Genomic DNA, 98,995 nt, shown 5'->3' with positions numbered 1-98,995 from the left:
CGCCCTGCCCGCCCGGCGCCTCCTGCGGACTCGCCTGCCCGCCCGCCGAGCTGGCCTGGGGTGGTGGTGCCTCGGTACGGCGTCGATGGCGCAGGGCGAACTCGGCGACCGCCTGTACATCCACCTCCTCGATCTGCGTGGTGCCCCGCCAGGCAGCGTGGGCCCGCGCCGCGCGCAGCCAGACCAGGTCGGCACGCAGGCCATCCACCCCGGCGGCGAAGCAGCGCTCGGTGATCCAGGCCAGGGCCTGCTCGTCCAAGTCGATCGACGCCAAACGCTCACGGGCCGACCGGCAACGCTCACGCAACGCCGCCTGCTGCTCGGCCCACTGTTCGCAGAACGCCTGCGGGTCGCTGTCGAAGGCCAACCGGCGGCGAATGATCTGCTGACGCGCCTCAGGCGCCGGCAAACCTTCCAAGGCCACGTTGAGGCCAAAACGGTCGAGCAACTGCGGGCGCAGCTCACCCTCCTCCGGATTCATGGTGCCGATCAGCACGAAACGGGCGGCGTGCCGATGGGAAATGCCGTCGCGCTCGATGCGGTTGGTGCCGCTGGCGGCCACATCCAGCAGCAAGTCCACCAGGGGATCGGGCAACAGGTTGACCTCATCGACGTACAGCACGCCACCGTCGGCATGGGCCAGCACGCCCGGTGAGAACCGCACCTGGCCCTGGCCGAGCGCGGCATCCAGGTCGAGGGTACCGACCAGGCGCTCCTCGGTGGCCCCCAGCGGCAGGGTCACGAACGGGCCATCACCCAGCAGGTCGGCCAGGCCCCGGGCCAGGGTGCTCTTGGCCATGCCCCGCGGGCCTTCGATCAGCACGCCGCCGATCTTCGGATCGATCGCCGTCAGGCACAGGGCCAGCTTGAGGTCGTCGGCGCCGACCACGGCAGCCAGGGGAAATTGTACGGGTTCGCTCATGTTCAGCTGTCTTCCTCGCCGGCGAGCAACTGCTGCTCGAGGCTTTCACGATAGTCGCCCGGCTCCTGCCACAACCCGCGCTGCTGGGCTTCCAGCAGGCGCTCGGTGAGGTCGCGCAGGGCTTCGGGGTTGTGCTCGCGCATGAAATCCCGGGTGGCCGGATCGAGCACATAGGCATCGGCCAGCCCCTGGTAATGATGGTCGTCGATCAGGTGGGTGGTGGCATCGAAGGCGAACAGGTTGTCGACCGTGGCCGCCAGCTCGAAGGCACCTTTATAGCCATGGCGCTTGGCGCCGTCGATCCACTTGGGGTTGAGCGCGCGGGCGCGGATCACCCGATTGAGTTCTTCCTTGAGGGTGCGCACTCGGGGCCGGTCGGCCTGGCTGTGGTCGCCGTGGTAGCTGGCCCGCGTGGTGCCGGCCAGGGTTTCGGCGGCCGCCAGCATGCCGCCCTGGAACTGGTAGTAATCGTTGGAATCGAGCAGGTCGTGCTCGTGGTTGTCCTGGTTCTGCAGCACCGCCTGTACCTGTGCCAGACGCTGGGCGAACGCGGCGCGGGCCGGAGTGCCCTCGTCGGCGGCGCCATAGGCGTAGCCGCCATGGTTGAGGTAGACCTCGGCCAGATCGTCGCGGCTGTGCCACAGGCGCCCGTCGATGGCGTTCTGCACCCCGGCCCCGTAGGCGCCTGGCTTGGCGCCGAACACCCGCCAACCGGCCTGTCGCGCCGCCTGCTCGGGCTCGACACCGGCCCCGAGCAGCGCTTCACGCTCGGCACGCACCCGCGCGGCCAGGGGGTTCAGGTCATCCGGCTCGTCCAGCGCCGCCACCGCCTGCACGGCGGCGTCGAACAGGCGGATCAGGTTGCCGAAGGCGTCGCGGAAGAACCCCGACACCCGCAGCGTCACGTCCACCCGTGGCCGGTCGAGCAGGCTCAGCGGCAGGATCTCGAAATCATCGACCCGCTGGCTGCCGGTGGCCCAGACCGGGCGCACGCCCATCAGCGCCATGGCCTGGGCGATATCATCGCCTCCGGTGCGCATGGTCGCCGTGCCCCACACCGACAGGCCCAGCTGACGCAGGTGATCGCCATGGTCCTGCAGATGACGCTCGAGAATCAGGTTGGCCGAAGCGAACCCCAGGCGCCAGGCCGTGGCGGTGGGCAGGTTGCGTACATCGACGGTATAGAAGTTGCGCCCGGTGGGCAGCACGTCCAGCCGCCCGCGGCTGGGCGCGCCGCTGGGCCCGGCCGGGACGAAACGCCCGGCCAGGGCCGCCAGCAAGCCATCGATCTCGGCGGCGCCGCAGGCATCGAGGGCGGGCGCGACCTGCTCGACCAACGTGTGCAGCACCGCGTGTACCGCGTCCCACCCCGCTGCGTCCGGCAGCGCGACGGCACCCTGCAGGGCCTGCTCGATCAGTGACAACGCCAACAACTCCAGGCGCTCGCGGGTATCGCCGCAGGTTCGCCAGAGGCTGGCATCGAGTTGCGCCAGCAGGTTCGGACGCGGCCCGTCCCACGCCTGCCCCAGATCACAATCCAGCGGATCGAAGCCCAGCGCCAATGCCTTGGCCAGCTCACGGATCAGGCTGGCGTTAGCGCCCTTGCCATCGCCCCGCGCCACCCGCAGCAACGCCAGCAGCGTATCACTGCGCAAGCGCCCCTGCGGCGACTGGCCGAACACGTGCAGACCGTCTCGGATCTGTGACTCCTTCAGGTCACACAGGTAGGTGTCCAGCCGCGGCAGCCATACCGCCGCGTCCTCCATCTGGCCTTCGAGCTGCAGCTCGCGGTCGATATGGTGAGTCTTGACCAGCTCGAGGATGTCCCGTTGCAGCTCGCGGGCACGACGCGGGTCGAGCAACTGCGCCTCGTAGTATTCGTCGGCCAGTTGCTCCAGGTGACGCAGCGGGCCGTAGGTCTCGGCACGCGTCAACGGTGGCATCAGGTGGTCGATGATCACCGCCTGGGTGCGGCGCTTGGCCTGGGCGCCCTCGCCCGGGTCGTTGACGATGAACGGGTAGATATTGGGCAACGGGCCGAGCAACGCATCCGGCCAGCACTCGGCGGACAGGCCCACGCCCTTGCCCGGCAGCCATTCCAGGTTGCCGTGCTTGCCCACATGGATCACCGCATCGGCGGCATAGCCGTTGCGCAGCCAGAAGTGGAACGCCAGGTATCCGTGGGGCGGCACCAGGTCCGGGTCGTGGTACACGGCGCTGTGGTCCACCTGGTAGCCCCGCGCCGGCTGTATGCCGACAAAGGTCAGGCCGTAGCGCAGGCCGGCGACCATCATGCGCCCACTGCGGAACATAGGATCCTGCTCGGGCGGCCCCCAGCGCTCCAGTACCGCGCGCCGGTTGGCCTCGGGCAATGCGGCAAAGGCGTGCTGATAGTCGGCCAGGGCCAGGCTCTGGGCGCAGGGGCGCTGGTCGAGGTGGTCGAGGTCGTTGGTGACCCCGCCGAGCAACTGGTGAATCAGCTCGGTGCCGCTGTCGGGCAGGCCGGCCACCGGATAGCCCTGCGCCTGCAAGGCCTCGAGGATGTTGAGCGCCGCGCCCGGCGTGTCCAGGCCGACGCCATTGCCGATGCGCCCGTCGCGGGTCGGGTAGTTGGCCAGCACCAGGGCCACGCGCTTTTCCTGGTTGTCCAGGCGCGCCAGGGTCACCCAGCGCCGTGCCAGTTCGGCGACGAAGTCCATGCGTTCGGGATGGGCCCGGTAGCAGACCACATCGGACTGGCTGCGCTCGCTGCGCCAGGCCAGGTCCTTGAAACTCACCGGCCGGGTGATGATGCGCCCGTCCAGTTCCGGCAAGGCGATGTGCATCGCCAGGTCGCGGGCGCCCAGGCCCTGCTCGCTCTGCTCCCAGCCAGGTTGGTTGTCCTGGGCGCAGATCGCCTGCAGCACCGGTACGTCGCGACGCAACGGGCGCAGGTTGGGTTGCTCGGGGCTGGACAGGGCGAAACCTGTGGTATTGATCACCACTTCGGCCTGCACCTCGTCGAGCCAGGCCTCGACCTGGTCCAGGCAGGCGCGCTCCTTGAGGCTGGCCACGGCGATCGGCAATGGGTTCAGACCGCAGGCCTGCAGGCGCTGGCAGAACACATCGATGAACGCCGTGTTGGCCGCCTGCAGGTGCGAACGGTAGAACAGCAGCGGCGCCACCGGATGCTCCGGGTTCCACTCGGCGTACCAGTCCTCCAGCCGCGCAGCGGACTTGACCGGGTGATAGACCGAAGTGCGCGGCAAGGGCTGTGGCTCGTCCCACGGGTAATCGCGCCCCAGCCACTGGCTGGCCAGGCAGTTGAACAGGTTCACCGCGTTGGCCTTGCCACCCTGGCGCAGGAAGTGCCAGAGGCGCTCGGCCTGTTCGCCGCGGACCGTGCCCAGGTCGGTGAGCTCCGGGTCGGGGCGGTCGTCGCCAGGTACCAGGATCAGTTCTACCCCACGCCCCGCCAGCTCGACCAGTTGCTCGACACCATAGCGCCAGTAGCCGACGCCGCCATGCAGCGACACCAGGATCACCTTGGCATGGCGCAGCACCTGGTCGACATACAGGTCGACCGAGGCATGGTTCTGCACTTGCATCGGATTGGCCAGGCGCACGCTGGGGAAATCCGCCGGCAGCTGCTCGGCGGTTTCGGCGAGCAGCGCCAGGTGTGAGTCACCGCTGCAGAGGATCACCAGGTCGGCGGGGGTCTGGCCGAGGTCGGCGATGCTGTCGTCCGGCACGAAGCCGCCGGGCTGGGTCCGCAGCAGGTGCATGGATCAGGCGCCCAGGGCCTGGCGCAGGCGCGCTTCCAACTGCGCCGCATCCAGCTCCTGGCCGATCAGCACCAGGCGGGTGATCCGTGGTTCCTCGCTGCGCCAGGCGCGGTCGAAATGCTTGTCGAAGCGGGTGCCCACGCCCTGGATCAGCAGACGCATCGGCTTGCCGGGGATGGCGGCGAAGCCCTTGGCGCGCAGGATGCCGAACTCGGTGACCAGCTGGGTCAGGGCATCGAGCAGCAGGCTTTCGTCAGCCTCGGGCAGGTCGATGGAGATCGAGTCGAAGGCGTCGTGGTCATGGTCATCATGGTCATCGCCGTCGTGATGCGAGTCGTGGTGGGTATGGCGACCATCGATGTGCGCCTCGGATTCGGCGCCCACGCCCAGCAATACTTCCAGCGGCAGGCGGCCGCTGCTGGCCTCGATCACCTTGACCGCCGACGGCAGCTCCTCGGCCACCTCGGCGCGAACCTTGGCCAGGCCCTCGGCGTCGATCAGGTCAGCCTTGTTCAGCACTACCAGGTCGGCGCTGGCCAGCTGGTCGGCGAACAGCTCGTGCAGCGGCGACTCGTGGTCGAGGTTGGGGTCGAGCTTGCGCTGGGCGTCGACCTGGTCCGGGTAGGCGGCGAAGGTGCCGGCGGCCACGGCCGGGCTGTCGACCACGGTGATCACCGCGTCGACGGTGCAGGCGTTACGGATTTCCGGCCACTGGAAGGCCTGTACCAGCGGTTTGGGCAAGGCCAGGCCGCTGGTTTCGATAAGGATGTGGTCGAGGTCGCCGCGACGGGCCACCAACTCGCGCATCACCGGGAAGAATTCTTCCTGCACGGTGCAGCACAGGCAACCATTGGCCAGCTCGTAGACGCGGCCGTTGGCCTCTTCCTCGGTGCAGCCGATGCTGCACTGTTTGAGGATCTCGCCATCGATGCCCAGCTCGCCGAATTCGTTGACGATCACCGCGATGCGGCGGCCCTGGGCGTTGTCGAGCATATGGCGCAGCAAGGTGGTCTTGCCCGAGCCGAGGAAGCCGGTGACGATGGTGACGGGAAGCTTGGCCAGTGTTTTCATGTCGCGATGCCCTTGGCAGCAATGGCGCGGGCATGCAGGACGACAGCCACGGGCCATGCCGGCCTGGCTAATTCGCCACCGGATCACCCCGCCCGGTTGAAAGTCGAAAACGTCACGAGGCAGGTCTCCTGGCTTGCACTGTGCCGGCATGATTGCCGGCGGGATGGCGCCTTCCCGCGCGTGCGCAGTGGCTGTGCCGAACCGTTCCAGTGCCTACAGTTGCGGGGGCAGCCGCGGCATGTACCGCGTTCCCGTCTTAGCTCGGGCCAACGCCCGAGAACCTCGCAGCGGCAAGGCTACGCAGTGCCTGCCTGGCGGTCAACCGCCGCGGCGATTGACGCGGGCCCGGCCCCGTGATTTGCTAGCGCATTGCGTTCAGGTGCCCCCGACGGGGGTGAAACGGGAAACCGGTGCGTCGCGACTCCAATACAGGAGCCGACAAGGCCGGTGCTGCCCCCGCAACGGTAAGCGAGAGAAGTGTCCGGACCACTGTGCCAACAGTATGGCATGGGAAGGTGACGCCCAACGGAGCCCAGCTCCACCTCGCCAGCCCGGAGACCGGCCTGACACGTACTCACAGTACACCCCGCGGTGGGCGGGCGTCGTCGTATCACCTGGGCCAGCCGTGCCCAGGGTCGTCGCGCATGCCCGTTGCCACAACAAAAGCAGCAGAGGAACGCGTCATGCCCATCACCAGCGCCAAACACAGTATCGCCACCCCCGTCAGCCTCAGCCAGCGACTGATCGTCGCGATCGGCGCCAGCCTGCTGGGCCTGTGCCTGGTGTACTTCGCCGGTTTCTCGCACATCGAGGCGGTGCACAACGCCGCCCACGACACCCGCCACAGCGCCGCCTTCCCTTGCCACTGAGTAAACCCGCATGATTACGCGCATCGCCCGTACCGCGGGTTTCAGCGGCCTGCTCGCTGCCCTGTTGCTGACCCTGCTGCAAAGCTTCTGGGTCGCCCCACTGATTCTCCAGGCGGAAACCTACGAATCGGCCGCCCCGGTCGGCGAACACCATGAGCATGGCGACGCCGCCGCACCTCATGTGCATGAGCACAGCGCCGAGGCCTGGGCGCCGGAAGACGGCTGGCAGCGCGTGCTGTCCACCACCGGCGGCAACCTGGTGGTCGCCGTCGGTTTCGCCCTGATCCTGGTCGCCCTCTACAGCCTGCGCGAACCTAACCGCGTGGCCACCGGCGCGCTGTGGGGCCTGGCCGGCTTCGCCGTGTTCTGCCTGGCGCCGACCCTGGGCCTGCCACCGGAGCTGCCCGGCACCGCCGCCGCCGACCTTGGCCAGCGCCAGACCTGGTGGATCGGCACCGCAGCGGCCACCGCCGCCGGCCTGGCATTGTTGGTGTTCGCCCGGCACTGGCTGCTCAAGGCACTGGGTGTAGCCCTGCTGGTGATCCCGCACCTGGTCGGCGCACCACAGCCGGCAGTGCATGAAAGCCTGGCGCCGGAAGCCCTCGAGACCCAGTTCAAGATCGCCTCGTGGCTGACCAACGCCGCGTTCTGGCTGGCCCTGGGCCTGCTCAGCGCCTGGCTGTACCGTCGCTCCAGCCAGGCCTGATGCGCGACCTGCCTGCCCAGCCGGCGTTGTACGCCGGCTTTGGCTGTCGCCGTGGCTGCCCGGTCGAGACCCTGGCGGTACTGCTGCGCCAGACCCTCACCCGCAACGCCCTGCCCCTCTCGGCCCTGCGTGCCATCGCCAGCATCGAGCCCAAGGCCCGCGAGCCCGGCCTGCTGGCACTGGCCGAACGTCTGGGACTGCCATACATCTGTTTCGATGCCGCGCATTTGCTGGCCTTCGAAACGCAGCTCAGCCAACGTTCAGCCACGGCGTATGCCCAGACTGGCTGCTGGGGCGTCGCCGAAAGCGCCGCCCTGGCCCTCGCTGGCGATAACGGCCGCCTGCATGTGCCGAGGCAGGTCCTCGGCAGCGCTACCCTGGCCCTGGCCATCGGCGGATAATACGCCACTCCCTCTACAAGGAATCCCCATGACGGTCTATTTCATCGGCGCCGGCCCCGGCGATCCCGAGCTGATCACGGTCAAGGGCCAACGCCTGATCCGCCAGTGCCCGGTGATCATCTATGCTGGCTCCCTGGTCCCCGCCGCCGTGCTGGAAGGCCACCAGGCGCACACGGTAATCAATAGCGCCGAACTGCACCTGGAACAGATCGTCGAGGCGATGCGACAGGCCCACGCCAACGACGAGGACGTGGCTCGCGTGCACAGCGGCGACCCCAGCCTGTACGGTGCCATCGGCGAGCAGATTCGCCACCTGCGTGAACTGGGCATCGACTACCAGATCGTCCCCGGCGTCACCGCCACGGCTGCCAGTGCCGCGCTGCTCGGCTGCGAGCTGACCTTGCCCGATGTGGCGCAGACCGTGATCCTCACCCGCTATGGCGACAGTTCACCAATGCCGGCCGGTGAGCAGCTGGCGGACCTGGCTCGTCACGGTAGTACCCTGGCCATCCACCTGGGCGTACGCCACCTGCCCCGCATCGTCGAGGAACTGCTACCGCATTATGGCGCCGACTGCCCGATCGCCGTGGTCCATCGCGCCACCTGGCCGGACCAGGACTGGGTCAAGGGCACGCTGGCCGATATTTGCGAGCGTGTTGCTTCCAGGGATTTCCGTCGCACCGCGCTGATCCTGGTCGGCCATGTACTGGGCGACACGCCGTTCGCCGACTCGGCCCTGTATCGCGCCGGTCACGCCCATCTCTACCGGCCCGGCTCGTGAAGCGATTGCCGACCGGGGGCGTGACGTAGCACACTGGGTTTTCCAACTGGACGGAAACCAAGCCCATGCTCGAACTGCGCCCCAACTGCGAATGCTGCGACACCGACCTGCCGGCCGAAAGCCCGGATGCGCTGATCTGCTCGTTCGAGTGCACCTTCTGCCGTGCCTGCAACGACCGGCACTTCCACAACCGCTGCCCGAACTGCGGCGGCCAGCTAGTGGCCCGCCCCACCCGCGTCGGCAAGGCGCTGGACAAAAATCCTGCCTCGGCACAGCGTGTGCACAAGCCGCACGCCCCCTGTGCCTGAACCTCACTTGTAGGACTTTTCTACAGGTTGGTGTAGTTTTTTCAACACACCTATACTCGCCTATTACCAAGGCTCCTGAATATCCGTAAGGTGCGCGCTGCCCAGCAAGCCTGCTGTCCAGCGCCTATAGAAGGCTGGAAGCTGGCTGCACTTTGACAGGAGTTACCTGAATGACATCCGTGCTGTTGGTCGATGACCATCACATTGTTCGACTCGCCGTACGCATGCTGCTCGAACGTGAACGCTTCACCGTCGTGGGGGAAACCGGCAAAGGCAAGGAAGCTGCCCGCCTGGCCGAACAGACCAAGGCGGATGTGGTCATCCTCGACATCGGCCTGCCAGACCTCGACGGCATGGAGGTGATCAAGCGCCTCAAGCTGATCGACCCGCCGCCACGGATCATGGCCCTGACCGGCCAGCCAGCCGACCTCTATGTGCGTCGCTGCATGGACGCCGGCATCTCGGCTTTCGTCAACAAGGACGAAGACCTCGACGCTCTGGTCTTCGCACTCAAGGCCTTGGTCAAAGGCTACTCGACCTTCCCGCAGATGGCGGTCAACAGCAACACCCTGGAAAGCGAGACAGAGCGCCTGGCGCTGCTGTCCAACCGGGAAATGGAAGTGCTGCGCCGACTCAGTGCCGGCCAGAGCAACAAACTGATCGGCGAGCAGATGAACCTCAGCGCCAAGACCATCAGCACCTACCGCGGCCGGATCATGGAGAAGCTCAAGGTCGAGTCGCTGGTAGAAATGGTGGACCTCGCCAATCGCAACAATGTGGTCTGAACCATGAACAAGGGGGCATCAGTGTGCCTGCTGCTGGTCGCATTGCTGTCGCCATCCGTGCTGGGTGAGGTGCACAGCGAGCCACGCCAGCTGCTGGCCCGTGCCCTGAGCGCGGCGCCACCGCTGGCGGTGGCCGCCACTGACCGACAATGGCTGAACGAACGCAAGCGCCTGGTGCTGGGCAGCTCACGCCCGGACTATCCACCCTTCGACATCAACATCAGCCAGGCCGACTACGAGGGCCTGAGCGCCGACTATGCCGGTCTGATCGCCGAACAGCTCGGGGTACCGATCGAGGTGCGACGCTATGCCAGCCGCGCCCAGGCGCTCGACGCACTGCGTGCCGGCGAAATCGACCTGCTGGGCAGCTCAAATGCCTTCGAGGCCAACGATGCGGACCTGACGCTGAGCCTGCCCTATGCCGACGACCTGCCAGTTATCGTGTCCCGACAGAACCGGAGCCTGCGCGTAGAGGACAAGCTGGAGGGGCTGCGCCTGGCGATGGTCGACCATTACCTGCCCATTCACACTGTGCAACGCCTATACCCCAACGCTCAGCTGCGTCTCTACCGCTCCACGCTGGCCGGTGTGACCGCGGTGGCGCTGGGACAAGCCGATGTCTACCTGGGTGATGCCATCAGTGCCGACTATGTGATCGCCAAGGGTTTTCAGGAACGGGTCAAGGTCGACCATTTCGTCCAGATGCCGGCCAGCACCTTCGCTTTCGCCCTGGCCCGAGACAACCCTCGCTTGCTGCAACTGGTCGACCTCGCCCTCGGCCGCATCTCCGACAGCGAACGGCTGAACATCCTGCGGCGCTGGACGGGCGGCAGCACCAGCTTCCTGCTCGACCGCCGCCTCGACGCCCTGACCCACGAAGAACGCGAGTGGATCGCCCGACACCGGCAGGTCAAGGTGATGATCAACACCACCCTCGCCCCCCTGAGTTTCACCGACGCCCAACAGCAACCACGGGGTATCGCCCTGGACTTGCTGGAGCGCATAGGCCTGCGCACTGGCCTGCAATTCCAGATCGTCGAGTCGGAGTCGTTCGAGGACATGGTCGAGCACGTCACCCAGGGCAAGGTGGACATGGTCGGCGCCATCGGCTACGGCGTGCATCGTGCCCAACGCCTGCGCTACACCCGCCCCTACATGATCAGCCCGCGGGTGCTGGTCACCCGCCAGAATGCAGCGCCACTGGACGCCAAGCAGCCGCTGCAGGGGTTGCGCGTGGCGCTGCTGCGCGGCTCGCCATTGCTCGACGACCTGGAACACCAGGTCGTCGGCCTGCGTACCCTGGAGGTCGAAAATCCCCTGCAGCTCATGGAGGCGGTGGCCAACGGCAATGCCGACGTCGCCATCAACTCGCACGTCAATGCCACCTACTTTATCAACCAGGTCTTCAGTGGCCGCCTCAGAATCGCCGGGCTACTGGGCGATGAACCCGCCCTGGCAACCTTCGCCGTCAGCCCCGCGCTGCCACAACTGCAGGCGATCCTCGACAAGGCGTTGCTGAGCATCCCACCCGATGAGCTGGAGCAACTGGTCAATCGCTGGCGCACCAACGCCGTAGCCAGCGACAGCCCCTGGCGCAACTACCGTACGCTGGCGCTGCAGGTCCTGGTGCTGGCCACGCTGCTGCTGGCCGGCGTGGTGTTCTGGAACAGCTATCTGCGCAAACTGATCCAGCAACGCAGCGAGGCCCAGCGTGCCCTGCAAGACCAACTGGCGCTCAGCCGCGGGCTGCTCGAACAGCTGCGTCAGGCCAAGGACGACGCCGAGCAGGCCAGCCGGGCAAAAAGCACCTTCCTGGCGGTCATGAGCCACGAGATCCGCACACCGATGAACGCCGTTATCGGGCTGCTCGAGATGGCTCTGGAAGACAGCCGCTACGGCCACAGCGACAGCCAGGCGCTGGAAGCGGCCCACGATTCAGCGATCGGCCTGCTCGATCTGATCGGCGATGTACTGGACATCTCACGCATCGAGTCCGGCCACATGACCTTGCAACCAGTGGCAACCGACCTGGTCGAAGTCGTGCGCACTACCCTGAGGGTCTTCGAAGGCAATGCCCACTTCAAGGGGCTCGCTCTGCGTACTGTACTGCCCGATGCAGCGGCCTGGGTACTTGTCGACCCGTTGCGCCTCAAGCAGGTGCTGTCGAACCTGCTGAGCAATGCGATAAAGTTTACCGACCAGGGCCAGGTCGACGTGTCATTGACAGTGACCCCGCTCGGCGCAGGCCTGCAGCAGGTCACGCTACAGATCAAGGACAGCGGTGTAGGTATCAGCCCCAGCGACCAGGCACGGCTGTTCACCACCTTCTCCCAGGTCGATGGCCGCCAGGCACGCCAGGGCGCGGGGCTGGGGCTGGTGATCACCCGAGAACTGTGCGAACTCATGGGGGGCGAGCTGACCTTGCACAGCATCGAGGACCTCGGGACCCAGGTCGATGTCCGTCTCACCTTCCCCGATGCCGAGCCCACCACCAGAGAAGCGCTCGACCACGCCTTGATCGAAACCAGCAGCGGCCCCCTGCAAGTTCTGGTGGTCGACGATTATCCGGCCAACCTGCTGCTGCTCGACAAGCAACTGCGCTCACTGGGCCATCAGGTGACACTCGCCGATCAGGGCAAGGCGGCGCTGGCACTCTGGCACGCCGGCCGTTTCGACGTGGTGATCACCGATTGCAGCATGCCGGTCATGGACGGTCATACGCTGGCCCGCAACATTCGTGCCGAGGAAAGCGAGGCTGAATCTCCGGCCTGTCACATCATCGGCGTCACCGCCAACGCCCAGGCCGAGGAGCGTCAACGCTGCCTCGATAGTGGCATGGACGAATGCCTGTTCAAACCGATCGGCCTGCAGACGCTCAGGGCGTGCCTGTCGCTGGTCGCCGCCCCCCTTCGCGACCAGATCCCCGAGGGGACTCGGCCCAGCGGTTTCGACCTGGCCGAACTGCGCCACCTCACTCAGGACGACCACCAGTTGATCCGGCGCCTGCTGGAACAACTGGCAAAAAGCAGCGCAGAGGATCTGCAGGCCTTGCATACGCTCGGCGCCGATCCGTCGCCAGAAGCCCTTGCTCCGGTGGTACACCGAGTCAAGGGCGGCGCGAAAATGCTCAGGGTCAAGGGCGTCAGGCAAGACTGCGAGGCCCTGGAGCAGGCCATCGCCCAAGGCCTGCCGGTGGACCAGCGGCTCGCCCGACTGCGGGCGAGCTTGCACGGCCTGGAACAGGAACTACGCCAGAGCCTCAGTGCAATTGAAGGGTCGAACTGATCTGGCTGATGGCGTCCACCACGTGCCGAGAGCCCTGCTGGATCTCCATGATCACCGTGCCGGCCTCGTTGGCCAGCTCCACGCCCAACCCCGTGCGGGTCAGGCTCGACTGCATGCTGGCCACCGCGGTGAGTGACAGGTCGTGGTTCTGCCGCACCACCTCGACAATCTCCAGGGTGGCCTTGCTGGTACGCGCCGCCAGGTTGCGCACCTCGTCGGCGACCACGGCGAAGCCCCGGCCATGCTCGCCAGCGCGGGCCGCCTCGATGGCGGCGTTGAGCGCCAGCAGGTTGGTCTGGTCGGCGATGCCGCGAATGGTCAGGACAATCTGCCCGATCACCTCGGACTGCTTGCTCACCGCGTCGATGGTGCGGGCGGCGTCATTCAACTCGGAGGAAATCTGCTCGATCACCTCCACCGCCTGCTGCACCACCTGAGTGCCCTTGCGAGCGCAGGCGTCGGTCTGCATCGAACTGGCGTGGGCGGCATCGGCGGCGGTCTGTTGGGTACTGATCTGACGGGTGATATCGCTGGCGAACTTCACCACCTTGTACAACCGGCCCTTGTTGTCGAAGATCGGGTTGTAGGACGCCTCCAGATACACAGTCTGGCCCTGCTTGTTGACGCGTTCGAAGCGGTGCGAATGGTACTCGCCGCGGTTGAGCGAGGCCCAGAAGTCGCGGTACTGGGCCGACTCGCGCTCATGGGGCAGGCAGAACAACCCATGGTGGCGTCCGACCACCTCCTCCAGGCGATAACCCATGGTGTCAAGGAAGTTCTGGTTGGCCTTGATCACCCGTCCGGCCGGGCTGAACTCGATCACCGCCATGGAGCGGCCGATGGCCTTGAGCAGGCTTTCGCTCTCATGCTCCTCGATTACATGCCGGGTGATGTCGGAGGCCACCTTGATCACGCTTGTGACCTGCTGGCGCTCGTCGATCACCGGCATGTAGCTGGCCTCCAGCCACACCTCGCGCCCCGCCTTGTCCAGGCGTTCGAAGGTGCCACTGATAGCCTTGCCCTGGCCTAGTTCGCGCCAGAGTTGCTGGTACTCGGCGCTCTTGGCGTAGGTCGGATCGCAGAAGATCCGGTGGTGCTTGCCGCGGATCTCGTCGACGCTGTAGCCCATGGTCTTGCAGAAATGCTCGTTCGCCTCGAGGATCGTGCCATCCGGCGCGAACTCGATCATCGCCATGGAACGGCTGATCGCCGCCAGCTTCGCCTCCATGTCCGCCAGGGCCTGGCGGGCGCGCTGGATTTCGACCAGATCGGACTTGCGATGGTATTCGAACATGGGCCGGGGCTCCTGTATCCACGAGATGCCCTGAGCATAGATCGGCGTTAGAGCCATGCAAGCGATCTGATATCACTTTTGGATTAGGCATTTGTACCGTCTGTCCGTTCGTGACCTGATGATGCTATCAAGCCCAGATCTGAGGCTGCGTAAACACTGCTCTATACTCAGGCGACGGCGCATGAGCGGAGGGGTACGCATGAAGATCGTGGTCACCAGCATCCTCGTCGACGATCAGGCCAGGGCCCAGGCCTTCTACCACCATGTCCTGGGCTTCGAACCCAAGCACGACATCCCCATGGGCAAGCACCGCTGGCTCACCCTCACCTCCCCCAATGACCCCAACGGCGTCGAGCTGCTGCTCGAACCCGATGCCCATCCGGCAGCCAAGACCTACAAGGCCGCGCTCAAGCAGGACGGCATTCCCGCCACCTCGTTCGGCGTGCGCGATATCCAGGCCGAGTATGAACGGCTTTGCAAGGCCGGCGTGCAGTTCACCCAGCCACCCACGGCCATGGGCCCTGTCACCGTGGCCGTGTTCGACGATACTTGCGGCAACCTGATACAGATCGCCCAGCGGCATTAGCCGGCACCCCCTGCCTGATACCCGCGTGGTTTTCCCCGCGGGCTGCTACATTGCTGACTTCCCCCGGCGCAGCCAGAACAAGGACAACCCATGCGCTACGAATTCAGCGAAGTGCTCAACGACCTGATCGACTATTTCCTGCTTGGTGATATCCAGTTGCTCGAACAGTTCAAGGAAGACCACGACCTGCCCGACGACCTCGCCCGCGCCTTCACCAGCACCGACAGCGGCGACCTGGCGGTGGCGCAAGGGGTGATCCTGCCCCTGGCCGGAATCGATAACCTGCCTTATCGCATCCTGTTCACCCTCGACGAGCGCACGCCGGCACTGCTGGAGCCCGGCAGCCGTCTCAAGCATCGTCGCGCGGGGTATGTGCTGCGGGTCGAGAACCGTGCGCTGATACTGTTCACCTGGCGCGTCCTGCAGCACTTCACCAACAAGACCCTGGGCGACCTGCTGGCGCGCTACCAGGAGCCGGGGCGGCCGATCATCGAGCTGGACAACGGCTGGTACGTGGTGGAGGTACTGGCGGGCGCCGTGGTGCGTGACGGGTTGTACGAACCGGCGATCGAGTTCGTGCTGAAGAGAACCTATGCCAAACCGCAGATGGCGGCGGTGGATGTCGGGTATCGATTTACCTTGCGTGGGTACTTCGACTGATCAACCGTCATCGCGGGGCAGCCCGCTCTCACGAATGTGAGAAGCGGGCTTGCGGACGAGTCAGGTATGGTTGATATCGCGATCCTTGGTTTCCGGCAGGAAGAAGATCCCCAGCACCGCGGTCATCACCGCGATCACGATCGGGTACCACAGCCCGTAGTAGATATCACCGGTGGCCGCGACCATGGCGAAGGCCACCGTCGGCAGGAAGCCACCGAACCAGCCATTGCCGATGTGGTACGGCAGCGACATTGAGGTGTAGCGGATCCGCGCCGGGAACAGCTCGACCAGCCAGGCGGCGATCGGGCCGTAGACCATGGTCACGTAGATCACCAGGATGCTCAGCAGCAGCAACACCATCGGGTAATGGATCTTCGCCGGGTCGGCCTTTTCCGGGTAGCCGGCTTCTTTCAGGGCCGCCGTCAGGGTGGCGGTGAAGGCATCGCTTTGGGTCTTCAGGTCCGCCGCGGCCAGGCTGCTGCCCTCGAAGCTCGGGATCACCCGCTCACCGATGCGGATCTGCGCCACGCTGCCAGGCTCGGCCTTCTGGTTCTCGTACGGGATCGCCCGCTTGGCCAGCAGGCTCTTGGCGATATCGCAGGAACTGGTGAACCGGGCCTTGCCCACCGGATCGAACTGGAACGCGCACTGTCCGGGGTCGGCCACCACCACCACCGGGTTCTGCTCCTGGGCGACGAACACATCCGGGTTGCCGTACTCGGTCAGCGCCTTGAAGATCGGGAAGTAGGTCAGCGCGGCGATGATGCAACCGGCCATGATGATCTTCTTGCGCCCGATGCGGTCGGACAGGCTGCCGAAGAAGATGAAGAACGGTGTGCCGATCAGCAGCGAGCCGGCGATCAGCAGGTTGGCGGTCTGCGGATCGATCTTCAGCGTCTGCAGCAGGAAGAACAGCGCGTAGAACTGCCCGGTGTACCACACCACCGCCTGCCCGGCGGTGCCGCCAAGCAACGCCATGATCACCACCTTGAGGTTGTCCCAGCGGGCGAACGACTCGGTAAGCGGCGCTTTCGACGCCTTGCCTTCGGCCTTCATCTTAATGAACACCGGCGACTCGTTGAGCTGCAGGCGGATGTACACCGAGATCGCCAACAGCAGGATCGACAGCAGGAACGGGATGCGCCAGCCCCAGGCCTCGAACGCCTCAGTGCCCATGGCGGTGCGGCAGGCCAGGATCACCAGCAGCGAGAGGAACAGGCCGAGGGTCGCGGTGGTCTGGATCCACGCGGTGAAGAAGCCACGCTTGCCCTTGGGCGCATGTTCCGCCACATAGGTGGCGGCGCCGCCGTATTCACCACCCAGCGCCAGCCCTTGCAGCAGCCGCAGGCTGATGAGGATCACCGGCGCGGCCACGCCGATGGTCGCGTAACTGGGCAACAGCCCCACCACCGCTGTGGACACCCCCATGATCACGATGGTGATGAGGAACGTGTACTTGCGCCCGATCATGTCGCCCAGACGGCCGAACACGATGGCACCGAACGGCCGCACGGCAAAGCCGGCGGCGAAGGCGAGCAAGGCGAAGATGAACGAGGTGGTTTCGTTGACCCCGGCGAAGAAGTGCTTGGCGATGATCGCCGCCAGTGATCCGTAGAGGTAGAAGTCGTACCATTCGAATACGGTGCCCAAGGACGAGGCGAAGATGACTTTGCGCTCCTCCCGGGTGATGCCACGTTGGGGCGCGCTACTGCCCGTGGATGCGCTGTCAAGGACCGCCATGGGTCGCCTCCGTCTGGTTGTGGTAGACCGGAGTGCTCCATCAGATCCCAAAGCACGCACCCAGGCCCAACGGCATTGCAGGCTGCGCGAAGCACGACGAGGCATCGGCCTCGGATCGCGGCAAGTCACCTCAAGCATAATCGGCCTTTGAACGATATCCACTCGCATGAGTGTTTATCGACCAAAACAGACAGGAAGCCCGGAATGAACGAACGACAGGACAGCGCTTGGCGGGGGCGACTCTGGCTGGCCGATGACCATTGCCTGCTGCTCGGCACGCCTGGGCGCACCAGTGTCCACGCCCACTATGCCCACCAGGTGCTGCTGCCCCTCGAGGGCGAGGCATGCGTTGAGATCGCTGGCGAACAGTGCAGCGGCAGGTTGCTGGCCATCGAGTCGCTGCAGCCCCACGCCATGCCCGGGCATCAGACACCCTGCATCACCTTGTTCGCCGAACCCCTGGCGTTTTCCCTGCAAACCCTGCTCGACGTCTGTCAGCAGGCGCCCCGTGATATCCCGGCCCTGGCCCAGGCGTTGCGCCAGGCGCCGCGCCAGCCGCTCGACCCACGCCTGGCACGGGCCCTGGCGCGGATCCGGGCGCTGGACGAGCAGCGCCTGCCAGCCACGACACTGGCGCAGGAAGCCACGGTGTCGATCAGTCAGCTGGAGCGCTTGTTCAGCGACAGCCTAGGCCTGTCGGTACGACGCCTGGTGCTGTGGCAACGCCTGCGCATGGCCCTGCGTCAGGCCCTTGACGGCATGTCCCTGACCGAGGCGGCCATGGCTGCGGGCTTTGCCGACTCGGCACACCTGTCCCGCAGCCTGCGTCAGCAATTCGGTATCCGCGCCAGCGAGGCCCTGCGCCACCTGCGTTCAGACACGCTGGCCTAGAGCCTGGCGCAGACTGTGCGGCAGTGGCGCCGGCGGCTGCACCGTGGCCTTCAGACGAAACGGCTCACGCAGCTGTGCCAGGTACGCTTGCGGGTAGTCCGGGCGATCACCGATGCCCATGTCGTCATCGGCCAGCCCATAGCTCGGCAGGTGCAGCGCGGTCCCCAGCAGGCGATCCCACAGCGGGAAGAACAGGGCGAAATTGACGTCGCCCAGCCTGCCATACTTCAGGTGGTGCAGCCGGTGCACGGGCGCCCAGGCGAACAGATGGCGCAGGCCGCCGATGCGCATGTCGACATTGCTGTGCTGCAGCAGCAACTGCACCGAGATACTGAAAGCCAGCAGCGCCGCGACATCCTGCGGCAAGCCCAGCAACAGTAACGGCAACACCCCGCCCAGGGCTTCGGCCAGCAGGTGCAGCGGGTGCTTCATCAGGCCATTGAAGCCGTACAGCCGGGTCACGCTGTGATGCACCGCGTGCAGGCGCCAGAGCAACGCGCTGCGGTGGCTGGCGTAATGCACCAGGGTGATGCCCAGGTCGGCCAGGGGCAGCGCCAGGAGCAGCTGCCACAATACGGGCCAGTGACTGGGCCACACCCCGCTGGCCGGCAGCCAGCCAGCGAACAGCGGTATCACAGCGATGCTGGCGATGTTGAGCGTTTCGTTGACTAGCGCGTGCAGGCCGTCACGCCCGCCCTCCCCGTCGGCCTCGCTCCAGGCGGGCTTGTAGGGATACAGCGCTTCGCAGGTGAACGACAGCAGGATCGCCACGCCGAGCAGGGGCAGCAGCCAGAGGATGTCGGCGCCGAGGTCGATCAGGTAGACGGCTGTACCGATAAAACCGAGGAAAAAGCAGGGGGCGTAGAGGATGCGCATGGAAGGCTCCGGTCATGGATGGAGCCGCCAGTGTTGCCGAGAGCCTGAGCGTGACGCTTGAACGAACGGCGCATTTCCTGTGTAACGACTATCTTGGGCCGTACGCCCACCCTGTAGGAGCGGCCTTGCCGAGGCGTCGGACCGGTCGGAAAGGGCCGCAGAGCGGCCCCGGGATTTCAACATCAATCGCCGGGGCTGCTGCGCAGCCCTTTCGCGGCACAAGGCCGCTCTCATGGAACAAACCGTAACTCATTGATTTAGCTAGCCCCTGTGGGAGCGGCCTTGTGTCGCGAAAGGGCCGCATAGCGGCCCCGGCAATATCAGCTTGGTGCGCAGATCTGGGGGCGCTTCGCACCCCTTTCGCGACACAAGGCCGCTCCCACAGGGGGACAGTTCCCTGCGCGACAGCGCAGCCCCCAAAGGGCTGGGCGATCTCCTACAGGGGTCGTCGATCATTACCGAACACTCTAGATTCGCGTCGCCAATTGACGACGCATCTCGTCATTGGCGCCCTGGGCCTGCGCCAGTATCGCCCGCAAGCCTTGCACCTGGGCGTCACGCTGCTGCAGTTGCTCGTCCAGCAACCGGCACTGGGCCGTTGCCTGGCGCTGCTCGGCGAGCAGGCGTTCGTTGTCGCGATGCAGGCGGGTCAGTTCATCCTGGCGGGCGATGGCGCCCTGCTGCAGAGTCTGCAACTGGCCCTGCAACTGGCGCGCCTGGGTCTCGCTCCGGCGTTGCTCCTGCTGGCGCTGTTCGAGGCTGGCGCGCAGTTGCTCGTCCTTGTCGGCCAAGCGCGCTTGCAGTTCGCCCTGGGACTGGCGGAGGCCGGCACTGTGCAACTGTTCGGCCTGCAAGGTGGCCTGGCTGGTGGCCAGGCGCTCTGACTCGGCCCGCAGCGCACCACTCAAGGCCTCGACCTGGCGCAGCGCGCTGGCCAATTCGCGCTGGGCCAGTTGCAGCTCGGCCTGCATCGCCGCGCAACGGGCCTCTGCGGCGGCCTCGGCGGCGTCGATGCGCGCCTGTCCTTCCTCCTGCAACTGCGCGGCCAGCCGCTCGACCATCCTCCCCAGCGGTTCGCTGAGCGCCGCACTGTTGCCCAGCATTTGCACCGGCTGACGATCAAGCTCCTTCAGGTAGCGGTGAATGGTGGTCTTTGACCCGGTATTACCCAGTTCGATACGTACCGCATCGATACTGGGGTGTTCGCCGCGGGCCAACAGCGCTTGCCGCGCCTGCTGGACAGCTGCTTGGTCGATGCCTACACGCGCCATTGCTCACTCCATCGTTACATACCATGGCATGTACCATGTAATTTCGGTAAATAGTGCACGCTGCGCAGTGCCTTTTCAAGCGCGTCGGTAGCAGGTCATCCAGCGGACCTCTTCGCCGCCCTCTTCCAGGGTGGTCTGCACGCTGTACGAGCAACTGGGCTTGCTCGCGGCATCCAGTTCGATATCGGACAGTTTGGTGCGTCCGATGATGCGCTCCTGCTCCTCGGTGGACAGCGCCTCCCAACCGGTCATGTCATGCAGGCACTTCTGCCCCAGTACATAGCTGCCGCCGATGAACGCCGGGTTCTCGGTGCCGTCGACAAAACCAATGATGCTGCGCATGTCGAAATAGCGAAAACCCTGCACCTCATCGACCACCGTCACTGCCTGCCCCAGGCACTTGACCTGCAACGCGGCCAGCTCGAAGCACAGGTCCATGTGCTCGGCGCGAATATGCAGGAGGATGTCGCCCGACGTGGCCACTGCCTTGCGTGCGCCACTGCCGAACTCGCGAAAGGCATGCAGGCCGGCTGCGGGGTGCCGAACAGCCGCGCCCAGGCCGACGCCGAAAAACCGACGAACCATCACGGTCGCTTTGGTATAGCACAACCCGCTTGAATATCCGCCCCTCATAGATGAGATCTATCACCTCATCCAGGCTATCGATTTGACCGCGTCAAATTGCCTCAGCTAACGTGCCGCCCGCTTCGAAGCCGCCCCCCGCTGTCAAACCCCGATCCACGGCCTGAGCCGTCGTCCTTGCGTTCGAGTTGTTGAAATGTCTGTGAATACCCCCTCCCGGATCACCGAGCTGGTCATAGAAGCCGGCACCCGCAAAGCCCATCTGCCCACCCGCGCCACCCTGATCCTAGGCTTCTTGGCCGGGGCATTCATTTCCCTGGGCTTCCTGCTGGCGATCCACGTCAGCGCCATGATCCCCACGCCATGGGCCTCATTCGGCACCCTGCTGGGCGCCGCGGTGTTTCCCATCGGCCTGATCCTGGTGATCCTGGCCGGAGGCGAACTGCTCACCGGCAACATGATGAGCCTGCCCCTGGCGATGTTCGCCGGGCGTATCCGCCTGCGCGCGGTGGCACGCAACTGGGCCCTGGTGACCCTGGCCAACCTGCTGGGCGCGTTGTTCGTCGCCTACTGCTTCGGTCATCTGCTGGGGCTGACCGAGGGGCCGTACCTGGGCAAGACCCTGGCGGGCGCCACCAGCAAGGTCAGTGCGGATTTCCTGCATGCGTTCGTTTCCGGCATCGGCTGCAACTGGCTGGTGTGCCTGGCGGTATGGCTTTCGTACGCCAGCCGCGAGATGAGCGGAAAGATCCTCGGCATCTGGTTCCCGATCATGGCCTTCGTCGCCATCGGTTTCCAGCACGTGGTGGCCAACATGTTCCTGATCCCGGCGGCGATCTTTGCCGGCTACCTGAGCTGGGCCCAGTTGCTGGAAAACCTGGCGGCGGTGTTCCTGGGTAACGCTGTGGGTGGGGCGATCTTCGTCGGCCTGGCCTACTACGTCTCGTTCGGCGTACCGGCGCAGGAACAGGGCGCGCTGCAGTAACCGGCTTCAGCCACCGCCCTCGCGGCCCGGGCGAGGCGCTGCACGGCCTGGCGGCGGGTGACTCAGCTGTCCTGGCCCAGCACGTAGCGGTCGAAGTGCTGGATATGCTCATCGAGGTTGTCCTCGAGCATCATCCGGTACTGCTCGCAGAAGTACTTCAGCAGTTCTTCCCGCGCTGCGGCCATTTCCTGCGCGGACTTGAAGCTGCGCGCGGTCATCCAGGCATTGAAACGGCTGGCGGCGAAGGTCATCGAAGCGCTGACCTTGCCAAGATCCTCAAGCTTTTCGATCTGTTGGTTGGCCAGCTCGATATGCGCGTCGGCGCGGTCGTAAAAGGCCTGGTCGGTGGCTTGTGCCATGTCATCTACCTATTGGAAGCGTTGGGGTCAGGCCGTCTTGGCCTGAACGGTGAACAGGCTGGCCCCCAGCGTCATGAAAGACACGCCGAACAGACGGTTCATCAGGCGCGCGCGGTTCGGCGCGGCCAGCCTGCGCTTCAGGGCCTGGGCCAGGGTGACATAGAAAGCGTGGGACAGCATCGAGCACAGGGCGAAGGTGACTACCAACAGGCCGAGCTGGCCATCTGCGCCGTGGCCGGTGCGCATGAACTGCGGCAGGAAGGCGGCGAAGAACAGGATCGCCTTGGGGTTGGTCAGCGCGACCGTTACACCATTGAGCAGCAGCCGGCGATTGCTGGCGATGGCCTTGGCCGGCTGCTCCAGTTGGTCGAAGGCGCTGCTGCGGCTCCTCCACTGCTTGATGCCCAGGTAGATCAGGTAGCTCGCGCCGAGCACCTTGAGCAGCAGGAAGGCCGTGGCCGAGGTCTGCAGCAACACGCCGAGGCCGGCACTGGTGGCGGTGGACACCACCAGCAGGCCGAAGGCATTGCCGAGCGAACCGAGCATCGCCCGCCTCGGCCCGTGGGACAACGAATTGGACAGGGCCATGATGACCCCGGGGCCTGGCGACAGGGTCACCAGCATCGAGACAACGACAAAACCGAACCAATCGTGAAGCGACATCCTTGTACATCCCCGGACCGATAACGTGAGGCGGCGACTGTAACAGGATGCTGCGCCCAGCGGAAAGGTGAAGGACAGGCGTTCCGTGTGTCAGCTCAAGGCTGCGGATCGGCCACCAACGCCCCCGTTCGACGCCCCTGGCGCCCCACATCAGCGCCAGAGGCCACGAAATCATCCTGGCGCAGTACCACCAGCGCCAGCAGCGACGCCACGCCGGTGCCCACGTAGAAGTACCACGGCGCGGTAATATCCCCGGTCACCTTGATCAGCCAGGTGGAGATCAGCGGCGCGCTGCCGCCGAACACCGCCACCGGGATGTTGTAGGCCATGGCGATGCCGGTCGAACGGATGCGCGTCGGCAGCAGCTCGCTCATCAGCGCATAGGTCGACGAGGCGTACAGCCCGAACAGGATCGCCACCGCCATCAGCGGCCAGAACAGGGTGGCCGGGGTGGCGCCGGGCGCGGTCTTGAAGAACCAGTACATGGCCAGGGTAGCCAGGGTGCCGATCACCATCAGGAACGGCTTGCGCCCGTAGCGGTCGGTGAAGGCGCCGCCAAATGGCATCACCAGGGCCGCTGACAGGCTGGCGACGAACACATAGAGCAAGGTGGTGCCGCTGTCGAACTTCAGTGTGTTGGACATGTAGGTCGAGGCGAAGGTCAGCACCAGGTAGAAGATCGAGCTGTGCAGGGTGATGATGAAGAACACCAGGGCGATGGAGCGCTTCCACTGCCACACCTCGCGCAGCGGCGCCTTGGAGGTCTGCCCGGCTTCCACCAGCGCCAGGAACTCCGGGCTGTCCTCGAGCTTGAGGCGAATGTACAGCGAGATGAAACCCAAGGGGCCGGCGATCAGGAACGGGATGCGCCAGCCCCAGTCCTGCATCAGCTCGGCGCCCAGCGCCCAGGTCATGCCATTGGCCACGGCGCCGCCCAGCAACAGGCCGAGCACCGCGGTGACCATCAGCCAGCAGGTGGCAAAGCCCCGGCGACCGGGGCCGGCGTACTCGGAAATGAAGCTGGTGATGGTGCCGATCTCACCGCCGGCGGAGAAGCCCTGCACGCAGCGGATCAGCACCAGGATCACCGGTGCGGCGATGCCGATGCTGGCGTAGGTCGGCAGCAGCCCCAGCAGGAAGGTGGAGCCGGCCATCATCACCAGCACCGTGATCAGCGTGCGGCGGCGGCCGATCTTGTCCGCCAGCGGGCCAAAGAACAACCCGCCCAGCGGGCGGATGAAGAAGCTCAGGGCGAAGGCTGCGAAGCTCGCCAGCAGGCTGCTGGTGGGGTCGTCGGAGACGAAGAAGGCCTTGCCGATGTACAAGGCCAGGAAGCCGTAGACGCCGTAATCGTACCACTCGATCAAGTGGCCGGTAGTGGCGCCGATAAAGGCGCGGCGTCGCTGGCGCTGGGTATTGCCGGGTGACATGCCCATGTCGGGAACTCCTGTCGTGGTGCTTTCCATGAAAGTTGCGGGTCAGTGGCTGGCGAACGCCCCGTCGGGGTCCTGCAGCCACTGGCGCACCTGGGTCTTGAGAATCTTGCCGTAGCTGTTCTTCGGCAGCTCGGCGCAGAACAGGTACTTCTTCGGTTTCTTGAACGAGGCCATGCGCGCCAGGAACCATTGGTTGAGCGCCTGGGCATCGAGGCTGCCCGGTGTGCGCGGCACGACGAAGGCCACCACCGACTCGCCCCATTCGGCGTCGGCCTCCCCCACCACGCAGGCCTCGAACACCTCGGGGTGCTGGATCAGCACTTCCTCGACTTCGCGCGGGTAGATGTTGCTGCCGCCGGAGATGATCACATCCTTGCTGCGGTCGGTCAGGGTCAGGTAGCCGCGCTCGTCGAGGTAGCCGATGTCGCCGGTGCGCAGCCAGCCGTCCACCAGGGTCGCCTGGGTGGCCTGCGGGTTGTTCCAGTACCCCAGCATCACCACCGGCCCGCGCACGCTGATCTCGCCGGGTTCGCCGGCCGCCTGCGGCTGGCCGGCGCCATCCACCACGCGCACCTCGACACATGACTGCGCCCGCCCCACCGAAGCGGCGATGGCGGGCCAGCCAGCCTGCGCACGGTCGGCAATGGCCTGGCGCGAGAGCGCGCTGATGGTCATCGGGCATTCGCCCTGGCCGTAGATCTGCACCAGCCGCGGGCCGAAAGTGTCCAGGGCCTCGGTGAGGTCGGCCAGGTACATCGGGCCGCCGCCATAGACGATGGTCTTGATACCCCCGCCGTCATAGCCCTGCTGGCGGGCCTGCTCGACCATGCGCTTGACCATGGTCGGCGCGGCGAAAAGGCTGACCTGCCCCAGGGTCTGCGCCAGGCCGAACAGCTCGGCGGCCTGGAAACCCCGGGACAACGGCACCACGTGCCGGGCGCCGCAACGCACGTGGATGAAGTTGTACAACCCGGCGCCATGGGACATTGGCGCAGCGTAGACCACGGCGTCGCCGGCGCTCACCGGGTCGACATCCAGCGGATAGCACAGCGACATGGCGACCAGGTTGCCATGGGACAGCATCACGCCCTTCGACCGCCCCGTGGTGCCGGAGGTATAGAACAGCCAGGCCAGGTCGCTGTCCAGGCGCGAATGCGGCTGCGCCAGTTCATCGCTGTCGAGCGCGCCGGGCGCAGCCAGGGCAGGCAAGGTGAGTTCACGGCAACCGTCTGGCAGGGGCGCGCCGGCGAAGACCTCGCCCTCGTCGGTATGGATCAGGCGCGCTCCGGCGTTACCGACGATCCAGGCCGCTTCCAGGGCATGCAGCTTGCTGTTGATCGGCACCGCCACCGCCCCGCTCCACCAGATGGCGTAGAGCAGTTCCAGGTAGGCGCAGCTGTTCTTCATCAGCAGCGCCACCCGGTCGCCCGGTTCGATGCCATGGGCGTGACGCAGCTCCAGCGCCCGTGCCCGCACGCGGGCGGCGAACGTCCGGTAGTCGGCGACCTGGCGCTGCCCCTCGAACAGCGCCGGACGCTCGGGCCAGCGCTGGGCCGCATCCTGCAGCCAATGGGCGATGTTCATCCTCAGACCCTGACGGCTTGCAGCACGCTGGCATAGTTGGCCACCGCCATGCCGCCCATGTTGAACAGCAGGCCGAACTCGGCGTTGGGCACGCCCAGGCCAATGGGCTTGCCGGTCAACTGGGCGAAGCCCAGGGCATGCATCGACACCCCGGTGGCGCCCACCGGGTGGCCCTTGGCCTTGAGCCCGCCAGACAGATTCACCGGCAAGCGCCCACCCTGACGCACAATGCCGTCGTCCAGCGCTCGGTGCCCTTCGCCCCTTGGCGCCAGGCCCATGGCCTCGTAGATCAGCAGTTCGGCAATGGTGAAGCAATCGTGCACCTCGGCGAAACTCAGGTCGTTCAGGGTCACCCCCGCCTCGCGCAGCGCCCCGTGGATCGCCCGTTGTGGCCCCTCGAAGGCGAGGATGTCGCGGCGTGACAGCGGCAGGAAGTCGTTGACCTGGACCATCGAGCGGATCGCCACCTGGCGCCGCATCGAACGGGCGCGCTCGGGCGAGGCCAGGATGATCGCCGCCGCGCCGTCACTGATCAGCGAACAGTCGGTCAGGCGCAGGGGCGCCGCGATCAGCGGGTTGCCCGGCGACACCTGGTTGCAGTGTTCGAAGTCCATCACCCGGTGCATCTGCGCCAGCGGGTTGGCCATGGCGTTGGCGTGGTTCTTCACGGCGATGGCCGCCATCGACGCCAGCGGGCTGTGGTAGCGCTCGCTGTACTGCTGTGCCACCTGGCCGAACAGCTGGGCAAAGCTCAGCCCGGCCTCCTGCAGGGCGTTCTGGTAGCCGGCGCCGGCCAGCGCCCGGGTGACCTCGACCGTGCTGTTGCCGGTCATCTTTTCCGCGCCGACCACCAGCACCAGTTCGGCGGCGCCGCTGCGGATCGCGTTGATTCCGGCCTGGATCGCCGCCGAGCCCGAGGCGCAGGCGTTCTCGCAGCGGGTGGCGGGCTTGAAGCGCAGTTGCGGATCGGCCTGCAGCATCAGCGAGGCCGGGAAGCCGTCGGCCACCAGGCCCGAGTTGAAATGGCCGAGAAACAGCGCGTCGATCTCGGCGGCGTCGATGGCCGCATCCTGCAGGGCATCGCGGGTGACCTGGACGATCAGGTCCTCGAGGTTCAGGCCATCCAGACGGCCAAAGGGGCTGTGCGCGGCAGCGACGATGGAGATGGAATCGTGGAGCATGGTGGTTTTCTTCTGTCCTTGAAGCGGGTATTGCATACAATGTGGCAGTACCCGAATCCCACGCTAGTTGGGGCAACTACGTACGCGAGTAAGTAGTGAGCCGTACGGGACATGACCCCAAGCACCAAGGCAGGAAGCCTGATGACCGCACCCACCCACGCCTCCCCGGACCTCGAGCGCCTGGCGTTCCAGGTTTCACCCGCGCCGCAACTGATCACCGGCCACCGGCGCATGCTCGACTGCAACGAGGCCTTCGCCCGGCTGTTCGGTTATACCCGCGAAGAACTGCGCGGGCACCTGACCTTGCTGCTCTACCCTTCCCACGCCGACTACCAGAGCATCGGCGAACGCAGCGAGCACTGGCTGCGCAACGGGCTGGGCGCCTTCTACTCCGACGAACGCTTCATGCAGCACCGCAACGGCGAGGTGTTCTGGGCCAGGGCCCAGGGCTTCACGCTGACGGTGGAGGATCCGTTCAAGCTGATGATCTGGCATTTCGAACGGCTCGACCGGCAGCCGGCGCCGACGGTGCAATTGACGCCGCGGGAGCGTGAGATTTCCTTGCATATCGTCAACGGGCTGACCTGCAAGGAAGTGGCGCGGCAGCTGGGGATCTCGCATCGGACGGTGGAAGTGCATCGGGCGCGGTTGATGAAGAAGTTGCAGGCCAAGAACAGTGCGGAGCTGGTTTCGAAGATTATTTTTATCAGCTGAATGGCGGGCGTGGGAGACTTGCCTGGGCAGTGTGCATGACGGCGCAGGTGTTCAGGACCGACTCAAGGAGCGTGAAGGTGATGCCTGGCTCGTGCATCGACAGCATCAAAAATATACTTCCCAGCCGACGACTAAAAAATCACGTGATTTCATTGCCCAGCGCAAACCAGGAAACGTTGTCTGCGCTGGGCAACAATAGCAAAGATCAAACCATTAGCGGCCGCCATTGTCACGGACATAAGCCTCGCACGCTGCGAAACTCGCGGGTCCAAAAACACGGGCATATACTGCAGGAACGACGGCGTCGCACGCCGATACCTGTAACGTATCCGTTCCAATCCACGAGAAAACACAAAACCCGGTATCTGTCGCAGCAGGCAGAGCCTGCTGTGTTTCCGGAACATGTATTTCTTGAATTTCTACGTTATGTTTACCATCGGCATCCAGAATCGTGATGATTTTTGAAGATGCTGGAAAAGGGAACATTTCCTTGCGGCAAAATGGTGTAACCGCGGGAAGCAAGACGTCAGGCACCCAAAAATAAAAACCGAACATCGGTGGATAGATAAAGAAGGGTAGCTGCTCGATATCGACCTTTATATTGGCTGCAGAAGTGGTACCGACCGCAGCAATCTCGACCCAGTCACCAAAACGACGGGCCTTGTATTCCGCACGCCCAAGTTCCTTTTTAGCCATGACTATATCCCTGCCCTAGAAGTTATCCAAGATCATTTAGAATGGAAGTGTTTGCTCAAACTGAAATCAAGGTACGACCTTATCTAAAAGCAAGCCACTGCCAAATTTATTCGTGAGCGTCGCTTCGAAACAACCTTCAATTTCAAGCTCTTTTTTTGTGAAGGTGATGGTAACCATGCCCGGCAGCATCTTGCACGTATCAGGCCTGACTCTAACCACGGTCAGCTCAACGGGCGACACCCCTGTAAAGCCCTTGTTTACTTGAACTTCAAAGTCCTCCTTGCGGGTGCATCCATTAGACATGACATACAGCTCAATGGTGTCCTCATCAATCTTGAAACCGCGCAGCAACTCCAATACTTTCTGTATCTGTCCTTCAAGAGACATGATATCTTTCCTTTGGCAGATAGCGCCCATCACGTATCCCGCCCAGCTTGCCATTTAAGTATTACGAGACATCAGGTCGCCTGGCGGAACCCCTTTTAGTAGTTACTAACGAGTCTCCATACTACCCTGCACCCTCACTCTAGTTGACAACAAAGAGAATGGAGTATTTGTTTAGAAATAAATGGAAATTAAAAGCCGCCACGTTGCTTCCACCCCTATCTCACCGCTCGACTTGCGTTTCATACCTCCCTCAAATGCGCTTCACACCAATGAGAGACGCCAGGCAGTGCTGTCCAGTCGCCCGAAAGACTGAATCATCGCGTGGCCGGAGTTGAACACCGCCACTGAACCGGACCTTGCAATCCCCCCGCCACACCGAGACAATGCGAGCAATTACCATTTACATCCTGGATCCCGCTCTATGTCGACGCTCGACCGCTCGGCGCTTCACCAGCTGTACAGCGAAAACAACGGCTGGTTGAAAAGCTGGTTGCGCGCGCGCCTGGGCAATGCCGCCGATGCGTCCGACCTGGCCCACGACACCTTCCTGCGGGTCATGACCGCCCGCAACCAGGCGCCCATCCGCGAGCCGCGCAGCTACCTCAGCGCCATCGCCCGCGCGCTGCTGATCGACAAGGTTCGCCGCCGCGCCATCGAGCAGGCCTACCTGCAGGCCTTGGCCCTGCGCCCGGAGCCGGTCGAGGTGTCGCCGGAGATTCGCCTGTCGATCATCGAGATGCTGGTATCGGTCGATGCAATGCTCGACGAGCTCGGCCCCAGGACCCGCGACATCTTCCTCGCGGTGCAACTGGAAGGGCTGACCTATGCGGCGGTCGCCGAACGCTTCGACGTCTCGATCACCACGGTGAAAAACCACCTGATCCGGGCCATGACCCGCTGCCTGCTGGTGGTCGAGAGCTGAGGGCTGGTCAATGGATATGAAGACACTCGAAGCGGCCGCGACCTGGTACGTGCAGCTCAATGACGGTGATGCCGACACTGCACGGACCCAGGCCTGGCAGACGTGGCTGGCCGCAAGCCCGGCGCATGCCGAAGCCTGGACGCGAGTGGAGAAGCTTCAGCGACAATGGGCAATGGTGCCACGCCAGGCCGCGCTGTCGGGTTTGGGCGCGGCCCAGGCGCAGCGCCGCGAGGTGCTGAAAGTACTGGGCATGCTGCTGGCCGTCGGCGGCGGCAGCTGGCTGGCCAGCGAACAGGTGCCCTACAGCGCCCTCCTCGCCCAGCAGCGCACCGGCAGCGGCGAACGGCGCTCGCTGCGCCTGGAGGATGGCTCGCAGCTGGAGCTGAACGTCGACACCGCGCTGGATGTGCGTTTCGATGCGCAGGTACGGGCGATCCAACTCTATCGCGGCGAGATCCTGGTCAGCACCGCCAGCGACCCCGCCCGGCGTCCGTTCATCGTGCACACCGACAACGGCAGCGTGCGGGCGCTGGGTACGCGGTTCAGTGTTCGGCAGTTACCGGAGCAGACACGGGTCGGCGTATTGCAGTCGGCCGTCGAGATACGCCCCCGGCACCACCTCGACCGGGTACTACGCCTGGACGCCGGGCAACAGGCCGGCTTCGACCGCGACACGTTTGCCCGTGCCCAACCCCTGCCCGCCGACTCGACGGCCTGGGTGCAGGGCATGCTCAGCGTCAACGACTGGCGCCTGGGTGACTTCATCGACGAGCTCGCCCGCTACCGAACCGGCGTGCTGCGCTGCGCCCCGGCCATTCGCGGCATGAGCATTTCCGGCTCGTTCCGTATCGACGACACCGATATCGCCCTGGCGAACCTGCCCAAATCCCTACCGGTGAAGCTGCGCTACCTGAGCCGCTACTGGGTGAGCGTGGAGCCTGCCTGAACCCTGCACGAAAAAAGTTTTCCGCAATCTTGCTGATTTCGATTCTCGTCCGTCCATGACACAAGCCGCGACGACAGCGACTTTCCGCCATGACACGCAAGGATCACCCAATGCCCGCTCCCCACCCCACCGCCCGCCTGCGCCTGGCCATCCGCCGGTTCGCCTTTGGTCTGTCCCTCGCCAGCGTGCCCTGCGCGCTGCTAGCGCCGGCCCACGCCATGGCCAGCAGCCAGAACACCTACCATATCGCCGCCGGCCCCCTGGGCAATGCGATCACCCAGTTCGGCGTGCAGGCGGGGGTAACCATCTCGTTCGACACCGAGCAGACCCGCCACCTCAACACCGCCGGACTCGACGGCAGCTACAGCTTCGAGGAAGGCCTGCTGCGCCTGCTCGCCAGCAGCGGGCTGCAAGCCCAGCGCCAGGGCAACGGCGGCTATGTGCTGGTCCCGGCCGACAACGGCGCGGCGATGGAGCTGGGGCCGTTGACCATCGACGCCAACCGCCTCGACGCCACCAGCGAGGGCACCCAGTCCTACGCCGCGCGTGCGGTAACCATCGGCAAGGGCGTGCACACCCTCAAGGAGACGCCGCAGTCGGTCACCGTCATGACCCGCAAGATGCTCGACGACCAGAACCTCAACACCCTGGAGCAGGTGCTGGACAAGACCCCCGGCATCACCGTCTACGACTCGCCCATGGGCGGCAAATACTTCTACTCCCGTGGTTTCAACCTCGACGGCCAGTACCAGTACGACGGCGTGCCGCTGGATGTGGGCGGCAACTATGTGCAAGCCAACAGTTTCTCCAGCGACATGGCCTTCTACGACCGCGTCGAGATCCTCAAGGGCGCGGCCGGCATGATGAAGGGCTCAGGCTCCTCCGCCGGCGGCGTCAACTTCGTGCGCAAGCGCGGCCAGGACAAGGCCCATACCACGCTGACCCTGTCCGCCGGCACCTGGGACAACTACCGTGGCCAGGTGGATGTGGGCGGCCCGCTCAACGCGTCGGGCACCGTGCGCGGCCGCGCCGTGGCCACCCTGCAGGATCGCCAGTATTTCTACGACAACGCCAAGCGCCAGGACCAGGTGCTGTACGGCGCCCTCGACTGGGACGTGACGCCCGACACCACCCTGGGCGTGGGCCTTGCCTATGAAGACGTCGATGCCTCGCCGTGCTACACCGGCCTGCCCCGCTACGCCGACGGCAGCGACCTCAAGCTGTCGCGCTCTACCTGCCTGGGCGCCAGCTGGAATGACCAGCAAAGCCAGCGCATCACCGGTTTCGCCGATCTCAAGCATCGTTTCAACGACGACTGGACGCTGAACTTCGCCTCGGTCTACACCCACAATAACCAGAACATCGAGTACGGCTATTCCGAGGGCGCGGTACCGGTCGGCGCCAGCAGCGCCGGAATGCGCCGTATTGTCGGCCGGTTCGACTACGACCAGGACGACTACGGCTTCGATAGCTACGTCGACGGCAAGTTCGAGGCGTTCGGCCTCGAGCACGAGCTGATCGTGGGCGCCAACGCCAGTCGGCAGAAGACCCACGACTACTTCGCGCTGATGCCGCTCGGCGGCACCCAGAACCCCTTCGACCCGTCAGGGGCCTTCCCGCATCCGTCCAAGGACGAATTCCTGGCCAACCCCAGCCGTGGCGGCAGCGCGCCCAGCGACTCCACCACCAGCCAGTACGGCACCTACGCCACCCTGCGCCTGAAGCTGGCCGAGCCGCTGACCCTGGTGCTCGGCACGCGGGTCAGCTGGTACCGCAACCAAAGCGACTCCTACACCCAGGCCTGGGACTACTGGGTACACAACCGCAGCCAGGAGAACGGCCAGGTCACACCCTTCGCCGCGGTGCTCTACGACCTCAACGACGAGTGGACCGCCTACGCCAGCTACGCCGATATCTTCCAGCCGCAGAGCAACCTGGTGAATGCCCAAGGCCAGGCCCTGCAACCCAAGACCGGTGCCAACTACGAGCTGGGGATCAAGGGCGAACTGTTCGCCGGCGCACTCAACACCGCCTTCAACCTGTTCCGCACGGTCGAGGAGCACCGCGCCGAAACCGACTACGCCGCCACCTGCATGGGTTCGGGCGACCAGTACTGCTACACCGACAGCGGCAAGGTCCGCGCCCAGGGCTTCGAGGCCGAAGTCAGCGGCTCGCCAATCGAGCGCCTGGAGCTGCTGGCGGGCTACACCTATACCCAGACCAAATACCTGAGCACCATCAACCAGACCGACCCGACCGAGCTCAACTTCACCTCCAGCTTCATCCCGCAGCACATGCTCAAGGTCTGGGGCGACTATCAGCTCGACGGCGCGCTCGAGCGCTGGACGGTCGGTGCCGGAGTTTCCAGTCAGAGCGACAACTTCCGCCGCCAGGGCAACCTGAGCATCGAGCAAGCGGGCTACACCCTGTGGAGCGGCCGCGTGCAGTACCGCCTCGACGAACACTGGAGCCTGGCGTTGAACGGCAACAACCTGCTGGACAAGCGCTATTACGCGACCATCGGGGCTGCTGGCTGGGGTAACCACTACGGTGAGCCGCGTAACTTCATGGTGACGCTCAAGGGGAGTTTCTGATGGGTGCAGGGTCGGCGCAGTAAGGGCCAGGCCTTCAGGGTGTTCGCCACGAAGGCTTTTGCGCCTGTGAGATCGAGCGCCGCGCGGGCGGCGCTCGATCTCACAGGCGCTGCAAGGGTTGCGGCGTACACCTGGAGGCCCTCACTCAAGCACCTTGAGAAGGCTGTCCACAAGCACGCCAACGACTCATTGCCCGCGCACTGCTCCCGGCTCGAGGAAAGCCGCAACAGCGCTGGCAAACCGCTCCGGCTGATCGAGCATGACGAAATGAAAACTGTCATCGATCCGAGTGAAATGGATATCAGGTGTCGCGGCATAGGCCCGACGGAACACGGCATCGACGCTGGTTGCAGGCACGCCGTAGAAAGCGTCGTATGCATACACGACTTCAACCGGAGCGCTGATGCGACCGAGCTCGGGCCGCAGATCGGTGACCATCAACTCATACACCGCGTCGGCCACGGTCTTGCGATCGGAGCTGATTCCCGCAGAAACCAACCCTGGTCTGACCGCCTCGGTTTTAGCGAGTCGGGCTATAGATGCCGTCTGCATTGCTTCGCTCTGCTCCGGCGATGCAGCCAACAACGAACTGCGCATCGCTGCAGCCTGCACGATAGCGGTTTCGCTGGTGGCCGAAGGATCGATCAGCAACGTATAGAACGGCAACGCATCGACGATCATCAAGCGGCCGACCTGATCGGCATGGCGAGCCCCCAGCATCAATGCAACCTCTCCCCCCAGCGAATGGCCGATGATCACGGGTGCCTCGATATGCTGGGTGCGGATGTAGTCAGCAATTGCCTCGGCCACCGGAGCGACCACTGCCCCTTCGCTATCGGACACCGCAGGCAAACCGGCGAAGCCTGCGAGCTGCACGAGGTGAAGGCGGTGGTTCTGGCGTAAGCGAGTAACAAGGTCAGCCCACACCTCGCGGGACGAAGCCAGCCCCGGAATCAGGATCACATCCCTGCCCGCGCCTTCGACCTGGACCGAGATACGCTGCTGGTCAGTGTTTAACGGAGACGAAGGCTGGCCGGCTGACGCCGATAGCGACGCCGACATCAACGACAAGGTGGTCGCGACTATCGCGAGGATCATTGCGATACGCATCGGACTCCCCTCTCCAAGCGATGTACTTTCTGTTTCATGGCCACTCCTTTGACTGATGAGAGCCAGGCACTATACGGGCTTGTCGCCACGAAAGAAGGTGTTTAGGGCATTCGAATATGGTCTGGGTCGGTGCGGCGGCCCACCCAGACCGCCGGCCTTTGTTTCACACCTTCTTCAACATCCCCATATGCGCATCATCCATCAATGCCTTGGCCATATCGCCCAGGTAGTGCGATGCCCAGACCAGCACCGGTTCGTTGTCCATCACACCAATGAAGGAAGCCCGGCGTGCACTGTCGAGCAGCACGGAGGCCTGCTCCATGGCGTGGCTCGCGCAGTTGCCGGGCTCTACGCGGAACAGGGGCGCGCCTTTAGTGGCACCTTCCAGGCAAGTGCAGCTGCCGACGGTCCAGCCGAGCTGGCCGTGGTCTGCTGGTTTCGTTGTCCATTTGCGAAATCCTCTCTCGTGGAGCTAACCGTCACTCAATGATTTAGGCCGAGCCTGTGGGAGCGGCCTTGCGTCGCGAAAGGGCTGCGCAGCGGCCCCAGCAATTTTGATTGCGGCGCGGAACCTGGGGCCTGTGGCAGCTCTATCAGTGCAATGTGAATGACGGCGGTCGCGCACTCATCTGGAGCTGGGCCAAAGCCGACTCCAGCAGCATGCGGGTGGCATCAAGCTCGTGCATCATCGTCAGCATCACCAGGGTGGCCGGTGATTTTGGCAGGTGGCTGATCGACTGATGGGCGACGGCCAGTGCGCACATGACGTACTCGGTGGCCTGGACGAGGGTATCCTCGAGGAGATTGGGGGATTCGGTGGACGGTGGTGGATCCGGGACGATCTTGAGCATAAACACCTCGCAATGCATTAGTCAGACCGCCACCTCTTCACTTGCAGGTGAAGGGTGGTAGCTACGTGCAGGTCTGCAAGACCGGGGCATTACGAGGCAAAAACCCGGCTGACCAAAAGGTCACCCGCACGTAGCCACCATAAAGCGAGACCCACTACTCAACGCCGAGGCTCATGGTGAGCACCATCGTAATACCGCGCAGGCTTGCAGACCGGCCGAAACAGGTGCAAGGCCGCTCCAGGATCCTACTCTCGCCCCTCAAATCGTCGTCTGCTCAGGAACAACCCTATGCCGAGCGGCACTGCAAGGGCAGACATCAATCCCAGGTCAAAGCTCTGCAAACGAGTCTGGCTCAGCGCAACACAACCAATCAGTCCAGCAATGACCAACGCAACGCCTAGCCACTTGCGCAGCAAGTATGGCCTCATGAACCGTTCAAATAGAAAAGCCAGTGCAACGAAGATGACTGCCTGCGTAAATTCGGACATGTGCACCTCCTCTCAAGCCCTGATGATAAGTGATTCGGCAGTACGCTGCGGGCCAATCCCACCACTTACCTGAGCCTGAATGCTCACGACTACGTCACCAGCATGGTAGGTGGGTAAGACGTCATTAACGTAAGAGCGCACGCCCATACCTACAGCAGTACCGGCGGCAAGCCCTGCTACTGGCCCGGCCAGATTGCCCACAGCACGGGCAGCACCACCGAAAGCGGAGAGCGCCAGGTTAGCAATGCTGGTGCGCTGGGTATTGAGGGTGTCTGCTTGTTGACGGGTCAGCGGTTTGGAAATACCTACCATCATCACGCAGGGACAGTCGGGCATCCAGATGCAGCTGAAAGTTGACACGATCCCTATAGGAGCGGTCTTGTGCCGCGAAATGGCTGCATAGCAAGAAGCCGAAACTCATGGGTCGGGGAAAATCTTCATGTTGAAACCCTCTAGTTATGCTGATCAGCCCGCAACTCATCGCTTGCAAACGAAGGGGTGGCGGCCACGTACGGGCCTGCAAGACCGGGGCAACTAGAGCAAGCCCGACTGACCCGAAGGCCACCCGTACGCAGCCACCGTAATGCACGGCCAATGCCTTGAGACCAATGGCAATGGGTGGTGCTGATCTAGATGTCCCGCTCGGGCTTGCAGACCCGGTCGCTACTTTTTTGTAGCGACCCAGCAAGGCAAGGCTAGACCTAGGTTGGATGGCGTAAAAGCGGCCAAAGCATGCTTCGGAAACGGACTACTCGAAATAGGGAAAATCTGATTAATCCCTGTAGGACGCAACGCGGGATCTCTCCCCTGCCCGTCTACCCAGCCCCAAAAAAGACGGTTTACATCTCACCCAGAGCTTGTAGGGAATCCCCCACTTTTGGTCATCAGGTCTGAGAAGTTGCATATGCCCTACATCATGCAAGCCGCCATCCTTCTGGTACTGGGCGCACTCATCGTTCAGTTTCTGAAACCATACCCCTTACGCAAGTGGCTGGGCGTGGCGCTGTTGGCGGCGGGCCTGGTTGGCATCTTCAATTTCGACCAGCAGCAGGTGCTGGACTTTGACCTGGAGCTGCTGGCGCTCCTGGCCGTGCCGTTGGGCGCAGTGCTGTTCATGACGCGGCGGCGGTTCACGGAGGTGGACTGAAGCCCAGGTCCGGCTCTTGTAGGAGATCGCCGGGCCCTACGGTCTACGCAGTCATGCAGGGAACAACCTTACAAGCCTTACCAACGTGGGAGCGGGCTTGCCCCGCGATGCGGCATATGGCACCGGCGTTGCCGGTGATCGCGGGGCCAGCCCGCTCCCACGTAACCCAACAATCAGGCTGCGTTGAAAACACTGCCTTGGAGCAATGTCCGCCTCAGGTCGAGACGAAGAGTCTGAGCGTACGCGCAATCTCTCGGGCCTTGCCTGCGCTGGCTTTAGATTGATAGACAGCGAGAGCACTTCAGCCCGATCAGGCGGCCCCCTTCGCCTGCTGTTCCAGATGCACCTGCAACGTCGGATCGATCCCCAACGCACTGGCCAATTCATCAAGGTAGGCCCGCTCCGCATCCTGCTGGTCATCCACCAGCATTACACTGGCCAGGTACATTTCCGCAGCCATGCCCGGGTCCTGGGCCGACTGTGCCACCTCGGCGGCATCGAGGGGCTTGCTGACTTCCTCATCCAGCCACTGCTGCAGTTGCGGGTCGCTGGTGTGACGTTTGATTTCGGCGTAAATCAACTGTTCTTCCTGCGGGTCGATGCGACCGTCAGCCTTGGCTGCCGCAATCAGCGCGCGCAAGATCGCATGGCTGTGATCCTCGGCCTCGGGGCCAGACAATTGATCCACGGTACGCACGGCCTGTTGCGGAGCTGCCGCCTGGCTGCGCTGCCAACTTTGATAGGCCTGGAACGCCATCATGCCCAACGACGCCAGAGCCGCGTAATTGACGCCGCCAGTAGAGCGCCCCTGAGTAGGGGCGCCAGCGTTGCCAGCACCGCCACCCAGAAGGCCACCCAGTAAACCACCAAGGCCACCACCGCCCCCTGCTCCACTGCCGCCGCCAAGCAGCCCTCCCAGCAAGCCACCCAGGCCATCTTGCGCTGACATGCCGCCGCGCCCTTGTTGCGCTTGCGAGCCCTGCCCGGCCCGAAGCAACTGTTCCAGCAGATCACTCGTGTTCATGGCACCGCCCTCGGTCGGTAGTCGTCGCCCAGACAAGCAACGATAGCCCCCGCAAGGCGAACCGCCATTACCGTCTGGCCGACGGGTAAGCGGGGGCTTTCCGAGTGCAGCGAAGTAGCATGACCGCGCCCTGCGACCTGAACTAGAAGCAGGGGCTGGACCGCCTCTATTGCGGCAGTTTCGCGATCACCTTGATCTCGAAGTCGAAGCCGGACAGCCAGGTCACGCCAAGAGCGGTCACCGTAGGATAAGGCGCCTCACCCCAATACTCGGCCGCCACTTCCCAGATGGTTTCAAACTTCGAGTCGGGGTCGACCATGAAGATGGTCGTATCAACCACATCCTCGAAACTACTGCCGGCCTCGGCGAGGATCGCGTTGAGGTTGGCGAAGGCCAGGCGAACCTGCGCCGCCAGGTCCGGCTCGGCCGAACCATCCTTGCGGCTGCCGACCTGACCGGATACGAACAGAAACCCGTTGGAGCGAATCGCCGGCGAGTAACGGTGCAGCTCGTACAAAGCATGGCGATCGGGTGGGAAAACAACATCACGTTTGCTGGACATTACCTACCTCGTTCTAGGCCTTCGCGGCCCGGTGTTTACGGTGAGGCCACTATAAAAAGGCCACCTACCTGGATAAACGGGCAGCTCTGGTCATGACTGTTTGTATACTCCAAACAATCCAGGTGCGAACGAGGCGTGGAATGGACCGATTCGATGCAATGCAGGCGTTTGCCCGAGTGGTGGAAACCGGCAGTTTCACCAAGGCGGCCGCCACCCTGCACATGAGCAAGACCACCGTGACGCAGCTCATCCAGCAGCTGGAAGCGAGGCTGCGCGTGCGCCTGCTCAACCGCACCACACGCAAGGTCAATGTCACCGCCGACGGCGCGGCCTACTACGAACGCGTGGTCCGGCTACTGGTCGACATGGATGACGCCGAGACCAGCTTGTCCAGCGCGTCCATGACACCGCGCGGACGGCTGCGGGTGGATGTACCCAGCCCGCTGGCGCGAATGCTGCTCATACCCGCCTTGCCGGAGTTCTTTGCACGTTATCCAGAAATCCAGCTGACCGTGGGCGTGAGCGATCGCATCGTCGACATCATTGGTGAAAACGTCGACTGCGTGGTGCGGGGCGGCGAGATCACCGATCAGTCCCTGGTGGCGAGGCATGTGGGCGATTTGAAGCTCGGCATCTATGCCACGCCGGGCTACTTGCAGCGTTTCGGGACACCGGTACACCCCCGTGAGTTAGGGGACGGCCCGCACAAAACCATCGGCTTTCTCTGGTTTCGCACAGGCAAAACCTTGCCCTACGCGATGCAGCGTGGCGAGGAGCGCATAGAGGTCCAGGCCCGCCCGCAACTGACGGTCGATGACGGCAATGCGTACCTTGCCGCCGGCCTGGCTGGCCTGGGGATGCTCTGGCTGCCGCAGTACATGGCCAAGCCGCACCTGAGCAGCGGCGAGCTGCTGTCGCTGCTTGAAGACTGGCACATGTCGCCAATGCCGATGTACCTGGCCTTCCCGCCGAATCGCCATGTCAGCGCCAAGGTGCGGGTGTTTATCGACTGGATAATCGAATTGATGGCCGAGCATGCGCCGGTGGTTGGCTGAAACGGGGGTAAAGCCGTTTCAGGGTCAGGCACTCGGAATTTTTGCTTTTGTTCGTTTTCTGCCAGTGCGGTGAGAGGCAGCTATGAGTCGATAACGGTCAGTTGTGGCTCATGACTCGCGATCCAGAGCGGTCGCTCGCCAGAGGCCGCTATGGACACAAAGCTGCCTATAAACCCTACAATGAGTAGGAAAACATTCATTGACCATGGATCAATTAACTCAGAATTTTATTGTTGTTCGCTGAATGACCCGAAGCATACGTGGCTGAACGGATTCGTACACGGTTGATATTTTTACGCCCGTACTCGCAGGTCAAACCCGCTCCTGCGGCGATCGCATCTAGATCAAAGCCAGAAGCTCGCTTCGTTGTTTATGGCAGACGCTTAAGCCCGCAGTGATACTTGGCACCTGCAAGGCTTGCTTCAAACGCCTCGAGCCCTGCGTATATCTGTTGCATCCCAGATGCAGAAGCAGTGTACGACGGGTAAGGAACGCCGGCTAAAGCGCTAGGAGCATGAAGGGGTAGTTGAAGCGGTGCAGATCAGATTGGAACATGATCCAGGAAGGATGAAGGTTCGCCGGCAGACGGAGGAGCATCTCATCGGAACGCTCAAATACTGGATGGGAAGCACTCACTTCCTGACCAAAACCCTACCGAGGGTAAGTACCGAAATGAGCCTTCACGTGCTTGCCTACAATCTCAAACGAATGATGAGCATCTTTGGCGTCGCTGGGCTGATTGAAGCGATCAGGACATGAAACCAAGCGTTTTTTGCTCCCGTATACGGCTAGATGGGCCGCTGCCGCAGCCCTGATAGCACGGGCTGCGGCTGGTGTCCGACTGAGGTAGGTCTCCACTTGCAACTGCGAATTTACAAGCTACCCCAGCTTCTTTCGCTACTCGACGTACTTACTTGCATTTTCACACTGACTGGGTCGATAGCAGCCGGTAGTGAGTGACAGCTATCGACCCAAAGAAGACGGTGGCGACAGGCAAAAATCGGCCAATCGGCTACAGCGTCGAGCCATGCTGATGGGCAGAAGCCTGAGCAATAGTGAGGCCGTTAGCAGTGGCACTGGCTTCCAGCTTTGCACGCTCAGCGTCCAGAAATACATAGGCGGCTTGCAGCGTGGTGATCTTCGCTTGAACTTCGGCCATCTTGCTGGCGACCAAGGCCGCCCCTTGGGCGCAATCGATCGTATTACCCCGCTTGGCCGAAAGGATGTCGCCGATCTCGGCGAGTGAAAAACCGCCACTCTGAGCACTTTGTATAAAGGCCAGATCAACAACGGTCTGCTCGCTGTAGCTGCGGTAGTTGTTGGCTTGGCGATGGGCCACGATAAGCCCGAGTTGCTCGTAATAACGCAATGTATGGCGGCCGACTCCACTGCGGCGCTCCAACTCTCCAACATTCACAGTAAAAACCTCTTGACTGTAGAGTATGCTCTACACCTTAGCCTGCACCGATCATCCAGACAAGGGTTCAGACATGAGCGTGGAATGCTTCGTCACAGGCGGCAGTGGGTTTGTGGGTCAACACTTGTTGGCACATCTCACTGCAACAGGGCACACGACCCAGGTGCTTATGCGCAACCCCGACAACATCGGACACCTCAGAGAGCAGGTAACCCGCCTGGGCGGTGACCCTGCTTTTATTCATGCGGTTGAAGGGGATATCAGCAGGGAGGGGCTTGGACTCAGTGAAGCAGACAAGCAACGCGTGTCTTCGGCCTCCGTTGTTTTTCACCTCGCGGCGCAGTTTACCTGGGGTCTGACAACGGAGCAGGCCCGCGCGGTCAATGTGCAAGGAGCGCTGAGAGTCGCCAGGCTCGCGGCGAACCAGCGCGTCCGCTTACTGATGGTGGGCGGCTATATGGTGCAGAACATTACCTACCTTGCGAGTATCGGGATTGATAACGAGCACCCTGAAAACACTCATTGGCCAACAGTCTACGGCCGTGCAGGCGGTTACGAAGGCAGCAAGCTGGAGTCCCATTTTGCAGTTATCCGTTACATGCAGGAAGTCAGCGCAGATTACGCGATCGTTCATCCTGCCACGGTGTGTGGCCACAGCGAGAGTGGGCATATCCCTGAAGGACAACCATTGGCCGAACTCATTCGAAATCTGGCACTGGGCCGCTTCAAGGCTGTCCCTGGCTCCACCAGGCACTGGCTGCCATTGGTCAGCGTTGACTATCTGGTGAAGATGATGACCTGCGTGGCGTTCGACCCCGCGATGGCCAACCGGGAGGTCCTGGCGCTCTTCGAGCACACTCCGAACTTGCAGGGTATGCTCGAGCAACTGGCAAAAGCGCTGAAGATCAAGGCACCCCACCGCCATGTACCAATAGGGTTGCTAAAGGGGCTCTTGAAGATCCCCGGGCTGGCGGCCAGGTTCGCGATCAGCCCCGAGTCATTGAACTTCATTCAGACACAGCGCTTCGACATGAGTGAAAGCAAGCAACTGGAGCGAAAGTATCAGTTGGCACATCCCGACATGGCGAAAACGCTGGATAAGACCGTGCGCTACCTCCAAGGTTACTTGCCTGATTACCCTGCTCACTCTGCTTGCCCCCCTGTTGCAAGATAATGATGTCGCGCGCTCGGAGGAAGACTTCAGCCCGTGTAATCATGTCGGACCGTACCACGATTTAGCTGTTATATTATTGCACATGAACCAGATAGTTACTTCTTGACCGTCTGGTTAGCTAAATCGGGTCGACGCTCAACTTGATCCTCAGGGAAAAGGCGCGTGAATTGACGAAGCGTGACATTCATCTCGTTGTGCTATTGCTATCGGTCATAGGTTGTTCCCTCGCCTCGCTAACGCTCTGGAAGGTCATGGCCTCTCGCGAGCGTGCCTTGGAAGACATCGATGTCCATGGCCTGAACCTGACCCAGGCACTGTCCACCTATTCGGAAGGTATCGTCCGGCAGAGCTCAATGCTGCTGCTCGGCCTGGTCGAGCGCCTGGAAACCGAGGGCGCCGAACCTGGGCAGATCGAACGGCTGGGTCAGCTGGTCAAGCGTCAGCAGCCATTGATGCCGCCAATGAGCGGCATCACCATCTATGCGAAGGATGGTCGCTGGCTCATGTCGTCCAACCGCCCTACCCCCGTCGGGGCCAACAGCAGCGACCGGGCCTTCTTCATCCACCACCGTGACGACCCGTCCCGCGACCCTTTCATCGGCCTGCCAATCCGTAGCCGGGTCACCCAGGAATGGGTGATCACCATCAGCAGGCGATTCAACGATGACCGCGGTGAATTCGCCGGCGTTGTTGCCATGACGCTTGGCGTTGAAAACTTCCTGCAGCTTTTCGGCAGTTTGGACGTCGGCCATGACGGAGCCATTGGGCTGACCTTTACCGACGGCTCCATGTTGGTGCGCTATCCGTTTCGGGAACAGGACATGGAGCGCAACTTTTCAAAGTCGCCAATCTTCGCTAAGTACCTCATCGACCAGTCAGCCGGCACCGCATCATTCACCTCCAGCCTTGACGGCGTGGAGCGCCTCTATGCGTTTCGCAAGAGCGACAAGCTACCCCTGGTGACAACGGTCGCGCTGGGCAAGCAGGAAGCACTCTCGGCCTGGCGGCTCGAGGCGCTGCTGTCGTCGCTGGTGGTTGCGGCGCTGCTTGCATTGACCGGAACCATTGGCTGGCTGCTGATTCGGGCCATGAGCCGGCGTGACGCAGTCGAAAGCGAACTTCGACTGGCCCAGCAGCAACTGCTTGAGAGCAACCAGCAGCTTGAGCACCAAGCGATGCATGATGCGCTGACAGGACTTGCCAACCGACGCTGCTTTGACGAGACGCTGACCCAGGAGATCCGCACGGCCTACCGAGGCCGGACCACGCTGGCTTTGCTGATGATCGACATCGATCATTTCAAACGCTACAACGACACCTATGGGCATCCGGCTGGCGATGCTTGCCTGCAGCAGATGGCTCACCTGCTCGCCTCCTGCATCCGCCGCCCTCGCGATCTGCTGGCACGTTACGGGGGTGAGGAAATGGCTGTGATCCTGCCCGATACCGACAATGACGGAGCGACCGTCGTTGCCAGGCTGATGCTCGAGCGCCTGGCCTTGCAATCCATCCCTCACGAAGGCAGCCCTTTCGGGCATGTGACCGCCAGTATCGGTATCGCCTGCTCCGGCGGGCCAACCCTCGACAGCCCGTCATCGCTGCTGGAACGCGCGGACCAGGCGCTCTATCTCGCCAAGCAAGCAGGTCGCAATGGCCTGTATGTCGACCAAGCGAAAGCTCAAGACCAATGACAAGGAATGTACTGATGCAATCTCGTTTCGGCAAAGGGGTCGTCTTTGCACTGTGCGCCGCTGCACTGAATGCAACCATCGGCGTACTCAGCAAAGTGTTGATGAACAGTGGATTCAGCTCCAGCAGCATCGCCCTGATAAAAACCGTACTTGGCTGCCTGTTGCTGTCAGCCTTGCTCATGTTCCTCAAGCGGCCCGTGCATACGGCCAAGTGGCTCCCTGCCGCCGTTTGCGCCTTTCTCGGCATTTTTGTGCTGTTCCACTTTGAAACCTTGGCCTACAGCCATTACGCCGCTGCCGGCGTCGTGGTGATCCTGATGGCAAGCGCCTCCATTTCTTCGATCTTGCTGGGGCGGATCATCCTCAAAGACCCAATTACCGCCAACGCGACGGTAGGCGCCGGATTGACGATAGCCGGTATTGCCGTGATTTTTGGCGCTGACCTGGAACAAGGCTTCACCCTGCAAGGCGCAGTGCTCGCTTCGATCGGAGGCTGCGGATATGGCGCATTTTCGGTTGCCATGAAGCGCATGGGCGTTTCCGGAGGGCTGCATTTCACTCGGCAACTGTTGTTTTTCGGCAGTCTTTATCTGCTGATGCCGGCTGCGACCGACGGGTTCATCATCGCAGAGCTATCGATGGCGGCGGTCATTGCATTGCTGGCTCTGGCCGCATTGCCGACCATCCTCGGCTTCTTCTGTACCACCAAGGCCATCGAGTATCTGAAACCATCGCAAGTTCAGGCACTGGAACTGACGGAACCGCTGTTTGCCGCGCTACTGGCATTCTTGATCCTCAATGAGGTGCCGAGAGACACTTTGTACCTTGGCGCAGGTTTGATCCTCAGCGGACTGTGTTTCTCCAACGAGCTGATCCGGTTAGGCAGGAAAGCGCCACAGCCGTGCGGAGCGTGATTCGTTTATCTGCCAGCACCTGGCGAGCGAGCGCTGCCGCCATTACCAAACCGCTATATCGTAGGTCAGATAGATCCGGTTGCTGTCGCGACCTCGGGAAAAATCAGAACGGTAGACATAGTTACGAAGTTTCACGCCCAACCCTTTCACAGGCCCGGATTGCACCACGTAGGCAACTTCCACATCACGCTCCCACTCGCTTAGCCCGTCGCCAGCGGAGCGACCGTTGTCCCCGCTCAGGTAGCGCGCCATGAAGGTGAGCCCGGGGACACCGGCCGCTGCAAAATTGTAGGCATAGCTCGCCATCCAGGTTTTCTCTTCCTCCTCGATGAATTTGCCGATGCCCACATTGCTGAACGAATAGACCGTCGCGCCGCTGATGTATGGCAACCCGGCCTCGCCGTCGAGCACCTGGTAACCGGCACCGATAGTGTGCCCGGAGTGTATATAGGACAGCTGACCGCTGAACATGTCATTGTCGATCTCGCCACCATGAGCGGCTCCGCTGTCGCGGCTCTTGAAATAGCGCAAGTCGGTGGTGAAAACCCCGCCAGCCAATGACAGGTCGTGTACCAGGCTGATGTAGTCCTGGCGGTAGAAGTGCTCGAGCTGGCTGTGGAAATAGCTCATGCGTAGCTGCTTGCTGACGGCATAGTCGGCCCCGGCAAAGCTGAAACTGCCAGACTCCCCGCCGCTGTAGCCATCCAGGAACAGGCCCGTGCTGTCGGAGGAATCCCGCTGCTTGAAGCGGTCCAGGTAGCCGGCGGTCAAGGTCAGGCCATCGACATCGGTATTGGTCAGCTGCGTGCCCTGGTAGGTCTGCGGCAACAACCGCGCATCGTTGTAGACCAGCACCGGCGTCTTCGGCAACAAGGTGCCATGCTTGACCATAGTCTGCCCCAGTCGCGCCTTGGCCGTCACCCCGGCACTGACGAACTCGTCCGCGGCACGGCCATCGTCATGCACCGGCAGCAAGCCGGTACCGCTGCGCCCGCGGCCCGAATCGAGCCGTAAGCCTGCGAGCCCCAGGGCATCGATCCCCAGCCCCAGCGGGCCTTGAGTGAACCCTGACTGGTAGTCGAGCAGAACCCCCTGTGCCCATTCCACCCGCTCGCTCTTTGCATTTGCAGCAGCGCGGGCGCTCATGCCTTGTTCGTCGCGGAAGTTTTCGTTGAAGTAAACGTTGCGCAGCTGCAGCTTGAGCTTGCCGTCGTCGATGAATCCGGCGGCGCCGGCCACAGGCAGCCAGCCGCACAGCAGGCCACAAGTAGCCCCACGGAAAACAGTTCGGGACATGTTCGATACTCTGTTGTTGTTCTTGGGTGAGGTTGGGCGCCAACGGCGCCCTGGACAGATCAGACGAAGAAGGACAAGGCACCCGTGACCAAGGCCAGTGCGGTGATGACCAGCGATGTCAGCACCGCCCATTTCACGGTGGCCTTCTGGAAGTCGCCGATGTCGCGATCGACCATGCCCACCAGCAGCAAGGTCGAGGCTACCAGCGGGCTCATCAGGTGCACTGGCTGCCCCAGCACCGAGGCGCGGGCGATTTCAACCGGGTCGATGCCGTAGGCGGCCGCAGCGTTGGCAAGGATAGGCACCACGCCAAAGTAGTAGGCGTCGTTGGACAGTACGAAGGTCAGTGGCATGCTGGTCAGCGCCACCACCAGCGGGAACCAGTGGCTCCACGCCTCGGGAATCCAGTCGACCAGGGTCTGCGCCAGCGCATCGACCATCTTGGTGCCCGAGAAGATTCCCGCGAAGATGCCTGCGGCGAATACCAGCAGTACCACGGTCATGGCGTTGCCCGAGTGAGCGAGGATGCGCTCTTTCTGCAGCTCCAGCTGCGGGTAGTTGATCATCAGCGCCGCGACGAAACCGATCATGAACAACAGTGCGGAGTGCATGACGCCCATCACCAGAGCTGTCATGACGGCAATCACAAGCATCAGGTTCACATAGGCCAAGCGTGGGCGCTTGTGCGGGTTGTCGCCGAGAATTTCCTTGATGTAGCAGTTGCCGCCCCCCGACTCCAGGGCGATGTTGCCGATGCGTCGGCGCTCGGCACGGCCCAGCAGGAAGGCGGTGAACACCACCCAGGCCGCACCGCCGATCACGGTCGGCAGCATCGGGATGAAATACTCGGTCGCATCCAGCCCGAGCGCGGCAATGGCCCGGGTCGCCGGCCCACCCCAGGGGCTCATGCCACTCATGATGCTCAGCGACAGCATGGACACCGTTGCCAGGATCATCGGGTTCATGCCGATACGCTTGTACAGCGGCAGCATGGCTGCGCAGGTAATCATGTAGGTGGTGGTGCCGTCACCGTCGAGCGCCACCAGCAGCGACAGCAGCGCGGTACCGATGGCGATCTTGACCGGGTCGCCATTGACACGCTTGAGGATCTTGCGGATCAGCGGGTCGAACAGCCCGGCATCGATCATCAGGCCGAAGAACAGGATGGCGAACAGCAACAGCGCTGCCGAGGGCGCCACCATTTTCAAGCCATCGAGCATCATCTTGCCCAGTTCAGGCGCGAAGCCGCCGATCACTGCGAAGACAATGGGTACCACGGTGAGCGCAACGATAGGCGACAGGCGCTTGCTCATGATCAGGTAGGTGAAGGTCACCACCATGATCAGGCCCAGGAGTGCGAGCATGGTCTTATCTCTTGTTTTTATTCTGTTGCGGCCATCGGCAAGGCAGACGGCCCCCTACCCCACTCGGCATCGCCGGGATGCTGAGTGGGATTCTAAGTCAACGATGGGAAGTGGAAGAGGCTTTCAGCCGTGATGCCGAGGCTCGGCAGACCATTCGGCAGGTACCGCACCCGCCTCGGCGGGTGCAACTGCAATACCGTTCAGCCGGCGCAACAGGGTTTCGCGGTCACAGGCATTTTCCGACAGCGAGATGACCACGGTGGCCACGGCGTTGCTGGCCAGGCTGGTCAGGGCACGCGCCTCGGACATGAAGCGATCGATACCGATCAGCAAGGCAAGCCCTGCCAACGGGATGTCGTGAATGACGGTCAAAGTCGAGGCCAGCGCAACGAAGCCACTGCCAGTCACACCCGCTGCACCTTTTGACGACAACAGCATGATCGCCAGCATGGTCACCGTCTGACCGAGGCTCAGATCGATGTTGCAGGCTTGAGCGATGAACACCGCCGCCAGCGACAGGTAGATGGCCGTACCGTCGAGATTGAAGGAATAGCCGGTTGGCAGCACCAGTCCGACCACGCCTTTCTTGCAGCCCAGCTTCTCCAGTTTTTCCAGCATGCGTGGCAGCACGGGCTCGGTGGACGAGGTGCCGAGCACCACCAGAAACTCCTCGCGAAAATAGCGCAGCAGCTTCCACAGGCTGAAGCCGTGGGCACGGCAGATGCCACCGAGCACCACCAGCACGAAAAACGCACAGGCGATGTAGAGCGTACCAACCAGCTTGGCCAATGCGCCTAGGGACGTCACGCCGTACTGCCCGACGGTGAAGGCCAGCGCACCGAAGGCGCCGACCGGGGCGAAACGCATCAGGTAGCCAAAGATGCGGAACACCATGGTCGAAGCAGATTCCAGCACATCGAGTACCGGCTTGCCCTTCTCGCCCATGGATGACAGGGCAAAACCGCTGAGCACCGCGATAAACAGCACCGGCAACACTTCACCCTTGTTGAATGCACCGATGAAGGTGTCGGGAATGATATGCATGAAGAAGTCGACAACACCGAGCTTCGCCGCAGACGCGGCGTACTGGCCAAGCCCCTCGGTGCTGAGCGTGGCCGGGTCGATGTTCATGCCGACCCCAGGGCGGAACAGGTAAACCGCTGCCAGGCCGATCATCAGACTGGCCACGGTCAGCACCAGGAACAGCAGCAGGGTCTTGCTCATCAAACGCCCGAGGGAGCGCTTGTCGGTCATGCCGGCGATACCGGTGACGATGGTGCAGAAGACCACCGGCGCGATCATCATCTTGATCAGCTTGATGAACGCGTCACCCAGTGGCTTGAGCGCAACGGCCTGTTGCGCCCAGAAGTGACCGACCACCACGCCCAGCAGGACGGCGCAGAGGATCTGGAAGTACAGCGATTTGGCAAGTCTCATGAGGCATCACCCATTATTGAAATTGTGCGGATGCGCTTGTTGCGAATGTACAGGTCTGGCTACCGCTCTGGGCCTACCCCGCCAACCTGCGGAATGTAGGGGCGTAAACGAAGCCTGAGAACAGCCGCCGGGCCGTTCGCACCACCGAAGCCTGAATCGTCTTGCCATCGGCACCGCTGCGTGACAGCGCAACATCGATACCGCCACTTGGATGTTCAAGGCGAACCTCGGCCAGTTGCTCGGCCCCCTCGCCCAGCAGTTCGCCGATGACTGTGCCTGGGCTGACGCAGGCAGTCGCCAGCCCTATCGCTCCGGTGATAGCCAGGGCGCGGTGGCAGTTGTGCGGCATGAAATAGCGAACCTGCAAAGTGCCGTCATAGCGGGGCTTGGACACCAGCACCGGTTTCGGGATGACCATACCGCTAACGTCGCCTAGGCCCATGGCCTTGCCGGCCTTCAGACGCAACGCCTCGAGGCGCTCGAGCAGACCGACGTTGGCATCGAGTTCGGCCGGGGTTTCCGAGCCGCTGACACCCAGCTGGCTGGCTTCTACCACCATCATCGGCATGGCCATGTCGATGCAGGTGACCGCTACGCCATCGATCACATCCTTGGCCTTGCCAGTGGGGAACAGCTTGCCGGTCTTGCTGCCGACCGCATTGAGGAAGGTCAGGTGCACCGGAGCGGCAGTGCCCGGTACGCCATCGATCGCCGTACGGCCTTCGTAGCGCACGATGCCGCCGGGGGTTTCCACCAGCGAATTGACGAAGGTGCCGGTGTTCAGGTTGCGGATACGCACCAAAGTCTTGCCATCCTGGCCTTTGACAAGGCCCTGTTCGATGGCGAACGGGCCAACGGCGCAAAGCATATTGCCGCAGTTGGGCGCAGTATCGACGCGGCGCTGGGCAACCATGACCTGGACGAACAGATAGTCGACATCGGCGTCGGCATGCAGCGAGGGGCTGACAATTGCTACCTTGCTGGTCTGCGGGCTACCGCCACCGATGCCGTCGATTTCCAGTTCATGCCCGGAACCCATCAGGTTGATCAGCAATTCATCGCGTTCGACCACATTGGCAGGAAGGTCCCATGCATGGAAAAAGGGGCCCTTGGAGGTGCCACCGCGCATGAGTACGCAAGGAATTCGTTGCATGATTTCGCACTCTTGTTAATCAATGGACATCATTGATGCTGTGGACACAAGATTGACAGGGATGGATAAATCAATCCAATGCAAATATCGTAGCTATTATTCCGATTCAAGCATCAATACAGAACCAGGGCCAAAGAGCGATCCGAGATGGAATACGAGTTACAAGACATACGATCTTTCGTGAAAATCGCCGAACTCGGCAGCTTCCATGAAGCCGCTGAAGCATTGCACCTGTCGCAACCCGCCCTGAGCCGGCGGATTAAAAAGCTTGAGGAAGGGTTGGGCACTTCGCTGCTGGAACGTACTACCCGTCGGGTCAGCCTTACCAGCGTCGGGCGTGACTTCCTGCCCAAGGCCAGGCGCCTACTGGATGACTTCGAGGACTCGATCCTGAGCATTCGCGAACTCGCCGAACGGCAGACCGGCCAGGTAACCCTCGCCTGTATCCCGACCGCGGCGTTCTATTTCCTGCCGTCGGTTATCCGCGACTACAACGAGCAATACCCAAAGATCCGCATTCGTCTGCTGGACCTCAGCGCCAACGACGGGCTCGAAGCCGTGCTGCGGGGTGAAGCCGACTTCGGCATCAACATGATGAGTGGCCAGCACCCGGACATCGAGTTCGTCTCCCTGGTACAGGAGCATTTCGTTCTGGCCTGCCGCCGAGACCACAAGCTGGCGAACCGTGAAGCCGTCACCTGGACAGAGCTGGCCGACTACCGCCTGATCGGCGTAGGCCGACTGAGCGGTAACCGGATGCTTCTGGACCATGCCCTGTCCGGGCTCAACCTGCGGCCCAAGTGGTTCTATGAGGTTCAGCACCTGTCCACCTCGCTGGGCATGGTCGAGGCAGGGCTGGGCGTGTCGGCCATGCCCAGCCTGGCCATGCCCAACGCCGACCACCCGACGCTGGTCAGCGTGCCGCTGATCGAACCCCAGGTCACCCGCACCCTGGGGTTGGTCTATCGCCGAGGGGCGTCGCTGTCGCCAGCAGCGGAGAAGTTCGTGTCGATCCTGCTGGACAAGTGGCCCAACCGTTAAGCGAAACGCCTGGCGTTTCACGCGATGCGGCACAGGGGAAAAACCGGCTGCGTCCATGGCTCACTCCCCTCCCAGACTTAGCTCGCCGGGCCGGCGCTTCTCGATCGCGAACTTCAGCAGTGCCGCGCCGCGGAACAGGCCATGGGCAAACTTTCCATAGGGCAGCGTGATGAAAAGCGCCATCACGGTACCCAAATGGATCGCCAGCAAAATCGCCATCGCTGCAGTGTCACGCAGGCTCAGCAACGCAAGGCCCGTGGCGCTGACCAGCAGTAGAAGCAGGATGAAGCCCCGATCCATGGGCCTCTGGGCAACATCGCCCTGCTCCGGCGCCCTGCGCAGGTTCAGCGCCAAAAGCCCGGCCGGCCCGACGATCAAGCCAATACCACCGAGTGCTCCGAGCATCACCGGGGCACTCAGCAGCGGGTACGGAGCCTGCTGGCCCAGCAGGTAGTGATACCCGGTGGCGACCACCGTGGCGGCAAAGCACAACATGAAGCCGTAGAAGGTGGCGTGATGGAAGCGTCGGCGCCAGAGCGTGTAACGATCATCGGCGTTGTTGCAACCTTGGCCATGCCCACCATCCAGGTACTTCAGGGTCAACACCGCACTCGATGCCTCGAACACTGCCCCTTTGGCCGGTTGCGCCAGCGCCTCGGCAGGCGAGACTGAATGCCAGAAACGACGAACCGCCGCCGCCAGGGCCACACCAGCTACGACAAAGACACTACCGAACATCAGCGCCAGGTTGTTGTGCGGGAAGACCGCATAGAAATTACCCGCCAGCCGACCGGGTAGCAGCGTGCCATTGGCCCACAACGCCAGCAGCAGGAATAGCGACAAGGCCACTGCCAAGGCACTGGCGACATAAGTGCCGTTGTTCCGATACAGCCGCCCGAAAAGGGTTGGCCAGGCGTATTCGGCGTAGGTCTGGCCACGCACCTTGGCCATCGCCTGAGGCACGTTGACTGCGAATTCGTGGGGCTGTGCGTACTGACAGGCGTGCAGGCAAGCACCGCAGTTGTGGCACAGGTTGGCCAGGTAGTGGATGTCGGCCTTGCCGAATTCCAGCCTGCGGGTCATCGCCGGGAAAACCGCGCAAAAGCCCTCGCAGTATCGGCAGGCGTTGCAGATCCGCATTTGCCGGTCCACTTCCTGCTCTTCCAGGTTCAAGGCCGGGATCAGTTCGAGGGCCGGCCGGAAGGCATCAGGCTGGCCTGGTTCAGGCGATTGCGCGGTCATGGCGGTTCTCACTTTCTGGATGTTCGTAACCCGCCGCTGCGGCAGCACTGGTCCCGGCGATACGGCCAAATGCGGTGCCGATGGACATGCCGACACCTGCGGTGTAGCCCTTGCCCAGGACATTGCCCGCCATCATCTCGCCAGCAACGAACAGGTTCGGGCTGGGACAGCCATCGAAATGGACGGCGGCTGTTTCATCGGTGCGCAACCCCAGGTAGGTGAAGGTCACGCCAGGGCGCAGCGGGTAGCCGTAGTAAGGCGGTGTATCGATCGGGCGCGCCCAGTGGCTTTTCACCGGTTCCAGGCCTACGGTGTGACAGTCGTCCAGCCGGGTGTGGTCGAAAGTGCCCACCTGGCAGGCTCGGTTGTAGGCATGCACGGTTTCGAGGAAGGCCTGCACAGGCAAACCGAGCAGGCCGGCCAACGCCTCCAGGCTATCGGCGGTGGCGCCCGGGAAAACCGGTGGCATGAAGCGCCCGAAGGCTTTGCGGTCGATGATCGAGAATCCCACCTGCCCAGGCTGATGCGCCACCAGGCGCCCCCAGATGGCATAGCGCTTGGGCCAGAAATCCTCGCCTTCATCGTAGAAGCGCTGACCGTCGCGGTTGACCACCACGCCCAGCGATACACAATCGATGCGCGTGCAGATACCGCCATCGTATAGCGGCGCGCGGGCATCAATCGCCACCATGTGCGCCTGGGTCGGGTCGCCAATCGTGTCGGCGCCCTGTTCGATCATGCGGCGCAACAGCACCCCGTCATTGAAACGCGTGCCACGGATCAGGAAATTGTCCGAAGGCCACTCCCCTCGCTCGTTCTGCCCCCAGACCTCGCGCAACCACTGACGGTTGGACTCGAAGCCGCCGGCGCCAAGCACACAGGTACGCGCCTCGATGCGCTCGGCGGGCAGGTGTTGCCCTTCAACCTCACGTGGCGGCACACGGGCCGCAACGAAGCGTCCGCGCTCCAGTTCGATGTCGGCTACCGGTGTGTCGTAGCGTATCTGTACGCCAAGGTTTTCGGCACTGCGGAAGTAGGCATTGACCAGCGCCTTGCCGCCGCCCATGAAAAAGGCATTGGTCCGAGCGGTGTGCAGCGCGCCCGATAGTGAGGGCTGGAAATGCACACCATGACGGCGCATCCACCCGCGGCAACTGGAGGACGCGCGAATCACCAGGCGCGCGAGCTTTTCGTTGGTCTGGCCACCGGTGACCTTCAGCAGGTCCTGCCAGAACTCTTCTTCCGGGTACGCCTCGACCAATACGTCCTGCGGGCCATCATGCATGCACCGCAGGTTACGCGTGTGTTGTGAATTGCCACCACGCCAGACGCGAGGTGCGGCCTCGAGCAGCAGCACGCTGGCTCCGGCCTCTCGCGCCATCAGCGCGGCACACAGGGCGGCGTTGCCCCCTCCAATGACTAGCACATCGATCATATCGCCTCCAGATCACGAAGAGCCGATGTTCGGCTGCTCCTTGTGACCACGGACTTTAATGAGAGCCCGGAGGGTGCGAAACGCGATCGTCGGGGGGAGGCATTCAGTTTTTCTAAAGGGGCTGGATGAGTGGGCCCAGAGGCTGGGTCAAAGCAGGCGGGCTCCAGGCCATCGGCCCTGTTTCACCAGATCCCTGGCGACCTCCTGCAGTACGATCCGCGTTGCCAACGCTGCCGGCGAGAGCTCGTCATCGCTCAGGCTGACAATCACATTGCGACGTTGCGCCTGTGCTTCATCGATTGCAAACACACGCAAGCGAGCCTGATGCGCCCGGGCCACCGTAGCGCCGGGCTGGATGGTGGCGGCATGCCCCGCGCACACGCAATCCATCAACAGCGACAAACCATCGACTTCCATGACGATGCGGGCCTCCAGCGCAGCCCCTTCGAAAATCGAGCGCAATGTCGTGCGCAGACCATGCTGTGCGCTGGGCATCACCAAAGGGAGCGTCGCGATCTGTTGCAACGTGAGCGACTCGCCCCACTCGGCTTTGACCAGCGTGGCGGGAACCAGCACGAACAGCCGCTCCGTCAGAAGCGCCTGCACTTCCAGTCGCGGCCCCGCCTCAGCCTGGAACAGCACCGCCAGGTCAAGGTGCCTGGCATTGAGCTGGTTCATCAGATAACCGGACAACATTTCCACCAGGTGCAGGCGGATATCGGGATAGCGTTCGCGCATCCTGTCGATCAACGCCAGGCCAAGAATCGATGCGGTGGTCGGAGCCAACCCCACGCTGGCGTAACCGCTCATGCGGCCGCTTTGTGCCGCCAGCACAGCATGCTCTGCCTGGCGAAGCGCCAGGCGCGCATGGTATTCGAAGGCGAGGCCCGCCGCCGTCGGCACGACGCCGGTGCTGGAACGTGTCAAAAGCCGGGTACTCACCTCGCTCTCCAGCCTCGACAATTGCTGGCTCAGTGCGGAGGCGCCGACCCCGAGCTCGACCGCCGCCCTGCCAAGACTGCCGTACTCCAGAACACTCAGGAAGTAGCGAAGCTGACGTAACTCCATACGAATCCCTTTCGACGACGGGGGCGGGCCTTGAGCATGTTAAACGTATTTGAACCGCGTGGGCGGTCAAGCCTCAACCCGCGCTTGAATCCACTCAACAAAAGCACGCACCTGCACTCGCCGCATGTTCTCCCCGCGACCAACCAGGTAATAAGCAAACCGAGAAGGCCAGGGCCTCCAGCCAAGTCATGCGCGACTCCGACCGTTCCTCGCCTGTTTTAACCTTGCCTGATCGCCGCTCGGCGACTTCCCGTGCAGGTGTAACAGCTAAACCCTACTAAATCGACTGCATCACGAAGGGAACAGCTTACTCAGACAACTGAGTTTTTTCTTGTAGGAACGTCGAGCTTGCAGCGCCTCTTCCAGCGTCACCGCGACGAAGCGGGCCTTCTGGTTGGGTTGCATCTGGCCGACCAGGTCGAGGTCGGCGCTGATCACCGTGCCGATCATCGCGTAGCCGCCACCGGACACCGCATCGCGGTGCAGGATGATGGGCTCGAGCCCTGCCGGCACCTGGATCGAGCCGATCGGGTAGCAGCTGTCGACGATGTTCGAAGGATCGGAGCCGGCGCCGAACGGCTGTTCGCGAGGCTGGAAGCTCAGCGGGCTGCCACCCTTGAAGCGATAGCCGATGCGATCTGCCTCCGAGCCGACAGTCCAGGCTTCGGCAAAAAAGCTGTCCGCCGCCGCCAGGGTCAAGCGCTCGTAGTACAACCCCGGCACCACCCGCAGGGTGATCTCCCCTCCCAGCGACTGACGCAACGCCATGGGCAGACTCGCCCCGACACGCCCCTTGCCGCTGGCGGTGCCTACCGGCAGTTCATCACCCATCACCAGCCTGCGCCCCTGAAAACCACCCAGCGCCCCCAGCGCGTAGGTGGAACGACTGCCGAGCACCACCGGCACATCGATACCGCCGGCCACCGCCAGATAAGCCCGCGCGCCAGCCTTGGGAAAATCGAAACGCAGCACTTGTCCGGCCTTCACTTCAAAGGCGGTGTCCAAGTGCATGTCCACGCCATCGACCTTCGGCGTCATCTGCGCACCACATACCGCCACCAGGGCGTCCTGCTGAAACTCCAGCTCCGGTCCCAGCAAGGTGCACTCCAGCGCCGCCGAATTGGCCGGATTGCCCACCAGCTGGTTGGCCGCGCTCAGGGCGTACTGGTCCAGCGCCCCGGAAGGCGGGATACCCAGATGGTAGTAGCCTTCGCGGCCGAGGTCCTGCACCGAAGTGGCCAGGCCGGGTTTGAGCACCTTGATCATGCCAGCACCTCCTGCAACGACTTGGGATAACCGATCGGATCGGCGAGGAACGCATCGAGCGAGAACTCCACGGGGCGGATGCGCAGATCGAAGCGCCCGGCTTCGACCTCGGCCACGGCGTGGTCATAGGCATCGCGGTCCATCGGCTTGAACTGCACGATGTCGCCGGGACGGAAGAACACCATGTGTTCCTTCAGATACGCCAGGTTCTGCTGCGGGTCGTAGATCGGTGCCGGGGTGACGCCAAACATCTGGTAACCACCCGCGCCACGTACCGAGTAAATGCAACCGAAGCAGCCGCCATGGCCCAGGGTCAATTTCGGCGTGTCGGTACGCGGTCGCAGGTACTTGGGCACCTGCAACTGGCGTTCGCGGTCGACCATCTGGAACATGAACGGCAGGCCCGCCACGAAGCCCACCATCGAAACGAACCACGGCGCGCCACTGTGGGCGGCGATGAACGCCTCGACGTCGGCCAAGCCGTTGATGCGCGCGGCGTACTCCAGGTCCGTGGCATTCGGGTCCTGGTGGCGGTCGCGAAAGCGCATCAGGGTTTCGTGGGTCCAGGGATCGTTGTAGAGCACCGGGATCTCGATTATCCGGGTGTGCAGGGTACGCTCGGCCACGGCCTGGGCCTCGGCCCCCTTCACTGCTTCAAGCAGATCGGCCGGCGCGATGCGATCCGGGTCAAAGCGGATCTGGAACGAGGCGTTGGCCAAGCACACGTCGAGCACGCCATCGAGGGCCAGACGCTCCACCGCACGGGTGACCGCCATGCCCTTGAAGAAGGCTTCAAGGGACATGCTGTCGCTGACTTCGGCAAACAGATGTTCGTCGGCGCCAAAGCTGTAGCGAATCGGACTGCTCATGCTGCACCTCCACTGCGGCGCTCGGCCAGCCAGGTTTCCAAAGTGCCGGTGTGGAAGTCGGCGGTGTGCAACCAGGGTTGCTCCAGCAGTTCGCCATGTAACGACAAGGTGCTGGCCATGCCGGTGAGCGTGGTCTGCTCGACCGCCAGTCGCGCGCGGGCCAGGGCTTCGGCGCGATCACGACCATGAACAATCAGCTTGGCCAGCAGCGAGTCATAGTATGGCGGCACCCGGTAGCCTTCATACAGATGGCTGTCGACACGCACGCCCTCGCCTTGTGGCCAGTTCAATGCTTGCACCAGCCCTGGGCTTGGGAAGAAATCCCGCGCTGGGTCTTCGGCGTTCAGGCGCATCTGCAGGGCTGCGCCGTTGATCTCGATATCGCCTTGCTTGAGTCCCAGTGGCTCGCCACCGGCAATGCGCAACATGGCTTGGACCAGATCGATACCGGTGATCAGCTCGCTGACCGGATGCTCCACCTGGATCCTTGTGTTCATCTCGATGAAGAAAAACTCGCCGGTGGCGTCATCGTACAGATACTCAAGGGTGCCGGCGCCCTTGTATCCCAGCGCCTCGGTCAGGCGCACGGCGCTCGCGCACAGGGCCTCGCGCTGCCGCGCATCGAGGACCGGCGACGGCGCTTCTTCGAAGATCTTCTGGCGACGGCGTTGCAGCGAACATTCGCGCTCGAACAGGTGCACCGCCTGCTTGCCGTCGCCCAACACCTGCACTTCGATATGCCGGGCCTTGCCGATGAAGCGTTCCAGATACACCGCGCCATTGCCAAAGGCGGCCTGGGCTTCGCGCTGGGAACGAGGGAATTCTTCGCGCAACTGTTGCGGGTTTTCTGCCAGGCGAATGCCGCGTCCACCGCCTCCGGCCGAGGCCTTGATCAACAGCGGGAAACCGACGGAACTGGCGGCCTCGACCGCCGATTCCACATCGAACAGTTCATCGGCAGAACCGGGCACCACCGGCACGCCCGCCGCTTGTGCGGTGCGCCGGGCTTCGGCCTTGTCACCCATGCGGCGGATGGTCTCGGGGCTTGGGCCGACGAAAATCGCGCCAGCCGCGAGTACCGCTTCGGCGAATTCGGCGTTTTCCGAAAGAAAGCCGTAACCGGGGTGCACCGCGTTGGCCCCGGTGGCCTTCAGGGCATCGAGCAAGGCCTCGACATTGAGGTAGCTCTTGTCAGCGCGGGCCGGGCCGAGGATATGCACTTCATCGGCCATGCGCGCGGCCTGGGAATCGACGTCTGCTTCGCTGCACGCCGCCACGGTTGGAATCCCGAGCGCTTTCGCGGCACGGATAATCCGCACGGCGATCTCGCCACGGTTGGCGATTAGCAGTTTACCAATGCCTTGGGTCATGGTCGTGCCCTCACGCGTCTTCGAGTGTAGCGATGGCCTGACCCGGCTCCACCGGATCACCGTCTTCGACCAGAAACGCGTCCAGACGCCCTGCCGTACCCGCGGTCAGTTCGGAAAACTGCTTCATGACCTCGATCAGGCCAATCACTGTGTCGGCGCTGACGCTGGCACCGGCCTCGACGTAGTTCGGCGACTCCGGGGTGGCCTTGCGGTAGAACGTCCCCGGCAATGGGGTGATGACTGTGTGCTGCGCCATGTCTGTTCCTCTTGGAATAGTTGTAGAAAGGCAGGCAAAAAATCTGTGTGTCGAGCAAACCCTGGCGTCTGCGTGCCAGGTGTCTTCGGTTGCGTTATCGCGGTGCGCGCACCTCGATCCCCGCGCCATCGAGCGCTTTGCGGGTGGCCTCGACCAGTGCCAGGGCACCGGGTGTATCGCTGTGCAAGCAGATGGAGTCGAACTCAATCGCCAGGTCTTTACCCTCCACCGTGCGCACCACGCCTTGCTGACAGGCACGCAGTACCCGCGCAGCGACTTGCGCGGGGTCGTAGGCACGCACATTGCGGGTGAAGACGATGGAGCCGCTGATGTCGTATTCGCGGTCGGCGTAGAACTCGCGGATCACTGGCTGGCCAAGCTCCTTGGCGATGCGCCAGATCGTCGAGTCGGGCATGCAATACAGCAGCAGTTCAGGCTCCAGGCGCTGCAGGTTTTCTACCAGCAAGCGCGCCGTTTCTTCGTCCCGGGCCAGGTGCATGTACAGCGCACCGTGAGGTTTGATGTGTTGCAGGGCCACGCCTTGAACTCGGGCGAGCTCACGCAGGGCGCCCAGCTGATACAGCATGTCGTCCACCAGCTCCTGGGCCGATGCAATGATGTGGCGGCGGCCGAACCCGACCAGGTCACGAAAGCCCGGATGGGCACCGACGGCCACGCCCAGACGCTTGGCCTGCTCGACCGTGCAACGCATGGTGCCGGGGTCGCCGGCATGGAAACCGGTGGCGATGTTGGCCGAGCTGATGAAGCCCATCAGTTCGTTGTCGACCCCGTCGCCGATCGTCCACGGACCGAAGCCTTCGCCCATGTCCGAATTGAAATCTACTGCCTGCATGACACGTGCTCCTGACGCTTGTGACTTCATGCAGAGCACGTTAGGTTCCAACCACCCCCCTTGGGAAGATCTATTATCTGAGGGGATATCTTCTGAAAATCAGATACCCATCAAGCGGAGTGTTCATGTCACTGACCCTGCGCCAGGTTCGCTACTTCGTCGCCACGGCCGAGATCGGGCAAATCTCCCAAGCTGCGATTCATCTGAATATTTCCCAGTCGGCGGTGACCACTGCGATCAAGGAACTGGAGGGCATGCTCGGCACGCTACTGTTCCAGCGCTCGGCCCAGGGCATGAGCCTGACCGATGCCGGACGGCACTTTCTCAATCGGGCCTACGTGATCTTGCGCAGCGTCGACGATGCCCTCAACAGCCCGCTGCCGGACGTTCGCGCCACCGGCCTGTTGCGGGTGGCGGCCAGTTACACGGTGATCGGCTACTTCCTGCCCCATCACCTGCAACGCCTGGAACACTGGCACCCGGACGTGGCCATCGAAGTGCACGAACGGGAGCGCCAGGCCATCGAGCAAGGCCTGCTGGAAGGCGAATTCGACATGGCGGTGGTGCTGACCTCGAACCTGACCCACCCGGACATCGTCTCGAAAACCCTGTTCAATTCCGAGCGCCGGCTGTGGCTGCCCAGCCATCACCCGCTGTGCGAACGCTCGGCCGTGAGCCTTGCCGACGTCACACAGGAGCCCTTCATCCTGCTTACCGTCGACGAAGCCGAACAAAGCGCCATGCGCTACTGGGAACATGCCCACCAGCAGCCCAACGTGCGAATCCGCACCAGCTCTGTGGAAGCGGTGCGCAGCATGGTGGCCAACGGCAGCGGCGTGGCAATCCTCTCCGACCTGGTACACCGCCCCTGGTCGCTGGAGGGTAAACGCATCGAAACGGTGACCATCTCCGACAAGGTCACCCCCATGAGCGTCGGCCTGGCCTGGCATCGCGCGCGGGAGTTCAGCCCGGCGATGCACGCGTTCCACAATTACTTCCACGACGCCTTCTTGGCGCCGCAACAACTTTCCGCACGGCGCTGAAAGCAACGAAAGCCTATTGGCAGCAAGGATTTCACGGCCACTCGTGCCTGGGGGGCTGACGACATCGCCAACATGGATGGCACTTCCGTCCGACTGCATTCTTGTCGCTACCCAATTAACCCCATATGATACTAAGTCTCATTTGCACTAATTCCGTGGCAACTCATGGCATCCATCGATACCGCTCAGCTCACTGCTCTCTACCAACAGCAACACCGCTGGTTGCGTAGCTGGCTGTATCGGCAATTGAGCTGCTCACACCGCGCCGCTGATTTGATGCAGGACACCTTCATGCGTCTGTTGGCCAGCAACGAGGCGCTCGAAATCCGCCAGCCTCGGCCTTTTCTGGCCAAGGTGGCACGTAGTGTCCTGTCCAACCACTACCGCCGCGCACGCCTGGAAAAAGCCTATCTGGAGGCGCTCCAGGCCGAAGACGAGAGCGTGCTGCCGGATCTGGCGACCCAGCTGATTATTTTCGAGACGCTGGTTCGACTCGACGAAGCGCTGTGCGAACTGGATGTCGCCGTCAAAAAAGCTTTTCTCTGGTCGCAACTCGATGGGCTCAGCCACGCAGATATTGCCGAGCGGTTGGGTATTTCAATCGCTACCGTCAAGCGCCATATCATCAAGGCGGGTGCGCGATGCATGCTGGTGACGGAGTCGCTGCAATGACTATCACCGCCAACGCCTTTGGCCGAGAACCCTCGCTATCGCCGAAAATGTGCGAGGAGGCGATGGAATGGTGGCTCGATATGCAGGAGGCCAATTTCGATTCATCCGCACAGGCCGCTTTCATGGCATGGCGTCGTGAACACCCCTTGCATGAGTTGGCCTGGGAAAAAGCCTTGGCGTTGGGGGCGCAGCTCGATTCCTTGCGCACCCAAGGCGATCCAGACCTCGCCCGACAGGCCCTGTTGATTCCCTCGCAAGAAGGGCTGAGCAGGCGTCGAGCAATCAAAGGCCTGGCCTTGCTGTTGGCTGCAGGTAGCGGTGCCTGGTTGAGTCGAGACAGCGAGTTGGTATCGCGCATGAGTGCCGACTACTCCACGGGCGTGGGCGAGCAGCGACGTATTGCACTGGCCTCGGATCTGTCGCTTGAACTCAATACCCGTAGTGCGATTAATGCTCGCGCGGCTGACCATCGCTGGCACCTGCGATTACTCAGCGGCGAGGTCTTGGTCAACACCGCCTTGAGCCCGGCGCTGTTAATCGAAACCGCTCAGGTTCGGGCGCAGGCGTCCTCGGCGCGTTTCACGATGCGGCAGTTTGACAATGGCTCAACCCAGTTGGCGGTCTATCGTGGCTCGCTTGACGTCATCCCGACTCAAGCCGGCACCTGGACTACCCTGCAAGCCGGGCAGCTGGCGCGTTTCGGGCCACTCGGGATGCTCGATCAGGGGGCAATGCAAGCATCCACTCCCGCCTGGGCCGAAGGCATGATCGTCGCCAACGGCCAACCGCTTCAGGCGTTCCTCGATGAACTTGGCCGGTATCGTCATGGACACCTTGGGTGCGACGCCGCCTTGGCCAATCTGCGCGTATGGGGCACCTATCCGCTGGCAGACAGCGATCGAATCATCGATGCCGTCGCCCACACACTGAAACTGGATGTACAGCGTTTCACTCGCCTGTGGGTCAACTTGCGCCCCTCGCCAGCCAACGTTTGAAGTTTTTTGCGTCCTCGATGAGCCGTTTTGATTTCTGGCGAGACTCATAGGCCATACATCAAAAATCATCGGGAAACTTCACATGCATTACCGCAGTATTTCCTCCTACTACGTAACCTCGCTCGCCACTACCGCAGCGGTCCTGCTCGCCACTTCATCGCCAGCCTGGGCAGCCGCCGATAGCAGTATGCAGCACTACGAAATTGCCCCGGCGCCACTGGGCGCTGCGCTCAATCAACTGGGCCAGCAAGCCCATTTGTTGTTGTCGTTTCCCAATGAGTTGATTGCCGGGCGAAACAGCCCTGGCTTGAGTGGCGATTACACGGTCCACGGTGCTTTACAGGCGCTACTCGAGGGCAGCCAACTGATTGCGGTTCGCCAGCCGGATGGGCGATACACCCTCCAGCGCGCACCGGCCCCTGCCGCCCTGGAGCTGCAGAGCATTTCCATTTCGGGCAAGGCTCCCGGGTCGACTACAGAGGGCACCGGACTCTACACCACCTACTCATCCAGCAGCTCGACCCGTCTGAACCTGACCCCCAAGGAAACCCCGCAGTCACTGACCGTCATGACCCGCCAGCGCCTGGATGACCAGCGCCTGACCAATCTCAGCGATACCCTCGATGCCACACCAGGCATCATCGTGCTGCGCGACGGACAGGGTGCCGAATCCGACGGTTACTTCTCCCGGGGCTTCGAGATCCAGAACTTTGAAATCGATGGCGTGCCCACCGTCAAGCGCATGGACAATTACACCCAGAGCATGGCCATGTATGACCGTGTGGAGGTGGTGCGTGGTGCTACCGGCCTGATCAGCGGCCTGGGCAGCCCTTCAGCGACAATCAACCTGATCCGCAAGCGTCCGACCGCCGAGGCTCAGGCCAGCGTCACCGCTGAAGCCGGCAACTGGGACCGCTACGGTACCGGCTTTGATGTGTCCGGCCCGCTGACCGAAACCGGCAACGTACGCGGGCGCCTGGTCGCCGACTTCAAGACCGAGCAGTCCTGGGTCGACCGCTACAAGCAGGACTCGCAACTGATCTACGGCATTACCGAGTTCGACCTGACTGAAGACACCCTGCTGACCATGGGCTTCAGTTATCAACGCACAGACGTCGACTCCCCCATGCGCTCCGGCCTGCCGACCCGCTTCACCGACGGCTCTCGCACAAACCTCAAACGCTCGCTCAATTCAGCTCAAACCTGGTCATACAACGACCACGAACAAACAAGCTTCTTCACTTCCATCGAGCAGCAGTTCGCCAATGGCTGGAGCGGCAAGATCGAACTCACCCACTCCGAAAACAAGTTCGATGAAGTCTTCAACTACGTCAACGGCAGCCTCAACCCGGACGGAAGTGGCACCACGCAGTTACCCGTGCGCTTCTCCGGTATCCCGCGCCAGAACAATATCGATGCCTACCTGACTGGCCCATTCAGTATGTTGGGCCGCGAGCACGAGTTGATCGCCGGCGTGACCTTGTCCAACTACTACGAGAACGTGCCAAGCTACGGCGGCTGGAAATACGACTATTCCGGCTCTGCGGCCGGTGCGATCGACAACCTGCTGAACTGGAGCGGCGCCTCGGTGAAACCGCAATTCGACGTCACGGGCAAATCCACTGTCGACGAAACCCAATACGCCGCCTACCTCGCCACGCGCCTGCACGCCACCGACGATCTCAGTATCTTGCTGGGCAGCCGCGTGATCGACTGGCAGCGCGACATCGAGGATAAACCCTATAACGCTGAACACACCAAGACCAAGGAGTCGGAAACCGGCGTCTACATTCCGTATGCCGGTGTGGTGTATGACGTCAACGATACGTGGTCGCTGTATGCCAGCTATACGAAAATCTTCAATCCTCAGTCGTCCTGGGTTCGCGACATCAACAACAAGCCACTGGACCCGATGGAGGGCACCGGCTATGAAGTCGGTGTCAAGGGCAGCCACTTCGACGGCAAGCTGAACTCCAGCGTCGCGTTGTTCAAGATCGAGCAGGACAACCTGGCGATCTGGATCGATACCCCAGGCGGCAACACTTACAAGTCCGAACAGGGCACCACTACCAAGGGCGCTGAATTCACCCTGGACGGAGAACTGGCCGAAGGCTGGCAAGCCTCCGCCGGTTATGCCTACGCGGTCAGTACCGACGCTGACGACCAGCGTATCGTTACCACCCTGCCCCGCCACAGTCTGAAGACCTTCACCAGCTATCGCCTGCCGGGCATTCTGGACAAGGTCACCATCGGCGGCGGTGTGAACTGGCAGAGCAAGACCGGTGCCGACCTGCACACCTTCACCCAGGGCAGCTACGCCGTCACCAACCTCCTGGCTCGCTACGACTTCAACCAGCATCTGAGTGCGTCAGTCAATCTGAACAACGTGTTCGACCGTGAATACCTCAGCTATGCCGGCGACCACGGTATGTACGGTGCCCCACGAAACATCATGACGGGTATCAAGTACAACTTCTGACGTTCGCACGCTACGGGCTGAGCCAGGGCCATCGGTTTCAATCCAGTATTAACGGCTGCAAAACCAAGGGCAATTTGCACGCCTGGAAATCGATGGCTCCGGCGCTCGACACCTAGTTGCGCGGCGGTATGTTCAGCATACTGTCCTGCGCCACCCCGGAAGGATGTACAGGAATGCCTGCGCCGAGCTTTCTCAGCACGACATAGAACACCGGCGTCAGAAACAAGCCGAACAACGTTACGCCAAGCATCCCGCAGAACACCGTGACGCCCGTGGCATGACGCACCTCGCTACCCGCACCGCTGCCGAGCAGAAGCGGTACGGCGCCAGCGATGAATGCCACCGAGGTCATCACGATCGGCCGCAGCCGCAACCGGCAGGCCTCCAAAGCGGCATCCACCGTGCCTCGCCCCTGCATTTCCAGCTCCCGGGCAAACTCGACGATCAGGATCGCGTTCTTGCAGGCCAGCCCCATGAGCACCACCAGGCCGACCTGAACGAACACGTTGTTGTCCCCACCGACCAGCCAGACGCCGCTCAGCGCCGCGAACATGCAGATGGGCACGATCAGGATGACCGCCAGCGGCAAGGTCCAGCTTTCATACAGCGCCGCCAGGACCAGGAAGGCGAGCATGACCGCGATTGGAAACACGATCGCCGCGGTATTGGCCTGGGTGACCTGCTGATAGCTCAGGTCCGTCCATTGCAGCTCTATGCCCCGTGGCAGCGTGCGGGCCGCGATCGCTTGCAGCTTGGCGATGACCTCGCCCGACGACATCACAGTCGGGTCGGCATCGCCGATCAGGTCTGCAGCGGGATAGCCGTTGTAGCGCATCACCGGATCCGGGCCGAAGGTCGGCACGATATCGACAACCGCGCCGATGGGGACCATGTCGCCCCGGCGGTTTCGCACATGCAGGTTACCGATGTCCTGCGCCGTCTGGCGCAAGCTCGAGTCGGCCTGGGCGACCACTCGATACACCCGGCCAAACAGGTTGAAGTCGTTCACGTAGACCGACCCGAGGTAGGCCTGCAAGGTCTCGAAGATGGCCGTCAGTTCCACGCCTTGAGCTTGCGCCTTGGTACGGTCGACCTTGACGTCAAGTTGCGGAATGTTGGACTGGTAGGAACTGACCGGGAAGGTCATGCCCGGGGTACTGGCAACCTCGCCCTGGAACCTGGCGAGCGCCTGCTGCAACGCGGCATAACCAAGCCCACCCCGGTCAGTGAGAAACAGCGAGTAGCCGGAGCCGTTGCCCAACCCCTGGATCGGCGGTGGCAGCAACGCGTAGGCAGCACCGTCCTTGATCGCAGCGAACCTGGCGTTGAGCTCGGCATTGATGTCCGCCGCGCTGCGCGTGCGTTCGGCAAAGGGCTTGAGCAGGACATACGCGGTCACCAGGTTCGGCGTGGTGGTGCTCTGCAGCGCATTCAGGCCTACATAGGAGTTGGCGTAATCGACGCCCTCCACGCTCGAGGCGATTGCCGACATCTGCCGGGCGACAGCCTCGGAGCGGGACAGCGACGCACCGGGCGGCAGTGTGGCACCGGCAAACAGGTAGAGCTTGTCCTGGTTGGGAATGAAACCGCCCGGGATCGTCTTGAACAGCACCCCGGTAGCCCCCAGTAATGCGGCGTAGACCACGAACACCAGCCCTTTGCGCGGCAGCAACCGCGCAACGCTGCCTTCGTAACGTGCCGAGCTGCGATTGAACAATCGATTGAACGGGCGCAACAGCCAGCCCAGGGTGTAATCCATCCCACGGGTCAGCCGATCCCTGGGGCTGTCGTGATGACGCAGCAGCTTGGCCGCCAGCGCGGGCGACAGGGTCAGCGAGTTGATCGTCGAAATCACCGTGGAAATGGCGATCGTGACCGCGAATTGCTTGTAGAACTGCCCCGTGACACCGCTCATGAATGCCATCGGGATGAACACGGCACACAGCACCAGGCCGATAGCGAGAATGGGGCCTGACACTTCGCGCATGGCCTGGTGGGCCGCCTGGAGCGGCGCCAGGCCAAGCGCGATGTTGCGCTCGACGTTTTCCACCACGACGATGGCATCGTCCACCACGATACCGATGGCCAATACCATGCCGAACAAGGTAAGGGTATTGATCGAATAGCCAAGCAGGTAGAGAAACGCGAACGTGCCGACAATCGAGACCGGCACGGCGATCAGCGGGATGATCGAGGCGCGCCAGGTCTGCAGGAACAACACGACCACCAGCACGATCAGCACCATCGCTTCGAACAGGGTATGCTGGACGGCGCTGATCGACTCACGGACGAATACCGTCGGGTCCCAGACCGGGGTGTAGTGCACACCCTCGGGGAAATCCTTGGCCAACGCGTCGAGCTTCGCATACACCGTGTTGGCGACATCGATGGCGTTGGCCCCAGGCGTCAGGAAGATCCCGATGGCGACTTCCTGGTTCTTGCCGCGAAACACGCGCATCGTATAGTCACCCGAGTCCAGTTGCACCCGGGCGACATCGGCAAGGCGGGTGACTTGTCCGTCGCTCCCGCTCTTGAGGATGACATCGGCGAACTCCTGTTCGGTCTTCAGGCGGCCCTGGACGTTGATCGAGACCAGGAACTCCGTATCCCGCGCAGCAGGCTCGGCTCCCAGCTGGCCTGCGGAAACCTGCACGTTCTGCTGGCGGATCGCGCCGATCGCATCCTGAGCGGTGATGCCACGGGCGGCCAACTTGTTCGGGTCGAGCCAGATACGCATGGCATAATCGCCCGAGCCGTAGAGCACGACATCGCCGATGCCTTGTATGCGCGCCAGCTCATCCTTCACGTGCAAGCGCAGATAGTTGCGCAGGTAGAGAGCATCGAACGCATCGTTGTCGGAATACATGTCCACATACATCAGCGGCGTCGGTGATTGCTTCTGGGTAGTGATGCCATATTGGCGCACCGACTCCGGCAAACGCGAAAGGGCCTGGCTGACACGGTTCTGTACGCGAACGGCAGCGGTGTCGGGGTCGACCTTCGAATTGAAGGTGACGACCACCTGAAGGGTGCCATCGGAACTGGCCACGGACTTCATGTACACCATGTCCTCGACCCCGGTGATCGCCTCCTCCAGCGTAACGGCGACCGACTCGGCAATCTCCTTGGGGTTGGCGCCGGGATAGGTCGCTTTCACCACCACGGTGGGCGGCACCACTTGCGGGTACTCTCCGACCGGCAACAGTGGCATGGCGATCAGGCCCGCAGCGAAAATAACGACCGACAGGACGATGGCGAAGATCGGCCTGTCGATGAAGAATCTAGAGAAATCCATGGTGGGAGCCTTTGCGGATCATCGTCCGTCATGACGGGTGCTGGAAACTTTCAGCTCATCGTTTTCAGGCGCGAGCATATTGGGCAGGACCGGGGTTCCCGAGGCATAGATCTGCTGCAGCCCGGAAACGATGACCGGCTCGTCCGAGGCCAGGCCCACCGTGATGACGCGTTGCTTGCCGAGCAGCCTGCCGGTTTCGACGTAGCGCTTTTCGGCCGTCTTCGCGCCGCTGAGCACATACACATATTGTTTGTCCTGGTCGGTCAGGATGGCCCGGTCAGGTACCACGACGACTTGCACGGCCTCGCCTGGCGAGAACCGGACCTTGGCGAACAGGCCTGGGGTCAAGTGCCGGTCCGGGTTGCGCACGGTGGCGCGTGCGCGGATCGTGCCGGTCGCGGCGTCCACTTCGTTGTCCACGAACGTCAGCTCACCTTCGTACGCAAAGCCGTCGTCAGTCGCCAGGCCAATACGCACCGAGGCCTTCGCCGAGGTCGTGAGTGTTTTGCGGTAGTTCAGGTAACTGTGCTCATCGGGGTCGAAGTAGACATGGACCGGATCCTGCGACACGACCGAGGTCAGCACGGACTGATCCGCCACCGCGAGGTTGCCAACGGTCAGCCGAGCGCGGCTGGTACGGCCGTCGATGGGCGATCGAACCTCGGTGAACTCAAGGTTCAATGCCGCGGTGGCAACTGCAGATTCGGCGGCGTGTACCTCGGCAACGCTCTGCTCGTAGGCAGTGCGCCGCTGCTCGGCGAGTTCCTTCGAAACGGCGTTGGCGCTGATGAGCTTTTGCGCGCGCAGGTCTTGCTGCCTGGCAAACGCCAGCGAAACACGCGCCCGCTCCAGCTGGGCGCGCGCGCTGTCCAACGCGGCGCGGTAGGGACGCTGATCGATGACAAAAAGCAGATCGCCCTTGCTGACCTCGCGTCCTTCGCCATAGGCGACCTTGGTGATGTATCCGCCCACCCGGGGAAGGATCGCCACCGACTCCTTGGCTGCCACGCGACCATTGAAGCTGTCCCAATATCTGACGTTTCGAACCTTCGCGCTCACGACATCGACAGCAGGAGGGCTGGCGGCGATCGACTCAGGTTCTTTGCTGCAACCGCTGGCAAGCAAGGCAGCGATGATGATTGCGGTAACGCTGACGGAAGGGGCGCGCACAGGGCTGTCCTTTCTAAATCGGTGAATGACGAGGGCGTTTGCAGGTCAATCTGCAGTCGTTGCATGGCTCGCCGGGATATCACCGGACGCCCTTTCCATTGACGGTTCTAAGGCCTCACGCTCACGTTGCTCACGCGCGACGCGATCCTTGGCCTGTTGCGCGAACACCGCCTTGTTGTGATCGTGAAAGCGCTTCGCGGCCTGCGCCCCATCTTCGGCATGGGCGAACAACGGCAACGCCAGCGCAACGATTGCCGTGAAGTTGCTGAGTGGGTTCATGTCGTTTCCTCGAATGGCGCGCGCAGAACGGCGCCAACTGAACTTCATCAGTTTGCAAACGGGATCTATGGAAATACCGGGTGGAACTCAGTCGGCGAGCAAGTGAAATGCCGAGCTCCAGCGGGTGGGCTTACTGCGGTTGCATGGCGAAACCAACGCCAAAACGGTTCCAGGCGTTGATAGCCGCGATGACGAACGTCAACTCGGACAGTTCCTGCGGGTTGAACTGGGTGGCCACGGTTTCGTAGATCTCGTCGGGGGCATGCCGCTCGGCCACCAGGGTCAGTGTCTCGGCCCACAACAGGGCCGCACGCTCACGCGCATCGAAGAACGGCGTTTCCTTCCAGACACTGATGGCCATCAACCGCCGTGGGGTTTCTCCGGCTTTCAAAGCATCACTGGCGTGCATGTCGATGCAGTAGGCGCAGCCGTTGATCTGCGAGGCGCGAATCCGTACCAGCTCACGCAACGCGGCGGGCAGGATCGATTGGGAGACCGCCTTTTCCAGGCCCATCATGGCTTTCATCGCTTGAGGGGCCGCTTCGTAGTAGTTGATGCGTTTGTTGCTCATGGGTGTTCTCCGACAGTTTGGCCACGACGTGCCGTGGCATGGGCGTACTGTAGGAAAAGCAGATACTCGGATAAACTAGGTTGAATCGTTTTGTTTTTACGGAAATACGGACAATGGCTTTAGACCGTTTGGAGGCCATGCGCGCGTTCTGCCGTATCGTCGAGGTAGGCAGTTTCAGCGGCGCAGCAGAGTCGCTGGGCTTGGCCAAGACAACGATCTCAGGGCAGCTGCAGGCGCTGGAAGCGCTGCTGGGGATCAAGCTTCTGCACCGCACCACCCGCAAGGTCTCCCCCACTACAGAAGGCGCCGCGTACTACGCCCGGGCACGTGCGGTCATCGACGACGTAGACGAACTGGAGGCCTCGGTATCCCAGAGCCGCAACGTCGTGCGCGGCCGGGTGCGCATCGAGATGCCGTCACCGGTCGGGATATTGTTCATCGTGCCGGCGCTCCCCGATTTCACCGCCAGGTTCCCGGAGATTCATCTCGACATCGGCTGCAGCGAGCGCGTCGTGGACCTTGTCCAGGAGGGCGTCGACTGCGCGATTCGTGGTGGCGTGGTCGCAGACCAGGACCTGGTCTGCCGCCCGATAGGCCAGATGCGCTTCTGCTTTTGCGCCTCACCCTCCTACCTGGCGGCGGCAGAGCCGATCCACACGCCTGCGGACTTGCCACGACACAAGCACCTGGGTTTCAAGTTTCCCGCCACGGACAGGCGATACGTCCCGACCCTTACTCGCGGCACTGAGCACTTCACCCTGGATCATCCGCCAAGCATGTACTTCAACAACGGCAGCGCCACGGCCGCCGCCACAGTCGCCGGCCTGGGCGTCGCATTCCTGCCCAGGGCGGAGGCCGAGCCTCACTTCAGAAGTGGCGCCCTGGTCGAGGTCCTGCCGCACTGGCAGATGGCGAGCATGCCCCTGTCCATCGTCTATCCCCACACGCGGCATTTGTCGGCGCGAGTAAGAGCGTTCGCTGACTGGGTGACTGCGTTGATGGCGAGCGATCCCCTGTGGTCGCAGCTTGAAAAAGCATCGTAAGCAGCCGGATTCGAGTAGTCGAACAACACTATGGCTGACCATCACCACCGCCTGATACCGACCTCGAGCAGCGCCGCAATGACGAACGGCCCCTTCTTCTCCAGGTACTCGGCCATACCGCCGGTATTGGTAGCCTCCAGCTCGAGCTTGAGGTCTTGGTATCGCTGCCGGAGAGAGGCGTCGTTCCTGAGCAGATCCCTGAACGTCAGCATCTGGATGACTGAATCGTGACCACACCTGCAAATGTGGATCTTGTGGGTGCGAACCTCGCCAACATTGCGGCGGTAGAAATGGTGTCCTGGCGACAGATCACTGCCGCGTACATACCCCAGGCTGAGCAACACCTCGTCTCGGGCTGCCTCATTGCGATGCTCTGAAACCTCGATCAGCACATCGATCTCAGGCTTGGCCGCGAGTTGCGGGACAGCCGTGCTGCCCACATGGTGGATGGCGAGAAGTTCATCACCGAATGCCGAAGCGAGCAGCACTTTGTCCGCCTGGTACCGTTGCGCCCATTCAGGGTTGTAGGTCGTGATCTTGCTGGTCAGCGCCATGGGCCATCCTTGGGCAGGTTAAAACGTTCTGACACGCTTCACGGCAGACGTCTGCCGCCAATCAAGCGCAATCGAGTCTCTAGTGGCCTTGCACTGCCTGATCAGGCTGCGCACCCAGACTCGCGAGAAAAACCTCGGTATCCCGATTCGACCGCAGGCAGACCACGCGACACCCAGACGGCGCCGTCGCCACGAATCGCTTCATCGCCTCCCGAGACGAGGTTTTCGTCCGCCACATGAACCTGAAGAACTCCGGCAGGTTGGCCAGCAGTTCCGGACAGTCGTCCGGCAGGTCGGGCCGAGAGCGACCGCGGTTCAGCGCCGTTCTGAGGAGCACGCGCCAGAATCGAAGCGGCGCCGAGCGATCGATCCATATCAGCATGTCGGCGCGGGCCAGCCGGTTGTTCCATGTGGTCGAGTGTCCGCCTTCGAAGATCCAGCGCTCACGGGCCTCGACCTCATGGCAAAGACGCGTCTTCTCGTCACGGCTGCGCTCGACCCACCCTGGCTGCCAATGAATCGTGTCGATATGCACGACCGGCAAGCCCGTGCGCTCGCCCAGCTTGCGCGCCAGGGTGCTTTTCCCGGACCCTGGCTGGCCAATGATCATCACCCGTTGCATTGAAGCTCCCTGCCTGCTGAATTTTGGGCGCGCGATTCTACGGCAATCAGCGACGCGGTCAACTGCATGCGTACTTGCAAGGGCATCGGTACAAGACGGGTGAAGCGCCACCCCAGGCCTTTGATCAATATTGGTAGCGCAAGGTAACCGCAAAATTGCGAGGATCACCGTAGTACAGGCCACCGAAATTGTTCGAAGTGGGCAACGACTGGTAGTACGTCTTGTCCAGCACGTTGTTGAGGTTGTACTGCACACTGAACTGTTGGTTGATCTGATAATGGGCATGCAAGTTGAGCAAGGCGTAGCCACCCTGTTCAATCGTGTACCCGGTCACATCGGCGGCGGTGCGGCTCTGGGCATACACATCGCCGCCCACACGCCATTGGTCGAGGACACCGGGCAAGCGGTAGTCAGTCGACACCTTGAGCAGGCGCCGTGGGATCTTGCGGTAGTAGTCCGAGCCCTTGCTGCTGCCGGCCACATACTCGGGGTCACTGTAGGTGTAGCCCGCGCTGACGTTCCAGTTCTCCAATGGCTCGCCTGAAATCTCCAGCTCGAAGCCGCGGTTACGCACTTTTGCGCCAGCTTCATAGCACTTGCTCGTACCGGTCACGCCGCAGGTGGGCGACACCGACAGTGCCTCGGGCATGTTTTCCAGGTTGGTCTGGAAAATCGCCAGGGAGGTGTTCAGGCGGCCTTCGAAGTACTCACCCTTGATGCCGGTTTCGTAGTTCTCGCCTTCGATCGGATCAAGCAGGGTATTGCCGACACCATAGTAACTCTGTGTCTTGTAGATCTCGGTGTAGCTGGCATACCAGGTGTGGTGTTTGTCCAGGTCCAGTACCAACCCCGCGTAGGGCACCAGCCGGCCATTCTCCCGGTATTGATCATTGGTATATGGGCTGCCCACCTTGTAGTCCGACCAACTCACCCGCGTACCGAGGATCAGGCTCAGGTCATCAGTAAGGCTGAAGCGTGAAGCGCCGTACAGGCCACGCTCCTTGCGTGTGTAGTTGTAGTCCGCGCCGATGGCATTGAGGATGGGGTTGGGCAGCGCACTGTAGTCGAAGTCGGTGATGTTGATCGTCGGGTTGTTGGTGGCACTCTTGATCACCGCGTCGAACTCGTCCTGGCGCGTGTTGGCCCCAAGCATCAGCTGATGTTTGCGCCCGAACAGCTCGAAGGGGCCGGTCGCGTAGAGATCCAGCGCAAACTGGGTGTCTTCGTAGTCGGCCTGGGAGACGGTCATCCGATAGTTGTCACCCGATACCCGGTTCGGATACGCGGAGAGAAAGTCGGCGTCCGACCAGATCGCGTTCATGGCCAGGGTCACCTTCCACTCGTTGTCGAAGTTGTGCGTGACATCGCTGAACAGCGTGTAGTTGTTGCGATCCAGGTGGGCCCACTTGCCGTTGAGGTTGGTGGAACGCGAAAGCGGATAGAAAGCGCCGTTGCTGCGGGTATTCAAGCCGCCCCAGTCATAGCCGTTCTGGTTGTCCTTCTGGATCGTGGCGCCGACCGTCAGCACGGTGGCGTCGTCAAGATCCGCTTCGCCGACCAGGTAGAGCAACTGGTTGTCCCGCCCGGAGCCTTCCTTGTAGCTGTTGGCGTTGTTGTAATAGGCCACTGCGCGGCCGCGAACATTGCCCGTTGAGGTCAGTGGCCCGGACACATCCACCTGGCTACGATAATTGTCCCAGGAGCCCGCGCCCAGCTCCGCGCCCAGGCGAAAGTCCTGGGTCGGTCGCTTGCGCACCAGGTTGATTGCCGCCGACGGATTACCTGTCCCCTGCAGCAAGCCATTGGCCCCGCGTACGACTTCGACGCGGTCATAGATCGCCATGTTCGAAGTGGACATGACGTCCATCGAGTAGTTTTCCGAGATATTGGTCGGAATACCGTCGTATTGCAGATCGCTGATCTCGAAGCCGCGCGAGTAATAGGTAGAGCGGTCAGTGCCGATCTTGGTGAGGGTGATGCCGGTCGCCGTGCGCGCGACATCGTCCAGGTTCTGAATGTTCTGGTCGTCCATCTTCTTGCGGGTGATCACCGTCACCGATTGCGGTGTTTCGCGCAGGCTCAGGGCGAGCCTGGTCGCCGTATTGGTTGACCCCGTGGTGTAGGATCCGCTGCCCTCGGTCGTCGCGCCGAGCACCTTGCCGGAAATGGTGGTCGCCCCGAGCTCCAGCGCATCTGTAACCGGCGATGCCTGCAGGAGTTGATAACCATCCTGGGTTGGGCTCGCCACCAGCCCCGAGCCCAGCAAGGCCTGGGCAAAACCGCCTTCGATGGTGAAGCTGCCTCGAACGCCCGGGCTGCTCAAACCTTGCACCTGGCGGGACTCGAACGAGATGGGGGCGCCGCTGGCCTGGGCGTAACGACTGAGTACTTCGCCCAATGGGCCGGCAGCGATGTCATACCGCTGCACGATCTGCTCGGCCAAGGCGCTGGCAGGCAGCACCAGCGGTGCCGCACAAAGTGCCAGGCGCACGGCCAGGCAGAGGCTGCGCGAGGTGGAACGCGGCAGCGCTCGAATCGGCGAGTTCATGTTTTCGATACTCCTGATGGTGTTGGCCATGGGAGGACGGGCGAAAATCGAAAACACGAAATGATTATTGAAATTATTTACTCACCGCATTGGGCTTCAGGGTCACCCGGGTTATCCACGGGGTGTACTGGCTGACCTCGATCGGCAAGGTGCGTTGCAACAGCCGCATCGCCTGGCGTGGATCGTCCAGCGGCAGCATGACCGTGACCCGCAGGCCTGCGAGGGCTTCATGGTCGGCCCACAGCACACCGGGATAATGGCGCGACAAACGCGCGAGCACATCGCTCAGCGGCTGGTCGTCTGCCAGCAGCTGGTGCTTGCGCCACGCCTGCTCAAGGGGTTCTGCCTGCACCTGCTCTACCTTGCCAGGGCCTTCGGCGCTCAGGCGCACGCGTTGGTTGGCGGTCAGGTGCAATGATTGCCCGGCACTGCTGATGGCGGTGGTCGACTCGAACATGACCACCTGCGTCGAGTCGTCCTGTCGCTCCACCGTGAAACGCGTGCCAAGGGCCTGCACACGCCCATGCGCCGTGACCACCACGAACGGGCGAGGATCCTTGGCGACATCGACCAGGACTTCGCCGCGCAGCAGTTCGATCCTGCGTTCGCCAGCGTCGAAGTGCACATCCACTGCCGAGCCCGCGTCCAGGTGGATCTGGCTGTCATCGTCGAGTCGGTGATCGAGCCAATCCCCTGCCGAGGTGCTCAGGTCCGCCAGCAGGTAGCCCTGTTGCCAATAGGTCGTTGCAGCCCACGCCATTGGCACCAGGGCGATCGCCAAGGCCAGTGCCTGAACCTTGTGGCTCAGGGCTTTGCGCGGTGCGTGGCTCAGGGCCGTGACGGCCGCGTGGCGGGGAAGCTGTTGCAGCGAACCCAGACACCCCTGCAAGCGGGCGACCGCCGCGCCATGCTCGGGCGACTCGGCCAGCCAAGCCTGGAATGCTGCCTGCAAGTGCTCATCGGCCTGGTTGTCGAGCAGCACCAGCCATTGCGCCGCTGCGCGCAGGACGGGATCGGCCGTCGTCTCTGCCATCAGCTCATCCCCATGGCGGCATCGCACGCCAGCATGGCTTCGACCAGATCGGCCTGCACGGTCCTCACCGAGATGCCGTGATGGCGTGCAATGTCATCCTGGGACCAGCCTTCAAGGTGACGCAGGATGAAGGTCTCCCGGACCCTCGCCTTCATGCGTGACAACGCCCGGTCGATACGTTCGAGCAGCTCGATGGCCTGCAGGATCTGTTCGGGAGAAAACGCCTGATCCATGTGCTCGATACTGCGCTCGAGCTCCTCTCTGTAGGCCTGTTCCAGCCGCAAGCGGCGACCGTTGTCGATTAGGATACGACGCGCGATGGTGGCCAGGAACGCTCGAGGTTCACGAGGCGGATCGTAGTGCCCGGCCGTGAGTACACGGTAAAAGGTGTCCTGGGCAAAATCCGAGGCCTGGTGAGGACATTGCAGGCGACGGCGCAGCCACGTCACCAACCAGTGATGGTGCCCTGCATACAGTTCGCCAATTGGGTCGGATGAGGTGGATCGCGGTTTGTCCATGAAAACGGGCAATAAATGAGAATGAATCTAAATTAGCATTTTTGCTTCGCCCTCGCCATGGCCTTGTCGACGACAGCTGTGGGTCGATGACGGCCCCTGGTGACCGGCTGCTCTCGCCCCATAGCTGCCATTCACCAAGGGCAGGAACCGGCCAGAAGCGGTCGCTTGAAAAAGGTAAAAAGATAATTCTTTTCGTCCTCAACGCTTGCCTCTAAGGTGTGAGGCGTTGCGACACCGTGGTTCAACGCGCTGACGATGCCTTGGGTCTGCATGGCCGCATAGTCAAACACTCCTGCAACACCATGGAATGACTAGATGCACCCATCGCTAAAACAAGCGCTCGACATCATTAATATCGAGCGCAACGTAGCTGAATACACCCAGGCGTTTTACGCGGTGCATGACGTGGTAAGCGTATTTGGCGAGCTTGACCTAGCCAATCGCCTCTTCGCAGAAATACCCCGAACAGTGCCCGAAGAGCTGGTGGCCGAACTTTTCAATTTGTTGGCTTGGCAAACAAACGATAACGGTGCGGCAATGACGCGTGAGGTCGAGACGTGGCTCAGAGAACAGCAAGATCCGCGCAAGCTTACGATTGCCATGAGCCTGGATGTATATCCATTTCCAGATGCCCAGGAAATGCATCAGGTATTGTCCACGCTGGCTGTGGCTATCCCAGAAGTGGCGACTATGTGCCAAACGCTTATGACGTCACGAAAGGCTAGAACACAGAGTCAAGTATGACGGAAGGCACTGGGGCCGCTTTGGGTCGAAAACGGCCGCTCGTGAGCTCCCGCTTCCGACTCAAAGCGCACATCGATTCAAGGCTCTTTAGTCGGTACCGGCCTCATCGCCTGCAACGTCAACTCAGATCCAGACGTCATTCACCGCTGTTCGCTCCCCGCCTTCATGGCCGGTGTTCAAAACGCCTCGCGGCTCGATCATCATCAGTTTGGTTTCCGCCTGCGCCGCCGTTCTATGCTCTACGCCACGCGGTACGACATACAGCTCACCCGGCCGCACATACACGCTGCCCTCTGGCAAATCGATACGCAAGGTGCCTTCAAGCACCAGGAACGCTTCATCCGTCTCCGGGTGCGAGTGCCAGATGAATTCCCCTTCGATGCGCACGACCTTGAATTGGTAGTCGTTCATTTGCGCGACCACCCTTGGGCTCCACTGCTGCTCGATCAGTGCAGCCTTCTGAGCCAGGTTCACAGGTTGCGATGCGCGTTGAGGGTGTAAGTCGGTCATGACAGATCCTCTGTAGTTAGAGTGACCAGGCTACCGAAGAGAAAGCAGGCGTCTCTTGTACGATCCTGCAAGTCAGCGGGCAGGCCGCAAGCGTTCCAACCAGCGCAGGGGCGGCACGCCGTAGGTGCGAGTGAAATGTCGGGTCATGTGGCTCTGGTCGTGAAAGCCTGCAGCTAGGCCGGCATCGACCAGGGTGAAGCCTTCCAGGATCAGCCTGCGAAAACAGTCCAGGCGTCGTAGCGTGACAAAACGGTATGGGCTGGTGCCGTAAAGGGCCCGGAAGTCCCGTGACAAGCTCCATTGCTCACGCCCGCTGGCCTGCTCGAGCATTTCCAGTGTGATGCCGTGGTTAAGGTGCTCCATGATGAACGCCCTGGCGCGCTCGGCCGAGCGGTAGTCCAGGCGTTTGCGGCCGCGGGGCTTGCCGCCGACTGCACGCAGCGCCATGGCCAGGTCATAGATGGCGTCCTGCTCCTCCAGTGTTTCCAGCGGATGCTCCAGTGCCTGCACGAAGGCCTCGCTGGCGCGATAGAGGCGCGGGTCGCTGGACAGCCCGCCGGCAATGAACGGCAACGGTTCGCCGCCGAGCACGTTCTGGATCAGCGAAGGATCGATGTAGGCCATCCGGTAGCGAAAGCCGATATCCGTGCCGGCCATGCCGTCATGGAGTTCGTCCGGGTGCAGCACCAGGGTGTTGCCCGGCACGCCGTGGCACAGCGCCCCTTTGTAGTGAAAGCTCTGTACGCCGGCAAGGGTACGGCCTATCGAGTAGGTATCGTGCCGATGGGGGTCGTAGCCATGGCCGCCAATCCACGCCTCGATGCGCTCCACGCTACCAGGCGTGGCGCTGCGTATGACCCAATCAGCGGAGGACGGGTTTGCTTTTCGTTCCATGGATAAGCTTGTAGTGCGCAATGTTGGATGGGGATGGCCCATCCTATTTCAGGATTGCGCGGACACCCAATCCATTTCCGCTGAATGTCCGCTATGGGTCGAAAGCGGTCATCCGGGAACGGCTGCTATCGACCCATGGCGGTCCTACGCTGAGAGCAGCAAACAGCCAGAGGTGAACCGCCGTAATAGACTCGTGCATCTATGAAAACAACCGAGCGCTTCTGGCCGATAGGCACTTATGTTGAAGGACCGCTATGGATTGGATAGCGACGGTCATGCTTCAACCGTCGCCGCACCGCTTCAGATCTCAGTCTGCTCCGCCATCCCCAAGGCGTCATCGACCTCAATGCCCGCAGGAAAACGCACACACCAGCTATCGAACCTGCACCCAATAATGGCACTATGACACCAATCAGGGAAAGCAGCATCCGGTACACGACGTAACCGAATGTCATGCGTACAGGAATAAGGGAATATGGCTTCGATTCAGGTGGATGGTGAGGACAAGACCGCAAAGATCAGCGACTGGGCGATTCGCTGGAGCGAAAAGTTCGAAGCACTGGAACTGACCTGTCATTTCCCCTCCAGTAAAAAATACACCCGCCCGCTCAGTAACTGCCGCGTGTCACCTTCCCGCGAGTTGAGCAATGTACTGCTGACCAAACCTGGCAGCACGATCGTCAAACCCATCGACAAAGCAGTGATCTACGGCGAGCGATATGCCGTGGTGCACTATCCGGGCGGCACCCGGCCCTATGTCCACAAGATGGACGGCATCGTCTTCACCGCCCCTACCTCGATCAAGGACACGCCGGTCTTCGATTACTTCACTACGGTTGCGAATGCCCGACACGCTCAAGCGCAGTCGAAGGCTGATCGTGACATAGCCAGCAACGTCGTGACTCAGCTTGGAAAACTGCCCGCCATCGCCAGCACTGCCTTGCAAGCCTATTGCACCGGGCGCAATGGCACGCTCGACCCAGGTCAGGGGCTCATTTATCCGTTCGGGTTGAACGAAAGCCAGTATCAGGCCGTCGAGCGGGCATTCAGCGCGCAAGTCAGCGTGATCGAAGGCCCACCGGGAACCGGCAAGACCCAGACCATCCTCAACATCCTCGCCAATATCCTGTTGCGCGGGCAAACAGTGGCGGTGCTGTCCAACAACAATGCGGCCGTGGCAAACGTCTACGAAAAGCTGGAGAAATGCGGCCTGGGCTACCTGGTCGCCAAGCTTGGCAACAAGGAAAACCGCGAAGCCTTCTTCGACGACCTGCCTGTATGGCCCTCCAGCCCACCCGGGCCGGCACCGTCCCTGGAAGAGATCCAGGGCTTGCTGACCCGCCTGAAGCAGCATCTGCACGACCACAACCGGGCAGCACAACTGCAGATCGAACTGGACGAGCTGGTCATCGAGCGGCGCTACCTGCAGCAGTGGCAGGCAGAAAACGGTGTGCCGGCCACAGGCTCGTTGGACAAGTACGGGCTGACCCCACGCAAGACTGCCGACCTCATGGCCTACCTGGCGCACCTGGGCGAGCACCGCGTGAAGCTCAAGGACCGCATCGAGCTGCTGTTCCAATTCAGAGTCTTTCGCACCAAGCCGTTCGCCGAGGGCGAGGCGCGCATGGCCGCGTTCCATGCCCTGCAGATGCATTACTACGACAAGTCGCTGCAGGATAAGGAAACCGAGCTGCGGGCGTGCCGTGAATCCTTGGCGCGCGCAAACTTCACGGCCTTGCTCAAAGAGCTGACAACCGCATCGATGCAGCATCTGAAGCAGCATCTGCAAGGTCAGGTTCCGCCGCGAGACAGCTTCGATGTCAAGACCTACCGCAGGGACTTTGATGCCTTCGTGCAGCGTTTCCCTATCCTGGGCAGCGGCACGCACTCGATCGTCAACTCGATCGCGCCGGGGGCGATCCTCGACTACGTGATCATCGACGAAGCTTCCTTGCAGGACATCGTGCCGGGCATCCTGCCGCTGGGCTGCGCCAAGAACCTGATCGTCGTCGGCGACAACCGCCAGTTGCCGCACATCCCCGTGAAGCTGGGGCTGCGGGCGCCGGCCGAGGCCTACGATTGCGAGCACTACAGCCTGCTGGATTCGTGCATTGCCGTGTTCCAGGAGGCACTGCCAAGGACGTTGCTCAAGGAGCATTACCGCTGCCACCCCAGGATCATCCAGTTCTGCAACCAGCAGTTCTATGACAACGCATTGGTGCCGATGACCGTGGACAACGGCGAGGAGTCCCTGCGCCTGGTGGTGACCGCCAAGGGCAACCACGCACGCAAGAACACCAACCTTCGGGAGCTGGATTCCTTGCTCAAGGTGCTCGAAGACGAGGGGCAATCCGTCGCAGTGGACGGTGAAGGCCGCGGTTACATCGCCCCGTTCCGGGCACAGGTCAACCTCTGCGACAAGCACTTGCCGGCGAACTTCGTCAAAGACACGGTGCACAAGTTCCAAGGGCGCGAGTGCGACGAGATCGTCTTTTCCACCGTGCTGGACAAGAAGCGCTACAACCAGACGCAAGGACGCCTGGATTTCGTCGACGACCCGCGCATGATCAACGTGGCGGTGTCGCGGGCCAAACATCGCTTCACCCTGGTGACTGGTGACGAGGTGTTCACCGAGAACAATGGCCACATTGCCGCGCTGATCCGCTACATCAGCTATTACGCGCAGGACGAGCAGATCGTGCGTGCGCCAGTGGTGTCGGCATTCGACTTGTTGTACCGCGAGTACGACCAGTCCCGGGAACGCCTGAACGCCCGACTGCGGCCCGAGGATTCACGCTACAAGTCCGAGCAGATCGTGGCGCAGTTGCTGCGCGAAGCGCTCTCGGCCCCGGCGTGCGATGCGTTGACGTTCCATACGCAGATCAAGCTGGACATGCTCGCATCGCCGAGCAACCCCGAGTGGACGCAATCCCAGCGGGCGTTCATGAGCCGCGCCAGTTGCGATTTCGTCATCTATTTCAAAGTGGGCAAGACCCCGGTTGGGGTGATCGAGGTCGATGGCGGATATCACGACCACCCCGTGCAGGCCGCTCGGGACGCCAGGAAGAATGAGATTCTGGCTGCCAGTGGCCTTCCCATTCTGCGGCTGCGGACGGTGGAGAGTGGTATTGAGCGCAGAATTGCCGAGTTTCTGGCGCAGTGGGCCAGGCCTGCTCTGGACGCATAGGTATGTTTACGTGCCCATGCTGCGGATATGCAGTCTTCGAGGAACCCCCAGGGTCATACGACATCTGCCCAATTTGTTTCTGGGAGGATGACGTGTTCCAGCTCTACTACCCTCACCAGGAGGGTGGCCCGAATAGATGCAGTTTGATTGAGGCACAGGTGAACTTCGTCCAATTCGGTGCCTGCGAGCGAAGCATGTCGAAGAATGTGCGAGAGCCTCGCGATAGCGATGTGCGTGATAGCGAGTGGTTCCCGCTCTGGGCTCGCCGAGTTGCCATTGCAGATCCTGAATCCGACAACCAGCTCTCTCAGCACATGCAGTCGATTAGCGACCTCTACTACTGGCTGCGGACCTAGTCTCCTGTCTCGCCAAAAGAGAACGTATTTCCGAGACAGGACACTAGCCTGCATTGAAGTCCCAAGGCGCATGTTATTTTTGATTCACAGCGAGGGAGCGCAATTGATCGATAGTACGCAACAGCACGCCGTTTCAGAGTCGTCGCCTATTCTCACTCGGCGCCATCTACTCCAGGCCGGGATGACCGGGATTGCCGTCAGTGTGCTTTCACCGTGGTCGTTATGGGCCGCACCATCGGGCGTCTTGGTGAACGATGTGACGATGCTCAATCCGATTTGGGTCAACCGTTTGTTCGCACCTCGCACCACGGGCGAAATACAGCGGGCGCTCGCTATGTCGTCAGGACCAGTCAGCATCGGTGGTGGCCGCTATAGCATGGGGGGGCAGATTGCTACCGAAAACAGCCTGCACCTCGACATGCGTCAGTTTAATCAGGTGATCCGATATTCGCCTGAGAGCAGGGTCATACGCGTGCAAACAGGGATGCGTTGGCGTGACCTGCAGTCGGTCATAGACCCGGACGACCTCTCGATAAAAATCATGCAGAGTTATGCCAACTTCACCGTCGGCGGATCGCTGTCAGTCAATGCTCATGGACGCTATGTCGGCGCAGGTCCAGTCATCAACTCTGTGCGCTCTCTGCAACTGGTGCTTGCGGACGGTTCGGTAGTAGAAGCGTCCCGCACCGCAAATTCCGACCTGTTCTACGCTGCTATCGGTGGCTACGGTGCGATAGGGGTGATCACTGAGGTCGAACTGGACCTTGCGTCCAACATCACAATTGAACGTCAGATACGCCGCATGCCAGTTGCTGATTACCCGCGTTTTTTCAATGAGCACGTCCGCGAGAACGAACAGGCTATCCTGCATAATGCCGATTTGGCCCCCCCTTATTTCGACATGGCTACTTCCGTCACTTGGCGTGCCTCGGACAAAGCGTTGACCGTCGCAGAAAGGCTGGTGGCGCCGGGGCAATCGTACAAAATCAACCAGACCGTCATGTGGAGTGTGACCAAGCTTCCCGGTGGCCCAATGATTCGCAAGGATGTGGTCGATCCACTGCGCTATCTCAATCAGCCGGTCGTACGGCGCAACTACGAGGCCAGTGCGGATGTCGCTTCGCTTGGCCCCATTGCAACCCGAAACAGTACCTATGCGTTGCAAGAATATTTTGTGCCAGTGACACAGTTCAATGCGTTCGTAAAGCAAATAGCCGCCATCCTTCAGGCGCACCGCGTTGACGCCGTTAATATCTCCATCCGACACGCTCCGGCCGACCCCGACTCGTTTCTGTCCTGGGCAGGCGAAGAAGTGTTTTCATTCGTGCTCTATTATTGGCAGCGCGTTGGGGTGGATGATCGCGAGGCAGTTGGCGTGTGGACACGCGAACTCATCAACGCTGCGCTGTTGCTTGGCGGTACTTACTATCTGCCCTACCAACTGCATGCCACGCAGGAACAGTTCTCAAGTGCCTACCCAAACGCGCGCCGCCTGTTAGCACTCAAAGCGCAAGTCGATCCAGGAGGGCGATTCCGGAACAAGCTCTGGGACAAGTACCACACGGAATAGTGTAAAGCTCGTGACAAGGGCGTCTGAGCCCAAGCTGGTGTTTATCCGAATCCATTGTTTCGGCAATTGCCACTTGATTTGTAGGTACACCCGAGCGGCCGCATTTGGCCGATTACTGCGCTTCATGATGGTCCGCTTTGGGTCGGAAGCAGCCGCTCACGTGTATCCGTTACCAATCCGAAATGGGTATTGAATCGGGCAGCAAGTGATATCCATTGAAAGCGGAACAAGAACCAGGCAGCCTCAGCGCACAGCCTCAAGCACCTTGCTTATCTCCTGAGCGACCAGCGCCTCGATACGTCCTTCCTCCGACGCTATCGAAAACACTGCGCAACACACGGCGGCCTCCCCAACCGCACATCGATAGACCGCCACCACACTACCGGGGCCACACCCGGTATGCCCAACCAGCGTCAGGCCGCCCTCGATCGTCCCGCGCATCAGACCCAGGGCATAGCCTGGTGCGATCCACGGCCGGCCGGCCATTGGCCCACCCAATACCTTCGTTGCCTGCATTTCCTGGAGCAGGTTGTCCGGAAGAAGTGTCCCGGCAAGCAGGCGATCCAGGAAAAGGGCAGCCTGGGAAACAGGGCCGATCAGCAACCCGTGGTAGACCCAGCCAGGATCGTAGTTCAACGAATGACCGAGATAGTCACCGTGCCGGTCTGAGCGTTTCGTTGCCAAGCGAACCGACAAGATGCCAAGTGGAGCCAGAACTTGCTGCCTGAGCGCCTCTTCAAGCGGCAGGCCTGTGGCACGTTCGATGAGCCTGGCTACCAGCATGTAGCCCACATTCGAGTAGCGCCAACCCGCTCCAGGGTCGTAGCGAAGCCGAGCGCCATCCAGTCGCTGCATCATCTCGTCCACGGACCACGCGGATTCATGATTGGCAACCGCCGCGTGGTACTCGGGAAGCTCGCCATAATCCGCGAGGCCCGCCTCGTGACGCAGAAGCTGACGCAAGGTGTACGTGGTTTCAGGAAGCGCGGCGTCCAGGGCGAGTCGTCCGTCGCGCACCAGAGTCAGGGCGGTCGCGGCCAACACCGTCTTGGTGAAACTCCACCATGGCACACAGGGTTCGGCCTGGAGCGATGGCGTAATGAATCGACCGTTGGAAAGCGTGGAAATCAGCATCGAGTACTCAAGCAGTGATGACAAGCCAGTAAACAAGCGTAGAGGCAACAACATACCCACTCCGGCGATGCAAGCCGTCAGTCGGCCTCGGGACAATAACTGGATGGCGTATACCAGGGCACCGCAGAATCGATGTAAACGTGCTTTTGCTTGCATGGCTGGAACGGTGTATCAAGTGTACCCAGCGCGATAGAGATCCAGTCGGCGAACTCACCTTCGGATCGTGACCAGAACAACGTCGAGCCACACGCCCCGCAGAACTCGCGTAACACTGTCTGCGAAGAGGCGTAGGCCTTGATGCTGTCGGCCCCGCGAAGTACACGAAGTGCGCTGCGCGGCACGCTGCCATATGACCCGAATGCAGCCCCGTGACCTTTGCGGCACTGGCTGCAGTGACAATGACTCACGGCCTTGGGTGGCGTGAGCAGCTCGTAGCTGACCGCTGCGCACAGGCAGCTTCCTTGGTGTGCCTCTGTCATATGTCCTTCCGTGCAGGCCAAAACCTTGAGACGGATGGCCAAACGCTCTACCCCAAGCCACCCATCGATCCCACTGATGATTACTATCAAGCCGCCCGCCTGTCGAGCTGCAAAATCCACCCCCTATAATCCCTTCCCCGTTTTCCCCTCGCTGCAGCGCCTGTCCCAGGCGACAGTCCCCTATGGAAGCCCGCACCATGCCAAGCCCCAACCCGTCCCCCCACAGCCCACCCGAACACAGCCAGCAGAGCGTCCGTCAGCAGTGGCTGGCGATTCTCTCGGTCGCCGTGGGCGCCTTCGCCCTGGTGACCAGCGAATTCCTGCCGGTGGGCGTGCTCAACGATGTCGCCGCTGATCTTGGCATCAGCGCCGGCCAGGCCGGCCTGATGGTGACCCTGCCCGGTATCATGGCGGCCCTCGCCGCGCCCTTGCTGTCGGTGGGCATCGGCGCCCTCGACCGAAGCTACCTGCTGATCGCCCTGACGCTGATCATGATCGTCGCCAACGCGGTGGTGGCCTACGCCACCGACTTCGGCCTGCTGCTGTTCGGCCGGGTGCTGCTGGGCATCAGCATCGGTGGTTTCTGGGCGACCGCGATCGCCCTGAGCGGCCGCCTGGCGCCCAAGGGCGTGGGCGTGGCGCAGGCCACCTCGATCATCATGGTCGGCGTGACCTTGGCCACCGTGCTCGGCGTGCCCGTGGGCACCTGGCTGAGCGGGCTCATGGGCTGGCGCATGACCTTCCTAGTCACCGCGCTGGTCGGCGTGCCGGTGCTGCTGGCGCAGGTCCTGCTGCTGCCGCGGCTCAACCCGGAGAAGGCCATCCGCATCAGCGACCTGCCGGCACTGTTCGTCAATCCGCAGGCGCGGGTTGGCCTGATCGCGGTGTTGCTGATCGGCCTGGCGCACTTTGCCGCGTACACCTACGTCGCGCCGTTCTTCAAGCACAACGCCGGCTTCGACGGGCCGATGATCGGCTCGCTGTTGCTGCTCTACGGCGTGGCCGGGGTGCTGGGCAATGTCTTCGCCGGTTTCGCCGCCAACCAGAGCGTGCGCTACACCCTGATGCTGGTTGCCTTGATGATCGGCGTCGGCACCGCGCTGTTCCCCTACTTCGCCACCAGCCTCACCGGCGCGGCGATGCTGATCGCGCTCTGGGGCTTCGCCTTCGGCGCCTTCCCGGCCTGCGCCAGCATCTGGATGTTCGTCGTGGCGCCCAAGGATGTGGAGCGCGGCATGCCGCTGTTCGTCGCCATGTTCCAGGTGATCATCGCCCTGGGCTCGTTCTTCGGTGGGCGGATCGTCGACCAGATGGGCAGCGCGGTGCTGTTCAGCCTGGCCACGGCGCTGGTGGGCTGCGGCTTTGTCACGGTGCTGGTGCTGGGGCGCAGCGTCAGCAATCGCCTGGCGGCCCAACCTTCCTGAAATACCGATGTCGCGTGGGAGATCACCCAGCCCGTCGGGCTGCGCTGTCGCGCAGGGAACTGTCCCCCTGTGGGAGCGGCCTTGCGTCGCGAAAGGGCTGCGTAGCAGCCCCAGGTTCTCAGTGTTGATGCAAAGATTGCCGGGGCCGCTCTGCGGCCCTTTCGCGACGCAAGGCCGCTCCCACAGGGCCTAGATAAATCAATAAGTTACGGTTTGTTCCATGAGAGCGGGCCGGCGGTGTCCGCCCCACGCTTTATCAACTCTTTACGCCGACGAGCCGCAAACTGACAGCAACTTGATACTCAACTCAATACCCTTGGCCAGGTCTTCGGCGTATCGAGTATGCAACATGACGCTTTACGTTAACGCCCTGCCTGGGCGGGCTGGCATTCGGGATGAAAGTACGCCCCCTTTCGATGTGGCTGTAAACACCTCCAACGACCCACTTTTGCAGCAGCTCAGGCAACAGGGCATCAGCGAGGTGGAGTGCGTGGTCAGCGACTTTTCCGGCATCGTCCGCGGCAAGGTCGCTTCCCTCGACCGCTTTCTCGACGAGGGCGGCATGCGCCTGCCGGAGAGCGTGCTGCTGCAGACGGTGACCGGCGACTTCGTCGACGATGAGATCTTCTACGCATTGCTGGACGAATCCGGCATCGACATGTTCTGCCGCCCCGCCGCGCATGCCGTCTATCGCCTGCCATGGCTGGCGGAGCCGACCGCCATGGTCATCCATGACAGCCTCGACAGGCACGGCAAGCCCATTGAATTGTCACCGCGCAATGTGCTCAAGCGCGTACTGTCGCTCTACAGCGACAGCGGCTGGCAACCGGTGGTCGCGCCGGAGCTGGAGTTCTACCTGACCAAACGCAGCCATGACCCGGACCTGCCACTGCAGCCACCTGAAGGCCGCTCAGGGCGTGCGGAGAGCGGTAGGCAGAGTTTCTCAATCGAAGCCACCCACGAATTCGCCCGGCTGTTCGAGGACGTCTATCACTGGTGTGCCCTTCAGGGCCTGGATCTGGACACGCTGGTGCACGAGAGCGGCCCCGCGCAAATGGAGGTCAACTTCCACCACGGCGATCCGCTGCGCCTGGCCGACCAGTTGATCGTGTTCAAGCGCACCCTGCGCGAAGCGGCGCTGCGCCATGGCATCAGTGCAACCTTCATGGCCAAGCCGATCGCCCATGAACCCGGCAGCTCGATGCACATCCACCAGAGCGTGCTGGACAGGGCTACCGGCACCAACCTCTTCGCCAGCGCCCACGACTCGCCCAGCGAACGGCTGCTGCACTATATCGGTGGCTTGCAGAAGTATCTGCCGCAAATGCTGCCGTTGCTGGCCCCGAACGTGAACGCGTTCCGCCGCTTCCTGCCCGACGCCTGCGCTCCGGTCAACGTCGAATGGGGCGAGGAGAACCGCACGGTCGGCCTGCGCGTGCCGGCTGCGCCTGCGGCCGCCATGCGCGTCGAGAACCGCCTGCCCGGCGCCGATGCCAATCCCTACCTGGCCATGGCCGCCAGCCTGTTGTGCGGCTACCTCGGCCTGCTCGAGCAGGTTGCCCCCAGCGCGCCGGTCCAGGGCCGCGCCTACGACCGTGGCGGATTGCGCCTGCCGGCCACCCTGGAGGAAGCATTGGTGCGAATGGAGGCTTGCGACCTGGCCAGGGAGTACCTTGGCGACAGGTTCGTGCAGGGGTACGTGGCGGTAAAACGCACCGAGCAGCGCAACTACCACCAGGTGATCAGCGCCTGGGAGCGCGAGCATCTGTTGCTGCGCGTTTGAACGGACCCATCGGTTGCCGACGAACAGTCCCCTGCACGCATCCGCAGGTGTTGCCCAGCGCTTGCCGCTGGGCTAGCCTTTACACCCAATTCCCCCTGCGAGGTGTTCGTCCAATGCGCCATTGATGCCGCCGTCTACCTGACGGCCAGTCTTCAGCCTCCGGCTCGTACCGGAGATGTCGCGGCATGAGTGGAGTTGTGCATGACGAGCTCGTCGATCCTGACGCTGGACAGCGTCACCCTGGTCCTGCCCGATGGCAGACCGCTTTTCACCGACCTCAACGAATCCTTCGACCTGCGCCACACCGGGCTGGTCGGGCGCAACGGCGTGGGCAAGAGCCTGCTCGGGCAACTGCTGGCCGGCCTACGCGAGCCCAGCGAGGGATATTGCCTGCGCCTTGGCCGGGTACATCATCTCGACCAACAGGTGATCGCCAACAGCGCCACCGTCGCCGACCTGGCCCAGGTGGGTGGTACGCTGCGCGCCCTCGAGCGGATCGAACGTGGCAGCCTCGACCCGGAGGACTTCGACGCGGTCGGCGAACGCTGGGACATTCGGGCGCGGCTACAGGCGCAACTGCAACACCATGGACTGGGCCATCTCGACCCGCACTACCCGGCCGAGCGCCTGAGCGGCGGCCAGGCCATGCGCGTCGCGCTGCTCGGTGCCTGGCTGAGCGAAGCCGACTACCTGATCCTCGACGAGCCGAGCAACCACCTGGACAGCAGCGCCAGGGCCCTGCTGCTGGACATGCTCCAGGGCTGGGACAAGGGCCTGCTGGTGATCAGCCACGACCGGGCGCTGCTCGGGCACATGGCACGCATCGTCGAATTGTCGCCCCTTGGCTTGCGAGCCTATGGCGGCGATTTCGGCTTCTACCGGCAGCAAAGCACCGCGCAGGCCGAACGGGCCGCGCAGGAACTGCTGCGCCTCAAGCAGCAGCGCCAACGTCAGGCTCAGGCATTGCAACGTCAGCGTGAGAACCTCGAGCGTCACCAGGCCTGCGCCGGGCGCCAGGCCAAGCAGGCGAACCAGGCGCAGATTCTGCTCGACCGCCAGCAGCAGCGCAGCCAGGCCACCGCCGGGCGCCAGCGCCGCGAGCTGCGGGATGCCAAGGCGGCCCTGGACGAACAAGTGCGCCAGGCGGCGCGTCAGGTCGAACGCGAGGTGCCGATCATGCTGCACGCCCCCACGCCGCAACGGCATACGGGGCGCGAGGTGCTGGCCCTGGAGGGTTTGTGCCTGTCACGGGGCACGACGGATGTGCTGGACATGCGCCTGTGCCTGGGCCAGCGACTGGGGGTGGTGGGCGACAACGGTAGCGGCAAGTCCACCCTGCTGCGGGTGCTGGCCGGTGAACTAGCGCCGCGCGCGGGCAGCCTGCGGCTGACTGGCGAAGTGGCCCTGCTCGACCAGCACGGCAGCCGCTTGGAACCGCAACAGAGCGCCCTGGAACACCTGCGCGCCGCCAACCCTCGCCTGCAGCGCGACGAACTGCATCGTCGGCTGGCGCAGCTGGGCATCAATGCGGCACGCATCGCACTGCCCGGTGCCCTGCTCAGTGGCGGCGAACGGCTCAAGGTCGCGTTGGCTGCCGTGCTGTACCGGGAACAGCCTTTGGACCTGCTGCTGCTCGACGAGCCGAACAACCACCTCGACCTGCCGTCGCTCGAGGCGCTGGAGCACTTGTTGCGCCAGTTCAAGGGGGCGCTGCTGGTGGTCTCGCATGACCACGTTTTTCTGGAAAACCTGATTCTGGAGGACTATCTGCGTTTAGGCTGAGTACAGCAAAGACATGTCTGACTAACATCCGACAACCTTCAGAATCCTCCTACACATCATTCGGAAGTCGGGATCTTTAGCAACATCCCCCTGCACGGCAATGTACCTGGCCAAGGTAAATTCCAAGGAAGGTGGATGTGCAGTTCGATAACGTCAGCCAGATCATTACCACACATGGACTAGTATTCGACCTCTATGCACTGACAGTGCACCCCGCAGACCGACCGCACCTGTGCAAGCTGTACTTTGCATCGGCTCGTCAGGCCAGCTACCAGATCAGCGATGCCGCGATCCGGATCTACGATCGAATGCAAGCAGGCGACCGACCATGTGCGCTGCGAATCATGGTGTCCCGACCTCTCTCCAGAGCACAAGGCGATGCACTGAATGACCAACGCGGGCACGTCGGTGCACTAATCAGCACAGCTATTGGCGTACCTGTCGGCTTGGCCGCGCCAATAACCGGCGCCGCGCTGGGGTGAGCATCGGCCCGCTGGCAAGCAGCAGGTTACCGACTTATCACATGGGCGACAGGATGGTGTACATAGAGGCGACTGTCAGCGGAGGAATCGGACCGCAACGGTCAAGCCAATCGCTGATTATCCAGGCACAGCCATGAACGCCTTCATCGCCGCGATACTGCTCACACTTGTAGCAGCCGTGCTCCACCACAGCCTTCGCGCTGCAAAGCTCCGCAAATGGGCCGGGCTGTCTCTGCTTGGCGCAGGTGTGTTGGCTTGGTGGTTCCTACCTCAGGGTCTGTACCTGAATGTAGAGTGGTCCATGTGGGTGACATTTCTGCTCTGCACAGGCTCAGGCCTGTTCGTTCATCGTAATCGCCATCGCGACAGCGACTGACCCGAACATACACGCCCGGCGGATTGTGTGACTGGCCGTTCCCGATCCGCGCCGGATGTATTATGGTGGCGGGGTGCGCATATAAAAGCAGCCCGCCGTGTTCGGGCCAGAGCAATGAGGGTGTCATGAGTAACGAAAGCATTAACTGGGACAAGCTGGGTTTCGACTACATCAAGACCGACAAACGTTACCTGTCCGTATGGCGTAACGGCGAGTGGGACAAGGGCACCCTGACCGAAGACAACGTGCTGCACATCAGTGAAGGCTCCACCGCCCTGCACTATGGCCAGCAGTGCTTCGAAGGCCTGAAGGCCTACCGCTGCAAGGACGGTTCGATCAACCTGTTCCGCCCCGACCAGAACGCCGCGCGCATGCAGCGCAGCTGCGACCGCCTGCTGATGCCACGGGTCTCGACCGAACAGTTCATCGAAGCCTGCAAGCAGGTGGTCAAGGCCAACGAAAAATTCGTGCCGCCGCACGGCAAGGGCGCGCTGTACCTGCGTCCGTTCGTGATCGGCACCGGTGACAACATCGGCGTGCGCACCGCCCCCGAGTTCATCTTCTCGGTCTTCGCCATCCCGGTCGGTTCCTACTTCAAGGGCGGCATGACCCCGCACAAGTTCCTGATCTCCGACTACGACCGCGCAGCCCCGCAAGGCACCGGCGCGGCCAAGGTCGGCGGCAACTACGCGGCCAGCCTGCAACCGGGCTACGAGGCCAAGAAAGCCGGCTTCGCCGACTGCATCTACCTCGATCCGCTGACCCACAAGAAGATCGAGGAAGTCGGTTCGGCCAACTTCTTCGGCATCACCGCCAACAACGAATTCGTCACGCCGAAGTCGATCTCGGTACTGCCGGGCATCACCCGCCTGTCGCTGATGGAACTGGCCGAATCGCGCCTGGGCCTGAAAGTGATAGAAGGCGACGTGGAAATCGACAAGCTCGACCGCTTCGTCGAAGCCGGCGCCTGTGGCACCGCCGCGGTGATCACCCCGATCGGCGGCATCCAGTACAACGGCAAGCTGCATGTGTTCCACAGCGAAACCGAAGTCGGCCCGGTCACCCAGAAGCTCTACGCCGAGCTGACCGGCATCCAGAGCGGTGACGTCGAAGCCCCGGCGGGCTGGATCGTCAAGGTCGCCTGAGGCTTCAGCCTGCAGTGAAGACGGGGTATGCCAGCAATGGCATGCCCCGTTTTTCTTGGCTTTCACGGCCCTGGGCAGCCAGATGAATTTTTCTTAAATCGCCGGTTGTCTATTCTTTGGCACAATCAGGTCTCCACTCGCCGCCCAGGAACCAGCATGCCTCGCGTACTGACCATCGAAGACGACGCCGTCACCGCCCAGGAAATCGTCGCCGAACTGTCCAGCCACGGCCTGGAAGTCGACTGGGCCGACAATGGCCGTGAAGGCCTGGCCAAGGCCATCGCCGGCGGCTATGACCTGATCACCCTCGACCGCATGCTGCCCGAGGTCGATGGCCTGACCATCGTCACCACCCTGCGCAACCTGAAGATCACCACGCCGATCCTGATGATCAGCGCCCTGTCGGACGTCGACGAGCGCGTGCGCGGCCTGCGCGCCGGCGGCGACGACTACCTGACCAAGCCGTTCGCCTCCGACGAGATGGCCGCCCGGGTCGAGGTGCTACTGCGTCGCAACAGCGTGCCGATGACCCAGACCCGCCTGCAGGTCGCCGACCTCGAGCTGGACCTGATCAGCCACGAGGCGCGCCGCGGCGAGCAGGCGCTGAACCTGCTGCCCACCGAGTACAAGCTGCTCGAGTACCTGATGCGCCACTCCGGCCAGGTGATCACCCGGATGATGATCTTCGAGGAAGTCTGGGGCTACCACTTCGACCCAGGCACCAACCTGATCGACGTGCACATCGGCCGCCTGCGCAAGAAGATCGACTCGCCCGGGCAGAACCCGCTGATCCGTACCGTGCGGGGCTCCGGCTATGCCATTGCCGAACCCGTCTAAGGGCTGGAGTTCTTCCACCAGCCGCCTGCTGGCGCTGTACAGCTTCCTGTTCGTGGCCTGGAGCAGCATCCTGATGGGGGTGCTGTACTTCGAGGTCACCAGCTACCTGAACAAGCTCACCCGTCATTCCATGCTGCAACGCCAGCACCTGTTCGCCCATATGAGCGGCAAGCAGCTGGACGACGCGCTGATCGCAAGCCAGGCCTTCGAGGAACGCAGCTTCGACGCCTACGGCCTGTTCGACCCCCAGCTCAACCCGATTGGCGGGCGCATCCGCAGCATCCCGCCGGAGCTCGGCCTGGACGGCAAGGTCCATGAGCTCAAGCGTTGCCTGGACGCCGACGATCCGCACCTGCCCCGCGACAGCTGCGACGCGGTGGCGATCAAGGTCCAGGACGGTCGCTGGCTGGTACTGGTGCGCGACAACGGCTCGCTGTTCGTGGTCACCCGGATCATTCTCGACGCGCTGCTCTGGGGCATTTCCCTGACCCTGATTCCAGGCTTTGCCGGCTGGTACCTGCTGCGCCGCCGACCGCTCAAACGCATCCGGGCGATCCAGGCCCAGGCCGAACTTATCGTCGCCGGTGACCTGACCCACCGCCTGCCGGTGTCGGTGCGCCGCGATGAACTGGACATGCTGGCTGCCATTGTCAACGCGATGCTCGACCGCATCGAAAGGCTGATGCACGAGGTCAAGGGGGTCTGTGACAACATCGCCCACGACCTGCGCACGCCCCTGACCCGCCTGCGCGCGCAGCTCTATCGCATTCGCCAGCAGAGCGGCGCCGATTCCGCCGAAGGCGCGGCGCTGGACCAGGCGATCGGCGAGACCGACACGCTGATGGCACGCTTCCGTGGCCTGTTGCGTATCAGCGAACTGGAAGACCGCCAACGCCGGGCCGGCTTCGTGCAACTCGACCCACAAGGCTTGCTGGTAGAACTGCACGACTTCTACCTGCCACTGGCCGAAGATGGCGGCATCCATCTGCAACTGAGCCAGCCCGCGCAACTGGCGGCCCTGCATGGCGATCGGGAATTGCTGTTCGAGGCCCTGGCCAACCTGGTAGGCAACGCCATCAAGTTCACCCCGCAAGGCGGCCAGGTGCGCATCGTTGCCAGCGAAGACGATCAAGGCGTGCATATCGCGGTCGAGGACAGCGGGCCGGGGATTCCGGCGGATGAGCGCGAGGCGGTGTTGAAGCGGTTCTATCGCAGCGAGGAAGGCCATCGCCACCCGGGGTTCGGGCTGGGGTTGTCGATCGTCGCGGCGATCGTCGACCTGCATGGCTTTGGATTGGAGGTGGGGGCCAGCGAACTGGGTGGCGCCAAATTGGTGCTGCATTGCACCAGGGCAACCTGAAAAGCATCGCGGGGCAAGTCGCATCGGCGCTGCGCCGATGCGACTTGCCCCGCGACAGGGCTTGAGCCGATCAGTCAGCCAGGCGCCAGGTGGTGGTGCCCTTGCTGTCTTCCAGCACCACGCCCATGGCGGTCAGCTGGTCGCGGATACGGTCGGACTCGGCCCAGTTCTTATCGGTACGCGCCTGCAGACGCGCCTGGATCAGCGCCTCCACTTCGGCGGCATCGACCTTGCCCTCGGCACCGGCACGCAGGAAGTCATCGGCTTCCAGTTGCAGCACACCCAGCACATCCCCCAGCTCGCGCAGACGACCCGCCAGGCCGGCGGCGGCCTCGGGGTCGCTGTCGCGCAGGCGGTTGATCTCGCGCACCAGGTCAAACAGCACGGCGCAGGCTTCCGGCGTGCCGAAATCGTCGTTCATCGCCACGGTGAAACGCTCGACGAACGCCTCGCCACCCTTGGCCGCGACCCGCGGCAAGCCGCGCAGCGCGTGGTAGAAGCGCTCGAGCGCGCCCTTGGCGTCGCGCAGGCTGTCCTCGGAATAGTTGATCGCGCTGCGGTAGTGGCTGGCCACCAGCAGGTAGCGCACCACTTCCGGGTGGTACTTGTCGAGCACGTCGCGGATGGTGAAGAAGTTGTTCAACGACTTGGACATCTTCTCGCCATTGATGCGGATCATGCCGCAGTGCATCCAGGCGTTGGCGTACTGCTTGCCGGTGGCCGCCTCGCTCTGGGCGATCTCGTTCTCGTGGTGCGGGAACTCCAGGTCGCTGCCGCCACCGTGGATGTCGAAGCTCTCGCCCAGGCAGCAGGTGGACATCACCGAGCACTCGATGTGCCAGCCTGGACGACCCGGGCCCCACGGCGAATCCCAGTACGGCTCACCGGGCTTGACGCCCTTCCACAGGACGAAGTCCAGCGGGTCCTGCTTGGCCTCGTCGACCTCGATGCGAGCGCCGATGCGCAGGTCTTCGATCTTCTTGCGCGACAGCTTGCCATAGCCGACGAACTTGCCGACCCGGTAGTACACGTCGCCGTTGCCCGGCGCGTAGGCATAGCCCTTGTCGATCAGGGTCTGGATCATCGCGTGCATGCCGGGGATATGGTCGGTGGCACGCGGCTCCAGGTCCGGCGGCAGGATGCTCAGGCGCCGCTCGTCCTCGTGCATCGCGTCGATCATGCGGGCGGTCAGCGCGTCGAACGACTCGCCGTTCTCGTTCGCCCGATTGATGATCTTGTCGTCGATGTCGGTGATGTTGCGCACATAGGTCAGCTCATAGCCGCTCTTGCGCAGCCAGCGGGTGACCAGGTCGAAGGCCACCATGCTGCGGCCGTGGCCCAGGTGGCAGTAGTCGTACACGGTCATGCCGCACACGTACATGCGCACCTTGTTGCCGTCCAGCGGCTTGAAAATTTCCTTGGTCTTGCTCAGCGTGTTGTAGATGGTAAGCACGAAGGTTCCTCAGCTGCCCCACGAATCGCGCAGGGTCACGGTCCGGTTGAATACCGGGCGACCCGGCTGGGAGTCTTTCAGGTCGGCGCAGAAGTAGCCTTCGCGCTCGAACTGGAAGCGGTCTTCTGGCTGGGCCTGGCCCAGGGAAGGTTCCGCGCGACAACCGCTGAGCACCTGCAGCGAATCGGGGTTGATGTTGTCGAGGAAGCTGCCGCCGTCTTCGGTCTTCTCCGGGTTGGCGGAGCGGAACAGGCGGTCGTACAGACGCACTTCGCACTCGACGCTGCCTTGCGCCGGCACCCAGTGAATCACGCCCTTGACCTTGCGGCCCTCGGGGTTCTTGCCCAGGGTGTCCGGATCGTACGAGCAGCGCAGTTCGACGATGTTGCCGTCAGCGTCCTTGATCGCCTCGTCGGCACGGATCACATAGCTGCCGCGCAGACGCACTTCGCCGGCCGGCTCCAGGCGCTTGTAGCCCTTGGGCGGCTCTTCCATGAAGTCGTCGCGGTCAATGTACAGCTCGCGGGCGAACGGCAGCACGCGCACGCCCATGTCTTCCTTCGGATGGCGCGGCAGTTCGAGCTGCTCGACCTGGCCCTCGGGGTAGTTGGTGATCACCACCTTCAGCGGGCGCAGCACGCACATGGCGCGTGGCGCGGTGCGGTCGAGGTCGTCGCGGATGCTGAACTCGAGCATCGCCATGTCGACCACGCCGTCGGAGCGGTTGGTGCCGATCATCTCGCAGAAGTTGCGGATCGAGGCCGGTGTGTAGCCGCGGCGGCGGTAGCCCGACAGCGTCGACATGCGCGGATCGTCCCAGGCTTCGACATGACCTTCGTCCACCAGCTGCTTGAGCTTGCGCTTGGAGGTGATGGTGTAGTTCAGGTTCAGGCGGCTGAACTCGTACTGGCGCGGGTGCGCCGGCACCGGCAGCTTGTCGAGGAACCAGTCGTACAGCGGACGGTGGCTTTCGAACTCCAGGGTGCAGATCGAGTGAGTGATGCCTTCGATGGCGTCCGACTGACCGTGGGTGAAGTCGTAGTTGGGGTAGATGCACCACTTGTCACCGGTCTGGTGGTGGTGGGCATGACGGATGCGGTACAGGATCGGGTCGCGCAGGTTCATGTTCGGCGAGGCCATGTCGATCTTGGCGCGCAGCACGCGCTCGCCGTCCTTGAACTCGCCGGCCTTCATGCGCGCGAACAGGTCGAGGTTCTCCTCGACGCTGCGCTCGCGGAACGGGCTGTTCTTGCCGGCCTCGGTCAGGCTGCCGCGGTATTCCTTGGCCTGCTCGGGGGTCAAGTCGCAGACATAGGCGTTGCCCGACTTGATCAGTTCAACGGCCCAGGCGTGCAGCTGTTCGAAGTAGTCCGAGGCATAGCGCACCGGGCCCGCCCACTCGAAGCCCAGCCATTTGACGTCACGCTGGATGGAGTCGATGTACTCCTGGTCTTCCTTGGCCGGGTTGGTGTCGTCGAAACGCAGGTGGCAGACGCCGCCGAACTCCTTGGCCAGGCCGAAGTTGACGCAGATCGACTTGGCGTGGCCGATGTGCAGGTAACCGTTGGGCTCCGGCGGGAAGCGGGTGACGATGCTCTGGTGCTTGCCCGAGTCCAGGTCGGCCTGGACGATCGGCCGCAGGAAGTTCACAGGGACGGCGGGTGCGCCTTTGGCAGCGGCGTTTGGCGCGTTGTCGGCAGTGGGCTTGCTCATAGTGTCCTTGAATGCAGGTAGCCGGCCCGGGTAGGCCGATTGAATCAAAGGGCCTATCATAGCCGAAGCAGTCAAGCTGCTGACAGCCGAAGTGCCCACAAAAGTGCCGACAAAGTGGCACGTTTTGTCGCCCCGAGGCGGCGCAATCCGGCACAATGGCGGCCCAGCGGCCTGTGTCGCGGTTGCCTGATCCTGCGTCAGGTACTCCGAGCGCCCTGCGCGCACTTATTTCCGAATGCCTTGAAAGAGCGAATTTCAGCATGTCCAAAGTCAAACTGAGCACCAACCACGGCGATATCGTCATTGAACTGAATGACGAAAAAGCCCCGATCACCGTGGCCAACTTCCTCGAATATGTGAAGGCCGGGCACTACAGCAACGTCGTGTTCCACCGTGTGATCAAGGGCTTCATGATCCAGGGCGGTGGCTTCGAGCCAGGCATGAACGAGAAGCGCGACAAGCGTGCCAGCATCCAGAACGAAGCCGACAACGGCCTGAAGAACGATAAGTACACCATCGCCATGGCCCGCACCATGGAGCCGCACTCGGCCTCCGCGCAGTTCTTCATCAACGCCTCGAACAACGACTTCCTCAACCACAGCGGCAAGAATGTCCAGGGCTGGGGCTACGCCGTGTTCGGTAAAGTGACCGAAGGCACCGAGGTTGTCGACGCCATCGAAAAAGTCGCCACCGGGTCCAAGTCTGGCCACCAGGACGTGCCGAAGGAAGACGTGATCATCGAGAAAGCCGAGATCATTGAGTGATACTGCTGATCTCCGATCTGCACCTGCAAGAAGAACGCCCGGATATCACCCGGGCGTTTCTTGATCTGCTCGACGGCCGCGCCCGCCACGCCAAGGCGCTGTACATCCTCGGTGACTTCTTCGAGGCCTGGATCGGCGACGATGCGATGACGCCGTTCCAGCAGTCGATCTGCCAGGCCCTGCGCCGCTTGAGCGACAGCGGCACGGCGATCTACCTGATGCACGGCAACCGCGACTTCCTCATTGGCCAGGCGTTCTGCGAGGCCGCCGGCTGCACCCTGCTGGCCGACCCCAGCGTGGTCGAGCTCGGTGGCGAGGCGGTGCTGCTGATGCACGGCGACACCCTGTGCACTCGCGATGTGGCCTACATGAAGCTGCGCCGCTACCTGCGTAACCCGCTGACCCTGTGGATCCTGCGGCACCTGCCGCTGGGCACGCGGCAGAAGCTGGCGCGCAAGCTGCGCAGCGAAAGCAGCACCCAGGTGCGCATGAAGAGCACCGAGATCGTCGACGTCACCCCCGAGGAAGTGCCCAAGGTGATGGCCGCCCACGGCGTGCGCACCCTGGTCCATGGCCACACCCACCGGCCGGCGCTGCACAAGCTGGTGGTCGACGGCCAGCCGGCGCGGCGTATCGTGCTGGGGGACTGGGACCGGCGGGGCTGGGCGTTGCAGGTGGACGAACAGGGCTTCCAGCTGGCGCCGTTCGAGTTTTCCTGAGCGACCGCCCATGCGCGGTCCCTGTAGGAGCGGCCTTGTGTCGCGAAAGGGCCGCAATGCGACCCCCGATTTCAGCGATTATGCAAAGATCGCCGGGGCTGCTTTGCAGCCCTTTCGCG

General features: G+C 62.6%; 88 protein-coding genes, 4 pseudogenes and 2 riboswitches. Of the genes and pseudogenes, 41 read left to right on the top strand and 51 right to left on the bottom strand.

Annotation, left to right across the window (positions count from 1 at the left end):
• The 3 genes from DMX06_RS13410 to cobW form a co-directional block, all read right to left on the bottom strand.
• On the bottom strand, window positions 1–922 hold a 922-nt coding region (locus DMX06_RS13410; RefSeq protein WP_181427822.1), incomplete at its 3' end, for an ATP-binding protein.
• A 2-nt stretch (window positions 923–924) separates the two neighbouring features.
• Window positions 925–4,686, bottom strand: a complete 3,762-nt coding sequence (gene cobN, locus DMX06_RS13405; protein WP_110737787.1) for a cobaltochelatase subunit CobN — start codon at window positions 4,684–4,686, stop codon at window positions 925–927.
• A 3-nt stretch (window positions 4,687–4,689) separates the two neighbouring features.
• Window positions 4,690–5,757: a cobalamin biosynthesis protein CobW gene (gene cobW, locus DMX06_RS13400; protein WP_110737784.1), complete on the bottom strand. Its 1,068-nt coding sequence runs from the start codon at window positions 5,755–5,757 to the stop codon at window positions 4,690–4,692.
• A 101-nt stretch (window positions 5,758–5,858) separates the two neighbouring features.
• A riboswitch (cobalamin riboswitch) is annotated at window positions 5,859–6,057 on the bottom strand.
• Between the two features lie 61 nt (window positions 6,058–6,118).
• Window positions 6,119–6,338, top strand: a riboswitch (cobalamin riboswitch).
• Window positions 6,339–6,440: 102 nt separating this feature from the next.
• Between cobW and DMX06_RS13395 the strand changes: the two genes are divergently transcribed.
• The 7 genes from DMX06_RS13395 to DMX06_RS13365 all read left to right on the top strand — a co-directional run bounded on the left by DMX06_RS13395 (window position 6,441) and on the right by DMX06_RS13365 (window position 12,892).
• The gene (locus tag DMX06_RS13395; protein ID WP_110737782.1) at window positions 6,441–6,626 is read left to right on the top strand and encodes a CbtB domain-containing protein; all 186 of its coding nucleotides are present in this window, start codon (window positions 6,441–6,443) and stop codon (window positions 6,624–6,626) included.
• A 10-nt stretch (window positions 6,627–6,636) separates the two neighbouring features.
• Window positions 6,637–7,332, top strand: a complete 696-nt coding sequence (locus DMX06_RS13390; protein ID WP_110737779.1) for a CbtA family protein — start codon at window positions 6,637–6,639, stop codon at window positions 7,330–7,332.
• On the top strand, window positions 7,332–7,733 hold the full coding sequence (locus DMX06_RS13385; RefSeq protein WP_110737777.1) for a cobalamin biosynthesis protein: 402 nt from the start codon (window positions 7,332–7,334) through the stop codon (window positions 7,731–7,733). Before DMX06_RS13390 ends, DMX06_RS13385 begins: the two co-directional genes overlap by 1 nt.
• A 28-nt stretch (window positions 7,734–7,761) precedes the next feature.
• Window positions 7,762–8,514 (top strand): precorrin-4 C(11)-methyltransferase, encoded by a 753-nt coding sequence (gene cobM, locus DMX06_RS13380; protein ID WP_110737775.1) that lies wholly within the window; start codon window positions 7,762–7,764, stop codon window positions 8,512–8,514.
• A gap of 65 nt (window positions 8,515–8,579) precedes the next feature.
• On the top strand, window positions 8,580–8,822 hold the full coding sequence (locus DMX06_RS13375) for a DUF1272 domain-containing protein (protein ID WP_110737772.1): 243 nt from the start codon (window positions 8,580–8,582) through the stop codon (window positions 8,820–8,822).
• 170 nt (window positions 8,823–8,992) lie between these two features.
• Entirely contained in the window at window positions 8,993–9,607 is a 615-nt protein-coding gene (locus DMX06_RS13370) for a response regulator transcription factor (RefSeq protein ID WP_110737770.1), read from the top strand.
• Between the two features lie 3 nt (window positions 9,608–9,610).
• Window positions 9,611–12,892 carry a transporter substrate-binding domain-containing protein gene (locus DMX06_RS13365; RefSeq protein ID WP_110737768.1) on the top strand — a complete coding sequence of 1,094 codons (3,282 nt, stop codon included), beginning with the start codon at window positions 9,611–9,613 and terminating at the stop codon, window positions 12,890–12,892.
• Here DMX06_RS13365 and DMX06_RS26830 read toward each other — a convergent pair.
• Window positions 12,867–13,289 (bottom strand): annotated as a pseudogene (locus tag DMX06_RS26830) (methyl-accepting chemotaxis protein); the annotation flags it as partial. The gene DMX06_RS13365 and the pseudogene DMX06_RS26830 overlap by 26 nt on opposite strands.
• Window positions 13,290–13,403: 114 nt before the next feature.
• Window positions 13,404–14,120, bottom strand: a pseudogene (locus tag DMX06_RS26825) (PAS domain-containing protein); the annotation flags it as partial.
• A gap of 265 nt (window positions 14,121–14,385) precedes the next feature.
• On the opposite strand from DMX06_RS26825, the gene DMX06_RS13355 reads away from it, so the two are divergent.
• Together DMX06_RS13355 and DMX06_RS13350 are read left to right on the top strand one after the other, a co-directional pair.
• Window positions 14,386–14,772, top strand: coding sequence for a VOC family protein (locus tag DMX06_RS13355; protein WP_110737763.1), 387 nt, complete (start codon window positions 14,386–14,388; stop codon window positions 14,770–14,772).
• 90 nt (window positions 14,773–14,862) lie between these two features.
• Window positions 14,863–15,432, top strand: a complete 570-nt coding sequence (locus tag DMX06_RS13350; RefSeq protein ID WP_110737761.1) for a hypothetical protein — start codon at window positions 14,863–14,865, stop codon at window positions 15,430–15,432.
• A 60-nt stretch (window positions 15,433–15,492) separates the two neighbouring features.
• Here DMX06_RS13350 and DMX06_RS13345 read toward each other — a convergent pair whose 3' ends face one another.
• Window positions 15,493–17,172 (bottom strand): MFS transporter, encoded by a 1,680-nt coding sequence (locus DMX06_RS13345; RefSeq protein ID WP_110737758.1) that lies wholly within the window; start codon window positions 17,170–17,172, stop codon window positions 15,493–15,495.
• A gap of 204 nt (window positions 17,173–17,376) precedes the next feature.
• Between DMX06_RS13345 and DMX06_RS13340 the strand changes: the two genes are divergently transcribed.
• Window positions 17,377–18,063, top strand: coding sequence for a helix-turn-helix domain-containing protein (locus tag DMX06_RS13340; RefSeq protein ID WP_110737756.1), 687 nt, complete (start codon window positions 17,377–17,379; stop codon window positions 18,061–18,063).
• Here DMX06_RS13340 and DMX06_RS13335 read toward each other — a convergent pair.
• From DMX06_RS13335 to DMX06_RS13325, 3 genes and pseudogenes are all read right to left on the bottom strand, one after another.
• A complete protein-coding gene (locus DMX06_RS13335; protein ID WP_110737754.1) occupies window positions 18,046–18,939 on the bottom strand; it encodes a sterol desaturase family protein in 894 nt (297 codons plus the stop codon). The two genes, DMX06_RS13340 and DMX06_RS13335, sit on opposite strands and share 18 nt — an antisense overlap.
• A gap of 467 nt (window positions 18,940–19,406) precedes the next feature.
• Complete coding sequence (locus DMX06_RS13330; protein ID WP_110737752.1) at window positions 19,407–20,210, bottom strand: DNA-binding protein; 804 nt, start codon at window positions 20,208–20,210, stop codon at window positions 19,407–19,409.
• Window positions 20,211–20,312: 102 nt separating this feature from the next.
• Window positions 20,313–20,785: pseudogene (locus DMX06_RS13325) on the bottom strand (Dyp-type peroxidase); the annotation flags it as partial.
• A gap of 203 nt (window positions 20,786–20,988) precedes the next feature.
• Here DMX06_RS13325 and DMX06_RS13320 point away from each other — a divergent pair.
• On the top strand, window positions 20,989–21,777 hold the full coding sequence (locus DMX06_RS13320; protein WP_110737750.1) for a formate/nitrite transporter family protein: 789 nt from the start codon (window positions 20,989–20,991) through the stop codon (window positions 21,775–21,777).
• 62 nt (window positions 21,778–21,839) lie between these two features.
• Here the strand turns inward: DMX06_RS13320 and DMX06_RS13315 are convergent, their stop codons facing one another.
• The 5 genes from DMX06_RS13315 to DMX06_RS13295 form a co-directional block, all read right to left on the bottom strand.
• A complete protein-coding gene (locus tag DMX06_RS13315; protein ID WP_110737748.1) occupies window positions 21,840–22,136 on the bottom strand; it encodes a DUF3144 domain-containing protein in 297 nt (98 codons plus the stop codon).
• 27 nt (window positions 22,137–22,163) lie between these two features.
• Entirely contained in the window at window positions 22,164–22,799 is a 636-nt protein-coding gene (locus DMX06_RS13310) for a LysE family translocator (RefSeq protein ID WP_110737746.1), read from the bottom strand.
• Between the two features lie 95 nt (window positions 22,800–22,894).
• The gene (locus DMX06_RS13305; protein ID WP_110737744.1) at window positions 22,895–24,235 is read right to left on the bottom strand and encodes an MFS transporter; all 1,341 of its coding nucleotides are present in this window, start codon (window positions 24,233–24,235) and stop codon (window positions 22,895–22,897) included.
• A 42-nt stretch (window positions 24,236–24,277) separates the two neighbouring features.
• Entirely contained in the window at window positions 24,278–25,819 is a 1,542-nt protein-coding gene (locus DMX06_RS13300) for a class I adenylate-forming enzyme family protein (RefSeq protein WP_110737742.1), read from the bottom strand.
• A 2-nt stretch (window positions 25,820–25,821) separates the two neighbouring features.
• Window positions 25,822–27,000 carry an acetyl-CoA acetyltransferase gene (locus DMX06_RS13295; protein ID WP_110737740.1) on the bottom strand — a complete coding sequence of 393 codons (1,179 nt, stop codon included), beginning with the start codon at window positions 26,998–27,000 and terminating at the stop codon, window positions 25,822–25,824.
• Between the two features lie 141 nt (window positions 27,001–27,141).
• Between DMX06_RS13295 and DMX06_RS13290 the strand changes: the two genes are divergently transcribed.
• Window positions 27,142–27,714 (top strand): LuxR C-terminal-related transcriptional regulator, encoded by a 573-nt coding sequence (locus DMX06_RS13290; RefSeq protein WP_110737738.1) that lies wholly within the window; start codon window positions 27,142–27,144, stop codon window positions 27,712–27,714.
• 213 nt (window positions 27,715–27,927) lie between these two features.
• On the opposite strand, the gene DMX06_RS26130 is transcribed toward DMX06_RS13290, so the two are convergent.
• Together DMX06_RS26130 and DMX06_RS13285 are read right to left on the bottom strand one after the other, a co-directional pair.
• Window positions 27,928–28,410 (bottom strand): hypothetical protein, encoded by a 483-nt coding sequence (locus DMX06_RS26130; RefSeq protein WP_146232206.1) that lies wholly within the window; start codon window positions 28,408–28,410, stop codon window positions 27,928–27,930.
• Between the two features lie 66 nt (window positions 28,411–28,476).
• Complete coding sequence (locus DMX06_RS13285; RefSeq protein WP_110737736.1) at window positions 28,477–28,797, bottom strand: hypothetical protein; 321 nt, start codon at window positions 28,795–28,797, stop codon at window positions 28,477–28,479.
• 421 nt (window positions 28,798–29,218) lie between these two features.
• Here DMX06_RS13285 and DMX06_RS13280 point away from each other — a divergent pair, with 421 nt between their 5' ends.
• The 3 genes from DMX06_RS13280 to DMX06_RS13270 all read left to right on the top strand — a co-directional run bounded on the left by DMX06_RS13280 (window position 29,219) and on the right by DMX06_RS13270 (window position 33,259).
• Entirely contained in the window at window positions 29,219–29,719 is a 501-nt protein-coding gene (locus DMX06_RS13280; protein WP_110737734.1) for a sigma-70 family RNA polymerase sigma factor, read from the top strand.
• A gap of 10 nt (window positions 29,720–29,729) precedes the next feature.
• Window positions 29,730–30,665, top strand: a complete 936-nt coding sequence (locus DMX06_RS13275; protein WP_110737732.1) for a FecR domain-containing protein — start codon at window positions 29,730–29,732, stop codon at window positions 30,663–30,665.
• A 110-nt stretch (window positions 30,666–30,775) separates the two neighbouring features.
• Complete coding sequence (locus DMX06_RS13270) at window positions 30,776–33,259, top strand: TonB-dependent siderophore receptor (RefSeq protein WP_110737730.1); 2,484 nt, start codon at window positions 30,776–30,778, stop codon at window positions 33,257–33,259.
• Window positions 33,260–33,445: 186 nt separating this feature from the next.
• On the opposite strand, the gene DMX06_RS13265 is transcribed toward DMX06_RS13270, so the two are convergent.
• From DMX06_RS13265 to DMX06_RS13245, 5 genes are all read right to left on the bottom strand, one after another.
• A complete protein-coding gene (locus DMX06_RS13265; protein WP_110737728.1) occupies window positions 33,446–34,369 on the bottom strand; it encodes an alpha/beta fold hydrolase in 924 nt (307 codons plus the stop codon).
• Between the two features lie 163 nt (window positions 34,370–34,532).
• Window positions 34,533–34,691 carry a DUF3077 domain-containing protein gene (locus tag DMX06_RS13260; RefSeq protein WP_258378851.1) on the bottom strand — a complete coding sequence of 53 codons (159 nt, stop codon included), beginning with the start codon at window positions 34,689–34,691 and terminating at the stop codon, window positions 34,533–34,535.
• Between the two features lie 271 nt (window positions 34,692–34,962).
• Window positions 34,963–35,220 (bottom strand): hypothetical protein, encoded by a 258-nt coding sequence (locus DMX06_RS13255; protein WP_110737806.1) that lies wholly within the window; start codon window positions 35,218–35,220, stop codon window positions 34,963–34,965.
• 245 nt (window positions 35,221–35,465) lie between these two features.
• Window positions 35,466–35,708: a hypothetical protein gene (locus tag DMX06_RS13250; RefSeq protein WP_062574276.1), complete on the bottom strand. Its 243-nt coding sequence runs from the start codon at window positions 35,706–35,708 to the stop codon at window positions 35,466–35,468.
• 12 nt (window positions 35,709–35,720) lie between these two features.
• Window positions 35,721–36,023, bottom strand: a complete 303-nt coding sequence (locus tag DMX06_RS13245; protein WP_181427821.1) for a hypothetical protein — start codon at window positions 36,021–36,023, stop codon at window positions 35,721–35,723.
• 589 nt (window positions 36,024–36,612) lie between these two features.
• Here DMX06_RS13245 and DMX06_RS13240 point away from each other — a divergent pair.
• A complete protein-coding gene (locus DMX06_RS13240; protein ID WP_110737721.1) occupies window positions 36,613–36,855 on the top strand; it encodes a hypothetical protein in 243 nt (80 codons plus the stop codon).
• A gap of 310 nt (window positions 36,856–37,165) precedes the next feature.
• On the opposite strand, the gene DMX06_RS13235 is transcribed toward DMX06_RS13240, so the two are convergent.
• Together DMX06_RS13235 and DMX06_RS13230 are read right to left on the bottom strand one after the other, a co-directional pair.
• Window positions 37,166–37,879 carry a tellurite resistance TerB family protein gene (locus DMX06_RS13235; protein WP_110737719.1) on the bottom strand — a complete coding sequence of 238 codons (714 nt, stop codon included), beginning with the start codon at window positions 37,877–37,879 and terminating at the stop codon, window positions 37,166–37,168.
• Between the two features lie 166 nt (window positions 37,880–38,045).
• Window positions 38,046–38,441 (bottom strand): RidA family protein, encoded by a 396-nt coding sequence (locus DMX06_RS13230; protein ID WP_110737717.1) that lies wholly within the window; start codon window positions 38,439–38,441, stop codon window positions 38,046–38,048.
• A gap of 140 nt (window positions 38,442–38,581) precedes the next feature.
• Here DMX06_RS13230 and DMX06_RS13225 point away from each other — a divergent pair, with 140 nt between their 5' ends.
• Window positions 38,582–39,496 (top strand): LysR substrate-binding domain-containing protein, encoded by a 915-nt coding sequence (locus DMX06_RS13225; protein WP_110737715.1) that lies wholly within the window; start codon window positions 38,582–38,584, stop codon window positions 39,494–39,496.
• 492 nt (window positions 39,497–39,988) lie between these two features.
• A pseudogene (locus DMX06_RS13220) lies at window positions 39,989–40,255 on the top strand (IS5/IS1182 family transposase); the annotation flags it as partial.
• A gap of 253 nt (window positions 40,256–40,508) precedes the next feature.
• On the opposite strand, the gene DMX06_RS13215 reads toward DMX06_RS13220, so the two are convergent.
• The gene (locus tag DMX06_RS13215; protein ID WP_110737713.1) at window positions 40,509–40,913 is read right to left on the bottom strand and encodes a MerR family transcriptional regulator; all 405 of its coding nucleotides are present in this window, start codon (window positions 40,911–40,913) and stop codon (window positions 40,509–40,511) included.
• Window positions 40,914–40,986: 73 nt separating this feature from the next.
• On the opposite strand from DMX06_RS13215, the gene DMX06_RS13210 reads away from it, so the two are divergent.
• The 3 genes from DMX06_RS13210 (at window position 40,987) to DMX06_RS13200 (ending at window position 44,692) form a co-directional block, all read left to right on the top strand.
• The gene (locus DMX06_RS13210) at window positions 40,987–42,087 is read left to right on the top strand and encodes an SDR family oxidoreductase (RefSeq protein WP_110737804.1); all 1,101 of its coding nucleotides are present in this window, start codon (window positions 40,987–40,989) and stop codon (window positions 42,085–42,087) included.
• Window positions 42,088–42,338: 251 nt separating this feature from the next.
• A complete protein-coding gene (locus DMX06_RS13205; RefSeq protein ID WP_181427823.1) occupies window positions 42,339–43,778 on the top strand; it encodes a sensor domain-containing diguanylate cyclase in 1,440 nt (479 codons plus the stop codon).
• 14 nt (window positions 43,779–43,792) lie between these two features.
• Window positions 43,793–44,692: a DMT family transporter gene (locus tag DMX06_RS13200; RefSeq protein WP_110737709.1), complete on the top strand. Its 900-nt coding sequence runs from the start codon at window positions 43,793–43,795 to the stop codon at window positions 44,690–44,692.
• 42 nt (window positions 44,693–44,734) lie between these two features.
• Here the strand turns inward: DMX06_RS13200 and DMX06_RS13195 are convergent, their stop codons facing one another.
• The 4 genes from DMX06_RS13195 to DMX06_RS13180 form a co-directional block, all read right to left on the bottom strand.
• Window positions 44,735–45,988 carry an OprD family porin gene (locus tag DMX06_RS13195; RefSeq protein ID WP_110737707.1) on the bottom strand — a complete coding sequence of 418 codons (1,254 nt, stop codon included), beginning with the start codon at window positions 45,986–45,988 and terminating at the stop codon, window positions 44,735–44,737.
• Window positions 45,989–46,047: 59 nt separating this feature from the next.
• Complete coding sequence (locus DMX06_RS13190; RefSeq protein WP_110737705.1) at window positions 46,048–47,352, bottom strand: CitMHS family transporter; 1,305 nt, start codon at window positions 47,350–47,352, stop codon at window positions 46,048–46,050.
• Between the two features lie 123 nt (window positions 47,353–47,475).
• On the bottom strand, window positions 47,476–48,789 hold the full coding sequence (gene dctA, locus DMX06_RS13185) for a C4-dicarboxylate transporter DctA (RefSeq protein ID WP_110737702.1): 1,314 nt from the start codon (window positions 48,787–48,789) through the stop codon (window positions 47,476–47,478).
• Window positions 48,790–48,862: 73 nt separating this feature from the next.
• Complete coding sequence (locus DMX06_RS13180) at window positions 48,863–49,942, bottom strand: 4-oxalomesaconate tautomerase (protein ID WP_110737700.1); 1,080 nt, start codon at window positions 49,940–49,942, stop codon at window positions 48,863–48,865.
• 147 nt (window positions 49,943–50,089) lie between these two features.
• On the opposite strand from DMX06_RS13180, the gene DMX06_RS13175 reads away from it, so the two are divergent.
• On the top strand, window positions 50,090–50,983 hold the full coding sequence (locus DMX06_RS13175) for a LysR family transcriptional regulator (RefSeq protein ID WP_016714082.1): 894 nt from the start codon (window positions 50,090–50,092) through the stop codon (window positions 50,981–50,983).
• A 60-nt stretch (window positions 50,984–51,043) separates the two neighbouring features.
• On the opposite strand, the gene tcuB is transcribed toward DMX06_RS13175, so the two are convergent.
• The 8 genes from tcuB to DMX06_RS13135 all read right to left on the bottom strand — a co-directional run bounded on the left by tcuB (window position 51,044) and on the right by DMX06_RS13135 (window position 59,342).
• A complete protein-coding gene (gene tcuB, locus DMX06_RS13170; protein ID WP_110737697.1) occupies window positions 51,044–52,225 on the bottom strand; it encodes a tricarballylate utilization 4Fe-4S protein TcuB in 1,182 nt (393 codons plus the stop codon).
• Window positions 52,206–53,660 (bottom strand): FAD-dependent tricarballylate dehydrogenase TcuA, encoded by a 1,455-nt coding sequence (gene tcuA, locus DMX06_RS13165; protein ID WP_110737695.1) that lies wholly within the window; start codon window positions 53,658–53,660, stop codon window positions 52,206–52,208. Before tcuA ends, tcuB begins: the two co-directional genes overlap by 20 nt.
• A 147-nt stretch (window positions 53,661–53,807) precedes the next feature.
• Window positions 53,808–54,728: a LysR family transcriptional regulator gene (locus tag DMX06_RS13160; protein WP_110737693.1), complete on the bottom strand. Its 921-nt coding sequence runs from the start codon at window positions 54,726–54,728 to the stop codon at window positions 53,808–53,810.
• A 291-nt stretch (window positions 54,729–55,019) separates the two neighbouring features.
• The gene (locus DMX06_RS13155; protein WP_110737691.1) at window positions 55,020–55,994 is read right to left on the bottom strand and encodes a 5-oxoprolinase subunit C family protein; all 975 of its coding nucleotides are present in this window, start codon (window positions 55,992–55,994) and stop codon (window positions 55,020–55,022) included.
• Window positions 55,991–56,863 (bottom strand): 5-oxoprolinase subunit B family protein, encoded by an 873-nt coding sequence (locus DMX06_RS13150; protein WP_110737689.1) that lies wholly within the window; start codon window positions 56,861–56,863, stop codon window positions 55,991–55,993. Before DMX06_RS13150 ends, DMX06_RS13155 begins: the two co-directional genes overlap by 4 nt.
• Entirely contained in the window at window positions 56,860–58,233 is a 1,374-nt protein-coding gene (locus DMX06_RS13145) for an acetyl-CoA carboxylase biotin carboxylase subunit (protein WP_110737687.1), read from the bottom strand. The genes DMX06_RS13150 and DMX06_RS13145 overlap by 4 nt, the downstream gene beginning before the upstream one ends.
• A gap of 10 nt (window positions 58,234–58,243) precedes the next feature.
• Window positions 58,244–58,489: an acetyl-CoA carboxylase gene (locus DMX06_RS13140; protein ID WP_110737685.1), complete on the bottom strand. Its 246-nt coding sequence runs from the start codon at window positions 58,487–58,489 to the stop codon at window positions 58,244–58,246.
• Between the two features lie 94 nt (window positions 58,490–58,583).
• The gene (locus DMX06_RS13135; protein ID WP_110737683.1) at window positions 58,584–59,342 is read right to left on the bottom strand and encodes a 5-oxoprolinase subunit PxpA; all 759 of its coding nucleotides are present in this window, start codon (window positions 59,340–59,342) and stop codon (window positions 58,584–58,586) included.
• 125 nt (window positions 59,343–59,467) lie between these two features.
• Here DMX06_RS13135 and DMX06_RS13130 point away from each other — a divergent pair, with 125 nt between their 5' ends.
• The 4 genes from DMX06_RS13130 to DMX06_RS13110 all read left to right on the top strand — a co-directional run bounded on the left by DMX06_RS13130 (window position 59,468) and on the right by DMX06_RS13110 (window position 64,531).
• Window positions 59,468–60,385, top strand: coding sequence for a LysR family transcriptional regulator (locus DMX06_RS13130; RefSeq protein WP_110737681.1), 918 nt, complete (start codon window positions 59,468–59,470; stop codon window positions 60,383–60,385).
• Window positions 60,386–60,550: 165 nt separating this feature from the next.
• A complete protein-coding gene (locus DMX06_RS13120; protein ID WP_110737679.1) occupies window positions 60,551–61,057 on the top strand; it encodes a sigma-70 family RNA polymerase sigma factor in 507 nt (168 codons plus the stop codon).
• Window positions 61,054–62,052 (top strand): FecR domain-containing protein, encoded by a 999-nt coding sequence (locus tag DMX06_RS13115; RefSeq protein WP_181427820.1) that lies wholly within the window; start codon window positions 61,054–61,056, stop codon window positions 62,050–62,052. Before DMX06_RS13120 ends, DMX06_RS13115 begins: the two co-directional genes overlap by 4 nt.
• 82 nt (window positions 62,053–62,134) lie before the next feature.
• Window positions 62,135–64,531: a TonB-dependent siderophore receptor gene (locus tag DMX06_RS13110; RefSeq protein ID WP_110737674.1), complete on the top strand. Its 2,397-nt coding sequence runs from the start codon at window positions 62,135–62,137 to the stop codon at window positions 64,529–64,531.
• A gap of 112 nt (window positions 64,532–64,643) precedes the next feature.
• On the opposite strand, the gene DMX06_RS13105 is transcribed toward DMX06_RS13110, so the two are convergent.
• The 4 genes from DMX06_RS13105 to DMX06_RS13090 form a co-directional block, all read right to left on the bottom strand.
• The gene (locus DMX06_RS13105; RefSeq protein WP_110737672.1) at window positions 64,644–67,826 is read right to left on the bottom strand and encodes an efflux RND transporter permease subunit; all 3,183 of its coding nucleotides are present in this window, start codon (window positions 67,824–67,826) and stop codon (window positions 64,644–64,646) included.
• An 18-nt stretch (window positions 67,827–67,844) separates the two neighbouring features.
• On the bottom strand, window positions 67,845–68,996 hold the full coding sequence (locus DMX06_RS13100) for an efflux RND transporter periplasmic adaptor subunit (protein WP_110737670.1): 1,152 nt from the start codon (window positions 68,994–68,996) through the stop codon (window positions 67,845–67,847).
• 45 nt (window positions 68,997–69,041) lie between these two features.
• Window positions 69,042–69,275, bottom strand: coding sequence for a hypothetical protein (locus DMX06_RS13095; RefSeq protein ID WP_110737668.1), 234 nt, complete (start codon window positions 69,273–69,275; stop codon window positions 69,042–69,044).
• Window positions 69,276–69,405: 130 nt separating this feature from the next.
• Window positions 69,406–69,846, bottom strand: a complete 441-nt coding sequence (locus tag DMX06_RS13090) for a carboxymuconolactone decarboxylase family protein (protein ID WP_110737666.1) — start codon at window positions 69,844–69,846, stop codon at window positions 69,406–69,408.
• A gap of 113 nt (window positions 69,847–69,959) precedes the next feature.
• Between DMX06_RS13090 and DMX06_RS13085 the strand changes: the two genes are divergently transcribed.
• Window positions 69,960–70,889: a LysR family transcriptional regulator gene (locus DMX06_RS13085; RefSeq protein ID WP_110737664.1), complete on the top strand. Its 930-nt coding sequence runs from the start codon at window positions 69,960–69,962 to the stop codon at window positions 70,887–70,889.
• A gap of 41 nt (window positions 70,890–70,930) precedes the next feature.
• Here the strand turns inward: DMX06_RS13085 and DMX06_RS13080 are convergent, their stop codons facing one another.
• From DMX06_RS13080 to DMX06_RS13060, 5 genes are all read right to left on the bottom strand, one after another.
• A complete protein-coding gene (locus DMX06_RS13080; protein WP_110737662.1) occupies window positions 70,931–71,443 on the bottom strand; it encodes a GrpB family protein in 513 nt (170 codons plus the stop codon).
• A 79-nt stretch (window positions 71,444–71,522) separates the two neighbouring features.
• Window positions 71,523–72,065: an AAA family ATPase gene (locus DMX06_RS13075; protein ID WP_110737660.1), complete on the bottom strand. Its 543-nt coding sequence runs from the start codon at window positions 72,063–72,065 to the stop codon at window positions 71,523–71,525.
• 124 nt (window positions 72,066–72,189) lie between these two features.
• Window positions 72,190–74,613 carry a TonB-dependent siderophore receptor gene (locus tag DMX06_RS13070; protein ID WP_110737658.1) on the bottom strand — a complete coding sequence of 808 codons (2,424 nt, stop codon included), beginning with the start codon at window positions 74,611–74,613 and terminating at the stop codon, window positions 72,190–72,192.
• Between the two features lie 73 nt (window positions 74,614–74,686).
• Window positions 74,687–75,646 carry a FecR family protein gene (locus DMX06_RS13065; RefSeq protein WP_110737656.1) on the bottom strand — a complete coding sequence of 320 codons (960 nt, stop codon included), beginning with the start codon at window positions 75,644–75,646 and terminating at the stop codon, window positions 74,687–74,689.
• Complete coding sequence (locus DMX06_RS13060; RefSeq protein ID WP_110737654.1) at window positions 75,646–76,164, bottom strand: sigma-70 family RNA polymerase sigma factor; 519 nt, start codon at window positions 76,162–76,164, stop codon at window positions 75,646–75,648. Before DMX06_RS13060 ends, DMX06_RS13065 begins: the two co-directional genes overlap by 1 nt.
• Before the next feature lie 315 nt (window positions 76,165–76,479).
• On the opposite strand from DMX06_RS13060, the gene DMX06_RS13055 reads away from it, so the two are divergent.
• On the top strand, window positions 76,480–76,908 hold the full coding sequence (locus DMX06_RS13055) for a hypothetical protein (RefSeq protein ID WP_110737652.1): 429 nt from the start codon (window positions 76,480–76,482) through the stop codon (window positions 76,906–76,908).
• Between the two features lie 123 nt (window positions 76,909–77,031).
• Here the strand turns inward: DMX06_RS13055 and DMX06_RS13050 are convergent, their stop codons facing one another.
• Window positions 77,032–77,418, bottom strand: a complete 387-nt coding sequence (locus DMX06_RS13050) for a cupin domain-containing protein (protein ID WP_110737650.1) — start codon at window positions 77,416–77,418, stop codon at window positions 77,032–77,034.
• 72 nt (window positions 77,419–77,490) lie between these two features.
• Entirely contained in the window at window positions 77,491–78,312 is an 822-nt protein-coding gene (locus DMX06_RS13045; RefSeq protein ID WP_110737648.1) for an AraC family transcriptional regulator, read from the bottom strand.
• A 475-nt stretch (window positions 78,313–78,787) separates the two neighbouring features.
• On the opposite strand from DMX06_RS13045, the gene DMX06_RS13040 reads away from it, so the two are divergent.
• The 3 genes from DMX06_RS13040 to DMX06_RS13030 all read left to right on the top strand — a co-directional run bounded on the left by DMX06_RS13040 (window position 78,788) and on the right by DMX06_RS13030 (window position 83,425).
• Window positions 78,788–81,499: an AAA domain-containing protein gene (locus DMX06_RS13040; RefSeq protein WP_110737646.1), complete on the top strand. Its 2,712-nt coding sequence runs from the start codon at window positions 78,788–78,790 to the stop codon at window positions 81,497–81,499.
• Between the two features lie 2 nt (window positions 81,500–81,501).
• On the top strand, window positions 81,502–81,855 hold the full coding sequence (locus tag DMX06_RS13035; RefSeq protein ID WP_110737644.1) for a CPCC family cysteine-rich protein: 354 nt from the start codon (window positions 81,502–81,504) through the stop codon (window positions 81,853–81,855).
• Between the two features lie 262 nt (window positions 81,856–82,117).
• On the top strand, window positions 82,118–83,425 hold the full coding sequence (locus DMX06_RS13030; protein WP_258378849.1) for an FAD-binding oxidoreductase: 1,308 nt from the start codon (window positions 82,118–82,120) through the stop codon (window positions 83,423–83,425).
• 243 nt (window positions 83,426–83,668) lie between these two features.
• Here the strand turns inward: DMX06_RS13030 and DMX06_RS13025 are convergent, their stop codons facing one another.
• Together DMX06_RS13025 and DMX06_RS13020 are read right to left on the bottom strand one after the other, a co-directional pair.
• Window positions 83,669–84,559 carry a serine hydrolase domain-containing protein gene (locus tag DMX06_RS13025; RefSeq protein WP_110737800.1) on the bottom strand — a complete coding sequence of 297 codons (891 nt, stop codon included), beginning with the start codon at window positions 84,557–84,559 and terminating at the stop codon, window positions 83,669–83,671.
• Between the two features lie 77 nt (window positions 84,560–84,636).
• Window positions 84,637–85,038 carry a GFA family protein gene (locus DMX06_RS13020; protein ID WP_110737642.1) on the bottom strand — a complete coding sequence of 134 codons (402 nt, stop codon included), beginning with the start codon at window positions 85,036–85,038 and terminating at the stop codon, window positions 84,637–84,639.
• Between the two features lie 197 nt (window positions 85,039–85,235).
• On the opposite strand from DMX06_RS13020, the gene DMX06_RS13015 reads away from it, so the two are divergent.
• From DMX06_RS13015 to DMX06_RS12985, 8 genes are all read left to right on the top strand, one after another.
• Window positions 85,236–86,462 carry an MFS transporter gene (locus DMX06_RS13015; protein WP_110737797.1) on the top strand — a complete coding sequence of 409 codons (1,227 nt, stop codon included), beginning with the start codon at window positions 85,236–85,238 and terminating at the stop codon, window positions 86,460–86,462.
• A 349-nt stretch (window positions 86,463–86,811) separates the two neighbouring features.
• Window positions 86,812–88,245 carry a glutamine synthetase family protein gene (locus DMX06_RS13010; RefSeq protein ID WP_110737640.1) on the top strand — a complete coding sequence of 478 codons (1,434 nt, stop codon included), beginning with the start codon at window positions 86,812–86,814 and terminating at the stop codon, window positions 88,243–88,245.
• A 201-nt stretch (window positions 88,246–88,446) separates the two neighbouring features.
• A complete protein-coding gene (locus DMX06_RS13005) occupies window positions 88,447–90,027 on the top strand; it encodes an ATP-binding cassette domain-containing protein (RefSeq protein WP_110737638.1) in 1,581 nt (526 codons plus the stop codon).
• Between the two features lie 137 nt (window positions 90,028–90,164).
• Entirely contained in the window at window positions 90,165–90,509 is a 345-nt protein-coding gene (locus DMX06_RS26125) for a hypothetical protein (RefSeq protein WP_146232205.1), read from the top strand.
• Window positions 90,510–90,642: 133 nt separating this feature from the next.
• Window positions 90,643–90,885, top strand: a complete 243-nt coding sequence (locus DMX06_RS13000; protein WP_110737636.1) for a hypothetical protein — start codon at window positions 90,643–90,645, stop codon at window positions 90,883–90,885.
• A gap of 125 nt (window positions 90,886–91,010) precedes the next feature.
• Window positions 91,011–92,030 carry a branched-chain amino acid aminotransferase gene (locus DMX06_RS12995; RefSeq protein WP_028690746.1) on the top strand — a complete coding sequence of 340 codons (1,020 nt, stop codon included), beginning with the start codon at window positions 91,011–91,013 and terminating at the stop codon, window positions 92,028–92,030.
• A 156-nt stretch (window positions 92,031–92,186) separates the two neighbouring features.
• Entirely contained in the window at window positions 92,187–92,867 is a 681-nt protein-coding gene (locus tag DMX06_RS12990) for a response regulator transcription factor (protein ID WP_050706019.1), read from the top strand.
• Window positions 92,845–94,227 carry a sensor histidine kinase gene (locus DMX06_RS12985; RefSeq protein WP_110737634.1) on the top strand — a complete coding sequence of 461 codons (1,383 nt, stop codon included), beginning with the start codon at window positions 92,845–92,847 and terminating at the stop codon, window positions 94,225–94,227. The genes DMX06_RS12990 and DMX06_RS12985 overlap by 23 nt, the downstream gene beginning before the upstream one ends.
• Window positions 94,228–94,297: 70 nt before the next feature.
• On the opposite strand, the gene cysS is transcribed toward DMX06_RS12985, so the two are convergent.
• Window positions 94,298–95,680, bottom strand: a complete 1,383-nt coding sequence (gene cysS / locus DMX06_RS12980) for a cysteine--tRNA ligase (protein ID WP_110737632.1) — start codon at window positions 95,678–95,680, stop codon at window positions 94,298–94,300.
• 9 nt (window positions 95,681–95,689) lie between these two features.
• Entirely contained in the window at window positions 95,690–97,393 is a 1,704-nt protein-coding gene (locus DMX06_RS12975) for a glutamine--tRNA ligase/YqeY domain fusion protein (RefSeq protein WP_096049959.1), read from the bottom strand.
• A 260-nt stretch (window positions 97,394–97,653) separates the two neighbouring features.
• On the opposite strand from DMX06_RS12975, the gene DMX06_RS12970 reads away from it, so the two are divergent.
• Together DMX06_RS12970 and DMX06_RS12965 are read left to right on the top strand one after the other, a co-directional pair.
• Window positions 97,654–98,157 (top strand): peptidylprolyl isomerase, encoded by a 504-nt coding sequence (locus tag DMX06_RS12970; protein WP_110699387.1) that lies wholly within the window; start codon window positions 97,654–97,656, stop codon window positions 98,155–98,157.
• The gene (locus DMX06_RS12965) at window positions 98,154–98,876 is read left to right on the top strand and encodes a UDP-2,3-diacylglucosamine diphosphatase (protein WP_110737630.1); all 723 of its coding nucleotides are present in this window, start codon (window positions 98,154–98,156) and stop codon (window positions 98,874–98,876) included. Before DMX06_RS12970 ends, DMX06_RS12965 begins: the two co-directional genes overlap by 4 nt.
• The last annotated feature ends 119 nt before the right edge of the window (window positions 98,877–98,995 follow it).

Source organism: Pseudomonas mosselii (assembly GCF_003205295.1).
Classification (GTDB): domain Bacteria; phylum Pseudomonadota; class Gammaproteobacteria; order Pseudomonadales; family Pseudomonadaceae; genus Aquipseudomonas; species Aquipseudomonas mosselii_B.
The sequence above is the reverse complement of the archived record's forward strand: the minus strand, read 5'-3'. Positions and strand labels throughout refer to the sequence as shown.

Bases quoted from the DNA above. Each gene is read 5' to 3' on its own strand.
- DMX06_RS13320 (WP_110737750.1), top strand. From the start codon at position 20,989: ATGTCTGTGAATACCCCCTCCCGGATCACCGAGCTGGTCATAGAAGCC.
- dctA (WP_110737702.1), bottom strand. From the start codon at position 48,789: ATGAGACTTGCCAAATCGCTGTACTTCCAGATCCTCTGCGCCGTCCTG.
- DMX06_RS13140 (WP_110737685.1), bottom strand. From the start codon at position 58,489: ATGGCGCAGCACACAGTCATCACCCCATTGCCGGGGACGTTCTACCGC.
- DMX06_RS13195 (WP_110737707.1), bottom strand. From the start codon at position 45,988: ATGTCCCGAACTGTTTTCCGTGGGGCTACTTGTGGCCTGCTGTGCGGC.
- DMX06_RS13055 (WP_110737652.1), top strand. From the start codon at position 76,480: ATGCACCCATCGCTAAAACAAGCGCTCGACATCATTAATATCGAGCGC.
- cobW (WP_110737784.1), bottom strand. From the start codon at position 5,757: ATGAAAACACTGGCCAAGCTTCCCGTCACCATCGTCACCGGCTTCCTC.
- DMX06_RS13350 (WP_110737761.1), top strand. From the start codon at position 14,863: ATGCGCTACGAATTCAGCGAAGTGCTCAACGACCTGATCGACTATTTC.
- DMX06_RS13310 (WP_110737746.1), bottom strand. From the start codon at position 22,799: ATGTCGCTTCACGATTGGTTCGGTTTTGTCGTTGTCTCGATGCTGGTG.
- DMX06_RS13085 (WP_110737664.1), top strand. From the start codon at position 69,960: ATGGCTTTAGACCGTTTGGAGGCCATGCGCGCGTTCTGCCGTATCGTC.
- DMX06_RS13250 (WP_062574276.1), bottom strand. From the start codon at position 35,708: ATGTCCGAATTTACGCAGGCAGTCATCTTCGTTGCACTGGCTTTTCTA.
- DMX06_RS13070 (WP_110737658.1), bottom strand. From the start codon at position 74,613: ATGAACTCGCCGATTCGAGCGCTGCCGCGTTCCACCTCGCGCAGCCTC.
- DMX06_RS12990 (WP_050706019.1), top strand. From the start codon at position 92,187: ATGCCTCGCGTACTGACCATCGAAGACGACGCCGTCACCGCCCAGGAA.
- DMX06_RS13330 (WP_110737752.1), bottom strand. From the start codon at position 20,210: ATGGCGCGTGTAGGCATCGACCAAGCAGCTGTCCAGCAGGCGCGGCAA.
- DMX06_RS13180 (WP_110737700.1), bottom strand. From the start codon at position 49,942: ATGCAACGAATTCCTTGCGTACTCATGCGCGGTGGCACCTCCAAGGGC.
- DMX06_RS13255 (WP_110737806.1), bottom strand. From the start codon at position 35,220: ATGCTCAAGATCGTCCCGGATCCACCACCGTCCACCGAATCCCCCAAT.
- DMX06_RS13230 (WP_110737717.1), bottom strand. From the start codon at position 38,441: ATGTCCAGCAAACGTGATGTTGTTTTCCCACCCGATCGCCATGCTTTG.
- DMX06_RS13010 (WP_110737640.1), top strand. From the start codon at position 86,812: ATGACGCTTTACGTTAACGCCCTGCCTGGGCGGGCTGGCATTCGGGAT.
- DMX06_RS13335 (WP_110737754.1), bottom strand. From the start codon at position 18,939: ATGCGCATCCTCTACGCCCCCTGCTTTTTCCTCGGTTTTATCGGTACA.
- DMX06_RS13135 (WP_110737683.1), bottom strand. From the start codon at position 59,342: ATGCAGGCAGTAGATTTCAATTCGGACATGGGCGAAGGCTTCGGTCCG.
- DMX06_RS13340 (WP_110737756.1), top strand. From the start codon at position 17,377: ATGAACGAACGACAGGACAGCGCTTGGCGGGGGCGACTCTGGCTGGCC.
- DMX06_RS13270 (WP_110737730.1), top strand. From the start codon at position 30,776: ATGCCCGCTCCCCACCCCACCGCCCGCCTGCGCCTGGCCATCCGCCGG.
- DMX06_RS12995 (WP_028690746.1), top strand. From the start codon at position 91,011: ATGAGTAACGAAAGCATTAACTGGGACAAGCTGGGTTTCGACTACATC.
- DMX06_RS13075 (WP_110737660.1), bottom strand. From the start codon at position 72,065: ATGCAACGGGTGATGATCATTGGCCAGCCAGGGTCCGGGAAAAGCACC.
- DMX06_RS13110 (WP_110737674.1), top strand. From the start codon at position 62,135: ATGCATTACCGCAGTATTTCCTCCTACTACGTAACCTCGCTCGCCACT.
- tcuA (WP_110737695.1), bottom strand. From the start codon at position 53,660: ATGATCGATGTGCTAGTCATTGGAGGGGGCAACGCCGCCCTGTGTGCC.
- DMX06_RS13095 (WP_110737668.1), bottom strand. From the start codon at position 69,275: ATGAACCCACTCAGCAACTTCACGGCAATCGTTGCGCTGGCGTTGCCG.
- DMX06_RS13080 (WP_110737662.1), bottom strand. From the start codon at position 71,443: ATGGCGCTGACCAGCAAGATCACGACCTACAACCCTGAATGGGCGCAA.
- DMX06_RS13205 (WP_181427823.1), top strand. From the start codon at position 42,339: ATGGCCTCTCGCGAGCGTGCCTTGGAAGACATCGATGTCCATGGCCTG.
- DMX06_RS13295 (WP_110737740.1), bottom strand. From the start codon at position 27,000: ATGCTCCACGATTCCATCTCCATCGTCGCTGCCGCGCACAGCCCCTTT.
- DMX06_RS13175 (WP_016714082.1), top strand. From the start codon at position 50,090: ATGGAATACGAGTTACAAGACATACGATCTTTCGTGAAAATCGCCGAA.
- DMX06_RS13395 (WP_110737782.1), top strand. From the start codon at position 6,441: ATGCCCATCACCAGCGCCAAACACAGTATCGCCACCCCCGTCAGCCTC.
- DMX06_RS13145 (WP_110737687.1), bottom strand. From the start codon at position 58,233: ATGACCCAAGGCATTGGTAAACTGCTAATCGCCAACCGTGGCGAGATC.
- DMX06_RS13355 (WP_110737763.1), top strand. From the start codon at position 14,386: ATGAAGATCGTGGTCACCAGCATCCTCGTCGACGATCAGGCCAGGGCC.
- DMX06_RS13115 (WP_181427820.1), top strand. From the start codon at position 61,054: ATGACTATCACCGCCAACGCCTTTGGCCGAGAACCCTCGCTATCGCCG.
- DMX06_RS13150 (WP_110737689.1), bottom strand. From the start codon at position 56,863: ATGAGCAGTCCGATTCGCTACAGCTTTGGCGCCGACGAACATCTGTTT.
- DMX06_RS13260 (WP_258378851.1), bottom strand. From the start codon at position 34,691: ATGGAGCAGGCCTCCGTGCTGCTCGACAGTGCACGCCGGGCTTCCTTC.
- DMX06_RS13285 (WP_110737736.1), bottom strand. From the start codon at position 28,797: ATGTCTCTTGAAGGACAGATACAGAAAGTATTGGAGTTGCTGCGCGGT.
- DMX06_RS13065 (WP_110737656.1), bottom strand. From the start codon at position 75,646: ATGGCAGAGACGACGGCCGATCCCGTCCTGCGCGCAGCGGCGCAATGG.
- DMX06_RS13035 (WP_110737644.1), top strand. From the start codon at position 81,502: ATGTTTACGTGCCCATGCTGCGGATATGCAGTCTTCGAGGAACCCCCA.
- DMX06_RS13275 (WP_110737732.1), top strand. From the start codon at position 29,730: ATGGATATGAAGACACTCGAAGCGGCCGCGACCTGGTACGTGCAGCTC.
- DMX06_RS13040 (WP_110737646.1), top strand. From the start codon at position 78,788: ATGGCTTCGATTCAGGTGGATGGTGAGGACAAGACCGCAAAGATCAGC.
- DMX06_RS13000 (WP_110737636.1), top strand. From the start codon at position 90,643: ATGAACGCCTTCATCGCCGCGATACTGCTCACACTTGTAGCAGCCGTG.
- DMX06_RS13265 (WP_110737728.1), bottom strand. From the start codon at position 34,369: ATGCGTATCGCAATGATCCTCGCGATAGTCGCGACCACCTTGTCGTTG.
- DMX06_RS26130 (WP_146232206.1), bottom strand. From the start codon at position 28,410: ATGGCTAAAAAGGAACTTGGGCGTGCGGAATACAAGGCCCGTCGTTTT.
- DMX06_RS13240 (WP_110737721.1), top strand. From the start codon at position 36,613: ATGCCCTACATCATGCAAGCCGCCATCCTTCTGGTACTGGGCGCACTC.
- DMX06_RS13370 (WP_110737770.1), top strand. From the start codon at position 8,993: ATGACATCCGTGCTGTTGGTCGATGACCATCACATTGTTCGACTCGCC.
- DMX06_RS13020 (WP_110737642.1), bottom strand. From the start codon at position 85,038: ATGACAGAGGCACACCAAGGAAGCTGCCTGTGCGCAGCGGTCAGCTAC.
- DMX06_RS13160 (WP_110737693.1), bottom strand. From the start codon at position 54,728: ATGGAGTTACGTCAGCTTCGCTACTTCCTGAGTGTTCTGGAGTACGGC.
- tcuB (WP_110737697.1), bottom strand. From the start codon at position 52,225: ATGACCGCGCAATCGCCTGAACCAGGCCAGCCTGATGCCTTCCGGCCG.
- DMX06_RS13200 (WP_110737709.1), top strand. From the start codon at position 43,793: ATGCAATCTCGTTTCGGCAAAGGGGTCGTCTTTGCACTGTGCGCCGCT.
- DMX06_RS13210 (WP_110737804.1), top strand. From the start codon at position 40,987: ATGAGCGTGGAATGCTTCGTCACAGGCGGCAGTGGGTTTGTGGGTCAA.
- DMX06_RS13245 (WP_181427821.1), bottom strand. From the start codon at position 36,023: ATGATGGTAGGTATTTCCAAACCGCTGACCCGTCAACAAGCAGACACC.
- DMX06_RS13300 (WP_110737742.1), bottom strand. From the start codon at position 25,819: ATGAACATCGCCCATTGGCTGCAGGATGCGGCCCAGCGCTGGCCCGAG.
- DMX06_RS13345 (WP_110737758.1), bottom strand. From the start codon at position 17,172: ATGGCGGTCCTTGACAGCGCATCCACGGGCAGTAGCGCGCCCCAACGT.
- DMX06_RS13155 (WP_110737691.1), bottom strand. From the start codon at position 55,994: ATGATCAAGGTGCTCAAACCCGGCCTGGCCACTTCGGTGCAGGACCTC.
- DMX06_RS13025 (WP_110737800.1), bottom strand. From the start codon at position 84,559: ATGCTGATTTCCACGCTTTCCAACGGTCGATTCATTACGCCATCGCTC.
- DMX06_RS13130 (WP_110737681.1), top strand. From the start codon at position 59,468: ATGTCACTGACCCTGCGCCAGGTTCGCTACTTCGTCGCCACGGCCGAG.
- DMX06_RS13030 (WP_258378849.1), top strand. From the start codon at position 82,118: ATGCTCAATCCGATTTGGGTCAACCGTTTGTTCGCACCTCGCACCACG.
- DMX06_RS13105 (WP_110737672.1), bottom strand. From the start codon at position 67,826: ATGGATTTCTCTAGATTCTTCATCGACAGGCCGATCTTCGCCATCGTC.
- DMX06_RS12985 (WP_110737634.1), top strand. From the start codon at position 92,845: ATGCCATTGCCGAACCCGTCTAAGGGCTGGAGTTCTTCCACCAGCCGC.
- DMX06_RS13015 (WP_110737797.1), top strand. From the start codon at position 85,236: ATGCCAAGCCCCAACCCGTCCCCCCACAGCCCACCCGAACACAGCCAG.
- cobN (WP_110737787.1), bottom strand. From the start codon at position 4,686: ATGCACCTGCTGCGGACCCAGCCCGGCGGCTTCGTGCCGGACGACAGC.
- DMX06_RS13225 (WP_110737715.1), top strand. From the start codon at position 38,582: ATGGACCGATTCGATGCAATGCAGGCGTTTGCCCGAGTGGTGGAAACC.
- DMX06_RS13090 (WP_110737666.1), bottom strand. From the start codon at position 69,846: ATGAGCAACAAACGCATCAACTACTACGAAGCGGCCCCTCAAGCGATG.
- DMX06_RS13060 (WP_110737654.1), bottom strand. From the start codon at position 76,164: ATGGACAAACCGCGATCCACCTCATCCGACCCAATTGGCGAACTGTAT.
- DMX06_RS12970 (WP_110699387.1), top strand. From the start codon at position 97,654: ATGTCCAAAGTCAAACTGAGCACCAACCACGGCGATATCGTCATTGAA.
- DMX06_RS13050 (WP_110737650.1), bottom strand. From the start codon at position 77,418: ATGACCGACTTACACCCTCAACGCGCATCGCAACCTGTGAACCTGGCT.
- DMX06_RS13045 (WP_110737648.1), bottom strand. From the start codon at position 78,312: ATGGAACGAAAAGCAAACCCGTCCTCCGCTGATTGGGTCATACGCAGC.
- DMX06_RS13290 (WP_110737738.1), top strand. From the start codon at position 27,142: ATGACCGCACCCACCCACGCCTCCCCGGACCTCGAGCGCCTGGCGTTC.
- DMX06_RS13005 (WP_110737638.1), top strand. From the start codon at position 88,447: ATGACGAGCTCGTCGATCCTGACGCTGGACAGCGTCACCCTGGTCCTG.
- DMX06_RS13190 (WP_110737705.1), bottom strand. From the start codon at position 47,352: ATGCTCGCACTCCTGGGCCTGATCATGGTGGTGACCTTCACCTACCTG.
- DMX06_RS13305 (WP_110737744.1), bottom strand. From the start codon at position 24,235: ATGGGCATGTCACCCGGCAATACCCAGCGCCAGCGACGCCGCGCCTTT.
- DMX06_RS13365 (WP_110737768.1), top strand. From the start codon at position 9,611: ATGAACAAGGGGGCATCAGTGTGCCTGCTGCTGGTCGCATTGCTGTCG.
- DMX06_RS13385 (WP_110737777.1), top strand. From the start codon at position 7,332: ATGCGCGACCTGCCTGCCCAGCCGGCGTTGTACGCCGGCTTTGGCTGT.
- DMX06_RS13120 (WP_110737679.1), top strand. From the start codon at position 60,551: ATGGCATCCATCGATACCGCTCAGCTCACTGCTCTCTACCAACAGCAA.
- DMX06_RS13280 (WP_110737734.1), top strand. From the start codon at position 29,219: ATGTCGACGCTCGACCGCTCGGCGCTTCACCAGCTGTACAGCGAAAAC.
- DMX06_RS13375 (WP_110737772.1), top strand. From the start codon at position 8,580: ATGCTCGAACTGCGCCCCAACTGCGAATGCTGCGACACCGACCTGCCG.
- DMX06_RS13390 (WP_110737779.1), top strand. From the start codon at position 6,637: ATGATTACGCGCATCGCCCGTACCGCGGGTTTCAGCGGCCTGCTCGCT.
- DMX06_RS12975 (WP_096049959.1), bottom strand. From the start codon at position 97,393: ATGAGCAAGCCCACTGCCGACAACGCGCCAAACGCCGCTGCCAAAGGC.
- cobM (WP_110737775.1), top strand. From the start codon at position 7,762: ATGACGGTCTATTTCATCGGCGCCGGCCCCGGCGATCCCGAGCTGATC.
- DMX06_RS13235 (WP_110737719.1), bottom strand. From the start codon at position 37,879: ATGAACACGAGTGATCTGCTGGAACAGTTGCTTCGGGCCGGGCAGGGC.
- DMX06_RS13315 (WP_110737748.1), bottom strand. From the start codon at position 22,136: ATGGCACAAGCCACCGACCAGGCCTTTTACGACCGCGCCGACGCGCAT.